Here is an 81,471-nt window from a genome sequence, read left to right on the forward strand (position 1 = left end):
GGCCCTCGCCCACCTCAACACCACCCCCCTCCTCGGCACCCTCCTCAACAAGGCCGAACCCGGACCGGGCAGCTGACGGCCCCACCGGCGGGAAAAGATGCCCGGCCTCAGCGATGTCCGGTCATCCGGCCGGGTTTCCACCGCGAGGAAAAAGGTGGCCACGCCATATTCCAGGCGTCGAGAAGAGACACGATTCAAGTGCTGTGCGCTGGTTCCTAAACGACCGTTGGAGAACCCATGTTGACAAGCCCGTGCGTCTCGATTAGCAGCGGCTACGGGAAAAAGCTAGAGCTTCTCGGATAAGGCGATAAGGCACCAAGCAGGAGCTTGGGCGCCAGCAGAAAGGCTCGTTTGCGATTGAAAGAGCGGCGCCGGCGCTCTCCGAGACACGGTTTCCGATTTGAAGGATCGCAGTAGCGCCGCGCGCCCTCCGCTAATGCCCTATTCGCGCGGAACAGCCCTCGATCGTCGCCTCCTGCGTCTTCAAGAGATTGTCGCAATCCCCCGGCCCCTTGAGCGGGGCCGGTGCAGGATAATTTCTACGCGAACTATCGCTAGCGGTTACGGCCACCCCCGGGGCCCATTCCTCCTCCGCCCGGCCCCATACCGCCACCTCTTCCGGTCGGAGGCTCGTCGGGAATGGTCACTCCGCGCTCCTTGGCGCGCTCCTTCATACGCTCATGGTGCTCCTTGCGAATTTGCTCGCGCTCTTCAGCCGTCTTAGCGCCGCGCATTCTATCGCGATATTCGGCACGCTCTTGCTCTGTCATCAATTGCTTGCCATAGATTTGTTCCTGTGTTTGCGAACGTTGCTGGCTCCGCTCCTGAGCCTCCGTGACTGCAACGCTCGCGGAAAGCGTTACAACACTCGCGAGAACTACCAGTGTTCGATACGCCATTATTGCCTCCTTTCGCTTGGATTGAGAGAGACGTCCGTCGGGCGTAGGAAATATCCCGGCGGCACCGAGCGCAAACGATGTGTCTCGACTAGACAATCGCTCTTTGATTTTGAACTGAGAGCATCCATCCTCTTTTATGAGCAGAATGCGCGGATCGAAAAAAGCCAATAAGCTCAATCTTCGGCCTCGTGACCCGGCTTACAGAGCACAAAAAACGACGCCGCTCGAACCGAGTTCCAATAGGCATGAGAGACTTTCGACTTTCAGGGTATTTGCACGGCTTGCGTAAAATTCCTCTTATGCGCTACCCTGCTATTGCCGCTCTAACTGTGCCTCCAACATCAGTGCATGCGGCAAGAGACCCGGCAGAAATGTCGGGTCTCTTTTTGCCGGAACAGTTCCATAAAACCCGCGCGGCTTCACGTAGAAAGTCTCTCTTGCCTATATAGACAGAATTCCCGCCTCGATTCCGTCAAGTTTCGCAAAAATCCTTTGAAACTTATTTTTTCGCACCCCGGCCGGTAGCTCGTGCGAGTCGCAAAGGATAAGGACGGGTCGACTGCAGCTCTTTCCACCGCATCGAGATCTTCTGCTTGGACAAGCTGGATCGCTGCCTGTTTCGACCTGTCACACGAGGTAACCGCTTTCGGTATAATGCGCGGCAAACTAAACAATCATCGTCTACCAGCTCCCTGGTAAATATTCGAGCCGAGTTGTCCTTTCCAGCATTTGCTGCTCTTTTCGATGGATGGGTGCCCGGCGCTTTTCCGACGAGATCCGCTCTTGGGGAACACGGCGTTTTGGAGAAAATGAATGAATTGGTTGATTCTTGTCGGGATCGCCGCTCTTGCTGCCTTGCTGCTGTTCGTCCGAAGCTCGTCGAGATCGTCCGAAAAGGCACGAAAATCCGCATATCGCAGAGAGGATTTTCTGTTTTCGTCCGAAGAACGGGTTTTCTTTTTCGCCCTAAAACAGGCCGTCGGCGACGACTATGAAATTTTTGGCAAAATTCCCGTAATCGAGCTCATTTCCCAACGCGACGAAGGTGCAAGCGATGGCGCAAGAAAAGCCTTCGAGCAAGTTGGCGACCGATGTTTCGATTTTGTCCTGTGCGGTAAAACCGATCTATCCGTCGCTTGCGCTTTGGAACTTTACGAACATTCCGTATCCGGAAAGCGAACCGCCGCAACACCGGCTGATCCCTTAAGAGCGGTCTGCGACGCCGCTGGTCTGCCTTTGGTGCGAATCGAAGCCGGACCGTTTTACGACGCAATGGAAATCAAACAAAGCATTGCTTCGGCTGTCCGCAAGGAGCCCTTGTATCTGGTCGAATCGGACGGCCGTAAGGAGCCTCGAATTTCCAGTATCGAAGATATCGAGTTCGACCCATGATTGTTCTCTACGGCATTCGAAACTGCGATACATGCAAGAAGGCGCGCGCCTGGCTAGATGCGCGCGGCCTAATCTACCGTTTCCACGATTTCCGGGAGGACGGATTGGAGTTATCCGTCCTCGAAGACATCGAACGCGCTCTCGGGTGGGAATTGCTCCTTAACCGACGGAGCACAACTTGGCGCCAACTCTCCGATGCCGACCGGCTGGATCTAAACCGCGAAAAAGCGCTGCAATTGATGGTTCGGCTCCCGACACTGATCAAGCGGCCGGTATTGAAAGCAAACAATAAAATTTTGAGCGGATTTTCGCCGGAGCAGTACGAAAAGACACTATGAGCGATACCTTGGATTTGACCGTCGAGCTGATTCGGCGCCCTTCGGTTACGCCCGACGATGCAGGCTGCATGGATTTGATCGCTGCCAAGCTGGAGCCCTATGGTTTCAAAACCGAGTGGCTCAATTTCGCCGATACAAGAAACATCTGGCTGAGGCGAGGCGAATCGGCACCCTTGCTCTGTTTTCTGGGCCATACCGATGTAGTGCCCGCGGGTCCTTCGGAGGACTGGAACTCGCCGCCCTTCGAACCCACTATTCGCGACGGTCAGCTCTACGGAAGAGGCGCGGCGGATATGAAAAGCGGCATCGCCGCCATGACCACGGCGCTGACGCGATTCGTCAGCAGGTACCCCAATCATAAAGGCTCGATTGCCCTGCTTCTCACCAGTGACGAGGAAGGCGCGGCGACGAACGGTGTGGTCAAAGTCATCGAAACGTTGAAGAATCGGGATGAAAAAATCGACTGGTGTCTCATCGGCGAGCCCTCCAGTTTCGTTTCGCTAGGGGACGTGATCCGTATCGGTCGCCGCGGATCGCTATGCGGCGTCCTGCGCATATTCGGCGTGCAAGGCCACGTGGCTTACCCGGACAAAGCGGAAAATCCGATTCATCGATTCGCGCCCGCCTTGTCGGAGTTGACCAGCGAGGTCTGGGACCAAGGCAACGAGTATTTTCCGCCCACCAGTTTCCAGATATCTAATATTCAGGCCGGAACCGGCGCCGAAAACGTGATTCCGGGACGGCTCGAGGTCCTGTTCAACTTCCGTTTTTCGACGGCATTGACGGAGGATCAGATAAAACAGCGCGTTCACGCCATCTTGGACAAACACGGTTTGCGGTACGAGCTGAACTGGCGGCTATCCGGCGCGCCCTTCCTGACGACCCAACCGGAACTGATCGAGGCCACGCAAAAGGCGCTTGAAACAGTTCTTATGCGACGCGCAAGTCCGGACACCGGCGGCGGCACCTCCGACGGGCGTTTCGTCGCGCCGACGGGAGCACAGGTCGTCGAACTGGGACCGATCAACGGCAGCATTCACAAAGTCAACGAACACGTACGTATCGAGGATATCGACAAGCTTTCAAAGGTTTACGAGCAGGTGCTCGTTAACCTGCTTGCTTCTTAGAGGATAGAGACCCAATCATGGAAAAAGACCTGCAATCTCCCCTGGTCAGTGCGGAATGGCTCGCTAAGCACCTTCATACCTCCGACATCGTCATACTCGATGCCACATTTTTCCTTCCCAACCAAGGGCGCGATGCAGAGCAGGAATATTTCGCTGCGCATATTCCGGGAGCCCGATTCTTCGATATCGACGCCGTTGCCGACCAAGGCAATTCGCTGCCGCACATGCTGCCCTCCCCCGAGTTCTTTGCCGCATCGGTCGGTCAACTGGGCATCGCTAATCAGACCCATGTCGTCGTTTACGACAACAACAGCTTCATGGCTTCGGCCCGAGTCTGGTGGACCTTCCGCGTGTTCGGCCATGATCGAGTGTCGGTTCTGGATGGCGGACTGGAAAACTGGAAAGCGAAGGGATTCCCCGTCGATACAAGCCGCGTCACCGCCGAAACCCGACCGTTCAAGACCACGTTCGACCCTAGCTTGGTCCGGAATCTCGACGAAATGAAAGCACTGATCGGCAGCACCGCGACGCAAATAATCGATGCCCGCTCGCCTGGGCGATTCGCCGGTAGGGAACCCGAACCTCGTCCCGGCATTCGGTCGGGCCATATTCCCGGAAGCAAGAACCTTTTCTTCAAGAGGCTGGTCGACGAGTCGACGCAGTGTTTGAAGCCCGCTGCCGAGATCCGAAAAGAGTTCGAGGATGCCGGCACCGATTTCGAGAAGCCGATCGTCACCACATGCGGAACAGGCGTAACCGCATCGGTACTCGCTCTCGGCTTGTATTGTCTCGGTCGTGAATCCGTCGCCGTCTACGATGGTTCATGGACCGAATGGGGCGGTCTAAGCGACACCCCTGTAAGCGTCGGCTAGTAGTCTCGAAAGCGGCCAATTCGGATCGATAGGACGTTTTTTGACCTCCCTTTCGTCACTCTATGCGAATCAGTCGAGCGATAGAACGAAAATCCGACTATTTTTATCAAGTTCCAACATCTGAGATAATGGCCGTTCGCTCTCAATCGAAGCGTTGGAATCGTCCGTCGGATACGCCGATATGGCCAAAAAGAACCTGAATTTCGAAGAGGCCCTGGCCGAACTGGAGCAATTGATCGAGCGTATGGAACAAGGCAGCCTTCCCTTGGAGGAATCGCTAAAGCTGTTCGAGCGCGGGGTTCAATTGACCCGTTTCTGCCAAAAAGCTTTGAAAGAAGCTGAACAAAAGGTCCAGATTTTGCTGGAAGAAAACGGAGAACCTACCTTAAAGCCCTTTGCCGATGAATCTTGAAACCGATTTGAATCACTTCATGCAGATCTGCCAGGCACGGGCAGAATCGGCCTTGGATCTCAGGCTGCCGGCGGCAAGCCGAATGCCCGAGCGTTTGCATCAAGCGATGCGCTATTCCGTCTTGGGAGGCGGAAAAAGACTGCGTCCTTTGTTGACGTATGCGACCGGGCAAGCCGTCGGCGTTCCCTGGGAATGCCTCGATGGCCCCGCCTGCGCCGTGGAATTCATCCACGTCTATTCGCTGATCCACGACGATTTGCCCGCCATGGACGATGACGATCTGAGGCGCGGCAAACCGACCTGCCACATCGCATTCGATGAAGCAACGGCGATCCTGGCAGGAGATGCCCTGCAAGCGCTGGCTTTTCACGTTCTGTCCCACGATCCGTCCATTGCGGTGCCTGCCGGTAGCCGGCTTGCGATGATCGAGACCTTAGCAACGGCGAGCGGATCGTTCGGCATGGTCGGCGGTCAAGCCATAGACCTCGATTCGGTTGGAAAAACTCTGGATCTGCCGAGCTTGGAGAATATGCACATTCGAAAGACGGGAGCCCTGATTCGCGCCAGCGTCAAACTGGCGACTCTGGCGAATCCGTCGCTCGATGGTGACATCGCCGAAAAACTGGACCATTACGCCAAGTGCATCGGCCTGGCATTCCAAATTCAGGACGACGTCTTGGATGAAGAAAGCGATACCCAGACTTTGGGCAAGACCCAAGGCAAAGACCGGGACAATAACAAGCCCAATTACCCCGCACTTTTGGGATTGGCGGGCGCGAAGCAAAAGGCGCGCGAGCTGCATGAAGAGGCTTTGGACACGTTATCCGGTCTTGGTGCCGAGGGCGAAATCCTGCGTGCGCTGTCGCTTTTCATTATCGAACGGCGCGCCTAAGCCCTTACGGCGAAAGCTATATCGCTTCCTTGAAACGGCATCCGCAGAACAAACTATCCTTGAAAGCTAAAACTTCGAGTTTCATAATTGGTCGGCTCATGCCTGATTCAGGATCATCTTTTACCCGCGAATAAGCCTGGTTTGAAGCCTCACAACATCAATGAATAAAGCCAACGAATACCCTCTCCTACAAACCGTCGGCAGTCCCGCGGACTTACGCGCCCTACCCGAAGATCAATTACCTCAACTCGCTGAGGAACTGCGCGCTTTTTTGCTGGATAGCGTAAGTCAGTCGGGCGGTCATTTGGCAGCCGGATTGGGTGCTGTCGAACTCACCATCGCGTTGCACTATGTCTTCGACACTCCTGAAGACAAGCTGGTTTGGGATGTGGGCCACCAGGCTTATCCCCACAAGATCTTGACCGGCCGCCGCGAAAGGTTGCTTTCCATTCGCAAGAAGAACGGACTCTCCGCATTTCCGAATCGGGATGAAAGCCCTTACGACTGTTTCGGCGTCGGTCACTCGAGCACATCGATCAGCGCGGCGCTCGGAATGGCGATTGCCGCGTCGCTTCGTAAGCGCGACACTCATGCCGTTGCTATCATCGGCGATGGCGGCTTGACGGGCGGCATGGCGTTCGAAGCGCTTAACCATGCCGGCGTGCTAGACGCCAATCTACTCGTCGTCCTCAACGACAACGAGATGTCCATATCGCCCAATGTTGGAGCGCTCAATAATTATCTGGCAAGACTTCTCTCCAGCAAGTTCTATTCGACGGTGCGGCAGGGCAGCAAGCAGATTCTGATGCGAAGCATGCCCAGCGTATGGGAGCTCGCGCGCCGCGCCGAAGAGCACGTCAAAGGCATGGTCGCCCCTGGGACCTTGTTCGAAGAATTGGGTTTCAACTATATCGGGCCGGTCGATGGCCATAATCTCGATACGTTGATTCCGACCTTGCGTAATTTGCGGGATTTGCCCGGTCCCCGGTTTTTACATGTCGTCACCAAGAAGGGCAAAGGGTATTTACCGGCCGAGAAAGACCCGGTCGCTTACCACGGCGTTTCCTCCTTCGATCTCAGCAAAGATCATTTGCCGAAGTCCAAACCGGGAAGCCCGAGCTTCACCGAAGTATTCGGACAATGGCTGTGCGACATGGCGGCAAGGGATAGTCGCCTGCTCGGTATCACGCCTGCCATGCGGGAGGGCTCCGGGCTCGTGGAATTCTCGACTCGGTTTCCGGACCGTTATTTCGATGTCGGGATCGCCGAGCAACACGCGGTAACCTTGGCCGCCGGCCAGGCCTGCGAAGGTTACAAGCCGGTAGTTGCGATTTATTCGACCTTCTTGCAGCGTGCCTATGATCAACTCATACACGACGTGGCGCTTCAGAATTTGCCCGTCCTGTTCGCCATCGATCGCGCCGGGCTGGTTGGCCCCGATGGACCGACTCACGCCGGAAGTTTCGACATAAGCTTCATGCGCTGCATTCCGAATATGGTGATCATGGCGCCGGCCGACGAAAACGAGTGCCGGCAGATGCTTTTCACCGGATTCCAGCATAATGGTCCCGCTGCTGTCCGTTATCCTCGAGGCAAAGGTCCCGGCGTTTCGGTTGTCGATGAAATGACCGCTCTTCCGATAGGTAAAGGTGAAATCCGGCGTCGCGGCAAAAGGATCGCGATCCTCGCGTTCGGGACTTTGCTCGCCCCCTCGATCGAAGCCGGAGAAAGGATTGACGCTACCGTGGTTAACATGCGTTTCGTGAAACCGCTGGACGAAGCGCTGATTCTGGAATTGGCGAAGACTCATGAAATATTCGTGACGGTCGAAGACAATGCCATCGCCGGAGGGGCCGGCAGCGGCGTCAATGAACTACTGCAATCTCGCCAATGTTACGTTCCCGTACTCAATCTCGGTCTGCCGGACCAATTTCTCGATCAGGGCAGTCGCGAAGAATTACTGGCGCTTTGCGGCCTGGATTCCGATGGCATCACGGAAACCATCGAGCAGTACGTGGGAAACCTCGATGCCCTGAAGCCGGCTTCGCCCCGTGTTACGGTGGCCACGCGAGGCCTATGATATGGAAAAGCTCAAAGCGGCCATCCGGGATATTCCGGATTTTCCAAAGCCGGGCATTCTCTTCAAGGACATCACGCCTCTAGTCAAGGATCCGGTCACATTGAGGTTGGCGGTGCACCATTTGTTGCACCCATACCTCGGCCGGGAAATCACTGCGGTCGCCGGCATGGAAGCGCGCGGCTTTATTTTTGGCTCGTTGGTCGCCTGGGAGTTGGGCGTAGGGTTCATCCCTCTTCGAAAACCCGGAAAACTCCCTTATGACGTGCAAACCATTAGTTACGACCTCGAATATGGATCCGCTGCGCTCGAGGTGCATATCGATGCGTTGGGTCCCGAAGACAAGGTTCTCTTGGTAGACGATCTGTTGGCTACCGGTGGCACGGCTAAAGCCAGCTGCGAGCTGGTCGAGTCTTTGGGCGCGGAAATCGTCGGTTGCGCGTTTGTCGTGGAGCTCGATGAGCTGAAAGGACGGGATAAATTGGAACGATACTCCGTCCATTCACTCTTACACTATTAATTGCGCAACAACGCTGTCATTAACCGGTGAGCATACTTCATACGGCGCATTTCTTCTGTCCGACAATGCCGTGGCTTCATTCTTATCAGTGAAAATAGTGCCTGCGTCCGTACCCAACGGCGTGCCCAAGCGGCCGAGATTCAGATGAGCAGCGCCGGGCACATCGGGGGCACGGATGCGCCGTCAAGCCGAAAAACCGTGGTCGCGCGTATCCTCCACATCACCGACTTTCACTTTCTTGCCGAACAAGGCCAAACATTGCTTGGGGTGGAAACCGAGCTGAGTTTTGCGGCTGTTGTCGAACGCGCCAACCAGACCCCTTGGCGACCGGATCTGGCTCTCCTGACGGGCGACCTGGTTCAGGACCCGTGTGTTTCAAGTTATCAACGGCTTAAACAACGGCTTACCGCCTTGGATGTCCACTGCTACTGCCTTCCGGGTAATCATGACGATCCTCGGCTCATGTCAGAACTTTTGCCGTCCGAGAATGTTCATGTCAGCCCGCAGATACTCCTGGACAAATGGCAGATCATTTGTCTGGACAGCACCATCAGCGGCAAGCCTAACGGGCGCTTGTCAGATGAACAGCTTCGCTTACTCGAAATTTCGCTGACCGAACACTCCGACCGTTATGCCCTTATCGCGCTTCACCATCACCCTATCCCCAGCGGCAGCCTGTGGATGGATACCATGGTGCTGGAAAATGCGGACGAGTTTTTGACGATAACTCAGAAATACCCTCACGCTCGAGTCGTCGTATTCGGCCACGTACATCAAGCAATGGACGAGGTATACGGACGGCTGCGTCTACTCGCCTCCCCTTCAACCTGCTTTCAGTTCAAACCCCTAAGTCCGGATTTTGCCCTCGATTGGGCTCCTCCAGGCTACCGCTGGATTGAGCTTTACGCCGACGGAACGATAGATACCGGCGTGGAACGGCTCGCTGAGATGCCGGCAGGTCTGGAGTTCACGTCAAAAGGATATTGACGGCATTACTGGTTTGCATTGAACTGCTAAAAGCGAAAGGAAAGTTCCAGCGCGAATAAATCCCAGTCCGGGTCGAGTTTTTGTGGATCCGGATTCTCCGTGTCCGCAAGCCAGCCGGTGCCGTGTACACGATGATACTCCGCCCGCGCCATCCAGTTTGGGGTAATGTCCCAACGCAGACCGACCGTCCAATCCTTAGCGAAGCGACTGGAGCCTGGCCTACCGGTTCGCTGTTCGTACTTTTCGCCGTAACGATCATTGATATCTTGATAAAGTACATCATAACGAACCATCATCTCGATTTCGTCGGTGAGGCGATATGTGCCCTGAACATAGTAACTTTCTCCCGTCGCAGCCGTGTTCGGAAGCAATGGGCCAAAATGTTTCAGGCGGGTATTGCGTAATGCATATTCACCAGTTAACGATAGACGCTCGCCATTGTACTGTGCCGAAAGGACATACGGCTGAAACCGAACATCCCCATTGGAAAAAAAATCGTTTTGGCCCGAGTCGTAGCCCGCACGTGCCGAGGCAGCGGTAAATGCGAGACGAATGAGACCGCTCTGGTATTCGTAGAGAAGCTGACCGAGATAAGATAGATTTCCGTTGAATTCACCTGGCCTATTCCTGCCAAGCATCGATGCCTCCAGAGACTTGTCGACCGTCGGCACTCCGACATTCATCCTTAATGAAAATGCGCCGATAGGACTTTCATACTCACCGTATGCTTGGCCTCCGTCCGACGAAAGTGCAAAGTTGCGAGTACGGTCGAAATAAATACTCTGCGGCAAAAAGATGGAAGGACGAGTAAAAGCTACGTCACGAGTCTCGTTATATAATCCAAGCGGGTTTTTTACCCGCCCCAAACGCAGTCCAGCGCGGGTCTCTGCAGTTTCGAAAGCCGTAAAATCAAGTACGCCGTAATCCAACCGCACCTCTTCATCTTCCAACTCTCCGGCGCGACGGTATAACACTTGGGCCGCCAAACCCAAGCGGCTCAATGGACGCAATGAGACGTTAAACCCAGCCTCGGTAAAGTCCAAACTTCCGTCTTTACTGTCTCCGTAAAAATTATTTTCGGAGGTCAAAACAAAGTTTTGGCTAATAAAGCCGTGGTATTGGAAAGTATCTTTCCAATCGGCAAACGCGTTATGGCAGCTACAAAAAATTAGCGAAACGACCGTAAACCGGACCTTCTTGGGACGGAATAAACTTGTCATTGGGTGCCTTCACGAATGGTAATCGAGCGTACACTGCGGTCGATTTCCGCATCGGGTAGGTAGCCAATTGCTCCGGGTGTCTTCGAAATCAACGTGCGCATTTCCTCGACAGTTGATACAGTTTCGGGGGCTTGTCCGGTACCGGAAAACACTTTGCGATCCCAGGTTTGTCTGAGCTGGTGTGCAAACATTCCTAGATGTTTCTTGCAAAACTCTTTGTGGATTGGGCTGCTGTCCGGCAGTACGAACACGACTACAGGAGTTCCGTCCCGCCATGAACGCTGTGACATTGTGAATAATGCCCTAGCCTCCTGTTGGCTGATTTCGGAAACGGGAGCATTCGGGTGTACAACTACGGCTTGTGAAGCCGCCGTTTTGGAAGTGAATAGAAAAATGGCTAGCGTAATGAAACGCGCGACAAACGGAAAATAGCGCGTAGACTCCAAAAGCGGGAAGTTCAAAATCGGTTTTCGCGGCGCTAGGTTTTTCGGCCAGCGGCCAACGAATCAGCAGGACTGGTTGAAACTGTTCCAGGCGTCAGATAATTTCCCAGTTCCGTTAATGCTTGACGATAGACTTGTCGTTTGAAATACACTACATCACTCACCGGGTACCAATAATCAACCCAACACCACGCATCAAATTCCGGTCTTTCGCTACAATCCAAGCGAATCTTGGACTCCTCGCTGGACAACCGCAGGATATACCAGAGCTGCTTCTGCCCTATGCAAAGCGGAAATGAATGTTTTCGGATATAACGTTCAGGAAGATCGTAACGCAACCAATCTCGGGTTCGTCCGATGAGTTGCACATCGTGCTTCTTCAGCCCGACTTCCTCATACAATTCTCTGTACATTGCAGCTTCCGGCGCTTCATTTAATTTTATACCGCCTTGGGGAAACTGCCAGGAACGCATGCCGACCCGCCTTGCCCAGAACACACGGCCATCGTTATTACACAAAACGATACCCACGTTTAGGCGATAACCATCCGCGTCGATCATGGTTAGAGTTAAATCCTACTACTGTCCTCGGTGATATAATCCCAGCCTGCTGGATCTGACCGATATCCGAGCGTCGCCGTTGAGACTTGCTTACGGCTTTGCAGCACTCAGTTGATCCTTTTTAGCTTTTTACTTTCTGCGCAAGCATTCGAATCGAATTTAAAGGAAACGCGTGAGTCTGGCAATATTTGACCTTGATAACACCCTTTTAGGTGGCGATAGCGACTATCTGTGGGGGCAATTTCTGGTCGAGAAGGGAATCGTGGACCGAAAGCATTACGACGAGGCCAATGCCCGGTTTTACGAGGATTACAAGAACGGTACGCTCGATATCGTCGAGTTTCTGGAGTTCGCCTTAAGCCCTTTGGCCGACAATCAGCTTGATGCTCTGCACGGATGGCGTGCCGCCTTTATTGAAGAGAAAATCAGACCGATATTATTGCCGGCTGCCACGGCACTCATTGAAAAACACCGCCGCGCGGGCGATGTCCCGATCATTATCACCGCTACCAATCGCTTCGTGACCGAGCCGATCGCCCGGCTTTACGGCGTCGAACATCTCATCGCTACGACACCGGAACTCGAGAACGGCCATTACACCGGCCGATTCGTGGGCACTCCGTGTTTTCGTGAAGGCAAGGTGCAACGTTTGAAAGAATGGTTAGGGGAGAACGATCACGACCTGGCGAATAGCTGGTTTTACAGCGACTCACACAACGATCTGCCGCTGCTTTCGCTCGTAGGCTTCCCCGTTGCCGTGGATCCTGATGAGAAGCTTGAGACATTTGCCGCCCGGAACAGCTGGCCGGTTATAAGTCTCCGCAACGGTTCCTGTCCGGAAGACCATGCCAGGCGACTGAAAAGAACGCATCAAGCCTTGCGGATCAAGTAAAAGAAAACGCCGGTTTCCTCCCTCTGGTCCAACATTTGATGTCCAGCCTGCTCCAGAAAAACTCCAAAGTCCAGAACAGAGGCCGGATCGGTGGCCAGGACTCGGATTACCTGACCGGTTTCCATCGACTGCAAAGCTTTTTTTAATCGTAAGAGCGGCAGAGGACACATCAATCCTGAGGTGTCTATTTCAAAATCGACTTGCACCATTCACCGATACCCGTTCGAAAGCCCGTGAGAACCGGGCCATTTTAGCAAAACCACACGACATGGATTATTTGCCCATATTTCTCAATCTTAAGAATGAACCTTGTCTGATTGTGGGAGGCGGGCCGGTCGCCGCCCGCAAGGCCGAAACTCTGTTTCAAGCCGGCGGGCAAGTCAGCGTGTTGGCTCCAACATTTCACGATTTGGTGCTAAAACTGCGGGACTCCGGATGCGTAACTCTAATTCCCAAGGTATTCCAACCTCAGGACGTACGCGGCTTTAGGCTAATCGTGGCGGCGACCGACGATGCCATCCTTAACGCACAGGTCGCCGAGGCGGCAAGGACACACAACATTCTCGTAAACGTCGTCGACCAACCTTCTCTCTGCACGTTTATCTTCCCGGCTATTATCGACCGCTCCCCGATCATTGCCGCGGTGTCCTCGGGTGGCACCTCGCCCGTCCTGGCTCGGATTCTCCGAATGCGAATCGAATCGCTGATACCGCCGGCCTACGGCCGCTTGGCCAGGATCGCAGCTGATTTCCGGACCCGTGTCAAGCAAGCGATCAAGGATCCGCAAATACGCCGCAGGTTTTGGGAGAACGTTCTCTCCGGCCCGATCGCCGAACTGGTTTTCGCCGGAAGGGACGAACAAGCGACCGAACACCTGGAACAAGCCATTACAGCCGAGACTTCAGGCAACGAAAGCGCGCATTCCGGTATGGTCTACTTGGTCGGTGCCGGACCGGGCGACCCGGATTTATTAACCATCCGGGCGCTGCGCCTGATGCAGGAAGCCGACGTAGTGGTTTACGATCGCCTCGTTTCCCCCGAAATTCTTCAGCTTGTCCGGCGCGACGCCGAAAAGATTTACGCGGGCAAACAGCGCAACCGGCACACGCTCCCTCAGGCCGAAATCAATAGGCTTCTAACCGATCTCGCAAAAGCGGGCAAACGGGTCGTCCGTCTCAAAGGCGGAGATCCGTTCATTTTCGGACGCGGTGGAGAGGAAATCGAAACCCTGATGAACGAAGGGGTACCATTCCAAGTAACCCCGGGAATTACGGCCGCTTCCGGCTGCGCCGCCTATGCGGGTATACCGCTGACCCATCGCGATCACGCCCAATCCTGTACTTTCCTGACCGGCCATATGAAAGACGGCCGACTCATCGACATCGAGTGGAACCAGTTGTCCCGACCAGGACAGACGCTGGTCTTTTACATGGGTCTTCAAGGATTGCCGGAGATTTGCTCGCGTTTGATTCAACATGGGTGTCCGGCCGACCTTCCTGCCGCTCTCATCCAACAAGGGACCACTCAGCATCAGTCGGTTTTTACCGGAACCTTGAAAACCTTGCCGGAAATCGTGAGTCGCTCCGGCGTCAAGGCCCCGACGCTGCTCATCATCGGAAGCGTCGTCAGGTTACGGGAGAAACTCGCCTGGTTCCGACCGTAATGTTTAGCCCAAAAATGATTAGCCGTCCTGCCTTTCGCGCGTGACGAGCCAATCGGCCCAGTTCAAAATCGGCCTGAGACGAGGTCCGAGCAGCTTATCCGCTTCTTCGAATGTCACCCATCGAAACTCGTCATGCTCCGGTTTGCCCAGTAGCGGATTGACGGGTAAATGCACCTCTCCGCCGGGAGATTCGGCCAGATAGTATCGAGCGATCTTGCCGGCACCGTAAGGCGGTGTTTCCAGATAACCCTTGCCCCAGCGGAAGTTCAGTTCTGTCAAGGCCGTTTCCTCGAATACTTCGCGCTGCGCCGCGGCCAAAGGGTCTTCGCCCTCTTCCACCACGCCTTTCGGGAAATCCCAATATTGGAACGCGCGGAGCAACAGATAACGCGGCTCTGCGGGATAGATGCGCACGATTACGACACCCGCCGACAAAATATAGGTTTTCATCATGAGCAAGCTACTCCGGCAAGGAAACGAAAACGGTAGTTGGACTCACGCCCGGCATGCGCCGACGGCGGATTCAACCTGCTCGCCGCAACACCCAGTCGAGCGATCGATCCGGCAAAATTCTTTTCAGAAATCCGAACAAATAAGTGGGAAACGTGACGTAATAACGGGCTTTCGGTCTTTTTGCTTCAAGCGCGTGGATGACGGCTTTGAGTACGGCTTCCGGTCCGAGGGTAAACGGCACGGCAGGCCCTTCCTTGGCCAACCGCGACTCCATGGCCAAGTATTTCTCACGATGAACGCTCCGCGCGCTGTCGATGTTTTTCTTGTACATGGCCAGAGCGTTGTCCCGAAATCGGCTCACAATCGGTCCGGGTTCGACCAGGGAAACGAAAATCCCGGTACCCGCCAGCTCCAAGCGCAGCGTATCCGATAGTCCCTCCAAAGCATACTTGCTCGAGTTGTAGGCGCCTCGGTACGCCATGGCGGCGAACCCGAGCACGGAGCTGTTCTGGATGATGCGCCCATATCCCTGCTTCCGCATCACCGGCAACACCAGCGCGGTCAGTTCGTGCGTCCCGAACAGATTGGTTTCGAATTGCTCTCGCAGCGCCTCGCGGCTCAAGTCCTCCACCGCCCCCGGCTGGCCGTAGGCGCCGTTGTTGAACACCGCATACAGATAGCCGCCCGTACTCCGTAGCACCTGCTCCAAGGCTAACCCGATGGAACGGGAATCCGCAAGATCGAGCCGGAACGCTTCGAAGCCCTCGGCGCACAATTGTTTCACGTCGCTTTCCTTCCGGGCGGTGGCAAATACTCGATAACCGCGTTGCCGCAGTCCTCGGGCGGCGCACAGCCCAATACCGGAGGAACAGCCAGTAATCAAAATCGTCTTGTTATTGTGCATCGTGACAAAAACGGTTATGGAAAACCGAAGCTTTTTTCAGATCTGATTGCTTAGCAGCGATTCGGCGCTCAGTAAAATAATTTCGATTTCCTCGACGATCTCTTCCTGGCGCAGCGCGTTGCTCTTGCGGCGAAGATCCTGGATTTTGGTGTCCATCCGGCGCAAGGCGTTTTCCATATGCTCCAAGCGCTGACGGTTCTCCGCCATCAGCGAGGCGTAGAACAAGCCCGGGAGCTTGGCGAACAGGTAATGCTCGGTCAATTCGGCAAAAAACAGGGCCGGATCGAGATTTAGCCGTGGCGGATAAGCGAATACCGGTTCTTCGGCCGGCATTATCGGCAAAAGAACATGGGAAGCGACGCCGCCTTCGGAGTCGTGGGAAAGAACGCTCAATCGCTTCCACTGCGCCGACTCCGCCCACAGCCGATGTAACGTCGTCATCAACTCGTTCAGGACCGCGCGCACTTCCTCGGCAACATTGGGTCCATCCAGCCACGCTTCAAGGTCGCGGCGAGCTTGCAGCTTGCTCGCAAGCCGCCGCCCAACCACCACCAACCTCGGCCGAATCGGCGGCAATGCGGCCAAGGCAGCCATAATCGCCTCATTGAAATCGCCACAAAACCCGCGTTCCGATCCGATCAGAATAAGCACATGCGACTCAGCTTCCCTTTGCCTGACGCCGCTCCGAAAGGCCGGGTGAAAAGCCAGGAAATCCGAGGTAGCGGCTTCGATACTCTGGATCAAACGCCGCTGATGCCCCATGAACCGGTTGAACTTGCGAGTCTCGATCAACGCCAGCGTTTTCATGGCGGTCATAATGTCCGAGATCTCGTCCAGCCGCCGTAAACGGTGTTCGATTTCCGCTCGCCGACTCATCCGTTCAATTACCCGATCCGCTCAGGCGACGATCCAGCCATTGATGCCACTCTTCCCGGCTGGCCGACAAATCGATGGGAAAGCGCTGCAACCCATTTGCCAAGTCCTCCAGTTTTTGTCGAACCGAAACTGAATCCGGATTGTCGAGTCGCCCCGTGTTATACGCCATCATCCAAGCCAGCTGGAACTCCGGCGATAACGGTACCAACCGCTCTTGCTTCAAAACCTCGCGCAGCACCTGCCCGCGCCGAATTTTCTCTTCCATGGATGCCTCGAGCTTGGACCCGAACCGCGTGAACGTCTCGAGTTCCAGAAACTGTAGATAGTCGAGTTTCATGCGCGCAGCCTCTTCCTTGATGCGCGGATGCTGCGCACGTCCTCCGATGCGGGAAACCGACCGGGTGATATCGATGGCCGGAAGAAATCCGCTGCCGAATAAGCGACGATCCAGATAAATCTGGCCATCCGTGATCGAGATCAGATTAGTCGGGATGTAAGCGGCAATTTCCCCCTGCTCGGTTTCGACGATAGGCAAGGCGGTCATGCTGCCCCCGCCATGGGCCGGTGCAAGACAGGTCGAGCGCTCCAACAGGCGCGAGTGCAGAAAGAAAATATCGCCCGGATACGCTTCCCGGCCGGGCGGTCGGCGCAGCAGCAAGGACAGCTCGCGGTAGGCACGCGCATGGGTGGAAAGATCGTCATAAACAACCAAGGTGTCCCTGCCGTGCCACATCCAATGCTCGGCCACGGCGCAGCCGGCAAACGGTGCCAGGTATTTCAACCCCGGGGAATCGCTGGCCTCCGCCACAACCACTGTGGTGTAGGCCAGCGCACCGTAGCGCCGCAACAAATCGATGGCGCTGATCGTATCGGACCGCTTCTGGCCAATAAGCACGTAAACGCACAATACGTCCTGATCGCGCTGATTGAGCACGACGTCCAGCGCGAGTGACGTTTTTCCGACTCCGTTATCGCCGATGATCAACTGCCGCTGTCCGCGTCCCAGGGGAATCATGGCATCGATAATCTTGGTGCCGGTATAAAGCGGCCGATCGACGAAATCTCTCGCGATGATCGGCGGAGAAGAGACATCGAGCTCCCGGCATAGATTAAGCTCCGGGGCCGGCTGACCATCCAGAGGTTTGCCCAAAGGATCGATTACCCTGCCGACCAGGCCGTCGCCGACTCTCAGAGATAGGCGCTGACCCGTGAGATAAACCGGCGACCCTGAGGCCAGGCGGACCGTTTGTTCCAGCAGAATCGCGCCCAGCCGCTGATTGCCGAGATGAAAAACCAAACCGCGGCTGCCGTCCTCGAACAACAAAAGCTCATCCATCGCAGCGGACGGCAAACCGCTGATCCAGGCGATGCCGTCGCCGACCGAGAGCACCCGCCCGTATTCTTCGAGGCGCAGACCGAATCGGTAGCGGTCGACTTCCTCGGTCAAACGTGCGAGTAACAAGCCGTTACGCAGCGTGGCGGGTAGAGACATCTTGGAAGAATTTCAGCTCGTCACGGAGATTGGCGGATAAGATCCAGGAACCGGCATGTATACGAACCCCCGCCAACAATGAGGGATCCTCTTTGAAGATCGGTTTGACCCCGGTTCCGGCGGTTTGTCCGATCGCTTCCGCTAAAGCCATTTGTCGATCCGGGTCCAGCGGATATGCGCTCGATACCTCGAGAGCATCGTCCGCCATCGCCGCCCTTAATTTTTCGAGCTCTGCTTTCGGCAGTTTCCTAAGATCGCTCAAAGCCATGGATATGAGCCTTGCTTCCAATTCCGCCGAAGCCAAGCGCTCCAGAAGCTTCACTGCAAATCGACTACCCAACTCGACCGCCTGCTGCTCCGTCGTCCGCATCCACTCTTGTCGTTCCCGTTCTTCTTGAGCTCGCTCCTTCGCGCGCCGATCCGATTGCTCCTCTGCGAGCTTCTCTAAAAGACGCTGGCGTTCCGCAGCGATCTCTTTCTCCAATTCGCTTCTCGCCAAGTCCTTTTCCTTTTCCCAATTCGCGATGTTGCGTTCGCAGGCCTCCTTGGCCGCCAGCGCCTCCAGACGCGCCTGATCCGCAAGCCTCAGCTGCTCCTCTATCTTCCGTTGACGGGCTTGGATGACATCTCTGACGGGGCGATAGAGAAAACGTCGAAGTATCCATACCAGAACGATGAAATTGACGAATTCCAGTACGAAGGTCGTCCAATCGAAGCTCATTAGACGGCCTTATCTCAGTAAATATTCCAGCAGCGGGTTGCGGAACAAAATGATCAATACTACGACCAGCACGTAGATAGCCAAAGATTCGATCATGGCAAGCCCGATAAATAGCGTGCGGGTAATCGCTTTCTCCGCCTCCGGCTGTCGTGCCAGTGCCTCGAGCGCTTGGGAAATCGCCTTGCCCATTGCGATACCCGGAGCCACTACGCCCAAACCAATGGCCAGCGCCGCGCCGACTGTGGACAAGACGACAAACCAAGTCATATCGCGCATGCATTACTCCTTCTCTTGTAGCTGCTGTGTTTGAAGCGCGCCGGCAATGTAAATCAGTGCCAGCATTCCGAAAATATACGCCTGCACGAGTGCTTCCACGATGTGCAACAAGAGCAAGGGTACGGGCGCCAAGAAACCGGCCACCAACAGTACCAAAAGCACCGCAAGTTCAATACTCATGATATTGCCGAATAAACGCACGGCTAGCGCGATTGTTCGGGAAATCTCGCTCAAAAGGTGAAACGGCAACATTAGCGGCGTGGGCGCGAGATAATGACGCAAATATCTCCAGCCGCTGGTTTTCACCCCGTACCAATGCACGGAAAAAAACACCAAAAACGCCAGAGCTGCCGTCTGGGACAAGTTGGCCGTGGGAGAACCGAGCCCCGGAATTAAACCGGCAAGGTTGGCTACTACAAGATAGATCCAGAGCGTGCCGATGAACGGCAGCAGTTCCACTCCGTGGGCGGGCGTCACCGCCTGAATAGCCTGCTCCATCAAGCCGATCACGCCTTCCAGCATCGCTTGCAGCCCGGACGGCTTATCGACGCTCAGTCTGCGGGTGGCAAGCCAGGAAAAAACGCCCAAAAAAAGCATCAACAACCATGTGGTGATTACAGTCGGCCCGATATGGACTGGACCGACATCGAACGACAATAAGGCAATGAGCTCAGCTTGCTCCACAGTCAATGCTCGCGTACGAACAGATACACGTTAAAAATGCCGACAATCACCCCGATAATGATGAGACTGACCGTCCAATGAATGGAATAACCCTTGGATAGGCTATCCAGCCACCGCCCCAGATAAGCGCCCAAAATTACGGGTATGACCAGCAGCAGTGCCAACACGCCGAGAAAGGCCGTCTGGGATAATAGCGTCGAACGGTCCCGCTCGGCCTGCTCCATACGCTTCGCCTGCCGTTCGATCGAACGGCGCAATTTTTCCTGCTCATCCATATCATCGCCCCCGCTCGATTTCCAGCAAACGCTTCAGCATTTCCTCTTCCAACCGGCGCAGGCTTTGTTTAAGGCCCGCAAGTGTTTCTTCTTCTTTCAACAGTTGTTCCGTTAGCGCTTCGGTGATGCGATTGTAATCGGAATCGCGGATGTAGCGCCTGGTATTGATGAAAAGCTGATTATCGACGAAGTAGGCCAAGGCGCCCGGCAGCGCCAAATACTGCCAGGGCCCGCCCTCGCACCGGTAGCGGGCGAGACCGAACACAAGGGCGGTCATGAAGCGCTCGTGATGGGCACGCAACCCGAAGCTGCCGGTAGCGTCCTCTGCGACGAAGCTTTCCACGTCTTCGATACGCTCGAACTGATCGGAACTCTGTAAGTTCAGAATAAAGGTGCTCATGTTACCGGGGTATCTTCGATATTCCCGAAAACTTTGTAAACACGCGCTCCTGAACAATGGTCGAAATATGCGAAAAGCGCGGAGCGCGATTGTTTCATAGCTTTCTTAAAGCTCATCTTCTGTAAAATCCTTAGACTATGACCCTTTGATAAGGCGGCCTAGCAGCGAATCGGGTGGAAATAACAGCTATTTTCAAGGATGGAGCGCAACCAAAACGAGAAAGCCGCCGCCGAAACGCTAATTCATTGAGAAGACATGATGGATAACCTTCAGTTTCCAGCCGATTTTATCTGGGGTGCAGCCACCTCCGCCTATCAGATCGAAGGCTCGCCTTTGGCTGACGGCGCAGGCCCCAGCAACTGGCATCGTTTTTGCCGTGTACCGGGGGCAATTCTCAACGGGGACACCGGCGACCTCGCTTGCGACCACTATCGGCGCTGGGCGGACGACGTGAAGCTCATGAAGGAACTGGGCCTCAAGGCTTACCGCTTCAGTATCGCCTGGAGCCGCGTACTGCCGAACGGACGCGGAAAACCGAATGAGAAAGGTTTGGACTTCTACCGTAATCTCGCGGACGCGCTGATCGCAAACGGCATCGAGCCGTTCGTGACGCTGCATCACTGGGACCTCCCGACGGCGCTGGATGATCTCGGCGGATGGGCCAACCGGGACGCGGCTCATTGGTTCGCCGACTACGCTCATCTGATGTTCCAAGCCTTGGAAGACAGGGTTCGGCATTGGACCACGCTCAACGAACCCTGGGTGATCGTAGATGCCGGTTACATGCACGGCGTCCATCCGCCGGGTCTCAAGTCGCTCGAAAAAACGCCGCTGGCGGCTCACAATCTGCTGCGCGGTCATGCTCAAGCGGTACAAGCCTTTCGCGCAGACGGCAAAGGCCAAATCGGTTTGGTGGTAAACCTTGAGCCCAAGTATGCCGCCTCGAACGATCCCGAGGATGCGGCCGCCATGGCGAGAACCCATGCCTATATGAACCGGCAATTTCTCGACCCCGTTTTCCTCGGCGCGTATCCCGACGAACTTTCCGATATATTCGGACGCGATTGGCCCCGTTTTCCTGAAAGCGATCTAAAGCTGATACGGGAACCCATCGATTTTCTCGGCATCAATTACTACACCCGGTCGGTAGTCCGCAGCGCCCCGTCCTCGCCGCCTTTCTATGCCGCGCCAGTACCGCAAACGAACGCCGAACATACGGAAATGAATTGGGAGGTATTTCCGGCCGGGTTGAAATCCTGCCTGCTCTGGGTAACAAGGCGCTACGGCGATATCCCGCTGTATATCACCGAAAACGGGGCCGCTTTTGCCGATCCGGCACCGGCGAAAGGATATCTAGAAGACCTGCGCCGAATCGACTATTTTCGGACCCATCTCCGCGCGGCGCATGAAGCCATTCGGGAGGGCGCTAATTTGAAAGGCTATTTCGCCTGGTCTCTGCTCGACAATTTCGAATGGGCCTGCGGTTTTTCCAAGCGGTTCGGCTTAGTACATGTCGATTACCGCACTCAGAAGAGGACTCCCAAAGCCAGCGCATCGTTTTTCCGGCAGGTTATAGAGAGCAACGGGGCAGCGATCTGGGATTGAGCGCGACCGCTTGAAGACATGTCCACCATGAGTCCGGTTCAGTCGTGGCCGCCGACGCGAAGGTTGAACGCGCTCTACGACGCGAATAGGCATCGAAACGGCTCACCAACACTTTCGCATCGTAATTCGATCTAAAAACAACGTTGTTATCATTCGGTGCTTACAAGATAATCTTCAATTGCGCGCAACACACTATTCACCTGGTTGCTATAATGCGCGGCCATGCAAAACCCGAAGTACTACCCTCGGCTGAGGGTAACATTCAGTTTTGACACATAAGAAAAATTTCGAGGAGGAACTGCACATGCGAAAAATCAGCACCTTAGTTTTGAGTACGAGTCTACTCATAACCGTGGCGCCCTGCGCCCTCTCCGACGAGGACTCTCGTTATCCTGCGCACCACTTCAAACCCTCGGTGATTTATCAGGATCACCAATTGATCGCCCAAACAGACTCAAACTCTTCCGCCGATAGCCACTCCGATACCCACGCAGATCCCAAGTATCCGGGTTCCAGCTTCACTCCAACGGTCATTTATCAGAACCCTGAATTCGTCAAGAAGTAGGCTCGATAACATTTGAGTACTTTGGAATACACCGTTGGTCCCGATGCAAACCGTATTTGGATCGCTAATTTTCGGGAGAAACATATGTCCGATTTGTCGTCCCCTAGGTCGAAGTCAGGCGTCAGCCTGAAGACGATTTTCGAGCGTCTGAACGGAGAGGTTTTTTTGAATTATCCGCTGCTGACCAGCCTGTTCGTGACGGATTTTGCTTTGTTGAGCTTCGGACGAGAGCCCCTGCTGCTCCGATTCTTGCTGCTCGCAGGCTTGGTTTATCTGGCAATGTTCTTCAGCGCAAAATCGTTCGTATCCGGCTCCAGCGCTGAAAAACAGCCTTGACCGAAAGTTGGGGCTCCACCAGTTAGAGCAACACCCCTAACCTTACTTCAATAAGTTCTTCTTTCACTGAAGAGGAGAAGACGATGGGAAAAATCACCGATTGCTTGGTCGTCGCACTATCGTGCGGCGACAACAAAACCGCTTGTAACGGCTCGATGATGGAGCCGTACCACCGCTACGCCGAAATCATGTTCGCTGGCGCCAGTGCCGCTAACTCAGTCAACGGAGTGCGGACATGAATACCGTAAAGGAACCGGAGTCTGGAACCCGCATCATTGACTGGCAGAAATCGCTCGCCATCATATTGGATCATCCTATCCAAACCAGTCTCTTTATCGTTACGTTTGCCTTTCTTCTCCTAGTCGAGCCTCCCGTTCTGATGTCGCTCTTGCTACTCTCGATACTGGTTTATTTTATTTTTGCACTTGGCGAACGCTTGGCTCGCGTCGCGGATCGGCCTGAGAGCAGTTTAGATTTAACCGAAAAGCACGTCCCAACTACCGGAGCGGCCGTTGCCGAAAACATTGCAGCAGCATCGGCAACCACAAAAGAAAAACCGAGAAGTCCGGCAAGACGGACTACACAAAGAGGGAGCGATTCGCAGAAGGCACAAGCGAAACCGCAGAGGAGCCGGCAAAGAGCCTCGAAAAATCCCCAATAGGATCGGGAGTCATTTGATGATTAGCGACACAGGCTGCGTGACGCTCGACGAAGGACTCGGGAACACCTGACGGGAACTCGTCCCCGTCAGGTTCATCATTTCGAGAACCGAACGGATGCGGTGAGGCTCGGCTCTCATCTCCAGCGCGAATTGCGGAAAGCGAGGATGGCTTGGCGACGATTTTTCTCTAAAACGGAAACCGCGCTGCCCTCCTCTTCTTAACTCTTTAACTCTCGCCGACCACGTTGATCTTCTTCGGCTGTATGGCGGCTTTCTTCGGTATGGAAATTTCCAGTACACCGTTTTTGCAGCGCGCCGTGATGCCTTCTGCATCGGCCGTATCCGGCAGCGAGAAGCGGCGATGAAAAGACCCATAAACCCGCTCGACGCGTTTCAGCCCTTCGCGGCGGACTGTAGCCTCGGTTTGCCGCTCGCCTTTCAGCGTCAGTATGCCGTTCTCCATCATGATATCGATGCTGTCCGAGCTTACGCCGGGAAGATCGGCCCAGAGGATATAGCGGTCCGGCTCCTCTTTGATGTCCACGGCGGGAGTCCATTCCGCGGTGGCCGCGGTGTCGGTACCGGGGCGGGCGCCTTCGAATGAACGCTCCAACTCTCTTTGGAGCTGATTCAAAAGACTCCAGGGCTCATATCGAGTCATCGTGATGATCTCCTTTGTTGGAAGAGTTTCTGCTCTAAACCCAATATGGAGGTGAGACCTGGTTTTTCAAGTACTCGCGAATCAGCCGACCCAGACCCTTGCATTTCGAAACAGACGCATCCACGGACCGTACTCGCCCCATGTCCTCGGATGCCAGGAATTCTGCACGGTACGGAAGCACCGTTCCGGATGCGGCATCATGATGGTGAAGCGACCGTCAAGGGTAGTCAAACCGGTAATCCCCAGCGGCGAGCCGTTCGGATTATGTGGAAATGCCTCGGTAATTTTTCCGTAAGTATCCGTGTAACAGAGCGAGACTACGCCGAGGCTGAGCGCCTTGCGCGTATCGTCGTGAAATTCAGCCCGCCCTTCGCCGTGCGAGACGACAACCGGGATGCGCGATCCTTCCATGCCGGCAAACAAGATGGACGGCGACCGCTGGACTTCCACCAATGCGACGCGCGCTTCGAATTGCTCCGACTCGTTGCGGACGAAGCGTGGCCAGTGCACGGCGCCGGGAATCAACCCAGCGAGATGTGACATCATCTGGCAGCCGTTGCAAACGCCCAGACCGAATGTATCCTGCCGTTCGAAGAACGCCTGGAATTCGTCGCGGCCACGGCTATTGAGCAATATCGATTTCGCCCAACCGCCCCCGGCGCCCAAGACGTCGCCATAAGAAAATCCACCGCAAGCGGCCAAACCGACGAAATCGCGAAGGCTCGCGTGTCCCGACAGGATATCGCTCATATGCACATCTACCGCCGTGAAGCCGGCGCGGTCGAACGCCGCCGCCATCTCCACATGGCCATTCACGCCCTGTTCCCGGAGTATCGCCACGCGCGGACGACCTTTAGCAATAAAAGGCGCAGCGACATCGCCGTCGGGATCGAAGCTCAGCTCGGCGCTAAGGCCGGGGTCGTTCTCGTCCACGATGGCTTCGAATTCCTGCCGTGCGCAGTCCGGATTATCGCGCAAGGCCTGCATGCGATAGCTGGTTTCCGCCCAAGTCCGCTGCAGTTCGGCGCGGGACTGCGACAGCAAGATCTCATCGCCCCGCCAGAACGCGATTTGCTTGTCGGTATTGGGCATGCCGATAACATGGCTGATCCCGTGGAGCCCCGACCGATCGAGCAGCTCCGTGACCGCGCTCAAGTCTGTCTCGCGAACCTGCACCACGGCCCCCAATTCTTCGCAAAACAGCGCAGCAACCGCGTCTTCGCCAAGAGCGGAAATGTCGATTTCGAGGCCGCAACGTGCCGCGAAAGCCATTTCGGAGAGCGTCGCGAACAACCCGCCGTCGGACCGGTCATGATAAGCCAGCAACCGGCCGTCCTCGTTCAAGGATTGGATTGCGGCGAAAAAGGATTTGAACAACGCCGGATCGTCGAGATCCGGGGATTCGCCCCCCATTTGTCCGTAGACTTGAGCCAGGGCGGAACCGCCCAATCGATTCCTGCCCTGGCCGAGATCGATCAGAATCAGGCGCGTCGGACCGCAGTCGAGCCGTAGCTCCGGCGTCAAGGTGCGGCGAACGTCAATGACCGGCGCGAATGCTGAAATGATCAGCGACAGCGGCGACGTCATGACGACATCGCGTTCGTTCTGCCGCCATACCGTTTTCATGGACAGCGAATCTTTCCCAACCGGAATGGCGATGCCCAGGGCGGGACACAGGTCCAGACCAACAGCTTTTACCGTATCGAACAGCTTGGCGTCTTCACCGGACGCGCCGGCTGCCGCCATCCAGTTGGCGGAAAGCTTCACCTGGCTTAAGGAGCCGATACTGGCGGCTGCGATATTGGTCAAAGCCTCTCCGACAGCCATGCGGCCGGATGCCGGGGCATCGATGACCGCCAAGGGCGTACGCTCCCCCATGGCCATCGCTTCGCCGGTATACGCCCGAAAACCCGAGACCGTCACCGCTACGTCCGCGACCGGTACCTGCCATGGTCCGACCATTTGATCGCGCGCCACCAAACCACCGACCGAACGATCCCCGATCGTGATCAAAAAACGCTTATCCGCTACGGCAGGAAAATTCAATACTCGCCGAGCCGCCTCGCGGATTGCTATGCCATCACGGCAAATGGGAGATTGCGCGCCACGATTTCTCGTGACATCGCGCCGCATCTTCGGCGGCTTGCCGAATAGCAGCGCCATGGGAATATCGATCGGGTGGGTACCGAATTGACTGTCGCTGAGGACCAGGCGCTCTTCTTCCGTCGCGTAGCCGATCACGGCATAGGGACAGCGCTCGCGCTCGCAGAAGGCCCGAAATCGGTCCACTGCCTCCGGTTTGAGCGCGAGCACGTATCGTTCCTGCGATTCGTTGCACCAAATCTGCATCGGTGACATGCCCGGCTCGTCGATGAGTATGTTCCGCAGTTCGAAACGCCCGCCCCGACCCGAGTCGTGAATGATCTCGGGCACTGCATTCGACAACCCGCCGGCGCCGACATCGTGGATGGACAAGATTGGGTTGTCCTCGCCCAACGCGGTGCAGCGGTTGATCACTTCCTGGCAGCGCCGCTGCATCTCGGGGTTTTCCCGCTGGACGGACGCGAAGTCCAAATCCTCGGCGCTCTCCCCCGATGCCACGGAAGATGCGGCGCCACCGCCAAGACCGATGAGCATGGCGGGGCCGCCGAGCACCACGATGGGCGCGCCGGGCGGGATCGTTTCCTTGGCAAGATGCTGCGGCCGGATATTTCCCATTCCGCCGGCGATCATGATCGGCTTGTGATAGCCATGCAGCCCTGAACCGTCCGGAGCCGGCTGTTCGAATGCGCGGAAATAGCCGCACAAGTTAGGGCGGCCGAATTCATTGTTGAACGCCGCCCCGCCGATCGGTCCTTGCAGCATGATTTCGAGGGCGGAGGCGATCCGGTCCGGCTTGCCGTGATCCCGTTCCCACGGCTGCTCGAATCCCGGGATGCGAAGGTGGGATACGGAAAAGCCGGTGAGTCCGGCTTTGGTTTGCGACCCCCGTCCGGTAGCCGCCTCATCGCGAATTTCACCTCCGGAACCGGTCGCGGCACCGGGATGAGGAGAAACGGCGGTCGGATGATTATGGGTCTCCACCTTCATCAGAATATGTACCGGTTCCTCTCGATAACTGTATTCCAGCGTTTCCGTGTCGCGCAGAAACACGTTCGCGGTGCTGCCCCGAACGACGGCGGCATTATCCCGGTATGCGGATAGAACTCCTTCCGGAGACTGCTCGGTCGTGTTTCTGATCATGCCGAACAGGGTTTCGCTTCGAGTCTCGCCGTCGATGCGCCAGTTGGCGTTGAAAATTTTGTGCCGGCAATGTTCGGAGTTGGCCTGGGCAAACATCATCAGTTCGACGTCGGACGGATTCCGTCGAAGCGCCGTGAAGCTTTCGACCAAATAATCCAATTCATCCTCGGACAAAGCCAACCCAAGCCTGCGGTTTGCCTTGATCAGCGCCCATTTCCCCTCTTCGAGCAAAGGAATATATTCCATCGGCGCCGGAGCATGGTGTTGGAACAGCAGTTCCTCCTGTCCCCGCGTGAGCACCGTTTGGGTCATCCGGTCATGGATCAAAGCCTTTATGGCATCTCGATTGGAGAGCTTAATTTCGTTGGCGCTGCGGATGCGGTATTCGATTCCCCTTTCCACACGCAGAACGGCGGCCAGATTGCTACGCCGCACGATATCGGTCGCCTTGCTGGACCAAGGGGAGATCGTGCCGAGTCGCGGCACCACCAAAAAATAGTCGCCCGCGGCGCTGCGTGAATCGTGCGCCGGCCCGTAAGCCAATACGCTTTCCAGGGTACGTTTCTCCAACCCATTCAACGCGCGCTTGATCTCGGCAAAATGCACGTAAGCGGCCGAGACTTCGATGATGGACGGCTCGACGCTCTGAAGATCGGTCAACAGCTTTTGCAAGCGAAATGCTGAGAGGGCGGGAGGGCCGGGAAACTTGGCAAACATGGTCTGACTTTTAACTATGGTCAGCGATAACACCTATCGCTTGTTGGAAACAACGCGGAAAAGTTATTCCTTTTCCGGTTCCTGGGGTTCTCCGAGCGACTGCAGGGTTTGGTGCAACCGCTTGAGCAGCTCGAATCCCGGCCCTTCGCTCTGAGGCTTGCCTTCTTGGTCGAGAACATAGATCACGACTACGTCCCGCCTGTCCTCCAACTTGATGCGATATTCCTTCGCGGGCGTTTCGGAACCCGTGAAGAAGGAGCCGATGTCGCCCAGGAACCCGCGGTCTTCGTAAGGCTTATCGTCACCGCTGAAATAGACATAATAGACTCCGTCCGACCGGTTTTGATCGCTGACTTCCAGCCTGAGCCGGCCAAGCGCCTTGCCCACCTCGTTCCAGGCCTCGGCATAGGGCGCTTCGAGCTCGATCAGCGGAATGTCTTCGGAATTTTGCGCTAACGTGGCCTGTGATCCACTCGGCTGATCGTCGGCCTTGGTTTGTGTCTCCGCGGCCGGACTGTACCGATCCGAGCGATCCCTGTTTTCACCCGCCGCGGGTCGCTCGTCGCCCCCTTCGATGGTCGATGCCTGCAAATCCGGCGGGATTTCCAAGGCGGGAATCTCTGAGCTGTACTTATATTGTTTCTGCTTATCGGGAAACAGCCCGGCAACGAAACTGCAACCGCTCAAGACGAAAACGCTTGAGGCCAAAATAACCGCTCTGGGAACGAATCGATTCATGTTGCATTAAACGTTAGATCACACCGGCTTGGCGCATCGCGCTGCGCACCGGCTCACGGCAGCTTTCCGACAGCCAAGTCAGCGGCAGGCGAATGCCTGCGTCGATAAGTCCCAGTTCGTGCACCGCCCATTTGGCCGGGATGGGATTCGATTCGATGAACAAATCGCGATGGAGAGCGGCCAGCTTGGCATCGATGGCGCGGGCGGTCTCCGCATCGCCGGCGATCGCCGCGGCGCACATCTCGTGCATCAGCTTGGGCGCCACGTTGGCCGTTACCGAAATCACCCCTTTTCCTCCGAGGAGACAGAACTCGCACGCGGTTGCATCATCGCCCGAATAAAGGAGGAAATCCGGACCGCACAAGCGCATAATCTCTCTCTCCCGATCCAAATTGCCAGTGGCCTCTTTGATGCCGACAATATTGGGAATTTGGGCAAGACGCGCGACCGTTGCAGGCAGCATGTCGCACGCGGTTCGGCCGGGAACGTTATAAAGAATCTGAGGGATGTCCACCGCCTCGGCAACGGCTTTATAGTGAAGATAAAGTCCTTCCTGCGTGGGCTTATTGTAATAAGGCGTCACCAACAGACAGGCATCCGCCCCCGCGTCCTTGGCTCGCGCCGTCAGGTTGATCGCTTCGGTGGTGGAATTGGCGCCGGTGCCGGCAATTACGGGAATCCTGCCGCCGACCCGGTCCACTACAAATTGAATAACGCGGCAGTGCTCCGCCTCATCGAGAGTCGCCGATTCTCCGGTGGTTCCCACGGCAACGATGGCATCGGTTCCCTGTTCGATATGAAATTCGATCAAACGGCTCAAACTTTCGTCGTCCAATGTGCCGTCCCGTTTCATCGGGGTCACCAACGCGACGATGCTACCTTGAATCATGCAACTTAACTCGGTTCAATAAAAAGAACATGTTACCGTGCGCCGCCGGCATCTGACAACCGCGTAAGCCGTGTAACCGCGGGAAACCCGGCGGGAATCGAAGCTCCGCCGGCTGCGGCACCAACTGGATGAAAGTGATACACTTTTCGCATTTTTTCATGAAGAGAAACAACACGTCTATGCAGCTCGTCATCACCGTCCTTGGCGAAGATCGCCCGGATCTGATCGTGGAAATCACCCGCGCCATCAAGGACTGCAAATGCACGATTCTCGAAAGCCGCATGACCGAGCTGGGGCATGAATTCGCCGGCCATTTATTGGTCGAAGGCAATTGGAATCATATCGTGCGGCTGGAAAGCGCATTCGAAAATCTGGCCAACCGCTTTGCGATGAAGATCAACACGCTGCGCGGACGTGAGCCGGAAGATAGAGAAGACAATACCCTGCCCTATGCGATCGACATCTTCGCCACCGATCAAATCAACAGCATTCACGAGCTCAGCGTGTTTCTCGCCAGCCGCAACATCAAAATTCTGGATCTCAGCACCAGCCGCTATCCGGCTCCCTTCAGCGGTACCCCATTGTTTCTCGCGCATATGGTCGTCAAAATCCCGACCGGAATGCGCATCGTCTCGCTGCGCGACGAATTCCTGGACTTCTGCGATCAGCAGAACCTGGATGCCATACTCGAACCCGTAAAACGCTAAAATCGGAATCATCATGACCACAACCTCTCCGGGCCATGCCGCGCCGAATTTTTCGGCTCCGGGCACTTCGGGCAAGACCATCACGCTTCAGGATTATCGAGATAAGTACGTCGTCCTTTACTTCTATCCCAAAGACAACACGCCCGGCTGTACGCAGGAAGGACAAGATTTTCGCGATCTGTACGCCGAATTTCAGGATTTGAACGCCGAGATTCTGGGCATCTCGCGCGACACAGTAAAGTCCCACGAAAACTTCAAATGCAAGTTCGAATTTCCGTTCGAACTGATTTCCGACCAGGACGAAACGATCTGCAAGCTGTACGACGTCATCAAGATGAAAAACATGTACGGCAAGCAGGTCCGAGGCATCGAGCGCAGCACCTTTCTCATCGACCCGGCCGGCGCGATTGCCGCCGAATGGCGGAAAGTCAGCGTCAAAGGCCATGCAACAGAGGTTCTGGGAAAAATCCGGGAATTGATCGGCCGCTAACGCGCCCTTTCAGTCCGCGATCCCCGTATTCCAACCGCAATACAATATGACCCAAGATCAAACCCCAGAGCGCAAGCTTTTCATACTCGATACCAACGTGCTGATGCACGATCCGGCCTCGCTGTTCCGCTTTCAGGAGCACGACATATACATCCCCATGATCGTGCTGGAAGAATTGGACCATTCGAAAAAGGGCCTGTCGGACGTCGCCCGCAATGCCCGTCAGGCCAGCCGCTTTCTGGACGAATTGATCCAACACGCCGATATCCATGCGATCAGCAACGGTATTCCTCTAAATCAACTGCAATACGCGTCCCGAATCGACGAAAAATGCAGCGGACGCTTGTTTTTTCAGGTTCGGCGCATGGACTCGGTGCTTCCGGAAAGCCTGCCCGGCGATTTGCCCGACAATTCCATACTCGCCACCATGCTGGCCTTGTCTGAAGAACAGCCGGAAACCCAGGTGGTGCTGGTGTCGAAAGACATCAATATGCGGATCAAGGCCTCGGTGCTCGGAATACGGGCCGAGGACTACCACAGCGATCAGGTACTGGACGACATCAATCTGCTATACAGCGGAGCGTTCGAGCTCCCGCTCGATTTCTGGGAAACCCACGGCAGCAAGATGGACTCCTGGCAGGACCAACAGGGCCGTACCTTTTACCGCGTCTCCGGTCCATCGTTGAAAGACTGGTATCCCAATCAGTTTCTTTACCTTCCCGACGAATCGAATTTCGAAGCCATCGTCCGCAGCAAGGAGAGCGGCAGCGCCATCATCGAACTGGCCCGCGACTACCGAACCCCGCAGCACGCGGTGTGGGGCATTCAGGCGCGCAACCGGGAGCAGAATTTTGCCTTCAATGTGCTGCTTGATCCGGAGATCGACTTCGTCACCCTGCTGGGCACCGCCGGAACCGGCAAGACATTGCTGACTCTGGCGGCTGGTCTTGCCATGACGCTCGAGCAGAAAATCTACCGAGAAATCGTGATGACACGGGAAACGATCCCTTTGGGCGAAGACATCGGATTTCTGCCCGGCACCGAGGAGGAAAAGATGACGCCCTGGATGGGTGCGCTGCTCGATAATCTGGAGTTGTTGAGCAGCCATGAAAACGGCTCCACTTGGGAGCGGCAGGCCACCAACACCTTGCTGTTGAACCGCGTCAAGATGCGTTCTCTCAACTTCATGCGCGGCCGCACTTTCCTGAATCGCTTCATCATTCTCGACGAGGCGCAAAACCTGACGTCGAAGCAGATGAAGACGCTGATTACCCGGGCCGGTCCCGGCAGCAAGATCGTCTGTCTCGGCAACATCGCCCAGATCGATACCCCTTACCTGACCGGCACGACGTCGGGGCTTACCTACGTGGTCGATCGGTTCAAGGACTGGCCCCATGCGGCCCACATCACCTTGAAGCGGGGCGAGCGCTCCCGCCTGGCGGATTTTGCCGCGGATACTCTATAAGAGATAGATAGGGCCGGCGAAAACTCGCTACGACGCATGAGAATCCGGTGGACCAGGCAAGGTCTAATAAAGGACATTACGGGTAGAGTAAAGATCCTTGGACGAAAAAAACCCAGCCGGACGGGAATCTGAAACCTGGTATCGCATCCGGCTGACACGCGACGAATACGAAGGCGGAGAAGTAGCCGTCATCCGGGGCACGTTCCGGCGCATCTACATTGCCCGGAACGGGCCAAAGGGAATGGCCATGTATGGAACCGAGTCCGATGATGAAACGGCTTACTTCGTCTATTTCACGCCCGAGTCTCTGCCCCATGTTCGCGTCTTGATAAAAGCCTATTCTGCGGAACCCCACGCACCGCCGCCCCTCCGCCGACTTTCCCTGATCTTTGGCGAAGAACCGAATCGAACCTGACGCACCGATGCGCGTTGTTGCCGATAAGTCTATGTTTTAGCGTTGGAATCGCCGACCCGCGATGGGGCCGGTTTGAGCACCGGCGCTTCAGACACTGCTCAAACACCGCTGACTCGACTTGACGGTCAGCCCTCGAATGCGGTCTATTTCCCAGGCTAAATCCATCAAACCGCCTTCTGCTTGAAGGCTCGCCCGGACTTCTTGGCATTTAGCGGAGCCGTCCGAGCGAAGCATCACGCTCATCGACTCGAAGCGAAACATGAATGCGTTTCTGCCTCGGCTGCAGGGCGGGCAGCGTTGACATCTGAGATAACGAGAATGACGACACAATATGACGAAAAAGAGATGAGCTCCGTCGTGCGAGCTCTGATTTGGGATGGGATTTGTTTACTCGGGGACACGGCCACCCCGGATTCAATCGCGGACTATGTGATAAAGCGGTTCGATCCGGACGGCAAGCTGTCTCCGCTCATGGCGCATGCGGCTTGGAGCGGGGCACGACAACTGGCGGTCGAAGAAATGGCCTGGCATGAATCGGGGCTTGAAACCGCCGGAACTCGAAATGGTTTGAGCGCGGCGACTGCCCGACTGCTGATCGAAAATGCGGTACTGCAAGCAAAAACCGAAGCGCAAACGGCCGTAGGCCGTTTGTCAAAAGACGCCAGCTCCGGAATGTGAATATTTCACAGACGCGCGAGTTGTTTGCGCCTCTAATCTCACTAGGATATCGAGGGTCAGGGATGGCCCACGGATGCGAGCATCGGCACCGGGAAGCTTCTGCGAGGAAAGCACCGTAAGCATAGGCCGATCCACTAATCAGGCGGAGTAGGCTGTGCCTCATTGCGATATCTTTATCTGCTACGACCACGTCTCCGCAGCCACTCCGGCATTGGCCCTTTATCGGTACCTGCGCCGCTATTTTCATCCGGAACGAATCGTCGTCGAACACTGGGACGCTCGCCCGGAAAGCTCTCGTATCGAGCAGCTAAAGGATTATATCCGTCAATCCCGGGTGATTCTGTTCTTGATCACTGGTGACGGGAGCAACAAAGCCAAAGCCGCCTCTTCCTCAGACACCGACATTCCCTATTCCGACCTCCTTCTGCACGAGCTATCGCTGAACAGCGGCAAAACGCTTATTCCCATCCTGTATGGCGGCACACCTACATCACGTGAATTCGCCATATATAATCCGTTCCATTGGACGGGAACGGAAAACGAATCGCAGCTCGTCGAGCTGGCACGCCTGATCACCACGGCGACGGGAATAGCGGCATCGCAACAGAATAGCGATGCTTCGCCCCCACCTTCCCCGGGTGAACACGATTCGGCTGCGCGCACAACCGAGCCGATCGCGAAGGCCGTCCGTGCCAGCATCCCGCCACTCTTATTCGGTACATTCCAGGGAAACCGTATCGGCGAACCCAGTGTACAAACGTTCCTAAACAGGGCTCCGAAGTCCGACGATCTCAAGAACGTAATGACACTACAGCGAGAGGCCGAATCGCTCTGGCTCGCAGGCGACTTTATCAAAGCTCGAATATTGCAGGAAATGGCGCTCGACGCATGCTGCCGGACGCTGGGAAAAGAACATCCGGACACCTTAACCGCCCTGTGCAACCTGGCGGAGATGTTCTGGGCGCTAGGCAATCTCGACGAGGCGAAAGTGCTGCATCAGCAGGTATTGGACGTCCGCCGGTACGTATTGGGCGATCGGCACCCCGACACGACGGCCGCGGCCTGGAATCTCTTTCTGACCTTGACCCAGAGTTCCGATCACGCGGCAGCCGGACATGTCATTCAACAATATTTGAGCTGGCTCCAGGATAGCGCCCCGGAACTGCTATCTCCGGAACAACAGCGCATTCGCGACATGATCCGCCAGTTTTTCGCCTGAGATGACCACCTTACGCGCACGAACCTCGCACGGTCTTCCCATAACCCGATCCGCCCGTCGCGAAATCGGTCAGTCTCCGGACACGATCAGCGTGTATCGATAAAAAATAGGTGCGACATAGCTCTCGTACCGCCAGTCGACAGTCCTGATATTGGTTATGCCGCCAGCGGCCGCCGCCGCTTGAACACTGCAATCCCCCCAACCCGCGATGAACAGCACCGCCTTACAGCTCGCCGTGCCCTGCTTCAGACCCGGTCCCCTAGCGCCTTCCGAGCCGGCGGCGACTTGAACGGGGAGAATCATATCGGTGGAGATGGCGCCTGCCGGCAACCAGGTCATGTTGGGGCCGGATACGCATCCGGCCAAAAAAAGCATGGCGATAGACGAGAACCCGATTCTTACAACATTCCGTGTTGACTTCATAATTCCCTCCGTCATTAGAGTTTGAGGCGTCCCAGGAAGCTTACCTTATCAATCGAGGCAACAACTCCCAATGCCGTGAGGCCTCAATCACTGCCGAAGCCTTGGCAGCTTCGACGTCGATTACAACAGGGCCTGCGCACCGGAGTGATCGGATTGAGGTCTCAATGCAATTTTCGATCTTGCGCAAGGGAGAATGTTCCGCGCTTAGGCTTGGTTCATGGGAAACCGGTGCCTTCGAGCCCATGCTCCCGCCCTGCGGCATACGAAGATTTACCAATTTCCGGTCTCTTCGGCGTTGCGTTGGATGACCGACTTTGCAGCACGACCCGACGCTCTCCGGCTCCGTCGCGGATCCGCGAGATCGAGACAATCCGCGGTTTCCGCGGCAGAACTCCATGGTCGGACGTTTTCAGATGTTTAAGAAACGATCCACCGGCAAAGCCGGTGGCTTTCGACGGCTGGCCCCTCAAAGGGGCCTGACCGCCATCGGGCAAAAGCCATGTCGTCACCCCGACAGGGAAGGGGCCGACTAAAGGCCCGTTTGCGATTGGAGTGCCGGGGTCCAGTGACCACGGATGGTTTCGACCGTTCACAATCCCTGTGAACTGGATTCATGCCGGGCGATCCTGCCCGGCACCCTTCGGGCGCGATGCGTGCAAACCGGCCTCGCCACGCTACGCCGTCCCGCTTCGCTCGCGAGTCCTGGGCAGTCCTTCCCTGGCCTGCCCGCTCGCCGCATTGCGCCTCGCCCTGCCGGTTTGTCCGGCACAAATTTGCCCGGAGCAAATTTGGACGTGCGCAGCACGGTCCGAAGGACGAACCCCAAGGACGGGGTGAGCAATCCCTGCCGGAATGACGGCTTAACTTAATGGCATTGCGGCAGAGCCGGGGGTTTTCCCGCGATAAATAACGATGCGGCTGGTCATCGCTGCTCTCCCGGAGTGGGCCCATGAATGGAATAATTTCGCACGACCACTCGTTCGGCTTGCTCCTGCTCGCCGCCATTGTCTGCCTTTCCGCCTGTTCGCTGCCCACGCGGCGACCCGCAGTCCCGCAAGCCTGGTCAGAAAAAGCCCAAGTCGTCGGTTTGCCCGGAATCCGTTACGTGGTTCGCACCGAGATGCCGGAATTTGTCCAAGATGCGATGGAAACCTTCTACCGGGAGCGCGCCTACCTTACCCGACAGAACCAGGCGGACACGCTTCCCCCGGCCAACTTCCTGGCCCTTTCGGGAGGGGGCGATAATGGGGCCTTCGGCGCCGGGCTCTTGTGCGGCTGGACCGCGGGGGGTACCCGGCCCGTATTCAAAGGCGTCACCGGCATCAGCACCGGCGCCTTGATCGCGCCGTTCGCATTTCTGGGACCGAAGTACGATTCGGCCCTAAGGGAGGTCTACGCCCAGTCCGCGCCCAAGGGTATTCTGGAGGCACGCTATTTTCTGGCGGCGATCTTCGAAGATGCCCTGGCCATTTTGTCCGGATGCGCGTCCAGCGACGTCACCACGCGCCAGCCGTACACGGGCGAAAGGGTCGCCCGCCCCGACCGCATCATCGTCCATGACTTTGCCGCGACCTCCGCCGATGTTCCGGCCGGGTCCGCTCTCGCGGGCCGATCTGCCGAACACCCGACGCTGCAAACGGCGGAGCAGATCGAGACCGGTCGCCAGCTGGGTGCTCATGTCGCGAAGGAGTTGGTCGCGGAGATCCGGGACATGGGGCTTCCGGCAGTGCGGGCCGCGGGTCGGCGACCTGGTAATCAGGGCCTATTCCGTCTCCATCGACCCGGGCAGCGCCGGTGAGCGTGTGCTGGTCGGTTTCGGCTCCGGGGCCGCCGAGCTGAGGACGGTGGTAGAAGGCTATCTGATGACCAGGCAGGGTCTGCGCCGACTTGGATCGGGCCAACTCGAATCCGGGGGTAGCAAAACGCCAGGCATGCTGGTGGGCGTCGCAACCCTCGCCGCGACCGGAAACCCCATCAGCCTTATCGTCGGCGGCGCGTCGAAACTCAGGGGAGAGGAGAAAGGCTTGGAGACGATCGAAGGCGCCGCCCAGCGGACTGCCCAGGAAATCGCCGAGAAACTGCGGGTGAAATTCCAGGAACAGGGCTGGATCTGATCGGGTGAAACGACAAGGGGGTCGTATGAAGGCTTCGAAGCATTCAGCAAAGCAGCGATGGCTCGTACCGACCGTGCCATGGATTTTGAGGCTCGCCGGCCTCGCATTGGTCCTTTCCGGATGCGCGACGCCGGTCGGCGTGAGGCACGTGGACATCCAGACCGCCTATCGCATTCATACCGAGAGCGCGCTCTCGGCGGAGCAGCCGTCGGAGCCCTCGAAAATGGTGCTCAGGCGCTTAGGGCTCCTGGATCGGTTCGGCGCGGAACCGGCGGCGGTGCTCGCCGAACTCCATCGCGGGCTAAACCCGTCGGGGGACGACGACCGCCTGTTCGCGCTGGCGGAGCTGTCCTTTCTCCATGCCGACCGCACGAACGACCGCGCCTACTTCCTGGCTTCGGCCGTGTACGCCTGGGCGCTGCTGTTCCCGGACGACGCCGCCGGCACGCCTCTCCAGCCGTGGGACCCCCGCTTCCGGCTGGCGTACGATCTGTATAACCAGGCGGTCGCCAAAGGCTTGGCCGCCCACGGCAAGGGCGTGGACAAGAACGAGGTGCGGCTGACGCCCGGTGTGTACAAGCTTCCCTTCGGAACCTTGGCGGTAAGCCTGGACGAAACCGGGCTGACGTGGGGAGGCTACCGGCTTGACCGATTCATCCCGACGACCACCCTGGAAGTTCGGGGCCTCCGGAACCGCTACCGCACCCCCGGCCTCGGCGCGCCCCTGGCGGCGAGCCTTGCGGAGAGACAGGCATCGGCGAAGGTGGTCGGCTCGGAACGCCTTGGCCCCCGTACCAAGGTCCCGGTCACCGCGCTGCTGCGTTTCGAGCATGCCCGTGCCAGCCTGGGCGAGGGGCGGATCCGGGGGCGGATCGAGGTGTACGCCGCCGATCAGACTTCGACGGTGCAGGTGAACGGGCGGGACCAGCCCCTCGAATCCGACCCGACGGCGGCACTTGCCTACCAGCTCGAAGGCAGCCCGATCTACGCCGCGGAGATCCAGGGATTTCTCCGGGGCGGTGCCTTCCGGGGCCTGATGCCGCGCGACCGCGCCCAGGATGGCCTGGCCATGATGCAACCTTACCGGTCCGGGAAGATTCCGGTGGTGCTAGTGCACGGGACGGCCTCCAGCCCCGCGCGCTGGGCCGAACTGTTCAACGAACTCCAGGGCGATCCGCGCATCCGCGAGCGGTTCCATATCTGGCTGTTTCTCTACGATACCGGCAACCCCATCGCCTACTCGGCGGGTCAACTGCGGGCGGCACTGACGGCCGCGGTGAAGGAATTCGATCCCGAGGGCAAGGACCCGGCCCTGCGCGACATGGTGGTGATCGGGCACAGCCAGGGGGGGCTTCTGACCAAGCTCGCCGCGATCGACAGCGGCAGCCGATTCTGGGATCGCGTCAGCAGCAAGCCTTTCGATTCCATCCAGGTCGACCCCAAGACCCGCGAACTCCTCCGGCAGACGGCGTTCTACACGCCCCTGCCCTTCGTCGGGCGGGTGGTATTCGTAGCGACCCCCCACCACGGCGCGCTGCTGGCCTCCGGCCGGATCGGCGCCATCGCGGCCTGGCTCGTGACCTTGCCGGTGGGCGTATTCAGCCAGGTCGCGCAAGCCGCCACTTTGACCGGGGATGAAAAGCTGATCGCGCTGCTTCGCCGGCCCCCGACGGCCGTCGACAACATGAATCCGGAGAACCCCGGCCTCCAAGTCCTGCAAACCATCCGGGTCGACCCCCGGATTCCCGCCCATTCCATCATCTGCGTCAAGGGCGACGGCCCCAAGGAGGCGGGAGACGATGGCGTGGTGGCCTACCGGAGCGCCCACATCGACGAGGCGGTTACGGAAAAGGTGGTCCGATCGGACCACTCCTGCCAGGGAAAGCCCGAGGTCATCGAGGACATCCGGCGCATCCTGCTCGAGCACGCGGCGGCATTCGAGGGGCGCCGCCCATGAGGCGCCGGATCGGCGCGATCGTTGGCCTGGTCCTGGCCGGCCTCGTGATGGCCGGCGCTACCGCCTGGGGAGCGCTGGTCCTTTATTACCTGGGGGCGGGATCGGCCGGGGTCCGCACGGCGGCAGCCTGGAGCTTTGCCGCCGTCGGGCTGGCGGCCTTGATCGCCCTGTTCGTCCGGCGGACTCGCCGGCTCGCGGGAGTAGGTTTCGCCATGGCCCTCGTGCCGGTCCTGGTCGTCTGGGGCGGCGCGACGCCCTCGAATGACCGCGACTGGCAGCCGGAGGTGGCCGTGCTTCCCTATGCCACCCTCGACGGCGGCCGTGTGACCGTCCATAACATCCGCAATTTCGACTACCGCACGGAGACCGATTTCACGCCCGCCTACTACGACCGCAGCTTCGATCTTCGGCGCCTGGACCGGGTCGATCTCGTCGCCTCCTACTGGATGGGGCCGGCCATCGCCCATTTGTTCGTCACCTTCGGCTTCGGGGACGATCACCTGGCCATCTCCATCGAGGTACGCAAGGACCGAACCAGGCCCTATGCGACGCTCCCCGGCCTCTTCCGGCAGTACGAACTGGTGTACGTCGCCGCCGACGAGCGCGACGCCATCCGGCTGCGGACGAACTACCGGAAGGATCCGCCGGAAGACGTTTATCTGTTCCGGGTGATCGCGCCGATCGAGAACGGCCGCCGCGTCTTCCTCGACTACATGCGCGAGATTAATGAACTGCGGGAGCACCCGCGGTTCTACAATACGCTCACGACCAACTGCACCACCCTGATTCTCACCCATGCGGCCGTGAATCCCGGCCACCTCCCGTATTCATGGAAGGTGCTGCTGAGCGGGTATGCCCCGGAGTACGCCTACGAGAGGGGACGCCTCGACCGGAGCCTGCCCTTCGAGGAACTCAAGCGGCGCTCGCATATCAATGCAGCGGCGCGGGCGGCGGACCAGGCGCCGGACTTTTCCCGGCGGATCAGGGCGGGCTTTCCGTAACAAGGAAACTTGCTTCAGAATGCGGGAGTGAGGATGAACGCAGCGGCGAAGGCGCCGGGATCTATCGTCGCGATGAACCGATACGCTTCCGCTTCTCTATGCAATGAAAATTTCACAACCACCCAAGGATAGGAGTAACGCATGAAAACCAAACTGTTGTCCCTCGCATTCGCGGTCGCAGCGGTCAGCTTGCTGATCAGTCACGGGGCACAAGCCGAAACAGCCCCCGCCGAAGCTACCGGGCAAGACGCACTCGCCCTGTTTCGCGCCAGTACCCGCATAGACAGGCGGGATTTCGTCAAGCAGTCGATGAATCTGAGCGAAGAACAAGGCAAGAAGTTTTGGAGCCTGTACCACCAATACGAAGCCGACTTGATGAAGCTGAACGACAAACGCTTAGCCGTGATCAAGGATTATGCGGATACCTTTGAAAACATGAGCGAGTCAAAGGCCGACGAACTCGTCAAGCGTTCCCTCGATTTTCGCAAAGCGCGGATTGCGCTGCTCGATAAGTACTACGGCAAAATCGCAAAAGCGACATCGAAGGCTGTCGGAGCACGGTTTCTACAAGTGGAAAGCGTCTTGCAGGGAGCCGCGGACGTGGTTGTCGGTTCCTCAATCCCCTTGATGCCGAAAGAGCGCTAGCGCATTTTCCGCCGCGGCGTAGCGCCCGGTAGGTCGGCAATCCTTTGCCGACCTACCGGGTCTACGAGGGGCTTGGTCGGCAAAGGTTTGCCGCACTACAACCCTTGGAAGCGCCACGCCGAACCGGAAAATGCTCAAGAGGCTTAGGACAGGTTGGATGCGCTCCATGAAAGGTATGAGCGAAGACGAATTTCGTATGGACTACACTGCCGCCCAGCCGTTTTCCGAGGCGTTCGGCATCGGCTTGACCGGTTTCGATTGCGATCTGCTACGCTCGATCAGTGATTCGACGCACGGTTCGGCGTCAAAAGCAGTTCAGAAGGAGCCGGCCTCTCCGTCTAAGTACATTCCGCAAATATTTGCGGAATCTCGACAGATTGGCTTGATTGGCGGGGTTGTCCTGCAGGTTGCCTATGCCGCAAGACTTCCCTGAATGTACTTAGAAGCCGTAATGGGAACGCGGCTACCTCGAGCTCCGGAGGTGGGAGGGTGTGAAGGGCTGCCGCAGGAGGCGGTGTAGGTGTTCAACCAGCAGGTGAAGGATCTCAAGGACGAGAAGATCGCAGGGAGGAGCGATGATGGACCGAGTTTCGTCTTGGCATGGGGCCAGGTGCGCCCTGTTTGTTGTAGTTACGGTCGCGCTGGCAGGCTGTGCTGGCGACCGGCTGAACGCGGAGTTGGGCCGCGCCATTACGTTTGGGCAGGTAACCAGCCTCGGTGACCCCAGATTCTCACGGGGGAACGCCAAAAAAGGCCTGTGGCACCCGCTCGATTTCCTGTGGGAAGCGAAACCGGGTCTCTATTTTCTGGGAGCCTACCGCCCCGAAAAGACACCGGTTCTGTTCGTGCACGGCATCAACGGCACGCCCGTGGACTTTGCTTATCTGATCGAGCACATGGATCACAATCGGTACCAACCCTGGGTTTTTTACTACCCGTCCGGCGCCCGCCTCGACACAGTCGGCTTCTATCTCGACCAGATGGTGCGACGGCTGAAGGCCCGCCATCCCGTTCGCAAGCTGTTCGTCGTGGCACACAGCATGGGAGGACTGGTGGCAAGGAGTTTCATCCTGCAGCATGCCGAGACCCGATGGGATCATCTCGTTTCGGTATTTGTTTCCATCGCTTCCCCGTGGGACGGCCACCCTGCCGCCTGGTGGGGAGTGGATTATGCACCTAGGCCCATTAGTGTTTGGTACGACATGGCACCGGGGAGTGAATTCTTGACCCGGCTTTTCTATCGGAACGTGAATGAGAAATCCGAACGCCGTATGCTTCCCGTCGACTCGGCTTACCACCTTATTTTCGGATTTCTGCCTACGGAATCCGACGATGGTGCGATCAGCCTGAGCAGCCAGTTGCGCTGGGAAGCTCAAGAGGAAGCAGTGCATTGCTACGGAGTTTCGGAATCACATGTGAACATCCTCAAAAGCCCCCGAACATCGAAACTGCTCAATCGAATTTTGGCGAACTCGGAATTCAATTCGCCTTAAGGAAGTTCTGAACAAGCGGACTCCGTTCATGCCCCTTCGACAGGCTCAGGAGAGCGTTCGACAAGCCGGTCCTGAGCCGAGCCGAAGGGCTCACCACGAACGGAATCAATACGTTACCGTTCGTCCTGAGCCTGTCGAAGGACTTATTCAGAGATTCCTTAAGTCGTAGCCAGGCGTGATGCGGAAGGCTATTTGATTGGCATGGCGTTGTCGGAAAATACATTGTTTGCGGCTCCCATAAGTGGATGCGGCATGAGAATTATCCTGTGTTGGATGACGGCAGCCCTGCTCCTGCGTTCGGCCACCGCCATGGCCGACGGGGACCTAGGCCATAAGATCCTCGGGGCAGTGGGGCTTGACGCCGGTACTCAGCCCGATGAAGGCGTGTACGTGGGGGACCGGTTCATTTATTTCTCCGCCGATCAGCTGAGAAATCGACGAGGTGGTCTGGTTCCGGTGAAAGGCCTCGATATAGATGCTCACGCGAATGTGTTGGGCGTCTCCGCGACACTCAAGCCCGAAGGAGCACCATACCTGAGCGCAGCGCTCGCGGTTCCGGTCGCATGGGTATCGACGAAAGCCGATGTACCATCCGCCGACATTGATCGGTTTGGTCTCGGGGACATTTTCGTCGAGCCGCTGAAGCTCGGATGGCGTCTGCCACACCTGGACACCGTGGCGTCCTACAGTTTCTATGCGCCAACCGGTCAGGCCGACCGCAAAGGGCTCGGACGGTCACAATGGTCACAGCAATTCTCGTTGGGCGGAACGCTTTTTTTCGATGACGAGCGAGCTTTTAGACTGTCCGTCCTCGCGAGTTACAACCTCTATCACCAGAAGATCGGAATCGACGTCACCCGAGGCGATACCGTGCAAATACAGGGGGGACTTGGAGGGAGATGGTTTCAAGTTTTGGATGCTGGCATCGTGGGCTATGGTCTCTGGCAGGTCGCCGATGATCGCGGGTCTGATCTTCCGCTGGCACTCCGCGGTGCACGCGAGCGCGTTTTTGGCCTCGGCCCCGAAATCGGTATCACGATACCGGCGCTTCGGGCGCGGCTTACAGCACGGTATGAATGGGATTTCGGTGCCAAGTCGCGACCCGAGGGACAGGTTCTGGTGGTGGGTCTATCGTTCCTCGCCTGGCGTCCGCCGTGACACGATCAGCGCAGCATGGGAACAAGTACCCGAAACCGATCCGGACCGGCACGTTGGATGCCAAGAGCGATTTCGATTCGGATGTAAGGACCAGCTTCAAACGATGGATGTGCGAGTGGGCATTAGAGCGTTTTCATCTCGCTCGTACCGCAAAACGGGCTTGGCGGAAGTCGTTGCCGCCTTCGGCTCGGGTGCATTGATTCAAGCATTTGTAGGTCGGCAATCCTTTGCCGACGAACCCATTGGCCCAACTGCACCGTCGGGAAGGGCGGCTTCGGCGCTCCCGGCCAGGCCCTTCCCCGGATGACCGTTTGCGATTGGAAGGTCGCGACTAAAGCGACGTTTGCGATTGGAAGGGACCGACTAAAGGTCCGTTTGCGATTGGAAGGGGCCGATTAAAGGCCCGTTTGCGATTGGGAAGGGATTCCCGACCTACTCGCGAGTGCCCGTACAGCAGGTATGAAATGGTCTAACCCGCGACTCCGGCGCTCGATCGCGGGCTAAAGCCCGCTCCCACGACTGTCCGCCATTTCCGAAAACGCTCCAATTCATCATTTCCCCTGAATGGTTTCCGGCTGTGGCGGCCGCGAGTTTGCGCCGCCGCCCAAGGCTTTGTACACCGCGATCAGATTCGTGGAAGCCCCCGCTTCGGACCGGGCCAGCTCGATTTCGGCGACATAAAGAGCGCGCTGAGCATCCAGGACGTCCAAAAACGAGATGACGCCGACGTTATAGCGTAACTGGGACAACCGAACCGATTCGCGCAGGTCCGCCACCGAACGTGCCAAGGTCTGCCGCCGCGCCTCCTCCTTGAGGTACCGGGTCAGCGCGGTTTCCGTTTCCCGAAGCGCTTCGAGCACCGCCTTTTCAAAGGCGAAATAGGCTTCTTGTTGCTGCGCTTCGGCCAAATCGATACCGGCACGGATGCGTCCGAAGTTGAGCAGCGGCTGCAAAAGATTGGCGCCTGTACTGTAGGAGAAAGCCGCCGATTTAAACAGATTTTCGATGTCGGTATTACGCAGCCCTAAAAAAGCCGATAGCGAGATTTTCGGAAACAGCTCCGCGATCGCGGCGCCTTGCATGGCAGTGGCGGAGGCCAGTTGGCGTTCGGCGATGCGGAGATCGGGGCGATGGCGGATCGTCTCCGCAGGGGAAGCCAGGATCGCCCGCCCCGGTGCCACGGGGACGGCCCCACCCTCGTTCAACTCGGCCGCCAGGGAACCAGGCTGCTGCCCCACCAGCAGTTCCAGTTGCCGAAGAACGGCAGTCAACTCTCCCTCCAGGGCGGGAATCTGCGCCTCGGTGGTCTCGGTCTGAGCCCGTGCCCGCACCACGTCATGCCGTGTCCCCACGCCTTCGTCGAACAGCCGCTTCGTCAGCTTCAGCGTATGGCGCTGCGCATCGAGATTGGCGCGGGTGATGCCCAGCTGGTTTTGCAGGCTGCGGTATTCGATATAGCTGCGCGCCACATCGGCCGTCAGCGTCACCAGAGCTTGGGCGTGTTGCTCCTGCGCCGCCTCCAGGTCGGCGGATGCCGCTTCCAGCCGCCGCCGCTGACGGCCGAATAGATCGATTTCCCACAGAGCGTCGAACCCCAGCTCGAATAAGTTGTAACGGATACCGGGCGCAAGGCCGGGGAAGGGATTGTCGGCGCGCTGGGCGCCCGCCGCGGCATCGACGGTCGGGAACAATTCCGCGCGGGTGCCGCGTCGTTCGGCCCTGGCCTGGCCGATGCGGGCCAGCGCCATCTTGAGGTCCAGGTTGCCCCCCAAGGCCTGTTCCATCAAACGGCTCAGCCGCGCATCGTCGAAGCTCTTCCACCAGGTTTTCAAAGTCTCCGGGTCGATCAGCTTCAGATCGGCGGTCGCCTCCTTTCCGGCCTGCCAGCGATCCGGGACGGCCGGCACGGGTTTCCGGTAATCGGGTCCGACGGTACATCCGGCCAAGCCGATCAGCACGCATAGCCAGCCCAGCTTAGGCGTCATAACCATGTCCCTTGAGGAACAGCGAAACGGCGGCCTCGATAAGGTGTTCCTTTTCGGCCTCGCTCAAGCCCGGCTGCAAACCCAAAAGGCAGCGTAAATGTTCATCGCCTTGCAGCATTCCTAATAGCGATCGGCTCGATCTGTTCACATCGAGGATTTGCAAAGCGGCGCGCCCGCGCAGTTCGCCGAGATAAACCGAGAGCCGTTGCAATATCGGCTCCGGGCCGGAGCGGTATACCAGCTCGCCCAGTTCCGGAAAATGCTGCTGCTCGGCGATGATCAGGCGATAGAGATTTAAGGCCTCGTTGGAATAGATGAGATCGACGAAAGCGCCGGCGATGGCTTTCAGGCCGGCTGCCGGACCGAGCGACTCGGTCTGAGCACGGGAAAGGGTGCTCAGCAAGGCTTCGCATTGTTCGCCGATCACGGCGGCGAACAGTTCCTGTTTGCTGTGAAAATGACTGTAGAGCGTCGGCTTCGATACCGGCGCGGCCTCGGCGATGGCTTCCATGCTGGCTCCGCTGTAACCGCTTGCGAGAAACGTGCGCTTGGCTGCATCTAGTATGGCCTGTCGTTTTGGATTGGGGATTGTAGTCATGATCCTGCTCGGACGAATTGCTTTGAAGTGGAACCGGCGACTAGACTAAACTACACCGTGTAGTACAGCAATCGAAGCCCATGCGCCTCCCCTCGTCAAAAACCATCCTCGTCCTCCTGACACTCATCGTTTCGACTGCGGCCGGCATCGTGTATTGGCTCGAGGCGATCCATCCGTTCGAGACTACCGACAACACCTATCTCAAGGCGCACATCAGCCTGATCAGTCCCAAAGAGACGGGCTACGTCAAGGAAGTCTTGTTCCAGGACAACCAGAAGGTGATGCCGGGCGATCTTCTCGTCGTGATCGACGACCACGACTTCCGCGCCAGGGTTGCCCAGGCGGAAGCCCAAGTCATGGTGGAAACGGCTCGCATCCAGACCCTGGAAACCGACATGCGCGCACAGAGCGCCAAGATCCGTCAGGAAGAAGCCAACATCGCCGCCGCTGAAGCCGACCTGGAACGGACCGGAAAGGACTTGAAGCGATTCGGCCATTTGGCGGCGGACGGCGCGGTGTCGGCCCAAACCCGCGATGTTGCCGAAGCCGCCTATAAGCAGGCCGCCGCGCAACGGGAGAAATACCGTTCGTCACGGCTGGAAGCGGAAAGCCAGTTGGCCTCCCTGGACGCCCAGATCGGTGAAACCCGGGCCAGATTGCAGGCGGCTCAAGCCGCGCTGGACCTGGCCCGTATCGATCTTGCCAACACCCATATTACGGCGCCTTTCGCCGGAATCATCGGCAATCGCAGCGTGCAGGTCGGCCAGCTCGTGAAGCCCGGCACCGTACTCGGCTATCTGGTTCCGGTCGACGGGCTCTTCGTGGAAGCCAACTTCAAGGAAACCCAAATCGGACACATGCAACCGGGGCAACCGGTGGACATCCAAGTCGATGCCTACCCCGACATTCGGTTCGAAGGGACGGTGGATAGTTTCGCGCCGGCTTCCGGGTCGGAATTCAGCCTGCTGCCGTCGGAAAACGCCACCGGCAACTTCACCAAGATCGTTAGGCGCATACCGGTAAAAATTCTGTTCCGGCCCGGCACCGACCTGAGCCGACTGCGGCCGGGCCTTTCCACCGTGGTCAAGGTCAAAGTGCGCTAGCGCTTGCCCCGTCAGGCACGGCCGGAATTTACCGCACCGGCGTCTTGAGTTCGAGCGCAGGGCTCCAGCCCGGATTGCCCCCCGCGCCCGAGTATGCGCCGCGGAACCGGCCATCCCTTTTCAGCCCGTTAAAGTCACGGTCGAAGTCCGGAAACTCGGAAAACCGGTTCAGATCGAATCGTTCCCGCTGCAAGCGGCCCGGTTTGGGAAAAAGGCCCAGGCGAACTACGGTCTCGAAGGGGCTCTGCAAGTGGTCCCGCGCAGCCGAATAAGCGGCCGTGAGGTTCTCGGCCTGTATGCCGCCCCGTATCGGAGTTTCCGCAAAAACCGCATTCCCGACGATCTGTTGATCCGATTCGCGGGCGCCTTCTTTACGCACGACGCTAATCCCGGTTCCGGGATGCAGGACCGTATTGAAAAAAACTCTCACCTTTCGCGGAATATCGTTGTGCGGTTGAATGGCAATGGCTGGAAATTCGTTTCCGTGAGAGTTGTAGAACAGATTGGAATATAAAGCGATTCGCCCTTCGCCCTGGAACAGGGCCTCGTTCGGGTTTTCATAGAAGAAGTTTCCGTAAATCAGATATATGTCGTCCTTGCCCGGCCCCTGCAAGGGCCAATGGCCGACCAGGACATTGGGACGCGCGTCCGGTCCGGTCGAGCCGCCTGCCGCCTTGCTGAACACATTGTGGCGAATGACGGAGGCTCTCGGCTCCAGCGGCATTCCGGGAAGCCTGGGCCTCGGGTTCTGATGCTTGATCTGCAGGTTGTAGCCGATCGTGTTCATGATGAGATTGTTTTCGATCAGGCCGCCCCAAAAAGGATGATTCCCATCCGAATTTCCGAAGTACATGCCGGTCCCGGCACCGATCACGATATTGCGGCGAACCTGCCAGTCCCAAGCCTGGCATTTCGATGAGATCGCGACCAACTGCTGATGTCGCCCGAGATTGTGGATGAGCAAATCTTCCAGGACGATGTGATGGGCGAAATTTCCCGAAGCCTGAACGCCGTTGACCATCACTCCCCTTCCGTCGATTTCCAGATTGCGAAGCGTGATATAGCTGGAGTCGTGTAGCACGACGGTGTCTTGGCCGGGCCTCGCCAGAAATATCGGGCGCCCTCCGATCCCTGCCAACGTGATCGGCTTTCCGGGTCTCCCGTTGCGCCCATCGATGAAAATTCCCTGCCGATAAACGCCCGGGCTGAAAAGCAAAATATCTCCGGGTTTTAGGCGGGAAATCTGCCGCTTATAGTTATCCGGATCGGCGCGCATCTCCTCCGCAGAAGGAGCGGCGCTCGAAAATGCCAAAATTGCAACGGCAAAAAGTAGGAAAACTGATCGAAACATGGACTGCTCGGTGTGACACGGACTTCATGTTGTGCTTTGAAAGCGCTCCTACCCGCGGAGTGCGGACGGCGTGCCTATCCGTCACTGTCCCGCGCCGCCGAGCCTGAAAACGTGCGTGCTGCCGCCGGGGAAGTCGTGTACTTCATCCTTGAATGCCAGGCGGATCGGCGCGATACCGGGCTCGCGTCCGTGCACGGTTAGAGCGTCGCGGGTCAGATGCAAATCGAGCGTGTGGCCTCGATAGCGGATGCGCAGGTCGAGGCGCGCCAATTGGTCGGGCAATTGCTGAGGACATCGCCCCCGAACACGCGGCCGGCGATATCGGTCCGCAGCCGGTTATAACCGGCAAAAGGGTGATGATGGGGCCGGCAGTGCTCATCTCGGCACTCGAATGCCGATCTCAGTGTTCTGCGGACTCGTCGGCCTTCGTTCGGTGCACGGTGCCGTCGGGATGCTCGGGCGGGCTGTAGCGCGTGTACAGCCCGAGCGGCTGGTCGGATGAGGTATTGATCACGTTCTGTTCGACGCCCGCCGGAATCACCACCGCCACGCCATCGCTCAACGGGTGCTCCTCGCCGTTTAGCACGGCCACGCCGGGTCCCGATTCGATGCGCATGAACTGGTCGTGCCCCGCGTGCGTCTCGAGCCCGATTTCCTCGCCCGGCTGGAGCGTCATCAGCACCAGTTGCGTATTCGACCGGTGTAGAGCACGCGCCGGTAGCCCTGGTTTGCGAGCGTATCCTGCTCGATATTGGTTACGTATCCGATCATCAGATTCCTCCACGAATGTTTGCAACGAGACGACGCTTCAATGAGAGGTCAGGCCACACCGCGGCCGAATGATTGAGCGGCGCGGTCCGAATTGGCGCTGGGCCGATCGGGTCAGCGAAGCGTACCCTTTTGCGGCGGTCTGCCGATTTGCGTGGTTCGCTGCGACCTTATCGCTTCGGCACGATCTTCCACAGTTCGCCGTTGCTCTCGTCGGTGACGACATACAATTCCCCGGCCGGACCCTGCCGTACGTCGCGCACGCGCTGGCGCCGGTCGGCCAGGAGATGCTCTTCGCCTTTCACCCGGTCGTTCACGAGGACGACGCGCACCAGCCGCTCGTCCTTGAGGTTGCCGGTAAAAAGACTGCCGCGCCACGCCGGAAAGGCATCGCCCGTGTAGAACTGCGCGCCGGACGGCGCGATCACCGGGTCCCAGTAATAGACGGGTTGCTCGAAACCGGGACGGGCCGTCACCGCGCCGGGGATCGGCTCGCCCGAGTATTCCTCGCCGTAGGCTACCAGCGGCCAGCCGTAGTTCTTGCCCTTGACGATCAGGTTCAGCTCGTCGCCGCCCTTAGCGCCGTGCTCGACCACCCAGAACCGTCCTTCCGGATCGAAGGCCGTGGCCTGGATGTTGCGATGGCCTAGCGTCCAGATCTCGGGCAGCGCGTTGGGCTGGCCGACGAAGGGATTGTCCTTCGGCGCCGAGCCGTCCGGGTTGATCCGTAGGACCTTGCCCAGATGGCTGTCGAGCTGCTGCGCGTACTTGCGCGTCTCCGCGTCCCAGCGTTCGCCGGTCGTCACGTACAGCATGCCGTCCGGACCGAAGGCGAGCCGCGAACCGTAGTGCTTGTCGCCGTCGTAGGTCGGCAGCGCCCGAAAGATCACCCGAACCTGGTCCAGGCTCCGCCGGTCGGGGGACAGCACGCCGCGGGCAACGGTGGTGCCGTTGCCGCCGCGCCGCGGTTCGGAGTAACTCCAGTAGATCGTCCGGTCGGCCGCGAAGTTCGGGCTCAGCGCGACGTCGAGCAATCCCCCCTGGCCGCGCGCGTCGACCGCCGGCACGCCGGCGATCGGCTGCCCCAGTTCGCCCTTGGCCGAGACGATCCGCATGCGGCCGGGCTTTTCCGTGACCAGCAAGTCGCCGCCGGGAAGTGGTTCCACGGCCCACGGTTTCTCCAGCCCTTTCGTGAGCACGACGACGTCGAAAGCGACATTCGATTCGATCGCGCAAGCTCGGGTCTGGCCGGGAAACGCCGGGCGCTGGTCCGGCACGTTGGGCGGGCGTGTCTCGATCGGCGGACAGGCGCCCGCCCCGCCGGACGTCTGCGCCCCGCCGCTGCCCGTCGCGGCAGCCAAAGCGATCATCGAGATGAATGCGGTGCGGAAAGTCTGCATGGATCGGCCCTCCTTTGCCGGATGATTTCATTCCTGAGACCGGCGAGACAATAAGAAGTGCGCCGTTCCACCGGTGCGTTCGCCGGTCGCTATGCGCCCCTAACCACCGGCCAGAGCCAGGCCGACCAGAACCGCGCATTCGGTGAGTTCTATCGTCGCTCCGGCGGTGTCCCCGGTAGTTCCGCCGACGCGCCGGATCATCGACAGCCGCAGCCAGCAAAACAAGGCGCCGGTTGCAAGCAAAGGCCAGGTACCGCGTACGCCGACAGTCAGCAGGACGCCGACAAGGGTCGCGGACAACACCAGTGTGCCGCCCCGGCGCGGCAGATGCCGCGCCAGCTCGGAACCGAGACCGCCGGGGCGCACATAGGGCGTGCTGAGAAACAGCAGCAGCGGCGCGGCGCGACCCAGCAGCGGCGCCAGCGCGAGGGCTGTCCAGTCGTGCCGGGCCATGACGGGTTCCAGCGCGGCAGCCTTGAGGAGAAGAACCAGCACCACCACGACCACGGCGACCGGGCCGCTGCGCGGGTCCTTCATGATCGCGAGGGTGCGCTCCCGGTCGCCGAAGCCCCCAGCCCAGGCGTCGGCGCTATCCGCGAGTCCATCCAGATGCAGGGCTCCGGTCAAGGCCACCCACACCGTCAGCACGATCGCCGCAGGCAACCAACCGCCGACCCCGGTCAAGAACTGGGCCAATACCGCGAGCGTCAGCCCCAGACCCAAGCCGACCAAGGGATAAAACAGCAGCGAACGGCCCAGCGCCGCACCATCCGGCGGCGCATCCAGACGCACCGGCAGCCGGGTCAGGAACTGAAGAGCGATCAAAAGGGGTCTGAGCTCGCTCATGGACGCACCTCCTCGCAACGCTGCCCGCTCCCGCAGAGGCTATGCAGCGAGGCGTGCGGCACGTCGATTTCGAGCAAACGGGCGAGCGGCCATCGCCGCGCATGACAGAGCATCACGCGGATCACGCCGCCATGGGTGACGAGCAGCAGACGGCGACCCAGGTTGTGCGGCGTCAGCCGGTCCCGAAGCGCATCGAGCGTCCGCTCCCGGAATGCCTCCACCGACTCCGCACCGGGCGGCGGGTGCCGGAGGGGATCGCCGAGAAAACGGGTCAGCGCAAGCGGTGCCGTGGCCATCAGCTCGGCATAGCTGCGCCCCTCCCAGTCGCCGAAATGGATCTCCCTGAGCCGTTCGTCGATTGCCAGGGGAACCCTCAGTTTTAAAGCCAAGCTTTCCGCAAACGCGGCGCAGCGCGACAAGGGCGACGTGACGATCTCATCCCAGGGTCCCGCGTTTGCCACGGCGCATTCCATCTGCCGGATACCCTCGTCGGTGAGCGGATCGTCCAGGCTGCCGCGAAACCGCGTGCCCCCCACGGTTTCGCCGTGGCGCAGAAGGTCGATGTGGACCATTCGTCTCTCTTTGGACATTGACATCTACAACAGCCGTCACCCCGGCAGGGAAGGGTGGCTTCGGTGCTCCAATCGCAAACGGTCATCCCAGGAGCGCTGGGATGACCCTTCCAATCGCAAACGGCCTGGCCGGGAGCGCCGGCCACGCCCTTCCCGAAGACACCGTTTGCGATTGGACTGCCGGGGTCCAGTGTACATGGAAGGGTGGCTCCGGCGCTCCCGGAGACACCGTTTTGCGATTGGAGGGACTGACCAAATCAAACGCCAGATCTCGCCATTCCGGATTTTGCTGCTCTATGAGCCGCAGCTTTGTGCGCCGATCCCATTTCTTGAGCTGCTTTTCCCGCAAAAAGGCCGTTTCCGTCGTCTCGTGGACTTCGTACCAAACCAGGTCATGAGTACCGTAACGTTTGGTGAATCCACCCATTGTTTCCTGACGATGTTCGAAAACGCACTTGATCAGATTGGAGGTGACACCGATATAAAGCGTGCCGTTAAGACCGCTAGCAAGCATATACACACAAGGAAGTTTCTCCATATGCTCAACCTAACACATCCTTGTGACCTAGATTCCGGCAATCCCTGCCGGAATGACGGCGTTAGGACTCGCATATGTGCCAAGCCGTGCCGGCTCAGACGCTGCGGTTAGCGTGATTCCGTCAATCTCTGTATTTATTGTCATACCTTTCCCGCAATCCCCGCCTCTTCGAAAGTCACCATACCCGAGTGCAGGGCGCAGGCCAGCCGCAGCAAGGGCAGCGCTGCGGCGGCTCCGCTGCCTTCGCCGAGGCGCATTCCCAAATCAAGCAAGGGCTTCCCGTCCAGGGCCGTCAGAATCCGTTTATGCCCCGGTTCCGCCGAAGTGTGGGCGTAGAGAAACCAGCCGGCGGCTCCCGGACACAGCCGTTCCGCCGTCAAAGCCGCCGCAGTGCAGATGAATCCGTCCACCAGCACCGGCAGACCTTGCTGCGCGCAGGCGACGAAGGCCCCGGCGAGGGCGGCGATTTCGAAACCGCCGAGCCGGCGCAAGGCCTCCAGCGGATTGCCCAGATACGGACCATGCAGAGCGAGCGCCCGGCGAATCACCTCGGCTTTGTGCCGCACGCCTTCCGTGCCCAGACCCGCACCGGGACCAGCCAGCGATTCGGCCGTCTCGCCGAGCAGGGCCGAGGCCAGCGCGGCGGCGGCGGTGGTGTTGCCTATGCCCATCTCGCCGCCGATGAAGATTTGAACCCCGCCCGAGCGGGCGCGCTCGGCGGCATCACGGCCCGCGCGGAGAGCCTGCGCCAACTGGCGTTCGGTCATGGCCGGTCCGCGCACGAAATTGGCGGTGCCCGGCCCGAGACGGAGGTCCAGCACGCCGGTTACGGGACCCGCATTCTCGACCGTGCCCATGTCGATCAACTCCAGATTCGCGCCGAGCGTGCGGGCGAGCACGCTCACCGCCGCGCCGCCCTGTGCGAACTGGCGCACCATGGCCGCCGTGACCGACTGGGGAAAGGCCGATATGCCCTCCTCCGCCACGCCGTGATCCCCGGCGAACAGGACGATGCGCACCCGGTCGGCGGAAGGCTTGGACGTTCCCTGCCAGGCGGCGAGCCGGATCGCCAGCGCTTCTAGCCGTCCCAGCGCGCCCGGCGGCTTGATGAGCGTCGACTGACGTTCCGCCGCCATGCGCGCGGCCTCCTCGTCGGGTTGAGCCACCGGTCCTTTCAGCCATGCAATGTCCCCGGTCATAGTTTTTCCCCCTTCAACACCAACGGAAGACCCGCCACGGTCAGGATCACCCGGTCGCAGACACCCGCCAATGCCTGATGCAACAGGCCGGCCTCGTCGCAATAGCGGCGGCTCAGTTCCCCCGGCGGCAGCACGCCCATATTGGTTTCGTTGCCGATCAGAATGATGTGTCCCGGAAGACCGGGCAGCACTTCGATCAAAGCGTCCCGCTCGCGTGCAAGCCTCGCCGCGTCGGTCTCGCACAAGAGCTGGGTCAGCCATAGGGTGAGACAATCGACGATCAGGCAGCGCCCTTCCGCCGCGCGGGCGCGCAAGGCTACGGCCAATTCCAGCGGCTCTTCGACCAGGTCCCAATCGGGCGGGCGCCGCCGCCGATGGTCTTCCACCCGTTGCCGCATGCCCTCGTCGCCGACTCGTGCCGTAGCGATATAGGTCACGGCCAGGCCGCTGTCCACCGCCCGCTTTTCCGCCAATCGGCTTTTCCCGGAGCGAACCCCGCCCAGAATCAATTCCTTCACGCGTATACTCCCTGCCGGTTCAGGTCCAACATCCGATCGATCGCATTCATGTCCAGGTGGGCGCCTACGGCATCCGCCAGACGGTCGATTTCCGCTTCCCGAATAGCGGCGTAATCCGGGGTTTCCGGCTCGGCCAGCCCGGCCCAGCGGAGAATGGCATCGGTCGCGGCGGTCGACTCGAACAATCCGTGCAGATAGGTCCCCATGATCTGCCCATCCGCCGAGCACGCGCCGTCGTTTCTGTCCGTCAGCCGGGCGAAAGGGCGTTCCAGCGCCGGTCCTTTCGTCACGCCGGCATGAATTTCGTAACCCGTCACCGGCGCGTTCTCCAGCGTCAATTCGCCTCGTACATTGCGGAGCTGCTTTTCCGGCTCAAGCACCGTGCTCAGGTCCAGCCAGCCGAACCCGGCACAGGAACCTGTCTCGCCTTCTAGGCCCAAAGGATCGTGAATCTCTTGTCCGAGCATTTGAAAACCGCCGCAAATGCCGAGCAGTTTACCGCCATAGCGCAGATGGCGCCGAAGATAAGCCTCCCAGCCGGTTGTGCGCAGGAACGATAGGTCGGCGCGCACGCTCTTGGAGCCGGGCAGGATCACGAGGTCCGCGGGAGGTGGCGCCTCGCTCGGATATACGAAGCGAAGGTCGACCTGCATATGCAGGCGTAGCGGATCGAAATCGGTGTGATTGCTGATCCGCGGCGTGACCGGAACGACCACCCGCAGAGCCCCGGCGCTCGCGCCTCTCTGTCCGGATTCGATCGCATCTTCCGCCTCCAGATGCAGACCGTGGAGATAAGGCAGTACGCCCAAAACCGGCTTGCCGGTCTCCCGCTCCAGCCAGTCCAGCCCCGGTTGCAGCAGAGCGATGTCGCCGCGGAAGCGGTTAATGACGAAGCCGGCCACCCGCGCCCGTTCGCTTTCCGATAGAAGCGCAAGAGTGCCGACCAAATGGGCGAACACGCCGCCCCGGTCGATGTCGGCGATCAGAATCACCGGGCAGTCCACGGCTTCCGCGAAACCCATGTTCGCGATGTCGCCTTCCCGCAGATTGATTTCTGCCGGCGAACCCGCGCCTTCCGCGACGATGGCATCGAACCGGGCCGCGAGTCTTTCGTGGGATTCCAGCACCGCGCGGCGGGCGATGCGCTTGTAGGCATGGTAGTCCTGAGCGTCCAGATTGCCGATGGCCCTGCCCTGGACGACGACCTGGGCGCCCGTGTCGGTATTGGGTTTCAGGAGCACCGGGTTCATGTCGGTGTGAGGTTCCAATCCAGCCGCCCGAGCCTGTACTGCCTGGGCGCGGCCTATCTCGCCGCCGTCCTCGGTGACGGCGCTGTTCAGCGCCATGTTCTGCGGCTTGAACGGCGCGACTCTCACGCCGCGCCGGGCCAACAAGCGGCACAAGGCGGCGACCAGCGTGCTCTTGCCGGCGTCGGACGTGGTGCCCTGAACCATCAGTGTACGAGCCGTCATAGATCCACCTCCAGGCCGGCCAGCACCGCCGCGTACACTGCCCGCGCCAGCCTGCCGCCCCACACCGAACGCGGGCCGGCGAAAGATTCCGCCGGGCCGTCCGACGGACAGAGCACGCACACCGCGTCGGTGGCCGTGCCTGTCCCCGGCACGCGCGCCTGCCACAGCGCCTGCGCCTTGGCTTCGGCCGCCGTGGCGACGGCATTGACCAGGGCGGCCTCGCTCAAGCGAACCGGCAATTGCACCACCAGGTTGATGGTGCCCGGCCGGTAATCGCCCGACGGCGCATCGGCCGCCGCCCATATCGGCTGAGCGATACCCACGGTGGCGTCGGCGGCGACCTCGCCATCGCTCGCTCGCCGATAGCCGCGCACATCGCAGGCGGTGAGCAATCCGGCACCGGAGCCGGCAAGGCCGCAGGCGGCGGCGATCTCGGCCACGTGGGCGGCGGGATCGGTCCGGCGGTAATCGGATGGCACTTGCGCGTTCAGTATCCACCCCACAACCGATAAGCCGCCGCCGGACACCGCCGAGGAAATCGCCTGTCGGTGCGAGCCGAAGCGCCAAATCAGGCAGGGCAGCGGTCGGCCGCCGTAACGGTGTTGCCCCAGCGTCGGGTGCACGGCCAGGCAAGCAGGACATTCCTGGCGGCGCGTTTCTTCGCTCATTCGGCTTATCTCGCGAGCAAGGCCATCGCCAGGCGCTCCGAGGCCGAGGCGCTCCCCGGCAGCCCCAAACGCAAGCCCGGAGGATTGGCGAACCGCCGGGTCAGAATGCCTTGCCGGGCCAACCCCTCCTGACGTCGAGCCGCTTTTATACCGGGACACCATTGAAACAAGGCGCAGCCGCCGGCGGACTTGAGGCCGCCGGCAGCCAATAGATCCGCCAGCTGGTGGGCGTTTTCGGGCAGCCGCTGCCGGGCGGCTTCCTGCCAGCGGCTATCCGCCAGCGCCTCCCGAGCCACCCAGCGCGAGGGGCCGGCCACCGTCCACGGACCGAGTAGGGCCGCCAAGCGTTCGAGCAGCTCCGGTTCCGCCAGCACGAAGCCCACCCGGATGCCGGCCAGCCCGAAGAATTTGCCCAGGGAACGCAGCACGATGAGCCCCGGGCGCGGACAGTAGGCAGCGAGACCGAATTCGGGCGTAGGGTCCATATAGGCTTCGTCAACCACCAGCCAGCCGCCGCGCGCGGCGAGCCTCTCCTGCCAGGCCAGAAGTATTTCCGGCGCGAAACGATGGCCGGTCGGATTATTTGGATTGATCGCCACCAGCACGTCCCAGGGCGTGGAACCGGGACCGCGGGCGATGGTTTCGGGCGCAACCCCGATCACCTTGTGGCCGGCGCGGCGCCAGGCATGGGCGTGTTCGGCATAACCGGGGTGGATGACGCCCACCCGCTTAGCATGGAGCAGCGCCGGCAGCGCCTGAATCGCCGCCTGGGAGCCCGCCACGGGAAAAATGCTGTCGCAGCCATAATAGGCCGAAGCGGCCCTCTCCAGTCCGTCATCGTCTTCGGGAAGGCGCACCCAAACCTCGGCCGGAACCGCGGGCACGGGCCACCCGGCGGGATTGACGCCGGTGGATAGGTCCAACCAGTCGGACAAGGGAATACCATACCGCCTAGCCGCGGCACGCAAACGACCGCCGTGTTCAAGCACCGAACAATCCTCCCGTAAAAAACAAGGCCAGCCACAGCCGTGCTCCGCGCCGGACCAGGGCCACGGCATGGGGAATGTCCGCCGCGCCGGGCGGATATCCGTATCCCAAGGCTGGCCGTGCATGCCACTCGCCACGATAACGGGCCGGTCCGCCAAGCGCGAGCCGCAAAGCCCCCGCGCCCGACGCCATCACCGGCCCGGCGTTGGGGCTGTCCCATCCACCGGCCTGCGTGCGCCAGCAATACAAAGCCTGCCGAGCATCGCCCAAGAGTGCATAGGTCAGCGCCGCCAGCCTCGCCGGAACATAATTCAGCGCATCGTCCAGCCGCGCCGCCGCCCAGCCGAAGTAAAAAAAGCGTTCGCTCTTGTAGCCCCACATGGCATCCAGGGTATTCGCCAGCCGGTACAGCACCGCGCCGGGCGCGCCGCCCAGCGCGAACCAGAACAGCGCGCCGAACACCGCGTCGTTGCCATTCTCCAGCACAGATTCGACGGCGGCCCGCGCGACATCGCCGGATTTCATGTCGCCGGTGTCGCGGCTCACCATATACCCCACCCTCCGCCGCGCCTCGAACAAATCGCCGGCCGCGAGCGCATCCCGCACAGCCCCCGCGTGTTCGCCTAGACTCTTGAGGCCCAATGCGACGTACAGCGCCAAAACGCCGAACGCGGCGCCGAATATGGGAATCGATTCCAGCCAGGCTGCAAACACTGTGAACGGAGCCGTCAGCAGCAAAACCGCAATAACGCCCAAAAATCGTGCACGGATTCCCTGCCGTCCGAGCGAGGAATTCCACCGGGCTTCCAGCGCTTCCGCCAGCCGCCCGAAACCCACCAGGGGGTGAAAACGGCGGGGTTCGCCCAAGAGCCCATCCAGCAGCACGGCGGCCACGGCCAGGATCGCGGTCATGCCCGATTCTCCGCCCAGCGCCGGACGATGCCGGCCAGTTGGTCCAGCCCGTCGGTCAATGCCGCGGGACCGGGCTGAAGGATATCGCTGGATTTGATTTCGTGGAGTTCCCCGTCGCGCATTGCGGGAATTGTCTCCCAGCCGGCGCGTGCAGCGACTTGCTCCGGCCGGAACTTCTTCCCGCACCAGGAGCCGACGATGATGTCCGGCGCGCGCCGGACCACCTCCTGCGGATCTTGGATGATGCGGCTGCCGGCGAGCGGCTGGGCGGCGAGTTCGGCGAAGACATTCTCTCCGCCGGCCAGCGCGATGAGTTCGGACACCCACAGAATGCCGGAGATCAGAGGCTGATCCCATTCCTCGAAATAGACTCTGGGGCGGACCGGCAGCGACTCGGCGCCACGACGTACGGTATCCATGTGCGCGCTAAGGCTATCGATCAAGGCCCGCGCCTTGTCCTCAACCCCCACCAGTGCGCCCAGCGTGCCGATCATGGCGAGAATCCCGTCCACCGAACGGTGGTTGAACACGTGCACCGTTACGCCCGCCTTGATCAGGTCGCGGGCGATATCCGCCTGCAGATTGGAAAAGCCCAGCACCAAATCGGGCTGCAAACCCAAGATCTTGTCGATTTTGGCGCTGGTGAAGGCGGAAACCTTGGGCTTTTCCTTGCGCGCTCGCGGCGGCCGCACGGTAAATCCGGAAATGCCGACGATGCGGTGTTCCTCGCCCAATAAATAGAGCGTCTCCGTGGTTTCCTCGGTCAGGCAGACAATGCGTTCCGGCAGCAGTTTCGGATTCATGACGCAAAAAGAGCCGCCACGGCGGCGGGATTCGATGGAAAGTAAAGATGCAAAAAGGAAGCCATCAAGCGCCTGTCCCGGTAAACGGCTTCGGGCTGGCCGTGGCCCTTCGCGGCAAAGGTGTTGGCGAAGGGCGCGAGATCCACCTCCGCCCGGGCATGATGAAAGGTATGACCGCGCAGGCTACCTTCAGGCAGCTCCAGCCCGTGCAGCCCCAGATTGGCCAGCCGCGTCTGCATGACGGAGCGGCCGGGCAGCAGCCCTGCCATCTCGGCCTGATACCCTTGGGAATCGGCAAGCGTTTCCAGGAGATACAAAAGGCCCCCGCATTCGGCGAGGATGGGCTTGCCCGCCGAATGGTGGCTGCGCAGCGCTTCCTTCATGGCCCGGTTGGCGGCCAGCCGGTCGAGGTGCAGTTCCGGGTAGCCGCCCGGCAGCCAGACGGCATCGGCTTCGGGCAAAGCGCTATCCGCCAGCGGCGAAAAGAACGCCAGGTTCGCGCCCAGGGCGCGCAAGGTATCGAGATTGGCCGGATATAGAAAGCAGAAGGCGGCATCGCGCGCCACCGCGATCGTTACGCCTGCCAGCGGGCCGATTGGAACTTCGGATTCGATCGACGAGAACTCCGCCGGCGGCGGCAATTCGGCCAGCGGCGTACCTTCCAGCGCATCGGCCACGGCGTCGATACGGGCTTCGAGGTCGGCGATTTCTTCCGCGCAATGGAGGCCCAGATGGCGCTCCGGCAACGCGAAATCCGCCTCGCGCGGCAAGGCCCCGCGCCAGACGGCAGGATCGGGCAAGGCGGCGCGCAACAGTTCCGCGTGCCCCGCGCTGCCGACCCGGTTGGCCAGCACGCCCGAAAACGGCAATCCTTCGCGAAAGGTAGAAAGGCCGTGAGCGATGGCGGCGAAGGTCTGGGCCATCGCGGAAGCGTCGATCACCGCCAGGACGGGAATGCCGAACAAAACCGCGAGATCGGCGCTGGAGGATGTGCCGTCGTAAAGCCCCATGACGCCTTCGACCAGGATCAGATCGGCGTCGCCGGCCGCTTTGTGCAATAGGCGCCGGCAATGAGATTCGCCGCACATCCATAGGTCGAGGTTATAAACCGGCGCGCCGCTCGCCTTCTCCAACACCATCGGGTCGAGGAAGTCGGGCCCGGTCTTGAACACCCGTACCCTTCGGCCCTGGCGGGCGTACAGCCGGGCGAGACCCGCCGTGACGGTGGTCTTGCCCTGGCCCGAGGCGGGCGCGGAGATCAAGAGAGCGGGACAGCGGCTCATGGCTTAGAGGGTGTGTGAGAAGCTACTGCGCGACCCGATGGCGGCGTCGCGCGGTGCTCGAAGTCCTCATGTACCACTCGTACACTCCGGTTTCTGCGCTCCGGGCTCCTTGCCCTCGGGCCGCTCGCTACGCTTCTCACACACCCTCTTAGGCAGCTTCGCGGGTCGGCCCCAGCCGTTCTCGAAAACGGTCTCTTCCGCCGGGCGGCGCGTGTCCCAGCCTACCGTTTCCAGCAAGGGTTCCGGATAGAAGGCGTCCACATGCCCCAGGCAGAGCACCGCCACCGGCCGGGCGCCCTCCGGCAGATTCAGCAATTGGGCCAATTCGTCCGGTTCGAACAGCGAGACCCAGCCCATCCCCAGCCCTTCCGCGCGAGCGGCGAGCCACAGGTTCTGAATGGCGCAGGCGACCGAACACAAATCCATCTCCGGCAGCGTGCGCCGGCCCAGAATATAACGTTCGCGTCCCTCGGTCAGCGCTGCGACCAGCAGTTCGCCGCACTCCAGGATGCCTTCGAGCTTCAGGCGCCGCACCTCTTCCGCCCGCTCGCCGCAGGCCGCGGCGGTCTCTTCGCATTCCGCCCTTACCAAAGCATGGATGGCGCGGCGAAGCGACGGATCGGTGATGCGTATGAATCGCCAGGGCTGCATGTAACCCACGGAGGGAGCGAAGCGAGCGGCTTCGAGCAGCCGCTGCAATACCGCCGGATCGATCGCGCCGGGGCGGAAATGGCGGGTGTCGCGCCGTTCCCGGATGACCCGGTAAACCGCGACACGGTCGTCGTCCGGGTAGCGATGTTCCGTCATTGGTATTCCGTCATTAGAGATCGATGCCGGCTTGCGCCCGCACGCCGGCCCCATAGGCATGCTTGACATCGCGCATCTCGGTCACGGTGTCCGCGGCGTCGATCAGCCCTTGCGGCGCGCCGCGCCCGGTAACCACCACGTGCTGCATGGGCGGGCGCGCAGCAAGATCCATCAGCACCCTCTCGATGTCCAGATAACCGTATTTCAGGGGATAGGTGAGTTCATCCAGAACCACGAGTCCATAACCCGGATCGGTGAGCATGGCGCGGGCTGTTTCCCAGCCCTCGCGGGCGACGGCGGTATCCCGTTCGAGGTCCTGCGTCTCCCAGGTAAAACCCTCGCCCAGCACCCGCCATTCCACGTCCGGTTGCCGCCGGAAGAAGGCCTCTTCCCCGGTATCCGAACGGCCCTTGATGAACTGGCACACGCCCACCTTCATGCCGTGCCCCAGAGCGCGGGCGACCATGCCGAACGCGGAAGAGGACTTGCCCTTGCCGTTGCCGGTGAGGACCAACAGCAGGCCCTTGTCCAGCGTGGCTAGTGCGATGGCGCTGTCGACGACCGCCTTCTTGCGCGCCATCCGCCGGCGGTGGCGTTCCTCTCGCGACGAATCCGACATGGGGGACCTGCGTCAGTGCGCCTGACGTCCGTCGTCTTCAGCGGACCGCCCAGGTCTGGCCAAGCCGAAGGCCAGATGGACCAGGATTGCCGCCGTGATGTACAGCGCAATGCCTTCCAGCGCATGCGGGAAGTATCGGGCCAGCCGTGCGCCGAATTCGGCGAAGCTGGTTTCCTCAAAACGCCCGGAGAAGAAGTAAAAACCGCCGCTGGTCAGGAGTTCGCAGATTGCGGCACCGGTCACCAGGGCCAAGGCCAGCAACGGCAGGGTGGAGAACCGGAACTGGTAACGGCGCGCGTACCAGCGGCCCGCCAGCCACAATGCGGCGTAGGCCGGCAAAAGGAATCCGTAGGCCGGGCTGACGCAGAAATCGCTGACGCCCAACCAAGTAATGGCCACGTAATCGCTGACCACAGCCAGCCCGAGCAAGGCCGGGAAAGCCCAGACCGAGCGCAGATAGAAACCGGCGAGGAAGAAGACCGCCCACGACGCGTCGGGCAAATGAGTGATGCTCGCGAAATGGTGGCTGCGGGTAGCGGCCATGAGTACGGCCAGCCCCAGGGCGATAGACCAAACGTTCTTCGATGTCGTGTCATGCATGTCGGATCTCCATGGTTGTAGTTAGTTGTGCCGGGCGCTCATCCCCGACGAGGATGTCGTAAAAGTCGCTCCCGGAATGTAGGGCGGGTTAGCCCTTCGACAGGCTCAGGACAGGCCCTTCGACTTAGCTCAGGACAGGCTCCCTCGCGTAACCCGCCGATCCCGGAAAATGGCGGATTAAGGCAGGGTACCGCCTAATCCGCCCTACAAAGCTGAAATTACAGGGCATCCGGCGCGTAGCGCACGGTCAGGAAGAAATTCAAGTCGTCCTGATAGAAAAAACGGGCAGTCTGATACTGCTTGTTCAACAGATTAGCCACCCGCCCCTCCAGAGACAAGCCCCGATACAGATCCACGCTGGCGCGCAGATCGACCGTCACGTAACCGGCCAGCCGCTGGGTGTTGGCCACATCGTCGAAACGGCGGCCCTCGCCGTAAACGGTCGTTCCGACCCGAACCGGACCGACCGAGCGGTCCAGGTCGAACCGGAACATGGTCTGCGCGCGGCGCGGCAGCCGATTGCCATTATTGGCTCCTTCGGACAGATTTTCGGGATCGATCAGGCTCAAATTGGCCGCGATGTCGAAGCCCCACAGCCGAGTCGAGGCCTGGGCTTCAAGGCCGAGTATGCGCGCCCGGTCCAGGTTTTCGGCGAAGCAGCTTACCTGGCCGCACACGGTGGCGATCATGTCGTCGATCTCCGTGTGATAGCCGTTGAGCGCCCAGGCCACGTCCCAGTGCTGTCCGCTGATTCCGACTTCCCAGCTCTCCGAGGTTTCCGGCTCGAGCATCGGATTGCCGAAACCGGGGAAATAAAGTTCGTTGAAGGTGGGCGCCTTGAAGGCCTTGCCCCAGGACGCGCTCAGGCGAATGCCGTTGTCGAAGCCATAGCCCAAGGCCACATTGCCGGTGGGATAGACGCCGAACTGTTCGTTATCGTCGACGCGCGTACCCAATACCGCGTCGAATCCGCCCAAGGTCAGCTGGTACTGGGCAAAACCGGCCTTGTCGTCGCGCGAATCCACGGCATAGTCGGTCGTGCTGTCGACCTGATCGTTGTAGTAGTCCAGCCCCAGGGTAAAAAGGTGCCCCTCGGCCAACGCGAAATCGTTCTGCCAGGTGACGTTGACCCGCTGAGTGTCGAAAGTGCTGCTGAACCGCCGATCCCTGAAGTTGTCCGACTCGTCCAGGGTGCGGCCTGCCCTGAGGCTCGTGGTCCAGAATTCAAACGGCGAATATTTCAGGCGGCCGCCCACCATTTGCTGCACGAAGGTCGAGCGGTTCTGCAAATTGCCGTCGAACTCGTTCTCGCCTTCCGCGTGCAACAGATTGCCCTCGATTTCCAGGCCGTTGTCGAAGCGGTAGCCGGCGCGAGCGCTGCCCGAGGTATTGCGATAGCCGTCGTCATCGGGTTGATGGGTGAAGCAGCCCCCGCCGCCCAAGCTGAAAGGCCGCCCGGCGCATGCGTTGAAGCCGCGCGTTTCCAAACGCGAACCGTTCAGGCTGTACCACGCCCGGTCGTTGCCCCCGGATACGCCGCCGGTAGCCTTGTACATCGAATGGCTGCCCGCGCCGAAACTCAGGTAAGGCTTGAAACCCTCGCCGCCCTTGCGGGTGAAGATCTGGATCACCCCGCCGATCGCCTCCGAACCGTACAGGCTGGAGCGCGGCCCACGGACGATCTCGATGCGTTCGATCTGGTCGATGGGGATGTCCTGGAAGGCCGTGATTCCGGTAGTGGCCGATCCGGCGCGGACGCCGTCTATCAGTACCAGCACATGACCGGATTCGGTTCCGCGCAGGAACACCGAAGTGGACTTTCCCAGACCGCCGTTGTTGGCGATCGACAGGCCGGGCACGCCACGCAGGACCTCCTGCACGGACTGCGCCTGCCGGCGCTCGATTTCGTCGCGGTCGATGACGGTGACCGAGGCCAGCGATTCCTCGACGCTCCGCTCCGTTCGAGTGGCGGTAACGGTAACGGTTTCGAGCCGGGAAAGATAGGCATCGTCGGCACGGACCGACGGCAGACAAAAAAACAGCAATGCCGCCTCTAGGCAGCGGTTTTCGATTTTCATGTTCGATGACTTCCCCCGAGCACACCCGCGCGGGATAGGATTGCGCAAAGCACACGGAGGAAGCCGCGGACGCATTAGTCCGGGAGGCCGATCAAACGACCGGAGGCTTGCCCTGCGGGGTGAAATACAAGGATGTATTTCTACAGGATTTACCGGAAGCGCTTAGAGTTCCCCCTCCCGTCTGGAGAAGGAGCTGAATGCATAAGTCCTGTCCTAGGTAAAGGCCATCCAGGCGTCGCCCTCCGCGATGCCGACCTGGCTTCAGGCCGGTCTCCGGGCTCGCGAGCGGGGGTCCTCCCCGGAACAGCGCCTTCCCGCGCTCTAAAAGCGCAGTGGCATTGTGCTGTTCCTCAACTCGCTTACCGTTGCGGGGGCAGCGCCGGCCTTGTTCCTCATGAGTCAGGAACGCACCGGCTTCCCGTTTAATCCCGGCCGTAGAGCTCGCCGGGACACCTGAAGCGGTCGGCAGGTTAATCGATGGACGGGAAGGCGTCAATAAAAAGTGAATGGCATAACAATCGGCACACGGCAGGGTGTCGCAAAAGTAAGCCGGGACAACTAAGGAATCCCGGAAATCCATCTGGTGTGCTGGTTCCCAAACTCCCGTTTGGGAACCCGTCTTGAGAAGCTCCTGCTTCTCAGCGCGCGTCCGGTTTCGGGAAGCCAGAGCTTCCCGATATAGCTCCCAAGCGGGAGCATGGGAGCTGACGAAATATAATGAGCCGCACCGTGGACGCCCTACCCCTTGTCGCACCCGATCGGTACTACCCATGACCCTTTCGGCTTCGTGGTCCGTGCGTCGCCGGCAACCGGCAATTTCTCTCGGGTCAGGCGTTCGACATCGGCAACGGTCACGAGATAGCGGTCGAGTTCCTTTTCGACCGCATCCTTCGTGTTCGGCACGATCCACGCGATAGCCCGGCCGTCCCCGCGCACGATCACCTTCCAAAAAGCGTCCGGCGTTTTCACGCCGTGAGATTTCACGAAATAGTCGTCGGCGGGATTGTGTCCCCAGATCACCCCGCCGATCACCAATAGCTCGTCGATATCCCGATAGCACTCGACGATTTCCTCGGTGAGCTTCCATGCACCGCGATTCATCTGGGAAGTCTGCGGCAGGATATTGGTCATGAAGTTGCTCTGCCGGATCGCCACCGCCGAAGCATCGAGATGGTTGGCCGGAACCTGGTGCCCGCGGTCGTAGCCGTGGCCGTAACCCTTCGCGCTGGTTTGCTGGCATTCCTTCGGCACGTAGGGATCAATCTTGAAGTGGTCGGCGCGAGGCTCGCTGCCGTCGTCGCGCTGGGCGTTGTAGCGGAATTTCACCGCGCCGCGCCTCTCGCAGTCGATCCATACCGTGAAGCCTTCGTAGTCGAGGCGGAGCAGGTTTCCTTCGCGGTGAATCTCGGTCGGCGGGACGGCCGTCTTATCGGCGCGCAACGCCGGGTACGCAGGGACGCCGCCACGGGGAACACCGGTACAAGCGGCAAGCACCGCGGAGAAGATCAGGGGCAGTAAAGCAAGACGTCTCATGGCTCGGAACAAAAAAGCGCGGAGTCTATCAAAACCGCGTGGAACGATCGAACCTTCTTGGAAAGGGCCGTTAAGGAAGCTCCGAACAAGCGGATTCCGTTCATGCCCCTTCGACTCGGCTCAGGACAGGCCTGTCGAAGGACTTAATCAGAGCTTCTTTAACGGCTTAGACACGCCCTACCGGGCATTGACAGCCGCGGCGAAAATTGTGATCTTTTCAAGGAACCGATCGACCGGCGGGCGGTTAGCTCAGCGGGAGAGCACTGCCTTCACACGGCAGGGGTCGCAGGTTCGAACCCTGCACCGCCCACCATAGATTCAATAACTTAGATCAGATTCCCGGTACTCGGCAGGGGTGAGCACTCAAAAAGTACTCAAATCCACTTCTAAAGACCCCTGCTTCCCAGGCTCCAAAAATGCCACGGTGACGACCATTTGATTTCGCCACGGCAACAAAAAACCCGGCCGCTTTCGCGAACCGGGTTGTCGCTCGAAGGTTTCCCGTTCAGGATCGGCAAGCGGCAAGCTCCCGCTCAGAATCCCGGAGTTCCTTAATCAGTTCGCCGGCCTTTTGGACTCGCTGCGCGATGTCGCGGATTACGTAATAAAGTCCGCTAATCGCTGGCGCGTACTCGATTAAAGCGGGGTTACCCCAGGCGCCGATGATTCGATCAATCGTCGGCGGGTTTTGGCGTATCACGCAAAAGCTCTTTTATGCTCTCCAGGAAATCAGCGGATTCCAACAACCTGTTTCGCGCCACTCCAACGATTTCCGCTAGCCCGTGCCCCTTTCAACGTCTGGCAAATCCATGGTTCGCTCAGCCTCAGCGTGTGCAACATAATCGTCTATTGCAGCACCGACAACGGCCAGCATGGTACTTGTCATGACCAGCGTGTGCGCCACGGCTTGGCATTCGGATTTGAGCGATGCTTTCATGAGTTCCCCCTTCAATCTGATCCCACCGGTTCGAATATCAGCTTTTCGGCCCGCTCGATCCGGGAATCGACTTCATCGAGCAGCTTGTTTGCTCCGAAAACCGTTGTCTGCGTCCAGCCGTCGGACGCTGCAACTGCCGATCGCAACAAATCGAGCATGGCCCGCGCCTCTTCCAGCGCATCAGCCGTGCTTGCGGGGTCGTGGGTGGTGTGGGATTCGTTTGACATGGTGAATTGCTCCAGTTGAACGAGCGCCACCAGAATGAGGGTGGCACGGCCTCAACTACAGCACACAGACTGCTCGGCTTATTCGTCCGGTTTCCCGGCTTATCTCACCGTATCGACCGCACCATAAATCGGTGCTCGCCTTTCGCAAGGCGCAAAAAAACCGCAAGGCTTACGGGTTCGGGGTCCGCTTTCTGTTTAGTAGTGCGTCCAGCAGACGCCGGGCGGGTCGGGGGAGTCAAGGTCCGCTGAAAAGACCTTTGAAATCAACAAACGTCGGTAAGATCGGCGGTCGCATCGAGCATCCACCCGAGCTGCGCCGCGAAAAGCGCGCGCCACGCTTTGCGGTCCACTCCTACGAGCATGCGCGGGCGATGATGACTCAGGACATGTAGGACCTATACGACGTATAGGTCCTAGTTCACTGTTCCGTCAAGAAGTTGATGGTCAGCTCGGACCGCTGGTTAATCCGACTTCCAGGTGATCTGCGTGATGGCGTTCATGTCCTCGAATTTGTCGTCGTGGCACGACGGGGTCGAACTCGTCAGCGACAACGTGTGCGTGTCCTGCGACGTGACGAAGCTCATGTGGAGACTCCCTGACCCCATTCCCTTTGGCCCCTGGCCGAAGACATAAATGGCCGACTTGCGGGCGATCCCGTCGAAGTACTGGTAAACGATCGACATGACACACGCCCCGTTGTTGCCAACGATGATCTGGGAAAGGTCGGTGGTGCCGTTGATCGACACCTGTGAGCCGTTGGGGTCGCCCAACGGCAGATTGCCGTAGGCCGTGCCCGACGTTTTCCCCGCGTCACTTGTGGTGAACTCGTACACCTGCGTGTTGATGGAACCACATCCTGTCGGATTGGTGTTGCTGCTCATGGTCATTCTCCTTTTCTTTTTCATAGATCCCGCCCGTCACCTTAGCCGGGCTACCGCTTGCAATTTATCACCCAACGGAGGGAGCGGTCCTTTCAGCCTAGGCCAGAATCGGTGGAATGCAAGGTTCGGCACGGTTGAATGATTCCGTGACAGAATCAAATGGTCGGGATAGACTGATTCCGTCACGAAATCACAAGGTACGAACATGACACGCGGAGGGAAGCGGTCCGGCGCCGGCCGGAAACGGAAATGGAACTGCGAGACGGTCACCATGCGGGTGCCGGCGCATTTGGTCGGCGAGATTCAGGCATTCATCGAGCAGCGCATGGGTGAAGCTCACAAGGGGCCCGACAACCCGCCCGCACCCGAACCGCTGGAACTGTGGCAGGGCGATAAACGATGTCAGGCGGCCACGTCCGGCGGCAGATGACGAATGAATTTCTCGAACAGCGCATCCCAATCGGTGGGCGGCGGCTCGACGTTTTGCAACGACCGCGCGGCCTCCAGGCGCGCCAAGCGCTGTCTTAGGTTCATCGATGAATTCCTCCCGTCATGCCCGCCCCAACGCCAGGTCCAATTCGGGCGGCGAGAGATTGAGCTTTTCGCGCATTGTCTTATCGCTGTCGCCGGCTGCACTCAGGGCAGTCACTTTTTCAACGAGTTCGCAATGCGCTTTCTCTTCCGGAAGATCGATCACACGATTTGCAGCAAACCCCACGGCCTGAGCAAGCGGGGTCAGTTCGTCGGTCAACTGCTTCAGCACCCGAGGCATGGCATCTATGATCGCCGCCAGTTCAAGCCGGCGCACGACAAGGCTTTGCAGGTCGATTTCGTCACCGGCCTTGATCGCCGCATAGACGGCGCCTTCAACTTGCGTCAAGGTCGGCTTGGCACGCATCGAGGAACGAAACCGCTCGTTTGAGAATGGCGTCGTGTTCCTGACGCGCCTTCATTGCTTCTTCGTGCCTGGCTTCGGCTTCGGCGATACGCTCATCAAATTTGTGGTCGGTGATTTTTAAACCTCGTTTTGGTCATAAGCCTCTGTACAGGCGCTTGAGAATCTCAAGGGCCCGAGTCAGATACCTAAGTGATGAATCGGGATTTGGATTGATCGTATTGGCTTAACCATGACACGCATGACGACGGGCGGTGGAAGGTTGCGAGTGGTTATGCCGTGGATAACTGATGGCCGGTACATGCCGGCCACTGCGCTGACTTTTGGAGACCAGACATTGGCCAGCTCATGCCGCTTGGTGAGCGGCTTGTAAACACCGATAGCACCTAACAGGATGGTGAAAAACTCCCCGATCTTTCCCCTTACCCCTCCCCGGAAGGCTTTTTTCGGGCGGGAAATCGGGTTTTCCGCCGGTCTGTCCGGCCTTTCTGCCCCCGAGCCAGGGCTTTTCCGCCCCCTTCGTCCGCTTCTGGGCAGACTTCGGGCGCCCCCCGCCTCAGGCAGGCGCTGCCCGCGCCTCGGATCTAAAGCTCCCTATTGCGCGGCCTATCGATATGTTCCATCGGTGCCAATTCAATTCGATCGGCAGTGACGTGGCAATGCGGCGCGCCATTGGCAATGTTGTAACTGTTGCGGTGATGGAAGGGGCGAAAGCTGTCTGCGCGCTCCGACACATCGGGCATGACTTTCTCGATTTTCCAGCCGAATTCGGTATCCGTGACGCCGTAATGCTCTCGGTATATCCAGGCACCGCATTCGTCCTTGCGCCATTGGGTGGCGTCGTGATCCTGCATGACGCGACCTTTCTCCCAGATGGTTTGAATGGTGTCCTCATCAAAAGTCATTTGTGGCCTCTATCAGGAAGGGGGTTTCTCTGTCATCAGGTGGTTCAGGCTAGGCGCTCCGTGCACCGCATCGGCCAGAGCCGATGCGGTAAGCCATCGGTCAGCGACAGCCAAAGCAACATCCAGCCGGAAAACATCAGGTCGATGCCCACTAAAAGGCCCAATAACCAAATGGCAGCGGCCGGCCATTGGGCAATGACCAGGAGCCCGAGCAGCATCGAGAGGACTCCTCCGGCGAGCGGCAAACCCCAATGTTCCAAGGGGCGCAGCCGGAGCGCTTGGGCGATACGAAAAGCGCCGTTGGCCAGAAAGAGTATCGCGATCAGGAATGTGATCGACGGGATGCCGCTCATGGGGAACAAGATCAGTAACTGGCCGACCGCAAGGGTGAGCAGACCACTTAAGAGTGACGGCCAAAAGCCGACCCGGTGTCGCAGGCGAAAGGCATGGAGGCCCTGCCCGATGCCGGAGAAGACCAGAATCCAGGCGATCGTCAGTTCCGTCGCCAGAGTGGCGACGAACGGAAAGAAGATCGCAGCCACGCCTAGAAGGATCAACCGATGCCAAGTACGAGAACCCCCCTTCCAATGTTCCCGCACACCATCCATTCCCGCGCGCGAAGCAGTCGAAGAGGACCGTAAGGATGAGAGGCGCATAAGATATGTCCTTATATCGAAATATCGAAGCCCATTTATGGACAATGACGATCTGGAATCGTTTTTGTTCAAATTGTGTCTATTCCCGGTTGCTACGAGCTCCGTGGAGCTGGCTGGCTCGCCTCACCGGCGTCCACATGCAGCGGTGGGGACGAAAGGACAGGCGGCTTGGGAAGCCCAGCGGCATTTTGGTGTTATGAGCGCCAAGTTGACTATCCGACTAGGCTTGAAATCACGGCACTGAGAAGAAAGAGAACAAGCCCGCAGAGGATAGAGTCCAAACGCTTATCTAAGGCTCCGGCGGGCAGTGGCTCAACGCCGGGCGGTCCGGCTGACGGGCTATCTACGAGATCAAAGGAGGCGTATCGAAATGACGGAGATTCCAAACTGGTGGATGAAGGGTGATTGGTTCGACGCCTGTAGCTGCAACGTTCCCTGTCCTTGTACCTTCGCCCAGGCGCCGACGGGTAACCACTGCGAAGGCATCATGGCTTACCACATCCGTGAAGGTGCCTTCGGAAGCGTCCGGCTCGACGACCTCGCTTACTGGCGGGCCGAGATTCCCGTGCGGGTGAAGGCATTTGCCGAGGCGCTCTCGGGTCCGACCACGCCCGCTGGCGCTAGGGTGCAGCTCCACAATGCGCCCGGGTCGGAGGTGGGCCCCGGCCAGATCGCCACCTGGGCGCGGGCCTCGGATAACGAAGTGGACGCCTTCGGCTTTAGATGGAACTGGGCCGGCCAGTCGAGCAAGCATATTCCCTTCGACTGGACCGGCCCTGTCTAGCTCCCTCTTCCGGTCCCCTCGGACTCCTCCGCACCCCAGCCAGCCGGCGCAGCGTGGGAACGAGAGGACGAGACGTCGCAATCCGTTTCTCTTCCCCATCTCGCTGAACTCGGAGTCTTCCGGTGAACGCCGCGGGTGATGACCCGGTCCAAAACCTAAGCAATCGATCTTTCCTAAGGCGGCGATTCATGAGAGCCGAACATCCAAGCCTAGCCCGCCGGCTGTTGCTGCAATGCCTTGCCTTGACTGCCGGAATGTTTACCGTAGGCGGCGCGTTTGCCGCGGAACCGACTCGAACGCCGCGGCAAACCCAGGGTCCTTTTTATCCGAACCGGCTCCCGCCGGACACCGACAACGACCTTCTGATCGTGAACGACTCCGTCACGCCGGCAGCCGGGGACGTGACGCATCTCACGGGACGGATTCTCGGCCCGGCCGGAGAGCCCGTTCCCAATGCCATCGTCGAAATCTGGCAGGTGGATCATCAGGGCATTTACTTGCACACCGCGAGTCCCAATCGTGAACGGCGCGACGAGAATTTCCAGGGCTTCGGGCGATGCCTGACCGGTCCAGGCGGCGAGTACTACTTCCGCACCATCAAACCCGTGCCTTATGCCGCCGGCGTCCAGCGCACGCCGCACATTCACGTCATCGTCAACAAAGGCGGGCAGCGGATGCTGACCACGCAGCTGTACGTCAAGGGCCATCCGTTGAATGAACAGGACTTCGTTCTCAAAGGCATCCGGGACAAGGCGGCTCGCGAATCGGTCCTGGTCGATTTCACGCCGGCCGCCGATTCGCGGATCGGGGGACTGACAGCACGTTTTGACATCGTGATCGGGAAAACTCCGGAAGCCCCCTTGGAAGACTAGCAGGGCGTCGGCAAAGGATTGCCGACCTACCCCGGCTTCTTTCTCCTCTTCTTTTGGCCGTATGTCGCTCGGCCAAAACAAATGTCAAAAAAAGCGTGCCGGATCGGGCTCTTTTCGAATTGGCGCAAGTCAAAGGGGAAGGGCTAACCCTTTCGGAGACTTTTTATGCCTAAGGATAACCCAACCAATAGTTACGAAGACTTTCTGCTGAACGAACTCGCGGGACTGAGCGGACTCGACGACGAAGAGATACGGGAGATTTTGAAGAAGATCGAGGAAGAGAAGGCTGAACACGAGAACGACGCCGCCGAGAAGAGACATTAAGCCGCTTTGTCGAGAGAAAACCCTGAAAAGCGGCCGTGGGCCTAAAAGGCGGAATACAAAAGCCCGGAACCGATTCCGGGCTTTTTCTTGGGCGAATCACGCCCCCACCGCTCAGCCGTGCGTCGTCGCTTTGAATTGCCTCAACAGCGCTCGCGCGGCACCTTCCGATGAGGCCGGGTTCTGTCCGGTAATCAAATGGCCGTCGGTCACCACATGTGATTTCCAGTTCTCGGCTTTCGAATAGTTGCCGCCATTTTCGCGCAACATGTCTTCCACCAGGAACGGAACCACCTCGGTAAGCCCGATTTCTTCCTCCTCGGTATTGGCGAAGCCGGTGACCGACTTTCCTCTCACCAGGGGAGATCCGTCCGCGGTCTTTGCATGGCGGAACACGCCCGGTCCGTGGCACACCGCGGCCACGGGTTTGCCGGCCGCGTACACGGCTTCGATCAATGCGATGGAATCCGAATCTTCGGCGAGATCCCACATGGGGCCGTGGCCGCCGGGATAGAACACGGCATCGTAATCGGCATCCGAGACTAGCGACAGCTTGACGGTGTGGGCTAGCGCGACTTTCGCGGCCGGGTCCTGGTTGAAGCGCATGATCGACTCGGTTTGCGCATCCGGATGAAAGCTTTTGGGGTCCACCGGCGGCTGCCCGCCCTCGGGCGAAGCCAGAGTAATGTCTGCGCCGGCATCGCTGAAGACGTAGTACGGCGCGGCGAATTCTTCCAGCCAGAATCCGGTTCTCTCGCCCGTCGTGCCGAGCCTATCGTGCGAGGTCAATACCATCAGGATGTTCATCGTCGTTTCTCCATTCAGCTTACGGCCAAGGCGATCTTGCCGAAGTGGGCGCCCCGCTCCATGTGGCGAAGGGCATCGGGCAACTCGCCGAACCGAAACACGCGGTCCACCACGGGCCGCATCCGGTGCTGCGCGATGGCCTCGTTCATGGCCTCGAACATCGCTCGACTGCCGACGAAGATGCCTTGCACGCACACGTTCTTCATCAGAATGGGCGTGGGATCGACCTGGCCGCCGCCGGACAGAACGCCGATCAGGCTGATACGCCCGCCCATGCGCACGGCTCGGAGCGATTGGCCGAGGGTGCCGGCGCCGCCGACCTCGACGACATGATCGACGCCAACGCCGTCGGTGAGTTCGCGCACGACATGGCCCCATTCGGGCGTGTTCTTGTAGTTGATGCCTTCCAAAGCGCCGAGATCGAGCGCTCGCGCAAGTTTTTCGTCACTGCTGGACGTGGCGATCACTCGCGCTCCGGACAGCTTCGCGAACTGCAACGCGAATAATGAGACGCCGCCGGTGCCCAACGTCAGCACCGTATCCCCCGCCTTGACCCGGCCCGAGGCGACCAGCGCATGCCAGGCGGTCACTGCGGCACAAGGCAAGGTTGCGGCCTCTTCGTCCGTGAGATGGTCCGGAACCGGAACGACGCCTTCCGCGTCGAGCACGACGTACTCCGCCGCCATGCCGGTATCACCGCCGCCCAGCGCGCTCTTGGTTTTCTCTTCGGTCAATTCGCCGTCCAGCCACTTGGGCATGAAGATGCCCGCGACCCGCTCCCCCGGCTTTAGGCGCGATACGCCCGGGCCGACGTCGACCACCTCGCCGACGCCGTCCGAGAGCGGCGTCATCGGCAAACGGAGATTCGGGTTATAGCTTCCGTTGACCAGCATCAGGTCGCGGTAGTTGAGCGACCACGCCCTCATTTTCAGAAGCACCTGCCCCGCGGCGGGCCGAGGCATCGGCCGCTCGACAAGAGCCAATGAATCGATGCCGAAGCCGCCTTGCAGTTCGTAGACCTTCATGAGTCGTCTCCTGATTCAAACTATACCCTGGTGTTATTCCAAATCGCCTTCAATCCGGAATTCATTGTCGTAGGGTGGGTTAGGCGCACATCAGCACTGACCGACCGCCGATCACTGCCCTTCGCGTGCGCCGTAACCCGCCGAGCGGCCTTCCATCGGTGGGTTAGGCGGAGCCTGTCCCGAGCGGAGACTAAAGCATTTTCATATCTACTGTACGGGCACTCGCGAGTAGGTCGGGAATCCTTCCCAATCGCAAACGGTCATCCGGGGAGCGCCCGAATGACCCTTCCAATCGCAAACGGCGTCTTCGGGAGCGCCGAAGCCCCCCTTCCCGACGCCACGTCCCGGCCGAGCGTCTTCGTCGGAAGGGTCGCGACTAAAGCGACCGTTTGCGATTGGGAAAGGATTGCCGACCTACGAATGCTTGAATCCATTCACCCGAGCCGAAGGCGCCAACGACGTCCGCCAAACTGGTTTTGCCGTACGAGCGCGATGAAAACGCTCTAGGGGCTAACCCGCCATCGATGGGTTTCGCTTCGCTCTACCCATCCTACGATGAATGTTCACTCGAATGCCGAACGGAATTAGGATCTAGGGTCGGTGTCCCCGCCCCGGCCGAATCCGATCTTATCCGGTTCGCGCGAGCACATCTCTTAATGGTCTGACCACGGTTTTGGCCGAGTGTCAGCAACACTGGCGACAATCAGAGAGTCGGGCCTTCCCGTCGACTCATTCGGCCCCCCCCGATCAACGGACGCGCTGCGCCGCAATATCACAAACTATTGACATCAACGGGAAGAACCGTACATTCGCTTTCCGCGGCGTCAACATAGATGATCCGGTCGACAGAATGCGCGAAATCCTGTTGGCGTATCGTTTTGGTGTTCACTTTCAAGCTTTTGAATCAAGTTTGGGGGGATCTCCTCATGTGTTGGAGCGGCGAAGCTTCGGCCATGTTAGCGACAGGCGGTTTTGCGACGGCAAGCTACTTGGCCTACAAAGGGGAAACACGGGAACTGTGGTTGCCCCTGACTTATTTTGCCTGCATGGAATTGTTGCAGGCCGCGACCTACGTATACATCGATCAGTGCGATACCCCGCAGAACCAGCTGCTGACCTGGCTGGGTTATCTGCACATCACGTTTCAACCCTTCTTCGTCAACATGGTCGCGCTGTACTTCATTCCTGCCCCGGTGAAGCGGCGAATCGGCGGGATGGTCTATTCGTTGTGCGGACTCGCCAGCGCGGCGATGCTGCTCAAGATGTATCCCTTTTCCTGGGCGAGAACCTGCATCCGAGGATACGAGGGATTTTGCGGGCCCGAGGTGTGTTCCCTGTCCGGCGACTGGCACATAGCCTGGCAGCTTCCTCTTAACGGCCTGATGTCGATTTATCCCGATAACCTCATCCCGTTTCAGTTCGGCCTGCACGGTTTTTCCTATTTCGCAGTGAGTTTTTTTCTGCCTTTCCTTTACGGATCATGGCGATTCGTCTCTCTTCATCTCGTCGTGGGTCCTTTGCTGGCCGACATTCTGACGCGCCATCCCAACGAACATGCCGCCGTGTGGTGTCTGCTGTCCATCGCCTTGTGCGTCTCCGTGATCAAGACGCCGCTGCGCCGCCTGCTGCGCGTGGAGCGATGGCCCGGATACCGGCTGTGTATGGAAAAGCCCTCTGCTGAAAACCGCGACACCCTCGACACGGCTTCGGCCTCGAACGGCGAGAGGACCGGTCCACTCCTTTTACGCAGGGAAAAAATAACTGACCGGAACCAACGGGTGGCTTAACCTTTGGCATTCACACTAGCCGACCAACTTCAGTGACACCAGTATCTTTCCGATCGATCATTGATATCGCTTGTCGGCTTATGAGCTAACATGAGCGGATTTGATGCGACACGCTCTATTAATCCGGCTTCTAAATCAGGCCGGGTTAATCCGGGGCCGGGATGCCCCGGCGCGGCGACAAGCGGCGTGAGCCCAGACCGGGCGTGTACCGCGGCCTGGGCTGCGGCCCTAAATACCGAGAGGGTATTTAGGGCCTGATTAATAATTTATTGTTGCGAACGCTCGGTGCTGGCACAGTTCAGCCGATGGTCGAGCTCCGTCGAATCTGGGGGGTAAGCGGAGTTGAAAATATGAATGCCAATATTTTGGTCGTGGACGATGAGCCATGCATTCGCGAGATGCTTGCCGAGTATCTCGGCAAGCACGGGTTTCGGGTTTGGCAGGCCGAGTCGGCCCTGAAGGCGCGCGAAGTTCTCCGAAGGGAAGCCATCGATCTCGCGGTATTGGACATCACGATGCCGGGCGAAGACGGGCTCAGCCTTGCCCGCCATATTCGGGAAAACCGGACGACGGCGGTGATCATGCTCACTGCTGCCGATTCGGTAACGGATCGAGTCGTCGGCCTTGAAATCGGGGCCGACGACTACCTCGCCAAACCGTGCGATCCCCGCGAGCTCTTGGCACGGATCAAAAGCGTCCTCCGACGCACCATAACTTCGGCGGCGGAACCGGATCAGGCCATAGCAGCAAGACCGGCGCAGCTCTTGCGGTTCGGCTGCTGCGAACTCGACCTGGAAAGCCATCGCCTGCTGAACGAGAGCGGCCGGGAACTGCCGATCACCAACGGGGAGTTCGACCTGTTGAAGGTGTTCGCAACCCATCCCAATAGAGTGCTGTCGCGCGATCAGATCCTCGATCTGACCCAGCGGCGGTCGTGGGACCCGTTCGACCGCAGCGTCGACATTTGCGTGACGCGGGTGCGCAAGAAGATAGAACCGAATCCGGAGCATCCGCGCTTCATCAAAACGGTTCGAGGCGTGGGTTACCGTTTCGTTCCCGACGGCGAATGATTCGACCGGCCATTCCCGTTCAACTCCGGCACTCCAGCGACATCAATCGACATCATGGGCATCTCCACATCGCTTACTCGGGCTACGCTGTACCGGATCGCCGCCGGGGTGACAGCCATCATCGCCCTGTCCACGGCGGTCACATACCACTTGCTGTACCGGGAAATCGAGCAGAGCGCTCTGGCGCGGCTGACCGACTACGGCGTCCAGCGGGCGCGCTATCACGAATCCCATTTCGCGTTTCTCAAGGGATTGCACGAGGTCGTGCGCCGGGATTTCGTGGAACGCTATTCCGCACCGCCCTCCCCCGATTTCGAACATCGGTTCGATGAGCTGATGAGCCGGTATCCGGACGGCGCGATGCGCAACAGCGAGAAGTTCTCCGACGTGGAACGTTATTCCACCGGCTGGATCCATCGCCGGGTGCAGCCCGATACGGAGTTCAAGCGACGCTGGATGCTGTTTTTCGATCTGTCCGAAAAATATAAGGGAACCTTCACCAGTCAATTCGCCAACTTCTACTTCATGCATCCCAGCCAACCCTCCGACATGGGCTACGACGATCCCGAACGCTCAGGACACGTGCGCTGGGCCTACGACACGCCGGCGGACTATGCGCTGGATCAACGCGAGTATTTTTATCTGGCCGATGCGGCGCACAATCCCGAGCGCAAAACGGTTTGGGGAGGCACCTACTATGAGCCGGCCTATAAGAAGATTCTGGTGCCGGGGGTAACCCCCGTGTACGTGGGCGGCGAGCATATCGCCAACATCGGCACCGATGAGATTCTCGACGAACTGGAGGCCAGCATTCGCCAGTCGGACATTGCCGGCGCCACCCATACCGTGTTCCGCGGCGACGGACGGCTGATCATCGATCCGTCATACATGGTCCAGATCTCGGAAAGCTTCGAAGGATTCAACATTCGCGACGCCCAGGACCCGCGGCTGAACGCGCTCTTGCGCTTGGCGACGGAGAGCGCGGGGCTGCCGCGTTCCGGCTTGGCCCCTGAAATCGACGAATACTACGCGATCAGCCGATTGCCCAGCACCGGCTGGTATTTCGCCTCGACCCTGCCGGGCGCCTTGGTCCGCGCCCAGGCGTTTCGCTCGGCGCAATGGGTGTTCTGGAGCGGCATCTCGTCACTCGCGTTTCTGCTCCTGATTTTGACCGCGATTTTGCGCCGCCAAATCGCCCAGCCCCTGAACCGGCTGCTCGCTGCCACCCGCAGCGTGGCTTCCGGGCAGGCGCCCGTCGCGAACCTGGGCGGGCGGGAAAATCCGCGCAACGAAATTGGTCAACTGGCCAATGCGTTCAATCACATGGTGGCTAAGGTCTCGGAGCGGGACATCGCGGTGCGCCGGGAAAAGGAGCGCTTTCGCGCCCTGATCGAGCATGCCGCCGACATCATCAGCGTGGTCGATGCCGAGGGCATCATCCGTTACGTGAGCCCCTCGGTCGCCGCGGTGTTGAATCTTCCCCCGGCGCATTACGTCGGCAGGAGCATCTTCGAGATCGTGCACCCGGAGGACGCCGCGGGAGTGGAACACGCGTATCGGGCCGCGATCGAGAACCCCGGCGCCCCCATCGAGCGCCTCGAATACCGGGTCCGGCATGCCAACGGCGAGTGGCGGGTGTTCGAAGCCACGGGCACCAATCAGCTCGACAATCCCTCGGTGGAAGGAATAGTCGTCAATGCCCGCGACATCACCGAGGCCGTCAAGGCGGAAGCCGAGATCGCCCGTCAGCGCGACACGCTCTATCAGCGGGAAAAGCTCGCGGCGATGGGTTCGCTCCTGGCCGGGGTGGCGCATGAACTCAACAATCCCCTCTCCATCGTGGTGGGGCGGGCCATCATGCTGGAGGAAGAGGCAGGAAACGAAACCACGGTGGCGGCCGCCGGGAAAATCCGCGCCGCCGCCGAGCGCTGCGCCCGCATCGTCAAGACGTTTCTCGCGATGGCCCGCCAGCACACGCCGCAGCACACGGCGGTTCGGCTCAACCGGGTTATCGAGGATTCCCTGGAAATCCTGAGCTATAGCCTGCGCACAGGCGGCGTCGAGGTCGTCACCGACCTGGCGAAGGACCTGCCGGAGATCGCCGCCGATGCCGACCAGCTGCACCAGGTGTTCATCAACCTCCTCATCAACGCGCAGCAGGCCCTGGCCGACCAGCCCGAGCCCCGCCGCCTGTGGATCCGCTCGGGCCACGACCCGGCGGCGAACGCCCTGTGGGTGGAGGTGGCGGACAACGGTCCCGGCATCCCGGAAGCCATTCGCTCGCGGATCTTCGATCCCTACTTCACCACCAAGCCGGTCGGCAGCGGCACCGGGGTGGGCTTGGCGGTCAGTCTCGGCATCGTCGAAGCCCATGGCGGGAGCCTGAGCGCCACCTGTCCGCCCGCGGGCGGGGCGGTGTTCACCGTGCGGCTGCCGGTGCAGGCGGCGGATGCGGTCGAAGCCGACACGGCGGCGCCGGAGCCGCCGGAGAGCGGACGCGGACGCATCCTGATCGTCGACGACGAACCGGAGGTGAGCGCTTTGCTGGCGGACATCCTGGCGAGCGACCGGCACGGCGTCGACGTCGCGGCGAGCGGTCGGGAGGCCTTGCGCCTGCTGGGCAATAACGGCGGGTATGCGGCGATTCTGAGCGATCTCCGGATGCCGGAGATGGACGGCCCGGCGCTGTACCGGGAGATCGAGCGGCGCTGGCCGGAACTGGCGCGGAAGGTCATTTTCGTCACCGGCGACAGCTTGAGCCCCAACGTGCAGGTATTCCTGGACGCCGCCCGCTGTCCGGTCATCGAAAAACCCTTCGTGCCGAAGGACGTGCGTCAGAAGGTCGCGCAGGTGGAGAACGGCGGAGGCACGATCCGATAAGAACCGATCCCGATAGGCTCTCGAAACCCTTCGGTGAGCCACGGGGCGAGCGGCCTGCGATCTCGGGCAACCGACGACCGGCTCGACCCGCTCGATCCAAAAAAACAAGAAGACATCCGATGCTTCATTCGATTTCCCCCTATCCGGAAATGCGCCTGGCGTGTCTTGCTGTTCTCGGACTGCTGCCGGCGCTGTCGGCGGTCGCAGGCGACCTTCCCTCCGGCACGCCCCCGCTCTACAACCTGAGTGCCCATGTCGATCTGGTGTCCAGTTACGTCGTTCGCGGCTTTACCACGACTTACTTCAACGGAGAGCCTTTGGGCAACGCGTCCGCCGACGCGCCGGAATCCGAAGATCCGGTCTTGCAATGGGGCGCCGATTTGAAATTCGCTTCCGGATGGTATCTGGGCTACTTCGGCTCCATGATCAACTATTCCTACCTGCGCCTGGGCCAGGCCTACTCGAACCGGAGCGTCAGCGTATTCGACGACGAGAAATCGATAGAGCACGATATTTACGGCGGCTATCAACTGCCGCTGGGCGAGTTCACGATCACAGCGGGATTGACCGGGTATCTTTACACCAACAGCCGCCACGCCGAGACCCTGGAAAGCAGGGTCGGCATCGGGTACGGCGACTTCAGCCTGTTTTCGCAAACCCTGATGAACGATTCCCTTCTGGGCAACGCGGGCGACACCTACTGGACTCTCAACTATCGCCGGGTTCTGCCCTGGAATCTGAACTTCAACGCCACCCTCGGCTGGTTCAGCTTCCGCCGCGAAGGGAAGTTTTACGGGACGCGGGACACCTATTTGAAGACCGATTGCCCTCCGGACAGCGCCATGAACGTGACCGGCTGCTATCCGGGCAAATTGCCCGTCAGCAATACCTTCGGCCACGTGATTCTGCAATTGAGTTACCTGGTTCCCAATCTGCCGGTGTCCCTGGGCGTGACGGGCATCTTGGGCGGATACAACCGCTTCGGCGTTGCGCAGGAGAACGATATCATCGGGTCGATCAGTCTGTACTACGAATGAATCAATCCGAGGCGGTTTCGATTTCCGCTGGCCTATCGAAGCCGCCGTCTGTTTAGAGCGTTTTTCATCCCGGCGTACGGCTTCGTGTCGGGCGGGAAGAACGTAGATACCGTCTTAGAAATCACGATGCAAGCCCATGATTGGGATCGAACGGTCGGCCGGACTTAAGGACGCCGTAGGCCAGGACGAGGA

The 81,471-nt window shown here is 59.4% G+C and carries 91 protein-coding genes, 1 tRNA gene and 1 riboswitch; of the genes, 41 read left to right on the forward strand and 51 right to left on the reverse strand.

Features of this window, described 5'->3' with window-relative positions; all coding sequences use genetic code 11:
• Positions 1-554: 554 nt before the first annotated feature.
• Positions 555-899, reverse strand: coding sequence for a hypothetical protein (locus JOD69_RS17315; RefSeq protein WP_077731409.1), 345 nt, complete (start codon positions 897-899; stop codon positions 555-557).
• An 813-nt stretch (positions 900-1,712) separates the two neighbouring features.
• Between JOD69_RS17315 and JOD69_RS17320 the strand changes: the two genes are divergently transcribed.
• The 9 genes from JOD69_RS17320 to cpdA all read left to right on the forward strand — a co-directional run bounded on the left by JOD69_RS17320 (position 1,713) and on the right by cpdA (position 9,516).
• Positions 1,713-2,291, forward strand: coding sequence for a DUF2726 domain-containing protein (locus JOD69_RS17320; RefSeq protein WP_077731321.1), 579 nt, complete (start codon positions 1,713-1,715; stop codon positions 2,289-2,291).
• The gene (locus JOD69_RS17325; RefSeq protein ID WP_077731322.1) at positions 2,288-2,629 is read left to right on the forward strand and encodes an ArsC family reductase; all 342 of its coding nucleotides are present in this window, start codon (positions 2,288-2,290) and stop codon (positions 2,627-2,629) included. The genes JOD69_RS17320 and JOD69_RS17325 overlap by 4 nt, the downstream gene beginning before the upstream one ends.
• Complete coding sequence (gene dapE / locus JOD69_RS17330; protein WP_077731323.1) at positions 2,626-3,756, forward strand: succinyl-diaminopimelate desuccinylase; 1,131 nt, start codon at positions 2,626-2,628, stop codon at positions 3,754-3,756. Before JOD69_RS17325 ends, dapE begins: the two co-directional genes overlap by 4 nt.
• A 17-nt stretch (positions 3,757-3,773) precedes the next feature.
• A complete protein-coding gene (sseA, locus tag JOD69_RS17335) occupies positions 3,774-4,628 on the forward strand; it encodes a 3-mercaptopyruvate sulfurtransferase (RefSeq protein ID WP_077731324.1) in 855 nt (284 codons plus the stop codon).
• 181 nt (positions 4,629-4,809) lie between these two features.
• Positions 4,810-5,040, forward strand: a complete 231-nt coding sequence (locus JOD69_RS17340; RefSeq protein WP_077731325.1) for an exodeoxyribonuclease VII small subunit — start codon at positions 4,810-4,812, stop codon at positions 5,038-5,040.
• Entirely contained in the window at positions 5,030-5,932 is a 903-nt protein-coding gene (gene ispA / locus JOD69_RS17345; RefSeq protein WP_077731326.1) for a (2E,6E)-farnesyl diphosphate synthase, read from the forward strand. The genes JOD69_RS17340 and ispA overlap by 11 nt, the downstream gene beginning before the upstream one ends.
• A gap of 160 nt (positions 5,933-6,092) precedes the next feature.
• Complete coding sequence (gene dxs, locus JOD69_RS17350) at positions 6,093-8,012, forward strand: 1-deoxy-D-xylulose-5-phosphate synthase (protein ID WP_086134611.1); 1,920 nt, start codon at positions 6,093-6,095, stop codon at positions 8,010-8,012.
• A gap of 1 nt (position 8,013) precedes the next feature.
• On the forward strand, positions 8,014-8,529 hold the full coding sequence (locus tag JOD69_RS17355) for an adenine phosphoribosyltransferase (protein WP_077731328.1): 516 nt from the start codon (positions 8,014-8,016) through the stop codon (positions 8,527-8,529).
• Between the two features lie 144 nt (positions 8,530-8,673).
• Entirely contained in the window at positions 8,674-9,516 is an 843-nt protein-coding gene (gene cpdA, locus JOD69_RS17360) for a 3',5'-cyclic-AMP phosphodiesterase (protein WP_086134610.1), read from the forward strand.
• A 26-nt stretch (positions 9,517-9,542) separates the two neighbouring features.
• Here cpdA and JOD69_RS17365 read toward each other — a convergent pair whose 3' ends face one another.
• Genes JOD69_RS17365 through JOD69_RS17375 form a run of 3 tightly spaced genes read right to left on the reverse strand, consistent with a single transcriptional unit; the run spans position 9,543 to position 11,739 of the window.
• Positions 9,543-10,736 carry a hypothetical protein gene (locus tag JOD69_RS17365; protein ID WP_205781093.1) on the reverse strand — a complete coding sequence of 398 codons (1,194 nt, stop codon included), beginning with the start codon at positions 10,734-10,736 and terminating at the stop codon, positions 9,543-9,545.
• Positions 10,733-11,197, reverse strand: a complete 465-nt coding sequence (locus JOD69_RS24780) for a hypothetical protein (protein ID WP_086134609.1) — start codon at positions 11,195-11,197, stop codon at positions 10,733-10,735. Before JOD69_RS24780 ends, JOD69_RS17365 begins: the two co-directional genes overlap by 4 nt.
• A gap of 17 nt (positions 11,198-11,214) precedes the next feature.
• The gene (locus JOD69_RS17375) at positions 11,215-11,739 is read right to left on the reverse strand and encodes an RNA pyrophosphohydrolase (RefSeq protein WP_077731331.1); all 525 of its coding nucleotides are present in this window, start codon (positions 11,737-11,739) and stop codon (positions 11,215-11,217) included.
• 172 nt (positions 11,740-11,911) lie between these two features.
• Here JOD69_RS17375 and JOD69_RS17380 point away from each other — a divergent pair, with 172 nt between their 5' ends.
• Complete coding sequence (locus JOD69_RS17380) at positions 11,912-12,631, forward strand: HAD family hydrolase (protein WP_086134608.1); 720 nt, start codon at positions 11,912-11,914, stop codon at positions 12,629-12,631.
• Here the strand turns inward: JOD69_RS17380 and JOD69_RS17385 are convergent.
• Positions 12,610-12,840, reverse strand: coding sequence for a sulfurtransferase TusA family protein (locus tag JOD69_RS17385; RefSeq protein WP_077731333.1), 231 nt, complete (start codon positions 12,838-12,840; stop codon positions 12,610-12,612). The genes JOD69_RS17380 and JOD69_RS17385 overlap by 22 nt on opposite strands.
• Positions 12,841-12,899: 59 nt before the next feature.
• Here JOD69_RS17385 and cysG point away from each other — a divergent pair, with 59 nt between their 5' ends.
• Positions 12,900-14,294, forward strand: a complete 1,395-nt coding sequence (gene cysG / locus JOD69_RS17390; protein WP_086134607.1) for a siroheme synthase CysG — start codon at positions 12,900-12,902, stop codon at positions 14,292-14,294.
• Positions 14,295-14,312: 18 nt separating this feature from the next.
• Here the strand turns inward: cysG and JOD69_RS17395 are convergent, their stop codons facing one another.
• From JOD69_RS17395 to JOD69_RS17435, 9 genes are all read right to left on the reverse strand, one after another.
• Positions 14,313-14,747 carry a bis(5'-nucleosyl)-tetraphosphatase gene (locus JOD69_RS17395; protein WP_086134606.1) on the reverse strand — a complete coding sequence of 145 codons (435 nt, stop codon included), beginning with the start codon at positions 14,745-14,747 and terminating at the stop codon, positions 14,313-14,315.
• Positions 14,748-14,817: 70 nt separating this feature from the next.
• Complete coding sequence (locus tag JOD69_RS17400) at positions 14,818-15,651, reverse strand: SDR family oxidoreductase (RefSeq protein WP_077731335.1); 834 nt, start codon at positions 15,649-15,651, stop codon at positions 14,818-14,820.
• Between the two features lie 36 nt (positions 15,652-15,687).
• Complete coding sequence (locus JOD69_RS17405) at positions 15,688-16,527, reverse strand: FoF1 ATP synthase subunit gamma (protein WP_086134605.1); 840 nt, start codon at positions 16,525-16,527, stop codon at positions 15,688-15,690.
• Positions 16,528-16,531: 4 nt separating this feature from the next.
• Positions 16,532-18,019 carry a F0F1 ATP synthase subunit alpha gene (locus JOD69_RS17410; RefSeq protein WP_086134604.1) on the reverse strand — a complete coding sequence of 496 codons (1,488 nt, stop codon included), beginning with the start codon at positions 18,017-18,019 and terminating at the stop codon, positions 16,532-16,534.
• A complete protein-coding gene (locus JOD69_RS17415; RefSeq protein ID WP_086134603.1) occupies positions 17,994-18,740 on the reverse strand; it encodes a F0F1 ATP synthase subunit delta in 747 nt (248 codons plus the stop codon). Before JOD69_RS17415 ends, JOD69_RS17410 begins: the two co-directional genes overlap by 26 nt.
• Before the next feature lie 9 nt (positions 18,741-18,749).
• Positions 18,750-19,016, reverse strand: a complete 267-nt coding sequence (locus tag JOD69_RS17420) for a F0F1 ATP synthase subunit C (protein ID WP_086134602.1) — start codon at positions 19,014-19,016, stop codon at positions 18,750-18,752.
• 3 nt (positions 19,017-19,019) lie between these two features.
• Positions 19,020-19,700 (reverse strand): F0F1 ATP synthase subunit A, encoded by a 681-nt coding sequence (locus JOD69_RS17425; protein ID WP_077731340.1) that lies wholly within the window; start codon positions 19,698-19,700, stop codon positions 19,020-19,022.
• Positions 19,701-19,702: 2 nt separating this feature from the next.
• The gene (locus JOD69_RS17430; RefSeq protein ID WP_077731341.1) at positions 19,703-19,975 is read right to left on the reverse strand and encodes an AtpZ/AtpI family protein; all 273 of its coding nucleotides are present in this window, start codon (positions 19,973-19,975) and stop codon (positions 19,703-19,705) included.
• 1 nt (position 19,976) lies between these two features.
• Entirely contained in the window at positions 19,977-20,375 is a 399-nt protein-coding gene (locus tag JOD69_RS17435) for a F0F1 ATP synthase subunit epsilon (RefSeq protein ID WP_077731342.1), read from the reverse strand.
• Positions 20,376-20,630: 255 nt separating this feature from the next.
• Between JOD69_RS17435 and JOD69_RS17440 the strand changes: the two genes are divergently transcribed.
• The 5 genes from JOD69_RS17440 (at position 20,631) to JOD69_RS17460 (ending at position 23,542) form a co-directional block, all read left to right on the forward strand.
• Positions 20,631-21,980 carry a GH1 family beta-glucosidase gene (locus JOD69_RS17440; protein WP_240507027.1) on the forward strand — a complete coding sequence of 450 codons (1,350 nt, stop codon included), beginning with the start codon at positions 20,631-20,633 and terminating at the stop codon, positions 21,978-21,980.
• Between the two features lie 268 nt (positions 21,981-22,248).
• Positions 22,249-22,545, forward strand: a complete 297-nt coding sequence (locus JOD69_RS17445) for a hypothetical protein (protein ID WP_210024087.1) — start codon at positions 22,249-22,251, stop codon at positions 22,543-22,545.
• Between the two features lie 84 nt (positions 22,546-22,629).
• Entirely contained in the window at positions 22,630-22,881 is a 252-nt protein-coding gene (locus JOD69_RS17450; RefSeq protein ID WP_077731344.1) for a hypothetical protein, read from the forward strand.
• Positions 22,882-22,964: 83 nt separating this feature from the next.
• Entirely contained in the window at positions 22,965-23,120 is a 156-nt protein-coding gene (locus tag JOD69_RS17455) for a hypothetical protein (protein ID WP_156881766.1), read from the forward strand.
• On the forward strand, positions 23,117-23,542 hold the full coding sequence (locus tag JOD69_RS17460) for a hypothetical protein (RefSeq protein WP_086134601.1): 426 nt from the start codon (positions 23,117-23,119) through the stop codon (positions 23,540-23,542). The genes JOD69_RS17455 and JOD69_RS17460 overlap by 4 nt, the downstream gene beginning before the upstream one ends.
• A 226-nt stretch (positions 23,543-23,768) precedes the next feature.
• On the opposite strand, the gene JOD69_RS17465 is transcribed toward JOD69_RS17460, so the two are convergent.
• The 4 genes from JOD69_RS17465 to dapA form a co-directional block, all read right to left on the reverse strand.
• Positions 23,769-24,209, reverse strand: a complete 441-nt coding sequence (locus tag JOD69_RS17465) for an Hsp20/alpha crystallin family protein (protein ID WP_086134600.1) — start codon at positions 24,207-24,209, stop codon at positions 23,769-23,771.
• Between the two features lie 75 nt (positions 24,210-24,284).
• A complete protein-coding gene (purL, locus tag JOD69_RS17470) occupies positions 24,285-28,163 on the reverse strand; it encodes a phosphoribosylformylglycinamidine synthase (RefSeq protein ID WP_086134599.1) in 3,879 nt (1,292 codons plus the stop codon).
• A 63-nt stretch (positions 28,164-28,226) separates the two neighbouring features.
• Positions 28,227-28,901: an outer membrane protein assembly factor BamC gene (bamC, locus tag JOD69_RS17475; protein WP_086134598.1), complete on the reverse strand. Its 675-nt coding sequence runs from the start codon at positions 28,899-28,901 to the stop codon at positions 28,227-28,229.
• Positions 28,902-28,914: 13 nt separating this feature from the next.
• Positions 28,915-29,790, reverse strand: a complete 876-nt coding sequence (dapA, locus tag JOD69_RS17480; RefSeq protein ID WP_077731349.1) for a 4-hydroxy-tetrahydrodipicolinate synthase — start codon at positions 29,788-29,790, stop codon at positions 28,915-28,917.
• 179 nt (positions 29,791-29,969) lie between these two features.
• On the opposite strand from dapA, the gene JOD69_RS17485 reads away from it, so the two are divergent.
• The 6 genes from JOD69_RS17485 to JOD69_RS25270 all read left to right on the forward strand — a co-directional run bounded on the left by JOD69_RS17485 (position 29,970) and on the right by JOD69_RS25270 (position 34,764).
• Complete coding sequence (locus tag JOD69_RS17485) at positions 29,970-30,497, forward strand: ACT domain-containing protein (RefSeq protein WP_077731413.1); 528 nt, start codon at positions 29,970-29,972, stop codon at positions 30,495-30,497.
• A gap of 13 nt (positions 30,498-30,510) precedes the next feature.
• Entirely contained in the window at positions 30,511-30,987 is a 477-nt protein-coding gene (locus JOD69_RS17490) for a peroxiredoxin (protein WP_077731350.1), read from the forward strand.
• A 46-nt stretch (positions 30,988-31,033) separates the two neighbouring features.
• Complete coding sequence (locus tag JOD69_RS17495) at positions 31,034-32,452, forward strand: PhoH family protein (protein WP_077731351.1); 1,419 nt, start codon at positions 31,034-31,036, stop codon at positions 32,450-32,452.
• 97 nt (positions 32,453-32,549) lie between these two features.
• Complete coding sequence (locus JOD69_RS17500) at positions 32,550-32,867, forward strand: hypothetical protein (RefSeq protein ID WP_077731352.1); 318 nt, start codon at positions 32,550-32,552, stop codon at positions 32,865-32,867.
• 318 nt (positions 32,868-33,185) lie between these two features.
• Entirely contained in the window at positions 33,186-33,545 is a 360-nt protein-coding gene (locus JOD69_RS17505; protein ID WP_133718976.1) for a hypothetical protein, read from the forward strand.
• Between the two features lie 154 nt (positions 33,546-33,699).
• Entirely contained in the window at positions 33,700-34,764 is a 1,065-nt protein-coding gene (locus JOD69_RS25270) for a tetratricopeptide repeat protein (protein ID WP_086134597.1), read from the forward strand.
• A gap of 69 nt (positions 34,765-34,833) precedes the next feature.
• Here JOD69_RS25270 and JOD69_RS17515 read toward each other — a convergent pair whose 3' ends face one another.
• Positions 34,834-35,187, reverse strand: a complete 354-nt coding sequence (locus JOD69_RS17515; protein WP_166642705.1) for a TRL domain-containing protein — start codon at positions 35,185-35,187, stop codon at positions 34,834-34,836.
• Positions 35,188-36,136: 949 nt separating this feature from the next.
• Between JOD69_RS17515 and JOD69_RS17520 the strand changes: the two genes are divergently transcribed.
• The 8 genes from JOD69_RS17520 (at position 36,137) to JOD69_RS17555 (ending at position 43,555) form a co-directional block, all read left to right on the forward strand.
• Positions 36,137-36,985 (forward strand): patatin-like phospholipase family protein, encoded by an 849-nt coding sequence (locus JOD69_RS17520; protein WP_205780948.1) that lies wholly within the window; start codon positions 36,137-36,139, stop codon positions 36,983-36,985.
• A gap of 4 nt (positions 36,986-36,989) precedes the next feature.
• Complete coding sequence (locus JOD69_RS17525; protein ID WP_168183700.1) at positions 36,990-37,301, forward strand: hypothetical protein; 312 nt, start codon at positions 36,990-36,992, stop codon at positions 37,299-37,301.
• Positions 37,302-37,326: 25 nt separating this feature from the next.
• Positions 37,327-39,258: an alpha/beta fold hydrolase gene (locus JOD69_RS17530; RefSeq protein ID WP_086132983.1), complete on the forward strand. Its 1,932-nt coding sequence runs from the start codon at positions 37,327-37,329 to the stop codon at positions 39,256-39,258.
• Complete coding sequence (locus tag JOD69_RS17535; protein ID WP_086132984.1) at positions 39,255-40,259, forward strand: DUF4105 domain-containing protein; 1,005 nt, start codon at positions 39,255-39,257, stop codon at positions 40,257-40,259. Before JOD69_RS17530 ends, JOD69_RS17535 begins: the two co-directional genes overlap by 4 nt.
• A 141-nt stretch (positions 40,260-40,400) precedes the next feature.
• Positions 40,401-40,904, forward strand: coding sequence for a hypothetical protein (locus tag JOD69_RS17540; RefSeq protein WP_210024088.1), 504 nt, complete (start codon positions 40,401-40,403; stop codon positions 40,902-40,904).
• A 166-nt stretch (positions 40,905-41,070) separates the two neighbouring features.
• Positions 41,071-41,337 (forward strand): hypothetical protein, encoded by a 267-nt coding sequence (locus JOD69_RS17545; RefSeq protein WP_139840980.1) that lies wholly within the window; start codon positions 41,071-41,073, stop codon positions 41,335-41,337.
• A gap of 145 nt (positions 41,338-41,482) precedes the next feature.
• Positions 41,483-42,397 (forward strand): alpha/beta fold hydrolase, encoded by a 915-nt coding sequence (locus tag JOD69_RS17550; protein ID WP_210024089.1) that lies wholly within the window; start codon positions 41,483-41,485, stop codon positions 42,395-42,397.
• Between the two features lie 252 nt (positions 42,398-42,649).
• Positions 42,650-43,555: a transporter gene (locus JOD69_RS17555; protein ID WP_168183701.1), complete on the forward strand. Its 906-nt coding sequence runs from the start codon at positions 42,650-42,652 to the stop codon at positions 43,553-43,555.
• A gap of 551 nt (positions 43,556-44,106) precedes the next feature.
• On the opposite strand, the gene JOD69_RS17560 is transcribed toward JOD69_RS17555, so the two are convergent.
• Positions 44,107-45,540, reverse strand: coding sequence for an efflux transporter outer membrane subunit (locus tag JOD69_RS17560; RefSeq protein WP_086132989.1), 1,434 nt, complete (start codon positions 45,538-45,540; stop codon positions 44,107-44,109).
• Complete coding sequence (locus tag JOD69_RS17565; RefSeq protein WP_077731361.1) at positions 45,530-46,138, reverse strand: TetR/AcrR family transcriptional regulator; 609 nt, start codon at positions 46,136-46,138, stop codon at positions 45,530-45,532. The genes JOD69_RS17560 and JOD69_RS17565 overlap by 11 nt, the downstream gene beginning before the upstream one ends.
• 80 nt (positions 46,139-46,218) lie before the next feature.
• Between JOD69_RS17565 and JOD69_RS17570 the strand changes: the two genes are divergently transcribed.
• Positions 46,219-47,241 carry an HlyD family secretion protein gene (locus JOD69_RS17570; RefSeq protein WP_086132990.1) on the forward strand — a complete coding sequence of 341 codons (1,023 nt, stop codon included), beginning with the start codon at positions 46,219-46,221 and terminating at the stop codon, positions 47,239-47,241.
• Between the two features lie 28 nt (positions 47,242-47,269).
• Here JOD69_RS17570 and JOD69_RS17575 read toward each other — a convergent pair whose 3' ends face one another.
• The 20 genes from JOD69_RS17575 to JOD69_RS17670 all read right to left on the reverse strand — a co-directional run bounded on the left by JOD69_RS17575 (position 47,270) and on the right by JOD69_RS17670 (position 66,195).
• Entirely contained in the window at positions 47,270-48,592 is a 1,323-nt protein-coding gene (locus JOD69_RS17575) for a hypothetical protein (protein WP_210024090.1), read from the reverse strand.
• 81 nt (positions 48,593-48,673) lie between these two features.
• Positions 48,674-48,874 carry a glycosyl hydrolase family 65 protein gene (locus JOD69_RS17580; RefSeq protein WP_086132992.1) on the reverse strand — a complete coding sequence of 67 codons (201 nt, stop codon included), beginning with the start codon at positions 48,872-48,874 and terminating at the stop codon, positions 48,674-48,676.
• A 118-nt stretch (positions 48,875-48,992) separates the two neighbouring features.
• Positions 48,993-49,268, reverse strand: a complete 276-nt coding sequence (locus tag JOD69_RS17585) for a cupin domain-containing protein (protein ID WP_240506759.1) — start codon at positions 49,266-49,268, stop codon at positions 48,993-48,995.
• A gap of 262 nt (positions 49,269-49,530) precedes the next feature.
• A complete protein-coding gene (locus tag JOD69_RS17590) occupies positions 49,531-50,760 on the reverse strand; it encodes a PQQ-dependent sugar dehydrogenase (RefSeq protein WP_086132993.1) in 1,230 nt (409 codons plus the stop codon).
• 99 nt (positions 50,761-50,859) lie between these two features.
• Entirely contained in the window at positions 50,860-51,606 is a 747-nt protein-coding gene (locus JOD69_RS17595) for an adenosylcobinamide-GDP ribazoletransferase (protein ID WP_086132994.1), read from the reverse strand.
• On the reverse strand, positions 51,603-52,178 hold the full coding sequence (cobC, locus tag JOD69_RS17600) for an alpha-ribazole phosphatase family protein (RefSeq protein WP_086132995.1): 576 nt from the start codon (positions 52,176-52,178) through the stop codon (positions 51,603-51,605). Before cobC ends, JOD69_RS17595 begins: the two co-directional genes overlap by 4 nt.
• Before the next feature lie 82 nt (positions 52,179-52,260).
• Positions 52,261-52,716, reverse strand: coding sequence for a GIY-YIG nuclease family protein (locus JOD69_RS17605; protein WP_210024091.1), 456 nt, complete (start codon positions 52,714-52,716; stop codon positions 52,261-52,263).
• A 140-nt stretch (positions 52,717-52,856) separates the two neighbouring features.
• A complete protein-coding gene (cobT, locus tag JOD69_RS17610) occupies positions 52,857-53,915 on the reverse strand; it encodes a nicotinate-nucleotide--dimethylbenzimidazole phosphoribosyltransferase (protein ID WP_086132761.1) in 1,059 nt (352 codons plus the stop codon).
• A complete protein-coding gene (cobU, locus tag JOD69_RS17615; RefSeq protein WP_086132760.1) occupies positions 53,912-54,433 on the reverse strand; it encodes a bifunctional adenosylcobinamide kinase/adenosylcobinamide-phosphate guanylyltransferase in 522 nt (173 codons plus the stop codon). Before cobU ends, cobT begins: the two co-directional genes overlap by 4 nt.
• The gene (locus tag JOD69_RS17620; protein WP_210024092.1) at positions 54,430-55,905 is read right to left on the reverse strand and encodes a cobyric acid synthase; all 1,476 of its coding nucleotides are present in this window, start codon (positions 55,903-55,905) and stop codon (positions 54,430-54,432) included. The genes cobU and JOD69_RS17620 overlap by 4 nt, the downstream gene beginning before the upstream one ends.
• Complete coding sequence (locus JOD69_RS17625) at positions 55,902-56,573, reverse strand: adenosylcobinamide amidohydrolase (protein WP_086132758.1); 672 nt, start codon at positions 56,571-56,573, stop codon at positions 55,902-55,904. Before JOD69_RS17625 ends, JOD69_RS17620 begins: the two co-directional genes overlap by 4 nt.
• 5 nt (positions 56,574-56,578) lie before the next feature.
• On the reverse strand, positions 56,579-57,562 hold the full coding sequence (gene cobD / locus JOD69_RS17630) for a threonine-phosphate decarboxylase CobD (protein WP_210024093.1): 984 nt from the start codon (positions 57,560-57,562) through the stop codon (positions 56,579-56,581).
• Positions 57,555-58,472, reverse strand: a complete 918-nt coding sequence (gene cbiB, locus JOD69_RS17635) for an adenosylcobinamide-phosphate synthase CbiB (RefSeq protein ID WP_086132756.1) — start codon at positions 58,470-58,472, stop codon at positions 57,555-57,557. Before cbiB ends, cobD begins: the two co-directional genes overlap by 8 nt.
• Entirely contained in the window at positions 58,469-59,275 is an 807-nt protein-coding gene (locus tag JOD69_RS17640; RefSeq protein ID WP_086132755.1) for a cobalamin-binding protein, read from the reverse strand. Before JOD69_RS17640 ends, cbiB begins: the two co-directional genes overlap by 4 nt.
• The gene (locus JOD69_RS17645; RefSeq protein ID WP_086132754.1) at positions 59,272-60,558 is read right to left on the reverse strand and encodes a cobyrinate a,c-diamide synthase; all 1,287 of its coding nucleotides are present in this window, start codon (positions 60,556-60,558) and stop codon (positions 59,272-59,274) included. The genes JOD69_RS17640 and JOD69_RS17645 overlap by 4 nt, the downstream gene beginning before the upstream one ends.
• 66 nt (positions 60,559-60,624) lie before the next feature.
• Positions 60,625-61,365 (reverse strand): 5,6-dimethylbenzimidazole synthase, encoded by a 741-nt coding sequence (gene bluB / locus JOD69_RS17650; protein ID WP_086132753.1) that lies wholly within the window; start codon positions 61,363-61,365, stop codon positions 60,625-60,627.
• Positions 61,366-61,378: 13 nt separating this feature from the next.
• A complete protein-coding gene (gene cobO / locus JOD69_RS17655; protein ID WP_077731376.1) occupies positions 61,379-61,984 on the reverse strand; it encodes a cob(I)yrinic acid a,c-diamide adenosyltransferase in 606 nt (201 codons plus the stop codon).
• 12 nt (positions 61,985-61,996) lie between these two features.
• Entirely contained in the window at positions 61,997-62,584 is a 588-nt protein-coding gene (locus tag JOD69_RS17660; RefSeq protein WP_086132752.1) for a hypothetical protein, read from the reverse strand.
• Between the two features lie 218 nt (positions 62,585-62,802).
• The gene (gene btuB, locus JOD69_RS17665) at positions 62,803-64,662 is read right to left on the reverse strand and encodes a TonB-dependent vitamin B12 receptor (RefSeq protein ID WP_086132751.1); all 1,860 of its coding nucleotides are present in this window, start codon (positions 64,660-64,662) and stop codon (positions 62,803-62,805) included.
• A 246-nt stretch (positions 64,663-64,908) separates the two neighbouring features.
• Positions 64,909-65,134: riboswitch (cobalamin riboswitch) on the reverse strand.
• Between the two features lie 266 nt (positions 65,135-65,400).
• Positions 65,401-66,195 carry a DNA/RNA non-specific endonuclease gene (locus JOD69_RS17670; RefSeq protein ID WP_086132750.1) on the reverse strand — a complete coding sequence of 265 codons (795 nt, stop codon included), beginning with the start codon at positions 66,193-66,195 and terminating at the stop codon, positions 65,401-65,403.
• Positions 66,196-66,433: 238 nt separating this feature from the next.
• On the opposite strand from JOD69_RS17670, the gene JOD69_RS17675 reads away from it, so the two are divergent.
• Positions 66,434-66,508, forward strand: a tRNA-Val gene (locus JOD69_RS17675).
• Between the two features lie 192 nt (positions 66,509-66,700).
• Here JOD69_RS17675 and JOD69_RS17680 read toward each other — a convergent pair.
• The 3 genes from JOD69_RS17680 to JOD69_RS17690 all read right to left on the reverse strand — a co-directional run bounded on the left by JOD69_RS17680 (position 66,701) and on the right by JOD69_RS17690 (position 67,359).
• A complete protein-coding gene (locus tag JOD69_RS17680; protein WP_139840958.1) occupies positions 66,701-66,895 on the reverse strand; it encodes a hypothetical protein in 195 nt (64 codons plus the stop codon).
• A 75-nt stretch (positions 66,896-66,970) separates the two neighbouring features.
• Positions 66,971-67,132, reverse strand: a complete 162-nt coding sequence (locus JOD69_RS17685) for a hypothetical protein (RefSeq protein WP_156881934.1) — start codon at positions 67,130-67,132, stop codon at positions 66,971-66,973.
• A gap of 11 nt (positions 67,133-67,143) precedes the next feature.
• Positions 67,144-67,359 carry a hypothetical protein gene (locus JOD69_RS17690; protein ID WP_086132749.1) on the reverse strand — a complete coding sequence of 72 codons (216 nt, stop codon included), beginning with the start codon at positions 67,357-67,359 and terminating at the stop codon, positions 67,144-67,146.
• Between the two features lie 257 nt (positions 67,360-67,616).
• Between JOD69_RS17690 and JOD69_RS25110 the strand changes: the two genes are divergently transcribed.
• Positions 67,617-67,751 carry a hypothetical protein gene (locus JOD69_RS25110; protein WP_276205406.1) on the forward strand — a complete coding sequence of 45 codons (135 nt, stop codon included), beginning with the start codon at positions 67,617-67,619 and terminating at the stop codon, positions 67,749-67,751.
• Positions 67,752-67,820: 69 nt separating this feature from the next.
• On the opposite strand, the gene JOD69_RS17695 is transcribed toward JOD69_RS25110, so the two are convergent.
• Complete coding sequence (locus JOD69_RS17695; RefSeq protein ID WP_077731396.1) at positions 67,821-68,240, reverse strand: hypothetical protein; 420 nt, start codon at positions 68,238-68,240, stop codon at positions 67,821-67,823.
• 205 nt (positions 68,241-68,445) lie between these two features.
• On the opposite strand from JOD69_RS17695, the gene JOD69_RS17700 reads away from it, so the two are divergent.
• Positions 68,446-68,670 (forward strand): hypothetical protein, encoded by a 225-nt coding sequence (locus JOD69_RS17700; RefSeq protein WP_077731397.1) that lies wholly within the window; start codon positions 68,446-68,448, stop codon positions 68,668-68,670.
• Here JOD69_RS17700 and JOD69_RS25115 read toward each other — a convergent pair.
• The 4 genes from JOD69_RS25115 to JOD69_RS17715 form a co-directional block, all read right to left on the reverse strand.
• Entirely contained in the window at positions 68,643-68,774 is a 132-nt protein-coding gene (locus JOD69_RS25115; protein WP_276205407.1) for a hypothetical protein, read from the reverse strand. The two genes, JOD69_RS17700 and JOD69_RS25115, sit on opposite strands and share 28 nt — an antisense overlap.
• A gap of 16 nt (positions 68,775-68,790) precedes the next feature.
• The gene (locus JOD69_RS17705) at positions 68,791-69,138 is read right to left on the reverse strand and encodes a hypothetical protein (protein WP_086132748.1); all 348 of its coding nucleotides are present in this window, start codon (positions 69,136-69,138) and stop codon (positions 68,791-68,793) included.
• A gap of 581 nt (positions 69,139-69,719) precedes the next feature.
• The gene (locus tag JOD69_RS17710) at positions 69,720-70,040 is read right to left on the reverse strand and encodes a hypothetical protein (protein WP_086132747.1); all 321 of its coding nucleotides are present in this window, start codon (positions 70,038-70,040) and stop codon (positions 69,720-69,722) included.
• 44 nt (positions 70,041-70,084) lie between these two features.
• Positions 70,085-70,696 carry an HdeD family acid-resistance protein gene (locus JOD69_RS17715; protein WP_086132746.1) on the reverse strand — a complete coding sequence of 204 codons (612 nt, stop codon included), beginning with the start codon at positions 70,694-70,696 and terminating at the stop codon, positions 70,085-70,087.
• Between the two features lie 370 nt (positions 70,697-71,066).
• Here JOD69_RS17715 and JOD69_RS17720 point away from each other — a divergent pair, with 370 nt between their 5' ends.
• The 3 genes from JOD69_RS17720 (at position 71,067) to JOD69_RS17730 (ending at position 72,676) form a co-directional block, all read left to right on the forward strand.
• Entirely contained in the window at positions 71,067-71,480 is a 414-nt protein-coding gene (locus JOD69_RS17720) for a DUF1326 domain-containing protein (protein WP_086132745.1), read from the forward strand.
• 188 nt (positions 71,481-71,668) lie between these two features.
• Entirely contained in the window at positions 71,669-72,352 is a 684-nt protein-coding gene (locus JOD69_RS17725) for a protocatechuate 3,4-dioxygenase (RefSeq protein WP_086132744.1), read from the forward strand.
• A 165-nt stretch (positions 72,353-72,517) separates the two neighbouring features.
• A complete protein-coding gene (locus JOD69_RS17730; protein ID WP_168183682.1) occupies positions 72,518-72,676 on the forward strand; it encodes a hypothetical protein in 159 nt (52 codons plus the stop codon).
• 111 nt (positions 72,677-72,787) lie between these two features.
• Here JOD69_RS17730 and JOD69_RS17735 read toward each other — a convergent pair whose 3' ends face one another.
• Both JOD69_RS17735 and JOD69_RS17740 read right to left on the reverse strand, forming a co-directional pair.
• Positions 72,788-73,480 carry a type 1 glutamine amidotransferase domain-containing protein gene (locus tag JOD69_RS17735; protein ID WP_086132743.1) on the reverse strand — a complete coding sequence of 231 codons (693 nt, stop codon included), beginning with the start codon at positions 73,478-73,480 and terminating at the stop codon, positions 72,788-72,790.
• A 14-nt stretch (positions 73,481-73,494) separates the two neighbouring features.
• Positions 73,495-74,505 carry an NAD(P)-dependent alcohol dehydrogenase gene (locus tag JOD69_RS17740; protein WP_086132742.1) on the reverse strand — a complete coding sequence of 337 codons (1,011 nt, stop codon included), beginning with the start codon at positions 74,503-74,505 and terminating at the stop codon, positions 73,495-73,497.
• A 953-nt stretch (positions 74,506-75,458) separates the two neighbouring features.
• On the opposite strand from JOD69_RS17740, the gene JOD69_RS17745 reads away from it, so the two are divergent.
• The 4 genes from JOD69_RS17745 (at position 75,459) to JOD69_RS17760 (ending at position 81,279) form a co-directional block, all read left to right on the forward strand.
• Entirely contained in the window at positions 75,459-76,292 is an 834-nt protein-coding gene (locus JOD69_RS17745) for a DUF5765 domain-containing protein (RefSeq protein ID WP_347258695.1), read from the forward strand.
• 350 nt (positions 76,293-76,642) lie between these two features.
• Positions 76,643-77,362, forward strand: a complete 720-nt coding sequence (locus JOD69_RS17750) for a response regulator (RefSeq protein ID WP_086132741.1) — start codon at positions 76,643-76,645, stop codon at positions 77,360-77,362.
• A gap of 54 nt (positions 77,363-77,416) precedes the next feature.
• A complete protein-coding gene (locus JOD69_RS17755; RefSeq protein ID WP_086132740.1) occupies positions 77,417-80,242 on the forward strand; it encodes an ATP-binding protein in 2,826 nt (941 codons plus the stop codon).
• A gap of 119 nt (positions 80,243-80,361) precedes the next feature.
• Positions 80,362-81,279 carry a TorF family putative porin gene (locus tag JOD69_RS17760; protein WP_086132739.1) on the forward strand — a complete coding sequence of 306 codons (918 nt, stop codon included), beginning with the start codon at positions 80,362-80,364 and terminating at the stop codon, positions 81,277-81,279.
• The last annotated feature ends 192 nt before the right edge of the window (positions 81,280-81,471 follow it).

Source organism: Methylocaldum sp. RMAD-M (assembly GCF_017832375.1).
Classification (GTDB): Bacteria; Pseudomonadota; Gammaproteobacteria; order Methylococcales; family Methylococcaceae; genus Methylocaldum.

What these genes read in the sequence shown, in the direction of transcription:
- JOD69_RS17315 (WP_077731409.1), bottom strand. Translation starts at nt 899, where the DNA reads ATGGCGTATCGAACACTGGTAGTTCTCGCGAGTGTTGTAACGCTTTCC.
- JOD69_RS17320 (WP_077731321.1), top strand. Translation starts at nt 1,713, where the DNA reads ATGAATTGGTTGATTCTTGTCGGGATCGCCGCTCTTGCTGCCTTGCTG.
- JOD69_RS17325 (WP_077731322.1), top strand. Translation starts at nt 2,288, where the DNA reads ATGATTGTTCTCTACGGCATTCGAAACTGCGATACATGCAAGAAGGCG.
- dapE (WP_077731323.1), top strand. Translation starts at nt 2,626, where the DNA reads ATGAGCGATACCTTGGATTTGACCGTCGAGCTGATTCGGCGCCCTTCG.
- sseA (WP_077731324.1), top strand. Translation starts at nt 3,774, where the DNA reads ATGGAAAAAGACCTGCAATCTCCCCTGGTCAGTGCGGAATGGCTCGCT.
- JOD69_RS17340 (WP_077731325.1), top strand. Translation starts at nt 4,810, where the DNA reads ATGGCCAAAAAGAACCTGAATTTCGAAGAGGCCCTGGCCGAACTGGAG.
- ispA (WP_077731326.1), top strand. Translation starts at nt 5,030, where the DNA reads ATGAATCTTGAAACCGATTTGAATCACTTCATGCAGATCTGCCAGGCA.
- dxs (WP_086134611.1), top strand. Translation starts at nt 6,093, where the DNA reads ATGAATAAAGCCAACGAATACCCTCTCCTACAAACCGTCGGCAGTCCC.
- JOD69_RS17355 (WP_077731328.1), top strand. Translation starts at nt 8,014, where the DNA reads ATGGAAAAGCTCAAAGCGGCCATCCGGGATATTCCGGATTTTCCAAAG.
- cpdA (WP_086134610.1), top strand. Translation starts at nt 8,674, where the DNA reads ATGAGCAGCGCCGGGCACATCGGGGGCACGGATGCGCCGTCAAGCCGA.
- JOD69_RS17365 (WP_205781093.1), bottom strand. Translation starts at nt 10,736, where the DNA reads ATGACAAGTTTATTCCGTCCCAAGAAGGTCCGGTTTACGGTCGTTTCG.
- JOD69_RS17375 (WP_077731331.1), bottom strand. Translation starts at nt 11,739, where the DNA reads ATGATCGACGCGGATGGTTATCGCCTAAACGTGGGTATCGTTTTGTGT.
- JOD69_RS17385 (WP_077731333.1), bottom strand. Translation starts at nt 12,840, where the DNA reads ATGGTGCAAGTCGATTTTGAAATAGACACCTCAGGATTGATGTGTCCT.
- cysG (WP_086134607.1), top strand. Translation starts at nt 12,900, where the DNA reads ATGGATTATTTGCCCATATTTCTCAATCTTAAGAATGAACCTTGTCTG.
- JOD69_RS17395 (WP_086134606.1), bottom strand. Translation starts at nt 14,747, where the DNA reads ATGATGAAAACCTATATTTTGTCGGCGGGTGTCGTAATCGTGCGCATC.
- JOD69_RS17400 (WP_077731335.1), bottom strand. Translation starts at nt 15,651, where the DNA reads ATGCACAATAACAAGACGATTTTGATTACTGGCTGTTCCTCCGGTATT.
- JOD69_RS17405 (WP_086134605.1), bottom strand. Translation starts at nt 16,527, where the DNA reads ATGAGTCGGCGAGCGGAAATCGAACACCGTTTACGGCGGCTGGACGAG.
- JOD69_RS17410 (WP_086134604.1), bottom strand. Translation starts at nt 18,019, where the DNA reads ATGTCTCTACCCGCCACGCTGCGTAACGGCTTGTTACTCGCACGTTTG.
- JOD69_RS17415 (WP_086134603.1), bottom strand. Translation starts at nt 18,740, where the DNA reads ATGAGCTTCGATTGGACGACCTTCGTACTGGAATTCGTCAATTTCATC.
- JOD69_RS17420 (WP_086134602.1), bottom strand. Translation starts at nt 19,016, where the DNA reads ATGCGCGATATGACTTGGTTTGTCGTCTTGTCCACAGTCGGCGCGGCG.
- JOD69_RS17430 (WP_077731341.1), bottom strand. Translation starts at nt 19,975, where the DNA reads ATGGATGAGCAGGAAAAATTGCGCCGTTCGATCGAACGGCAGGCGAAG.
- JOD69_RS17435 (WP_077731342.1), bottom strand. Translation starts at nt 20,375, where the DNA reads ATGAGCACCTTTATTCTGAACTTACAGAGTTCCGATCAGTTCGAGCGT.
- JOD69_RS17440 (WP_240507027.1), top strand. Translation starts at nt 20,631, where the DNA reads ATGATGGATAACCTTCAGTTTCCAGCCGATTTTATCTGGGGTGCAGCC.
- JOD69_RS17450 (WP_077731344.1), top strand. Translation starts at nt 22,630, where the DNA reads ATGTCCGATTTGTCGTCCCCTAGGTCGAAGTCAGGCGTCAGCCTGAAG.
- JOD69_RS17455 (WP_156881766.1), top strand. Translation starts at nt 22,965, where the DNA reads ATGGGAAAAATCACCGATTGCTTGGTCGTCGCACTATCGTGCGGCGAC.
- JOD69_RS17460 (WP_086134601.1), top strand. Translation starts at nt 23,117, where the DNA reads ATGAATACCGTAAAGGAACCGGAGTCTGGAACCCGCATCATTGACTGG.
- purL (WP_086134599.1), bottom strand. Translation starts at nt 28,163, where the DNA reads ATGTTTGCCAAGTTTCCCGGCCCTCCCGCCCTCTCAGCATTTCGCTTG.
- bamC (WP_086134598.1), bottom strand. Translation starts at nt 28,901, where the DNA reads ATGAATCGATTCGTTCCCAGAGCGGTTATTTTGGCCTCAAGCGTTTTC.
- dapA (WP_077731349.1), bottom strand. Translation starts at nt 29,790, where the DNA reads ATGATTCAAGGTAGCATCGTCGCGTTGGTGACCCCGATGAAACGGGAC.
- JOD69_RS17485 (WP_077731413.1), top strand. Translation starts at nt 29,970, where the DNA reads ATGCAGCTCGTCATCACCGTCCTTGGCGAAGATCGCCCGGATCTGATC.
- JOD69_RS17490 (WP_077731350.1), top strand. Translation starts at nt 30,511, where the DNA reads ATGACCACAACCTCTCCGGGCCATGCCGCGCCGAATTTTTCGGCTCCG.
- JOD69_RS17495 (WP_077731351.1), top strand. Translation starts at nt 31,034, where the DNA reads ATGACCCAAGATCAAACCCCAGAGCGCAAGCTTTTCATACTCGATACC.
- JOD69_RS17505 (WP_133718976.1), top strand. Translation starts at nt 33,186, where the DNA reads ATGACGACACAATATGACGAAAAAGAGATGAGCTCCGTCGTGCGAGCT.
- JOD69_RS17515 (WP_166642705.1), bottom strand. Translation starts at nt 35,187, where the DNA reads ATGAAGTCAACACGGAATGTTGTAAGAATCGGGTTCTCGTCTATCGCC.
- JOD69_RS17520 (WP_205780948.1), top strand. Translation starts at nt 36,137, where the DNA reads ATGAATGGAATAATTTCGCACGACCACTCGTTCGGCTTGCTCCTGCTC.
- JOD69_RS17530 (WP_086132983.1), top strand. Translation starts at nt 37,327, where the DNA reads ATGAAGGCTTCGAAGCATTCAGCAAAGCAGCGATGGCTCGTACCGACC.
- JOD69_RS17535 (WP_086132984.1), top strand. Translation starts at nt 39,255, where the DNA reads ATGAGGCGCCGGATCGGCGCGATCGTTGGCCTGGTCCTGGCCGGCCTC.
- JOD69_RS17540 (WP_210024088.1), top strand. Translation starts at nt 40,401, where the DNA reads ATGAAAACCAAACTGTTGTCCCTCGCATTCGCGGTCGCAGCGGTCAGC.
- JOD69_RS17545 (WP_139840980.1), top strand. Translation starts at nt 41,071, where the DNA reads ATGAAAGGTATGAGCGAAGACGAATTTCGTATGGACTACACTGCCGCC.
- JOD69_RS17550 (WP_210024089.1), top strand. Translation starts at nt 41,483, where the DNA reads ATGGACCGAGTTTCGTCTTGGCATGGGGCCAGGTGCGCCCTGTTTGTT.
- JOD69_RS17555 (WP_168183701.1), top strand. Translation starts at nt 42,650, where the DNA reads ATGAGAATTATCCTGTGTTGGATGACGGCAGCCCTGCTCCTGCGTTCG.
- JOD69_RS17560 (WP_086132989.1), bottom strand. Translation starts at nt 45,540, where the DNA reads ATGACGCCTAAGCTGGGCTGGCTATGCGTGCTGATCGGCTTGGCCGGA.
- JOD69_RS17565 (WP_077731361.1), bottom strand. Translation starts at nt 46,138, where the DNA reads ATGACTACAATCCCCAATCCAAAACGACAGGCCATACTAGATGCAGCC.
- JOD69_RS17570 (WP_086132990.1), top strand. Translation starts at nt 46,219, where the DNA reads ATGCGCCTCCCCTCGTCAAAAACCATCCTCGTCCTCCTGACACTCATC.
- JOD69_RS17575 (WP_210024090.1), bottom strand. Translation starts at nt 48,592, where the DNA reads ATGTTTCGATCAGTTTTCCTACTTTTTGCCGTTGCAATTTTGGCATTT.
- JOD69_RS17585 (WP_240506759.1), bottom strand. Translation starts at nt 49,268, where the DNA reads ATGACGCTCCAGCCGGGCGAGGAAATCGGGCTCGAGACGCACGCGGGG.
- JOD69_RS17590 (WP_086132993.1), bottom strand. Translation starts at nt 50,760, where the DNA reads ATGCAGACTTTCCGCACCGCATTCATCTCGATGATCGCTTTGGCTGCC.
- JOD69_RS17595 (WP_086132994.1), bottom strand. Translation starts at nt 51,606, where the DNA reads ATGAGCGAGCTCAGACCCCTTTTGATCGCTCTTCAGTTCCTGACCCGG.
- cobC (WP_086132995.1), bottom strand. Translation starts at nt 52,178, where the DNA reads ATGGTCCACATCGACCTTCTGCGCCACGGCGAAACCGTGGGGGGCACG.
- JOD69_RS17605 (WP_210024091.1), bottom strand. Translation starts at nt 52,716, where the DNA reads ATGGAGAAACTTCCTTGTGTGTATATGCTTGCTAGCGGTCTTAACGGC.
- cobT (WP_086132761.1), bottom strand. Translation starts at nt 53,915, where the DNA reads ATGACCGGGGACATTGCATGGCTGAAAGGACCGGTGGCTCAACCCGAC.
- JOD69_RS17620 (WP_210024092.1), bottom strand. Translation starts at nt 55,905, where the DNA reads ATGACGGCTCGTACACTGATGGTTCAGGGCACCACGTCCGACGCCGGC.
- JOD69_RS17625 (WP_086132758.1), bottom strand. Translation starts at nt 56,573, where the DNA reads ATGAGCGAAGAAACGCGCCGCCAGGAATGTCCTGCTTGCCTGGCCGTG.
- cbiB (WP_086132756.1), bottom strand. Translation starts at nt 58,472, where the DNA reads ATGACCGCGATCCTGGCCGTGGCCGCCGTGCTGCTGGATGGGCTCTTG.
- JOD69_RS17640 (WP_086132755.1), bottom strand. Translation starts at nt 59,275, where the DNA reads ATGAATCCGAAACTGCTGCCGGAACGCATTGTCTGCCTGACCGAGGAA.
- JOD69_RS17645 (WP_086132754.1), bottom strand. Translation starts at nt 60,558, where the DNA reads ATGAGCCGCTGTCCCGCTCTCTTGATCTCCGCGCCCGCCTCGGGCCAG.
- bluB (WP_086132753.1), bottom strand. Translation starts at nt 61,365, where the DNA reads ATGACGGAACATCGCTACCCGGACGACGACCGTGTCGCGGTTTACCGG.
- cobO (WP_077731376.1), bottom strand. Translation starts at nt 61,984, where the DNA reads ATGTCGGATTCGTCGCGAGAGGAACGCCACCGCCGGCGGATGGCGCGC.
- JOD69_RS17660 (WP_086132752.1), bottom strand. Translation starts at nt 62,584, where the DNA reads ATGCATGACACGACATCGAAGAACGTTTGGTCTATCGCCCTGGGGCTG.
- btuB (WP_086132751.1), bottom strand. Translation starts at nt 64,662, where the DNA reads ATGAAAATCGAAAACCGCTGCCTAGAGGCGGCATTGCTGTTTTTTTGT.
- JOD69_RS17670 (WP_086132750.1), bottom strand. Translation starts at nt 66,195, where the DNA reads ATGAGACGTCTTGCTTTACTGCCCCTGATCTTCTCCGCGGTGCTTGCC.
- JOD69_RS17685 (WP_156881934.1), bottom strand. Translation starts at nt 67,132, where the DNA reads ATGAAAGCATCGCTCAAATCCGAATGCCAAGCCGTGGCGCACACGCTG.
- JOD69_RS17690 (WP_086132749.1), bottom strand. Translation starts at nt 67,359, where the DNA reads ATGTCAAACGAATCCCACACCACCCACGACCCCGCAAGCACGGCTGAT.
- JOD69_RS17695 (WP_077731396.1), bottom strand. Translation starts at nt 68,240, where the DNA reads ATGAGCAGCAACACCAATCCGACAGGATGTGGTTCCATCAACACGCAG.
- JOD69_RS17700 (WP_077731397.1), top strand. Translation starts at nt 68,446, where the DNA reads ATGACACGCGGAGGGAAGCGGTCCGGCGCCGGCCGGAAACGGAAATGG.
- JOD69_RS25115 (WP_276205407.1), bottom strand. Translation starts at nt 68,774, where the DNA reads ATGAACCTAAGACAGCGCTTGGCGCGCCTGGAGGCCGCGCGGTCGTTG.
- JOD69_RS17705 (WP_086132748.1), bottom strand. Translation starts at nt 69,138, where the DNA reads ATGCGTGCCAAGCCGACCTTGACGCAAGTTGAAGGCGCCGTCTATGCG.
- JOD69_RS17710 (WP_086132747.1), bottom strand. Translation starts at nt 70,040, where the DNA reads ATGACTTTTGATGAGGACACCATTCAAACCATCTGGGAGAAAGGTCGC.
- JOD69_RS17715 (WP_086132746.1), bottom strand. Translation starts at nt 70,696, where the DNA reads ATGCGCCTCTCATCCTTACGGTCCTCTTCGACTGCTTCGCGCGCGGGA.
- JOD69_RS17720 (WP_086132745.1), top strand. Translation starts at nt 71,067, where the DNA reads ATGACGGAGATTCCAAACTGGTGGATGAAGGGTGATTGGTTCGACGCC.
- JOD69_RS17725 (WP_086132744.1), top strand. Translation starts at nt 71,669, where the DNA reads ATGAGAGCCGAACATCCAAGCCTAGCCCGCCGGCTGTTGCTGCAATGC.
- JOD69_RS17730 (WP_168183682.1), top strand. Translation starts at nt 72,518, where the DNA reads ATGCCTAAGGATAACCCAACCAATAGTTACGAAGACTTTCTGCTGAAC.
- JOD69_RS17735 (WP_086132743.1), bottom strand. Translation starts at nt 73,480, where the DNA reads ATGAACATCCTGATGGTATTGACCTCGCACGATAGGCTCGGCACGACG.
- JOD69_RS17740 (WP_086132742.1), bottom strand. Translation starts at nt 74,505, where the DNA reads ATGAAGGTCTACGAACTGCAAGGCGGCTTCGGCATCGATTCATTGGCT.
- JOD69_RS17745 (WP_347258695.1), top strand. Translation starts at nt 75,459, where the DNA reads ATGTTAGCGACAGGCGGTTTTGCGACGGCAAGCTACTTGGCCTACAAA.
- JOD69_RS17750 (WP_086132741.1), top strand. Translation starts at nt 76,643, where the DNA reads ATGAATGCCAATATTTTGGTCGTGGACGATGAGCCATGCATTCGCGAG.
- JOD69_RS17755 (WP_086132740.1), top strand. Translation starts at nt 77,417, where the DNA reads ATGGGCATCTCCACATCGCTTACTCGGGCTACGCTGTACCGGATCGCC.
- JOD69_RS17760 (WP_086132739.1), top strand. Translation starts at nt 80,362, where the DNA reads ATGCTTCATTCGATTTCCCCCTATCCGGAAATGCGCCTGGCGTGTCTT.